This window comes from Croceicoccus bisphenolivorans, assembly GCF_001634625.1.
Classification (GTDB): domain Bacteria; phylum Pseudomonadota; class Alphaproteobacteria; order Sphingomonadales; family Sphingomonadaceae; genus Croceicoccus; species Croceicoccus bisphenolivorans.
The window spans coordinates 1-113,652 of sequence record NZ_LRSE01000005.1; the positions used below are offsets into that span (position 1 = coordinate 1).

104 protein-coding genes, 3 tRNA genes, 1 other RNA gene and 2 pseudogenes (1 of these 110 only partly in view) are annotated in these 113,652 nt (G+C 63.4%); 71 read left to right on the forward strand and 39 right to left on the reverse strand.

The genetic code is table 11. The annotated features are described in order from the left end of the window. Together A7A77_RS18245 and A7A77_RS17435 are read left to right on the forward strand one after the other, a co-directional pair. Nucleotides 1-193, forward strand: a 193-nt coding sequence (locus A7A77_RS18245) for a hypothetical protein (protein ID WP_216635555.1), incomplete at its 5' end; no start/stop codon positions are given. Nucleotides 194-1,180: 987 nt separating this feature from the next. Beyond that, nucleotides 1,181-1,801: a LuxR C-terminal-related transcriptional regulator gene (locus A7A77_RS17435; RefSeq protein ID WP_216635556.1), complete on the forward strand. Its 621-nt coding sequence runs from the start codon at nt 1,181-1,183 to the stop codon at nt 1,799-1,801. A 302-nt stretch (nt 1,802-2,103) separates the two neighbouring features. Here A7A77_RS17435 and A7A77_RS06410 read toward each other — a convergent pair. Both A7A77_RS06410 and A7A77_RS06415 read right to left on the reverse strand, forming a co-directional pair. Further along, nucleotides 2,104-2,804: pseudogene (locus A7A77_RS06410) on the reverse strand (IS6 family transposase). Nucleotides 2,805-3,036: 232 nt separating this feature from the next. After that, nucleotides 3,037-3,111 (reverse strand) — tRNA-Val (locus A7A77_RS06415). Between the two features lie 128 nt (nt 3,112-3,239). Between A7A77_RS06415 and A7A77_RS06420 the strand changes: the two genes are divergently transcribed. Further along, nucleotides 3,240-3,551 carry a DUF3297 family protein gene (locus A7A77_RS06420; RefSeq protein WP_066555503.1) on the forward strand — a complete coding sequence of 104 codons (312 nt, stop codon included), beginning with the start codon at nt 3,240-3,242 and terminating at the stop codon, nt 3,549-3,551. A gap of 1 nt (nt 3,552) precedes the next feature. On the opposite strand, the gene A7A77_RS06425 is transcribed toward A7A77_RS06420, so the two are convergent. Then, nucleotides 3,553-4,443 carry a LysR family transcriptional regulator gene (locus A7A77_RS06425; RefSeq protein ID WP_066555506.1) on the reverse strand — a complete coding sequence of 297 codons (891 nt, stop codon included), beginning with the start codon at nt 4,441-4,443 and terminating at the stop codon, nt 3,553-3,555. Between the two features lie 135 nt (nt 4,444-4,578). On the opposite strand from A7A77_RS06425, the gene A7A77_RS06430 reads away from it, so the two are divergent. From A7A77_RS06430 to A7A77_RS06465, 8 genes are all read left to right on the forward strand, one after another. Beyond that, on the forward strand, nt 4,579-6,087 hold the full coding sequence (locus tag A7A77_RS06430) for a CoA-acylating methylmalonate-semialdehyde dehydrogenase (RefSeq protein WP_066555512.1): 1,509 nt from the start codon (nt 4,579-4,581) through the stop codon (nt 6,085-6,087). A gap of 92 nt (nt 6,088-6,179) precedes the next feature. Next, complete coding sequence (locus A7A77_RS06435; protein WP_066555513.1) at nt 6,180-6,491, forward strand: I78 family peptidase inhibitor; 312 nt, start codon at nt 6,180-6,182, stop codon at nt 6,489-6,491. A gap of 27 nt (nt 6,492-6,518) precedes the next feature. Continuing rightward, entirely contained in the window at nt 6,519-7,664 is a 1,146-nt protein-coding gene (locus A7A77_RS06440) for an acyl-CoA dehydrogenase family protein (RefSeq protein ID WP_066555515.1), read from the forward strand. After that, nucleotides 7,661-8,707, forward strand: coding sequence for an enoyl-CoA hydratase/isomerase family protein (locus A7A77_RS06445; protein ID WP_066555518.1), 1,047 nt, complete (start codon nt 7,661-7,663; stop codon nt 8,705-8,707). The genes A7A77_RS06440 and A7A77_RS06445 overlap by 4 nt, the downstream gene beginning before the upstream one ends. Beyond that, complete coding sequence (locus tag A7A77_RS06450) at nt 8,704-9,486, forward strand: enoyl-CoA hydratase-related protein (protein WP_066555521.1); 783 nt, start codon at nt 8,704-8,706, stop codon at nt 9,484-9,486. Before A7A77_RS06445 ends, A7A77_RS06450 begins: the two co-directional genes overlap by 4 nt. A gap of 27 nt (nt 9,487-9,513) precedes the next feature. Further along, nucleotides 9,514-10,383: a 3-hydroxyisobutyrate dehydrogenase gene (gene mmsB / locus A7A77_RS06455; protein WP_066555523.1), complete on the forward strand. Its 870-nt coding sequence runs from the start codon at nt 9,514-9,516 to the stop codon at nt 10,381-10,383. Nucleotides 10,384-10,439: 56 nt separating this feature from the next. After that, nucleotides 10,440-11,819, forward strand: coding sequence for a ribosome biogenesis GTPase Der (der, locus tag A7A77_RS06460; protein ID WP_066555525.1), 1,380 nt, complete (start codon nt 10,440-10,442; stop codon nt 11,817-11,819). Nucleotides 11,820-11,823: 4 nt separating this feature from the next. Further along, nucleotides 11,824-13,008, forward strand: a complete 1,185-nt coding sequence (locus tag A7A77_RS06465) for a BaiN/RdsA family NAD(P)/FAD-dependent oxidoreductase (protein WP_066555526.1) — start codon at nt 11,824-11,826, stop codon at nt 13,006-13,008. Here A7A77_RS06465 and A7A77_RS06470 read toward each other — a convergent pair. The 5 genes from A7A77_RS06470 to A7A77_RS06490 all read right to left on the reverse strand — a co-directional run bounded on the left by A7A77_RS06470 (nt 13,005) and on the right by A7A77_RS06490 (nt 21,368). After that, nucleotides 13,005-16,379, reverse strand: coding sequence for a PAS-domain containing protein (locus A7A77_RS06470; RefSeq protein WP_066555530.1), 3,375 nt, complete (start codon nt 16,377-16,379; stop codon nt 13,005-13,007). The two genes, A7A77_RS06465 and A7A77_RS06470, sit on opposite strands and share 4 nt — an antisense overlap. A 174-nt stretch (nt 16,380-16,553) precedes the next feature. Beyond that, nucleotides 16,554-18,329 (reverse strand): sodium:solute symporter family protein, encoded by a 1,776-nt coding sequence (locus A7A77_RS06475; protein ID WP_066555532.1) that lies wholly within the window; start codon nt 18,327-18,329, stop codon nt 16,554-16,556. Nucleotides 18,330-18,339: 10 nt separating this feature from the next. Next, entirely contained in the window at nt 18,340-18,612 is a 273-nt protein-coding gene (locus tag A7A77_RS06480) for a DUF4212 domain-containing protein (RefSeq protein WP_066555534.1), read from the reverse strand. A gap of 165 nt (nt 18,613-18,777) precedes the next feature. After that, complete coding sequence (locus tag A7A77_RS06485; RefSeq protein WP_172799853.1) at nt 18,778-19,476, reverse strand: exonuclease domain-containing protein; 699 nt, start codon at nt 19,474-19,476, stop codon at nt 18,778-18,780. Next, on the reverse strand, nt 19,473-21,368 hold the full coding sequence (locus A7A77_RS06490) for a putative nucleotidyltransferase substrate binding domain-containing protein (protein WP_066555536.1): 1,896 nt from the start codon (nt 21,366-21,368) through the stop codon (nt 19,473-19,475). Before A7A77_RS06490 ends, A7A77_RS06485 begins: the two co-directional genes overlap by 4 nt. A gap of 203 nt (nt 21,369-21,571) precedes the next feature. On the opposite strand from A7A77_RS06490, the gene A7A77_RS06495 reads away from it, so the two are divergent. The 3 genes from A7A77_RS06495 to A7A77_RS06505 all read left to right on the forward strand — a co-directional run bounded on the left by A7A77_RS06495 (nt 21,572) and on the right by A7A77_RS06505 (nt 24,298). After that, nucleotides 21,572-21,922 carry a PilZ domain-containing protein gene (locus A7A77_RS06495; protein WP_066555541.1) on the forward strand — a complete coding sequence of 117 codons (351 nt, stop codon included), beginning with the start codon at nt 21,572-21,574 and terminating at the stop codon, nt 21,920-21,922. Nucleotides 21,923-22,142: 220 nt separating this feature from the next. Beyond that, nucleotides 22,143-23,804, forward strand: a complete 1,662-nt coding sequence (locus A7A77_RS06500; RefSeq protein WP_066555544.1) for an NAD+ synthase — start codon at nt 22,143-22,145, stop codon at nt 23,802-23,804. After that, entirely contained in the window at nt 23,801-24,298 is a 498-nt protein-coding gene (locus tag A7A77_RS06505; RefSeq protein WP_156500459.1) for a hypothetical protein, read from the forward strand. The genes A7A77_RS06500 and A7A77_RS06505 overlap by 4 nt, the downstream gene beginning before the upstream one ends. A gap of 23 nt (nt 24,299-24,321) precedes the next feature. On the opposite strand, the gene A7A77_RS06510 is transcribed toward A7A77_RS06505, so the two are convergent. Next, nucleotides 24,322-24,609 carry a hypothetical protein gene (locus A7A77_RS06510; RefSeq protein ID WP_066555546.1) on the reverse strand — a complete coding sequence of 96 codons (288 nt, stop codon included), beginning with the start codon at nt 24,607-24,609 and terminating at the stop codon, nt 24,322-24,324. Between the two features lie 254 nt (nt 24,610-24,863). Here A7A77_RS06510 and gltX point away from each other — a divergent pair, with 254 nt between their 5' ends. Then, nucleotides 24,864-26,195, forward strand: coding sequence for a glutamate--tRNA ligase (gltX, locus tag A7A77_RS06515; RefSeq protein WP_066555548.1), 1,332 nt, complete (start codon nt 24,864-24,866; stop codon nt 26,193-26,195). 259 nt (nt 26,196-26,454) lie between these two features. Here gltX and A7A77_RS06520 read toward each other — a convergent pair whose 3' ends face one another. From A7A77_RS06520 to A7A77_RS06530, 3 genes are all read right to left on the reverse strand, one after another. After that, nucleotides 26,455-27,279 (reverse strand): hypothetical protein, encoded by an 825-nt coding sequence (locus A7A77_RS06520; protein ID WP_066555550.1) that lies wholly within the window; start codon nt 27,277-27,279, stop codon nt 26,455-26,457. 97 nt (nt 27,280-27,376) lie between these two features. Beyond that, nucleotides 27,377-27,871, reverse strand: a complete 495-nt coding sequence (locus tag A7A77_RS06525; protein WP_066555552.1) for a hypothetical protein — start codon at nt 27,869-27,871, stop codon at nt 27,377-27,379. Nucleotides 27,872-28,030: 159 nt separating this feature from the next. Beyond that, entirely contained in the window at nt 28,031-30,772 is a 2,742-nt protein-coding gene (locus A7A77_RS06530) for a [protein-PII] uridylyltransferase (protein ID WP_066555554.1), read from the reverse strand. Nucleotides 30,773-31,016: 244 nt separating this feature from the next. Between A7A77_RS06530 and lgt the strand changes: the two genes are divergently transcribed. From lgt to A7A77_RS06555, 5 genes are all read left to right on the forward strand, one after another. Continuing rightward, nucleotides 31,017-31,886, forward strand: coding sequence for a prolipoprotein diacylglyceryl transferase (lgt, locus tag A7A77_RS06535; protein ID WP_066555557.1), 870 nt, complete (start codon nt 31,017-31,019; stop codon nt 31,884-31,886). A gap of 21 nt (nt 31,887-31,907) precedes the next feature. Then, complete coding sequence (locus tag A7A77_RS06540; RefSeq protein WP_425388546.1) at nt 31,908-32,981, forward strand: class I SAM-dependent methyltransferase; 1,074 nt, start codon at nt 31,908-31,910, stop codon at nt 32,979-32,981. Nucleotides 32,982-33,163: 182 nt separating this feature from the next. Continuing rightward, nucleotides 33,164-33,733, forward strand: coding sequence for a ubiquinol-cytochrome c reductase iron-sulfur subunit (gene petA, locus A7A77_RS06545; RefSeq protein WP_066555561.1), 570 nt, complete (start codon nt 33,164-33,166; stop codon nt 33,731-33,733). 12 nt (nt 33,734-33,745) lie between these two features. Further along, entirely contained in the window at nt 33,746-35,023 is a 1,278-nt protein-coding gene (locus tag A7A77_RS06550; RefSeq protein ID WP_066555563.1) for a cytochrome b, read from the forward strand. A 29-nt stretch (nt 35,024-35,052) separates the two neighbouring features. Further along, nucleotides 35,053-35,886: a cytochrome c1 gene (locus tag A7A77_RS06555; protein ID WP_066555564.1), complete on the forward strand. Its 834-nt coding sequence runs from the start codon at nt 35,053-35,055 to the stop codon at nt 35,884-35,886. A gap of 92 nt (nt 35,887-35,978) precedes the next feature. On the opposite strand, the gene A7A77_RS06560 is transcribed toward A7A77_RS06555, so the two are convergent. Continuing rightward, a complete protein-coding gene (locus A7A77_RS06560; protein ID WP_066555569.1) occupies nt 35,979-36,329 on the reverse strand; it encodes a putative quinol monooxygenase in 351 nt (116 codons plus the stop codon). 151 nt (nt 36,330-36,480) lie between these two features. Here A7A77_RS06560 and A7A77_RS06565 point away from each other — a divergent pair. The 11 genes and pseudogenes from A7A77_RS06565 (at nt 36,481) to A7A77_RS06610 (ending at nt 48,315) form a co-directional block, all read left to right on the forward strand. Next, nucleotides 36,481-36,554, forward strand: a tRNA-Gly gene (locus A7A77_RS06565). Between the two features lie 188 nt (nt 36,555-36,742). Further along, complete coding sequence (locus A7A77_RS06570) at nt 36,743-37,981, forward strand: tyrosine-type recombinase/integrase (RefSeq protein ID WP_066555571.1); 1,239 nt, start codon at nt 36,743-36,745, stop codon at nt 37,979-37,981. Next, entirely contained in the window at nt 37,978-38,214 is a 237-nt protein-coding gene (locus A7A77_RS06575; RefSeq protein ID WP_066555572.1) for a hypothetical protein, read from the forward strand. The genes A7A77_RS06570 and A7A77_RS06575 overlap by 4 nt, the downstream gene beginning before the upstream one ends. A 635-nt stretch (nt 38,215-38,849) precedes the next feature. Next, nucleotides 38,850-39,356 carry a hypothetical protein gene (locus tag A7A77_RS06580; protein WP_066555573.1) on the forward strand — a complete coding sequence of 169 codons (507 nt, stop codon included), beginning with the start codon at nt 38,850-38,852 and terminating at the stop codon, nt 39,354-39,356. 77 nt (nt 39,357-39,433) lie between these two features. Continuing rightward, complete coding sequence (locus tag A7A77_RS06585; RefSeq protein ID WP_066555575.1) at nt 39,434-39,619, forward strand: excisionase family DNA-binding protein; 186 nt, start codon at nt 39,434-39,436, stop codon at nt 39,617-39,619. Beyond that, a complete protein-coding gene (locus A7A77_RS06590; RefSeq protein ID WP_156500460.1) occupies nt 39,616-39,945 on the forward strand; it encodes a hypothetical protein in 330 nt (109 codons plus the stop codon). Before A7A77_RS06585 ends, A7A77_RS06590 begins: the two co-directional genes overlap by 4 nt. Next, on the forward strand, nt 39,936-42,596 hold the full coding sequence (locus tag A7A77_RS06595) for a DUF927 domain-containing protein (protein WP_066555577.1): 2,661 nt from the start codon (nt 39,936-39,938) through the stop codon (nt 42,594-42,596). The genes A7A77_RS06590 and A7A77_RS06595 overlap by 10 nt, the downstream gene beginning before the upstream one ends. Before the next feature lie 1,253 nt (nt 42,597-43,849). Further along, a pseudogene (locus tag A7A77_RS18580) lies at nt 43,850-44,023 on the forward strand (DUF6538 domain-containing protein); the annotation flags it as partial. A 69-nt stretch (nt 44,024-44,092) separates the two neighbouring features. After that, a complete protein-coding gene (locus tag A7A77_RS06600; protein ID WP_245638413.1) occupies nt 44,093-46,003 on the forward strand; it encodes a TonB-dependent receptor domain-containing protein in 1,911 nt (636 codons plus the stop codon). Next, entirely contained in the window at nt 46,004-47,284 is a 1,281-nt protein-coding gene (locus A7A77_RS06605; protein ID WP_216635557.1) for a YdcF family protein, read from the forward strand. Between the two features lie 38 nt (nt 47,285-47,322). Continuing rightward, complete coding sequence (locus A7A77_RS06610) at nt 47,323-48,315, forward strand: phospholipase C/P1 nuclease family protein (protein WP_066555582.1); 993 nt, start codon at nt 47,323-47,325, stop codon at nt 48,313-48,315. A gap of 225 nt (nt 48,316-48,540) precedes the next feature. Here A7A77_RS06610 and A7A77_RS06615 read toward each other — a convergent pair whose 3' ends face one another. The 3 genes from A7A77_RS06615 to A7A77_RS06625 form a co-directional block, all read right to left on the reverse strand. After that, nucleotides 48,541-51,195, reverse strand: coding sequence for a DEAD/DEAH box helicase family protein (locus A7A77_RS06615; protein WP_172799855.1), 2,655 nt, complete (start codon nt 51,193-51,195; stop codon nt 48,541-48,543). Nucleotides 51,196-51,361: 166 nt separating this feature from the next. Then, nucleotides 51,362-53,233, reverse strand: a complete 1,872-nt coding sequence (locus A7A77_RS06620; protein WP_066555585.1) for an ABC-F family ATP-binding cassette domain-containing protein — start codon at nt 53,231-53,233, stop codon at nt 51,362-51,364. 57 nt (nt 53,234-53,290) lie between these two features. After that, on the reverse strand, nt 53,291-53,629 hold the full coding sequence (locus tag A7A77_RS06625; protein WP_066555586.1) for an HNH endonuclease: 339 nt from the start codon (nt 53,627-53,629) through the stop codon (nt 53,291-53,293). A gap of 166 nt (nt 53,630-53,795) precedes the next feature. On the opposite strand from A7A77_RS06625, the gene A7A77_RS06630 reads away from it, so the two are divergent. Further along, nucleotides 53,796-55,070, forward strand: a complete 1,275-nt coding sequence (locus A7A77_RS06630; protein WP_066556022.1) for a DUF3422 domain-containing protein — start codon at nt 53,796-53,798, stop codon at nt 55,068-55,070. A gap of 9 nt (nt 55,071-55,079) precedes the next feature. On the opposite strand, the gene panC is transcribed toward A7A77_RS06630, so the two are convergent. Further along, the gene (gene panC, locus A7A77_RS06635) at nt 55,080-55,940 is read right to left on the reverse strand and encodes a pantoate--beta-alanine ligase (protein ID WP_066555587.1); all 861 of its coding nucleotides are present in this window, start codon (nt 55,938-55,940) and stop codon (nt 55,080-55,082) included. A gap of 116 nt (nt 55,941-56,056) precedes the next feature. Between panC and A7A77_RS06640 the strand changes: the two genes are divergently transcribed. The 4 genes from A7A77_RS06640 to A7A77_RS06655 all read left to right on the forward strand — a co-directional run bounded on the left by A7A77_RS06640 (nt 56,057) and on the right by A7A77_RS06655 (nt 61,450). After that, entirely contained in the window at nt 56,057-56,881 is an 825-nt protein-coding gene (locus tag A7A77_RS06640) for a division plane positioning ATPase MipZ (protein WP_066555589.1), read from the forward strand. Next, nucleotides 56,878-57,168, forward strand: a complete 291-nt coding sequence (locus A7A77_RS06645) for a hypothetical protein (protein ID WP_082835964.1) — start codon at nt 56,878-56,880, stop codon at nt 57,166-57,168. The genes A7A77_RS06640 and A7A77_RS06645 overlap by 4 nt, the downstream gene beginning before the upstream one ends. Nucleotides 57,169-57,227: 59 nt before the next feature. After that, nucleotides 57,228-58,640 carry a phosphoglucomutase/phosphomannomutase PgmG gene (pgmG, locus tag A7A77_RS06650; RefSeq protein ID WP_066555593.1) on the forward strand — a complete coding sequence of 471 codons (1,413 nt, stop codon included), beginning with the start codon at nt 57,228-57,230 and terminating at the stop codon, nt 58,638-58,640. 362 nt (nt 58,641-59,002) lie between these two features. Further along, complete coding sequence (locus tag A7A77_RS06655; RefSeq protein ID WP_066555594.1) at nt 59,003-61,450, forward strand: ligase-associated DNA damage response DEXH box helicase; 2,448 nt, start codon at nt 59,003-59,005, stop codon at nt 61,448-61,450. A gap of 87 nt (nt 61,451-61,537) precedes the next feature. Here A7A77_RS06655 and A7A77_RS06660 read toward each other — a convergent pair whose 3' ends face one another. From A7A77_RS06660 to A7A77_RS06675, 4 genes are all read right to left on the reverse strand, one after another. Beyond that, on the reverse strand, nt 61,538-62,005 hold the full coding sequence (locus A7A77_RS06660) for an ExbD/TolR family protein (RefSeq protein WP_066555595.1): 468 nt from the start codon (nt 62,003-62,005) through the stop codon (nt 61,538-61,540). A 29-nt stretch (nt 62,006-62,034) separates the two neighbouring features. After that, nucleotides 62,035-62,565 carry an ExbD/TolR family protein gene (locus A7A77_RS06665; protein ID WP_066555596.1) on the reverse strand — a complete coding sequence of 177 codons (531 nt, stop codon included), beginning with the start codon at nt 62,563-62,565 and terminating at the stop codon, nt 62,035-62,037. A gap of 121 nt (nt 62,566-62,686) precedes the next feature. Further along, on the reverse strand, nt 62,687-63,457 hold the full coding sequence (locus A7A77_RS06670; RefSeq protein ID WP_066555597.1) for a MotA/TolQ/ExbB proton channel family protein: 771 nt from the start codon (nt 63,455-63,457) through the stop codon (nt 62,687-62,689). Between the two features lie 84 nt (nt 63,458-63,541). Further along, the gene (locus A7A77_RS06675) at nt 63,542-64,198 is read right to left on the reverse strand and encodes a TonB family protein (RefSeq protein WP_066555599.1); all 657 of its coding nucleotides are present in this window, start codon (nt 64,196-64,198) and stop codon (nt 63,542-63,544) included. Nucleotides 64,199-64,607: 409 nt separating this feature from the next. Between A7A77_RS06675 and A7A77_RS06680 the strand changes: the two genes are divergently transcribed. The 10 genes from A7A77_RS06680 to rplT all read left to right on the forward strand — a co-directional run bounded on the left by A7A77_RS06680 (nt 64,608) and on the right by rplT (nt 71,796). Next, complete coding sequence (locus A7A77_RS06680; RefSeq protein WP_156500462.1) at nt 64,608-65,480, forward strand: hypothetical protein; 873 nt, start codon at nt 64,608-64,610, stop codon at nt 65,478-65,480. A gap of 94 nt (nt 65,481-65,574) precedes the next feature. Then, entirely contained in the window at nt 65,575-66,909 is a 1,335-nt protein-coding gene (locus A7A77_RS06685; RefSeq protein ID WP_245638414.1) for a homoserine dehydrogenase, read from the forward strand. Nucleotides 66,910-67,000: 91 nt separating this feature from the next. Continuing rightward, nucleotides 67,001-67,975 carry a class II fructose-bisphosphatase gene (gene glpX, locus A7A77_RS06690; protein ID WP_082835965.1) on the forward strand — a complete coding sequence of 325 codons (975 nt, stop codon included), beginning with the start codon at nt 67,001-67,003 and terminating at the stop codon, nt 67,973-67,975. A gap of 126 nt (nt 67,976-68,101) precedes the next feature. After that, a complete protein-coding gene (locus A7A77_RS06695; protein ID WP_066555603.1) occupies nt 68,102-69,037 on the forward strand; it encodes a ribose-phosphate pyrophosphokinase in 936 nt (311 codons plus the stop codon). 39 nt (nt 69,038-69,076) lie between these two features. Continuing rightward, a complete protein-coding gene (locus A7A77_RS06700; protein WP_066555605.1) occupies nt 69,077-69,499 on the forward strand; it encodes a cupin domain-containing protein in 423 nt (140 codons plus the stop codon). 32 nt (nt 69,500-69,531) lie between these two features. Next, nucleotides 69,532-70,314, forward strand: coding sequence for an inositol monophosphatase family protein (locus tag A7A77_RS06705; protein WP_066555607.1), 783 nt, complete (start codon nt 69,532-69,534; stop codon nt 70,312-70,314). Nucleotide 70,315: 1 nt separating this feature from the next. Further along, nucleotides 70,316-70,717, forward strand: a complete 402-nt coding sequence (locus A7A77_RS06710) for a gamma-glutamylcyclotransferase family protein (RefSeq protein ID WP_066555610.1) — start codon at nt 70,316-70,318, stop codon at nt 70,715-70,717. A gap of 161 nt (nt 70,718-70,878) precedes the next feature. After that, on the forward strand, nt 70,879-71,079 hold the full coding sequence (locus A7A77_RS06715; RefSeq protein WP_066555611.1) for a hypothetical protein: 201 nt from the start codon (nt 70,879-70,881) through the stop codon (nt 71,077-71,079). 140 nt (nt 71,080-71,219) lie between these two features. Beyond that, nucleotides 71,220-71,423: a 50S ribosomal protein L35 gene (gene rpmI, locus A7A77_RS06720; RefSeq protein ID WP_047821885.1), complete on the forward strand. Its 204-nt coding sequence runs from the start codon at nt 71,220-71,222 to the stop codon at nt 71,421-71,423. Between the two features lie 13 nt (nt 71,424-71,436). Then, nucleotides 71,437-71,796, forward strand: coding sequence for a 50S ribosomal protein L20 (rplT, locus tag A7A77_RS06725; protein WP_066555612.1), 360 nt, complete (start codon nt 71,437-71,439; stop codon nt 71,794-71,796). A gap of 81 nt (nt 71,797-71,877) precedes the next feature. Here the strand turns inward: rplT and A7A77_RS06730 are convergent, their stop codons facing one another. After that, nucleotides 71,878-72,300: a DUF3597 domain-containing protein gene (locus A7A77_RS06730; protein WP_066555613.1), complete on the reverse strand. Its 423-nt coding sequence runs from the start codon at nt 72,298-72,300 to the stop codon at nt 71,878-71,880. A gap of 152 nt (nt 72,301-72,452) precedes the next feature. On the opposite strand from A7A77_RS06730, the gene A7A77_RS06735 reads away from it, so the two are divergent. Both A7A77_RS06735 and A7A77_RS06740 read left to right on the forward strand, forming a co-directional pair. Then, nucleotides 72,453-72,809 (forward strand): hypothetical protein, encoded by a 357-nt coding sequence (locus A7A77_RS06735; protein ID WP_066555615.1) that lies wholly within the window; start codon nt 72,453-72,455, stop codon nt 72,807-72,809. Between the two features lie 35 nt (nt 72,810-72,844). Further along, entirely contained in the window at nt 72,845-73,048 is a 204-nt protein-coding gene (locus tag A7A77_RS06740) for a hypothetical protein (RefSeq protein WP_066555618.1), read from the forward strand. Nucleotides 73,049-73,178: 130 nt separating this feature from the next. Here A7A77_RS06740 and A7A77_RS06745 read toward each other — a convergent pair whose 3' ends face one another. Both A7A77_RS06745 and A7A77_RS06750 read right to left on the reverse strand, forming a co-directional pair. Next, nucleotides 73,179-74,414, reverse strand: coding sequence for a dihydroorotase (locus tag A7A77_RS06745; protein WP_066555619.1), 1,236 nt, complete (start codon nt 74,412-74,414; stop codon nt 73,179-73,181). After that, nucleotides 74,411-75,442, reverse strand: a complete 1,032-nt coding sequence (locus tag A7A77_RS06750) for an aspartate carbamoyltransferase catalytic subunit (protein WP_066555620.1) — start codon at nt 75,440-75,442, stop codon at nt 74,411-74,413. The genes A7A77_RS06745 and A7A77_RS06750 overlap by 4 nt, the downstream gene beginning before the upstream one ends. 173 nt (nt 75,443-75,615) lie before the next feature. Between A7A77_RS06750 and sppA the strand changes: the two genes are divergently transcribed. Continuing rightward, nucleotides 75,616-77,511, forward strand: a complete 1,896-nt coding sequence (gene sppA, locus A7A77_RS06755; RefSeq protein ID WP_066555622.1) for a signal peptide peptidase SppA — start codon at nt 75,616-75,618, stop codon at nt 77,509-77,511. 19 nt (nt 77,512-77,530) lie between these two features. Here sppA and A7A77_RS06760 read toward each other — a convergent pair whose 3' ends face one another. Further along, the gene (locus A7A77_RS06760; protein ID WP_066556028.1) at nt 77,531-77,713 is read right to left on the reverse strand and encodes a hypothetical protein; all 183 of its coding nucleotides are present in this window, start codon (nt 77,711-77,713) and stop codon (nt 77,531-77,533) included. A 114-nt stretch (nt 77,714-77,827) separates the two neighbouring features. Here A7A77_RS06760 and A7A77_RS06765 point away from each other — a divergent pair. The 6 genes from A7A77_RS06765 (at nt 77,828) to A7A77_RS06790 (ending at nt 83,870) form a co-directional block, all read left to right on the forward strand. Continuing rightward, nucleotides 77,828-77,912: transfer RNA gene (locus tag A7A77_RS06765), tRNA-Leu, on the forward strand. Nucleotides 77,913-77,994: 82 nt separating this feature from the next. Beyond that, complete coding sequence (gene tig, locus A7A77_RS06770) at nt 77,995-79,590, forward strand: trigger factor (RefSeq protein ID WP_066555625.1); 1,596 nt, start codon at nt 77,995-77,997, stop codon at nt 79,588-79,590. A gap of 261 nt (nt 79,591-79,851) precedes the next feature. Next, nucleotides 79,852-80,745 carry a peptidase associated/transthyretin-like domain-containing protein gene (locus tag A7A77_RS06775; RefSeq protein ID WP_066556030.1) on the forward strand — a complete coding sequence of 298 codons (894 nt, stop codon included), beginning with the start codon at nt 79,852-79,854 and terminating at the stop codon, nt 80,743-80,745. 244 nt (nt 80,746-80,989) lie between these two features. Next, nucleotides 80,990-81,667 (forward strand): ATP-dependent Clp endopeptidase proteolytic subunit ClpP, encoded by a 678-nt coding sequence (clpP, locus tag A7A77_RS06780; protein WP_066555627.1) that lies wholly within the window; start codon nt 80,990-80,992, stop codon nt 81,665-81,667. Between the two features lie 205 nt (nt 81,668-81,872). Then, nucleotides 81,873-83,129, forward strand: coding sequence for an ATP-dependent Clp protease ATP-binding subunit ClpX (gene clpX / locus A7A77_RS06785; protein ID WP_066555628.1), 1,257 nt, complete (start codon nt 81,873-81,875; stop codon nt 83,127-83,129). A 369-nt stretch (nt 83,130-83,498) separates the two neighbouring features. Further along, the gene (locus tag A7A77_RS06790) at nt 83,499-83,870 is read left to right on the forward strand and encodes a hypothetical protein (protein ID WP_066555630.1); all 372 of its coding nucleotides are present in this window, start codon (nt 83,499-83,501) and stop codon (nt 83,868-83,870) included. A 254-nt stretch (nt 83,871-84,124) separates the two neighbouring features. Here A7A77_RS06790 and A7A77_RS06795 read toward each other — a convergent pair whose 3' ends face one another. The 4 genes from A7A77_RS06795 to A7A77_RS06810 all read right to left on the reverse strand — a co-directional run bounded on the left by A7A77_RS06795 (nt 84,125) and on the right by A7A77_RS06810 (nt 87,149). Continuing rightward, entirely contained in the window at nt 84,125-84,850 is a 726-nt protein-coding gene (locus A7A77_RS06795; protein ID WP_066555632.1) for a polysaccharide deacetylase family protein, read from the reverse strand. Between the two features lie 146 nt (nt 84,851-84,996). Continuing rightward, nucleotides 84,997-85,929, reverse strand: coding sequence for a cation diffusion facilitator family transporter (locus A7A77_RS06800; protein ID WP_066555634.1), 933 nt, complete (start codon nt 85,927-85,929; stop codon nt 84,997-84,999). A 4-nt stretch (nt 85,930-85,933) separates the two neighbouring features. Beyond that, nucleotides 85,934-86,629, reverse strand: coding sequence for a monofunctional biosynthetic peptidoglycan transglycosylase (mtgA, locus tag A7A77_RS06805; protein WP_066555636.1), 696 nt, complete (start codon nt 86,627-86,629; stop codon nt 85,934-85,936). Between the two features lie 112 nt (nt 86,630-86,741). Further along, on the reverse strand, nt 86,742-87,149 hold the full coding sequence (locus tag A7A77_RS06810; RefSeq protein ID WP_082835967.1) for a winged helix-turn-helix transcriptional regulator: 408 nt from the start codon (nt 87,147-87,149) through the stop codon (nt 86,742-86,744). A 104-nt stretch (nt 87,150-87,253) separates the two neighbouring features. Here A7A77_RS06810 and A7A77_RS06815 point away from each other — a divergent pair, with 104 nt between their 5' ends. Beyond that, on the forward strand, nt 87,254-87,997 hold the full coding sequence (locus tag A7A77_RS06815) for an SDR family oxidoreductase (RefSeq protein WP_066555638.1): 744 nt from the start codon (nt 87,254-87,256) through the stop codon (nt 87,995-87,997). 12 nt (nt 87,998-88,009) lie between these two features. Here A7A77_RS06815 and A7A77_RS06820 read toward each other — a convergent pair whose 3' ends face one another. From A7A77_RS06820 to A7A77_RS06830, 3 genes are all read right to left on the reverse strand, one after another. Next, complete coding sequence (locus tag A7A77_RS06820; protein WP_172799856.1) at nt 88,010-89,260, reverse strand: MFS transporter; 1,251 nt, start codon at nt 89,258-89,260, stop codon at nt 88,010-88,012. 172 nt (nt 89,261-89,432) lie between these two features. After that, entirely contained in the window at nt 89,433-90,332 is a 900-nt protein-coding gene (rpoH, locus tag A7A77_RS06825) for an RNA polymerase sigma factor RpoH (protein ID WP_066555642.1), read from the reverse strand. Nucleotides 90,333-90,449: 117 nt separating this feature from the next. Then, complete coding sequence (locus A7A77_RS06830) at nt 90,450-91,403, reverse strand: RluA family pseudouridine synthase (protein ID WP_066555644.1); 954 nt, start codon at nt 91,401-91,403, stop codon at nt 90,450-90,452. A gap of 17 nt (nt 91,404-91,420) precedes the next feature. On the opposite strand from A7A77_RS06830, the gene A7A77_RS06835 reads away from it, so the two are divergent. Then, nucleotides 91,421-91,834: a M67 family metallopeptidase gene (locus tag A7A77_RS06835; RefSeq protein ID WP_066555646.1), complete on the forward strand. Its 414-nt coding sequence runs from the start codon at nt 91,421-91,423 to the stop codon at nt 91,832-91,834. Between the two features lie 266 nt (nt 91,835-92,100). Here the strand turns inward: A7A77_RS06835 and A7A77_RS06840 are convergent, their stop codons facing one another. Both A7A77_RS06840 and A7A77_RS06845 read right to left on the reverse strand, forming a co-directional pair. Continuing rightward, a complete protein-coding gene (locus tag A7A77_RS06840) occupies nt 92,101-92,907 on the reverse strand; it encodes a BON domain-containing protein (RefSeq protein WP_066555648.1) in 807 nt (268 codons plus the stop codon). Between the two features lie 209 nt (nt 92,908-93,116). Continuing rightward, nucleotides 93,117-93,560 carry a hypothetical protein gene (locus A7A77_RS06845; protein ID WP_066555650.1) on the reverse strand — a complete coding sequence of 148 codons (444 nt, stop codon included), beginning with the start codon at nt 93,558-93,560 and terminating at the stop codon, nt 93,117-93,119. Between the two features lie 346 nt (nt 93,561-93,906). On the opposite strand from A7A77_RS06845, the gene A7A77_RS06850 reads away from it, so the two are divergent. From A7A77_RS06850 to A7A77_RS06865, 4 genes are all read left to right on the forward strand, one after another. After that, nucleotides 93,907-94,575 carry a histidine phosphotransferase family protein gene (locus A7A77_RS06850; RefSeq protein ID WP_066555652.1) on the forward strand — a complete coding sequence of 223 codons (669 nt, stop codon included), beginning with the start codon at nt 93,907-93,909 and terminating at the stop codon, nt 94,573-94,575. Further along, nucleotides 94,568-95,293 carry an N-acetylmuramoyl-L-alanine amidase gene (locus A7A77_RS06855; RefSeq protein WP_066556032.1) on the forward strand — a complete coding sequence of 242 codons (726 nt, stop codon included), beginning with the start codon at nt 94,568-94,570 and terminating at the stop codon, nt 95,291-95,293. The genes A7A77_RS06850 and A7A77_RS06855 overlap by 8 nt, the downstream gene beginning before the upstream one ends. A gap of 9 nt (nt 95,294-95,302) precedes the next feature. Further along, nucleotides 95,303-95,733, forward strand: an RNA gene (gene rnpB, locus A7A77_RS06860) — RNase P RNA component class A. A gap of 30 nt (nt 95,734-95,763) precedes the next feature. Continuing rightward, nucleotides 95,764-96,546: an enoyl-CoA hydratase-related protein gene (locus tag A7A77_RS06865; RefSeq protein ID WP_066555654.1), complete on the forward strand. Its 783-nt coding sequence runs from the start codon at nt 95,764-95,766 to the stop codon at nt 96,544-96,546. Nucleotides 96,547-96,570: 24 nt separating this feature from the next. Here the strand turns inward: A7A77_RS06865 and A7A77_RS06870 are convergent, their stop codons facing one another. Together A7A77_RS06870 and A7A77_RS06875 are read right to left on the reverse strand one after the other, a co-directional pair. Continuing rightward, a complete protein-coding gene (locus A7A77_RS06870; protein WP_066555656.1) occupies nt 96,571-97,881 on the reverse strand; it encodes a UDP-glucose dehydrogenase family protein in 1,311 nt (436 codons plus the stop codon). A gap of 61 nt (nt 97,882-97,942) precedes the next feature. Beyond that, entirely contained in the window at nt 97,943-98,671 is a 729-nt protein-coding gene (locus A7A77_RS06875) for a metallophosphoesterase family protein (RefSeq protein WP_066555658.1), read from the reverse strand. Nucleotides 98,672-99,010: 339 nt separating this feature from the next. Between A7A77_RS06875 and A7A77_RS06880 the strand changes: the two genes are divergently transcribed. The 4 genes from A7A77_RS06880 (at nt 99,011) to A7A77_RS06895 (ending at nt 101,830) form a co-directional block, all read left to right on the forward strand. Further along, nucleotides 99,011-99,751, forward strand: a complete 741-nt coding sequence (locus tag A7A77_RS06880) for a TorF family putative porin (protein ID WP_066556035.1) — start codon at nt 99,011-99,013, stop codon at nt 99,749-99,751. Nucleotides 99,752-99,874: 123 nt separating this feature from the next. Beyond that, nucleotides 99,875-100,312 (forward strand): VOC family protein, encoded by a 438-nt coding sequence (locus tag A7A77_RS06885; protein WP_066555661.1) that lies wholly within the window; start codon nt 99,875-99,877, stop codon nt 100,310-100,312. Nucleotides 100,313-100,400: 88 nt separating this feature from the next. Continuing rightward, on the forward strand, nt 100,401-101,036 hold the full coding sequence (locus tag A7A77_RS06890; RefSeq protein ID WP_066555663.1) for a DUF1326 domain-containing protein: 636 nt from the start codon (nt 100,401-100,403) through the stop codon (nt 101,034-101,036). Further along, nucleotides 101,036-101,830 (forward strand): DUF2182 domain-containing protein, encoded by a 795-nt coding sequence (locus A7A77_RS06895; RefSeq protein WP_066555665.1) that lies wholly within the window; start codon nt 101,036-101,038, stop codon nt 101,828-101,830. Before A7A77_RS06890 ends, A7A77_RS06895 begins: the two co-directional genes overlap by 1 nt. 6 nt (nt 101,831-101,836) lie before the next feature. Here the strand turns inward: A7A77_RS06895 and nhaA are convergent, their stop codons facing one another. Continuing rightward, nucleotides 101,837-103,054 (reverse strand): Na+/H+ antiporter NhaA, encoded by a 1,218-nt coding sequence (gene nhaA, locus A7A77_RS06900; RefSeq protein ID WP_066555667.1) that lies wholly within the window; start codon nt 103,052-103,054, stop codon nt 101,837-101,839. 224 nt (nt 103,055-103,278) lie between these two features. Between nhaA and A7A77_RS06905 the strand changes: the two genes are divergently transcribed. The 6 genes from A7A77_RS06905 (at nt 103,279) to A7A77_RS06930 (ending at nt 110,907) form a co-directional block, all read left to right on the forward strand. Then, nucleotides 103,279-104,700 carry a glycosyl transferase family protein gene (locus A7A77_RS06905; RefSeq protein ID WP_066555669.1) on the forward strand — a complete coding sequence of 474 codons (1,422 nt, stop codon included), beginning with the start codon at nt 103,279-103,281 and terminating at the stop codon, nt 104,698-104,700. Next, a complete protein-coding gene (locus A7A77_RS06910) occupies nt 104,697-105,797 on the forward strand; it encodes a hypothetical protein (protein WP_156500463.1) in 1,101 nt (366 codons plus the stop codon). The genes A7A77_RS06905 and A7A77_RS06910 overlap by 4 nt, the downstream gene beginning before the upstream one ends. Nucleotides 105,798-105,878: 81 nt before the next feature. Beyond that, on the forward strand, nt 105,879-106,796 hold the full coding sequence (locus A7A77_RS06915) for a sulfite exporter TauE/SafE family protein (protein ID WP_066555674.1): 918 nt from the start codon (nt 105,879-105,881) through the stop codon (nt 106,794-106,796). A 5-nt stretch (nt 106,797-106,801) separates the two neighbouring features. Continuing rightward, nucleotides 106,802-107,572 (forward strand): TIGR02186 family protein, encoded by a 771-nt coding sequence (locus tag A7A77_RS06920; RefSeq protein ID WP_066556037.1) that lies wholly within the window; start codon nt 106,802-106,804, stop codon nt 107,570-107,572. Between the two features lie 624 nt (nt 107,573-108,196). Continuing rightward, nucleotides 108,197-109,870, forward strand: coding sequence for an ATP-binding protein (locus tag A7A77_RS06925; RefSeq protein ID WP_066556038.1), 1,674 nt, complete (start codon nt 108,197-108,199; stop codon nt 109,868-109,870). A 389-nt stretch (nt 109,871-110,259) separates the two neighbouring features. Continuing rightward, nucleotides 110,260-110,907 carry an HPP family protein gene (locus A7A77_RS06930; protein ID WP_245638416.1) on the forward strand — a complete coding sequence of 216 codons (648 nt, stop codon included), beginning with the start codon at nt 110,260-110,262 and terminating at the stop codon, nt 110,905-110,907. Between the two features lie 13 nt (nt 110,908-110,920). Here A7A77_RS06930 and A7A77_RS06935 read toward each other — a convergent pair whose 3' ends face one another. After that, nucleotides 110,921-111,655 (reverse strand): 7-carboxy-7-deazaguanine synthase QueE, encoded by a 735-nt coding sequence (locus A7A77_RS06935; protein WP_066555676.1) that lies wholly within the window; start codon nt 111,653-111,655, stop codon nt 110,921-110,923. A gap of 8 nt (nt 111,656-111,663) precedes the next feature. Beyond that, nucleotides 111,664-113,652, reverse strand: the 3' portion of a protein-coding gene (locus tag A7A77_RS06940) for a valine--tRNA ligase (RefSeq protein WP_082835968.1). 747 nt of this gene lie beyond the right edge of the window; only the last 1,989 of its 2,736 coding nucleotides appear in the window; its start codon lies off the right edge, out of view — the gene reads right to left on this strand; the stop codon is at nt 111,664-111,666.

The following is a 113,652-nucleotide window of genomic DNA, read 5'->3' on the forward strand; positions in this document are numbered from 1 at the left end:
CGCGCAAGGTGGGACCGCGACAGCGCTTACGCATCTCGAGGCAATTCCATCGGCGGACAGAAATTTGTCAGCTGGTAGAAACATGAAAAATCTGGCGCGGAGTGCATGGGAGATATCTCCGGCAATCACGCAGCGCGATGCAGCCGGTGCCCGCGATCACATCGATTGGTTTCGAAAACTGTCGGAGATATAAGGCCGGTATTCCGAGTGACTGCAGTCGCACTAGGTCGGAGCGATCCGACTAATCCCAGCTCAACGGCATCAATCCCGAATCATAAAATTTCCCTGTTCATGGAGATTGAACGGGAACTGAAGTCAATTGCTCAGAAATTCCGACAGCGCCGATAACCCGAAGATTATCGACGCAATGTATATACCAACTATGGCGATGTGCTCCCACGAAAAATTTCTCGAACTTTCTCTAGGTCCAGGCGTATCATAATCATCTAGCATAACATGGTCTCGATGAATTGTGGCACTGTGCGCCGTTTGAACGGCGAATCCCGATGCTGCCGTTACATCACACTGATGCGCAGATTTAATGCTTTTCGTCACATTGCTCAACTGTCTCGCAGCCTATGGCTGTTTATGGAGGCAATGTCAGTTCACTCAGAAGCTTCTGCAGGTCGAGAGGTCAAGGTCACGCGCGCGCGCGCGAGTCCCAATGGATGTCATTGCGGATCACTGATACTGCAAATTTTTGATTGTCTAGATGGCTTGCGCGTTTCCATCATCACCAAATTTACTGAAGAACAAACATTGCGAAAGGTCGCTTCTTGGTCAATTCGGACCAGTCGAGGATGTTGGCGGCGGGCATCGCCGCTGGCTCTGCAGGCGGGTGGATGTTCAAAATCGGCGGGTACCCAAAAAGCTTATTTTAGCGTATCGGCCCGCTTTTACTCCGCCCGATGTCATAGGCCTTGCGTCCAGTGCCCTACAGCCTTTAGTCCATCGCTCATGGAGGTGGGGTGAACGGAAGCAGCCTTGACGTTCGATCCGGGGCGGCACCGAGGCGTCGCTGACGAATGTCGCGCAAAAGCTGAGCGCATGCATGTGTGGTCCTACCTTCGAGATATTGACTATTTGCAGTTTATGATCCTTGCAGGATAATGTGCACCGCATCGCTTTCCACCCGAAACGGTGAGACAATTTTTCTCAAAAACGAGGCCGACTTTCTGCTGTGAACAATTCGAATTCCTCGCTTAAAAAAACTCGCGTTACCGTGGTTGAACCAGATCAACGCCTGCGGAGTGATTTTATATCCATGCTCGGTCCGTTGTGTTCGCATTATGAGCCATGCTCCGGCGTTAGTGAGTTGGCGGCGCACTACCCTGATAATGGGATTATCCTAGTAAATGACATTGACCACGTTCTCGCTGATATATTGAAGCTCAGTGAGGATGCGCCTGTGCTTCTGCCAGTAGTAGCTTACGCGTCTGTAGTGGATTCAAATAGGGTCTCCGACGCAATATTTTTAGGAGCAATGGATTATTTTCAGTTTCCGTTCGACATTGGAAATATGACTGCGAGAATTCCATTATTATTGGATAGATTTGACAAAGTTAAGATTGATCGAGCAAGAGTTATATCTTCAAGAAGATTGATGGAACAATTGACCAAAAGGGAAAGGGAGGTTCTGGATTTGATCGTAATGGGCCGTAAATCCAAGAAAATTGCTGAGGATCTTGGTATGGCATTGCGGACTGTCGAGATACACCGCAAGAATATGACAAGAAAGTTTGATGTTGGAAGCACATTTGAAGTAGTGAAAATAGCAGTTAATTCGGGATTGTATAAGTAAGAATGCGTATATTGGCGTTGCCAGGATGACTAACGCTGGCCGAACGGAGGCCCGAACCTGAAGCCTCACGCAGCAGCAGCGGACACCGCATTGGGGCTGTCAGGGCATTGTCAAAGGGATGGCCGAGCAGGGTCGGCGCTGCTAGGCTGCGTTGACAAAAGACTTCAGCCATAGCCGGGCGGCGGCGAGGTTGAGGAAGCTCTCGAACGAGAGGACAGTCTTGTCATAGCGGGTGGCGATGCGGCGCTGCGGCATTGTCACGTTAACTGCCTGTAGGTGAGCGAAGGCCCGAGCCTGAAATCTCAGGCCGCAGCGGCGGACGCGGCATGCCACTGCGCGAAAGCGCGGTCTCGGTATTTTCGCATTGCCTTTCTGGAGACGAGGTGACGCTCGATATTGAAGTTGTTGTAGATTGCTGAGTGGGTAGAGGTGAAGCGTTGAGCCTGGCTTTGGGATTTGAAGCGCTGCATTTTTCGCTCGCGTCTTCGGACAGGAAGGTGTGAATTTTCCACACGATTGTTGTCGCGCAGTCGACCGGGTTGATGTCGCTTGATACAGCCGAGCACCTTCATCGCAGCTGGGTACGAACGCAGTCCGTCTGTCACGATGGCTTCGGGAGCGGCACCTTGGTTCTTCAGTAGTTTCCTGAGCAATTTCAGTGCCGCTTCTTTGCTTCGTCTCTTCTGGACAAGGACATCGAGGACCTCGCCTTCCTTGTCGACGGCGCGCCACATGTACATGCGCTGGCCATTGATCCGGACGACCATCTCATCAAGATGCCAGACGGAATCCGCGCGCCCCCGCTTGCGGCGAATGTTGGCGGCGATGGCAGGACCGAACTTGTTGGCCCAGCACCGGACGGTTTCATAGGTCACCTCGACACCGCGTTCGGCGAGCAGATCCTCGACATCGCGTAAGCTGAGGGTGAACCGATATAGAGCCAAACCCCGAGCCGGATGACGTCCGGCGGGAAGCGGTGTCGTTTGAAGCAAATGGGTTTCATGCAGGTTCCACTAGTCGACGAAGCGCCGCAGGTGGAGAGAGGTTAGCGTTACACTGACAGCACCGGCGTCCATGATCTGCCCCGACGTCGGGATGTAGCCCTTCTGCATCGCGGCCGAAATTATAATCAGCTGACAAGGGGAAAAACGCCCAGCTTCAAGACCAGTCCGTGGTGCCTGTTCCATGCATATTCCATGGAACGCAAAGCCATCGCGCCTAAGTCTTTGAAAAGATGGTGGGCGCGGCAGGGATTGAACCTGCGACCCCACCCGTGTGAAGGGTGTGCTCTACCACTGAGCTACGCGCCCGTTGCGGTGTGGTTATGCGATACAGAATCGCGGTGTCCGCCAACAGAGGCGCGCCTTTGCCAGAGTGAAGGCACCTTGGCAAGCGGGGCGATTGACAAGCGCTGGCTTGGCTCTAGAGGCTCGTTTTCATGAGCGAAGACGACAACACGCCCGCCGAAAACGCAGCTCCCGCCGCAAACGACGTGCCGCCCGATCGGCTTGCGATCAATCCGCGCAGCCAGCATTTCGATGCGGACAAGCTGCGCCGCGGCGTCGGCATCCGTTTCAAGGGTACGGTTCGCACCAATATCGAGGAATATTGCATTTCCGAAGGTTGGGTGCGCGTGCAGGCTGGCAAGTCGATGGACCGCAAAGGCAATCCGCTGACCATCAAGCTGAACGGCCCGGTCGAGGCATGGTACGAGGATCTCGGCGACGAACCGCCGGTCGCCAAGGCCTGAGCTAGTCCGGCATCAATTCGGCGCGTTCGCGCTTTACCAGCCGCAGCAACCAGTTCCGGAAAGCCTGCACCCGCTCCAGCTGGTGGGTGTCGCGGTGCGTCACCAGCCAGTATGTCCGCGTGATCCTCTCGTCCGGAAAGATTGGCACCAGATCGGGATCGAGGTCTGCCGCGAAGCAGTGCAGCACGCCCAGCCCCGCGCCTGACAGCACGAGCTGGTGCTGGGCATTGATGCTGGACGAACGCAGTTCGGGCTCCAGTCCGGGGTGCAGCCGGTCCAGATGGCGCAATTCCGGCATGTGCAGCAAGTCGGGCACATAGCCGACGAGCCGGTGCCCGCTGGCAAGATCTGCGGTGCGGTGGGGCGTTCCATGCGTCTCCAGATATTTGCGCGAGGCGTAGAGGCGCAGCGCATAGTCGGTCAGCTTGCCTGCAATCAGTGGCCCTGAACGCGGGCGGGACAGCACGATCGCAAGATCGGCCTCCCGCTTGGTGGGGCTGAGCAGGCCGGGCGTGATGGCAAGATCGATGACGAGGCGCGGATGCGTCTGCGCAAATTCGCCAAGGTGGCGTGCAAGGAAGGCCGAGCCGAACCCTTCGGGCAGGGCGACGCGCAAGGTGCCGGTGATGCTGTCGCCATGTCCGCCCGCCACTTCGCCGATCCCGGCGGCGGCGCGCTCCATCGCCTCTGCCTTCACCAGCAGCGCTTCGCCCGCCTCTGTCGGGACCTGACCTTCGCGGGTCTGTTCGAACAGGCGCTGGCCCAGCGCACGTTCCAGCCGGCGCAGGCGGCGGCCCATCGTCGTCGGGTCGACGCCCGCCGCTTCGGCTGCCGATGCCAGCTTTCCGGCCCGCGCGATGGCGAGGAAATCCTGAAGGTCGCTCCAGTTCATGCAGGCGTTCTACAGAACTGCATTTATGCAGGTCAATCTTGCATATGTAAACATTGCCTGCAAATTCGCGGTTCGGTAAACGAGCGCCAAACCCGCCTGCCGGGCCGATCCGGCAGCCCATGAGAGGATGAGCCCATGCGCCTTATCGATCATTTCATCACCGGCGGCGCCGGTGCAGTTCCCGGAACGTACACGGGTCGCACCAGCGACGTCTACAATCCCTCGACCGGTCAGGTTCAGGCGCAGCTTCGCCTTGGCGATGCCGCTCTGTTAGAAAAGGTCGTTGCCACGGCGAAGGAAGTGCAGCCCGGCTGGGCCGCCACCAACCCGCAGAAGCGCGCCCGCGTGATGTTCAGGTTCAAGGAACTGATCGAGCAGAATATGGACGATCTCGCGCACAAGCTCTCGAACGAGCATGGCAAGGTGATCGACGACGCCAAGGGCGATGTGCAGCGCGGTCTTGAAGTGATCGAATACTGCTGCGGGATTCCTCAGGTGCTGAAGGGTGAATATACGCAGGGCGCAGGCCCGGGCATCGACGTCTATTCGATGCGCCAGCCGCTCGGCATCGGTGCGGGCATCACGCCGTTCAACTTCCCGGCGATGATCCCGATGTGGATGTTCGGCATGGCGATCGCGGTGGGCAACGCCTTCGTTCTGAAGCCGTCGGAGCGTGATCCCTCGGTCCCGAACCGCCTTGCCGAACTGTTTCTTGAGGCCGGTGCCCCCGAAGGCCTGCTGCAGGTCATCCACGGCGACAAGGAAATGGTCGACGCGATCCTGGACCATCCCGATATCGCCGCCGTCAGCTTCGTCGGTTCGTCCGACATCGCGCACTACGTCTACAAGCGCGGCGTTGCTGCCGGAAAGCGCGTGCAGGCCATGGGCGGCGCAAAGAACCACGGCATCATCATGCCCGACGCCGATCTCGATCAGGCGGTCAACGACCTCATGGGCGCGGCCTACGGCTCGGCCGGCGAACGCTGCATGGCGCTGCCGGTTGTCGTGCCGGTTGGCGAAGACACCGCCGAACGCCTGAAGGCGAAGCTGATCCCCGCGATCGATGCACTGCGCCCCGGCATCTCGACCGATCCCGAAGCGCACTACGGCCCCGTCGTGACCAAGCAGCACAAGGAAAAGGTCGAGGCCTGGATCCAGAAGGGCGTGGACGAAGGCGCGGAACTCGTCGTCGACGGCCGCAACTTCTCGCTTCAGGGTTACGAGGAAGGTTTCTTCATCGGCCCCAGCCTGTTCGACCACGTCACCACCGACATGGAAAGCTACAAGGAAGAGATCTTTGGCCCCGTCCTCCAGATGGTCCGCGCCAAGGATTTCGAGGAAGCGCTGTCGCTGCCCAGCCAGCACCAGTACGGCAACGGCGTCGCGATCTTCACCCGCAACGGCCACGCCGCGCGTGAATTCGCATCCCGCGTCAACGTCGGCATGGTCGGCATCAACGTGCCGATCCCGGTGCCGGTCAGCTACCACAGCTTCGGCGGCTGGAAGCGTTCGGCCTTCGGCGACACCAACCAGTACGGCACGGAAGGTCTGAAGTTCTGGACCAAGGTGAAGACCGTGACCCAGCGCTGGCCCGACGGCGGCGGCGACGGTTCGAACGCCTTCGTCATCCCGACGATGGGGTAACGGGTCGGATTAAATGGCAACCTTTGCGGATTGGAGCGTTGAACGGCTAATACCAACACGGCCGTCAACGCCCGATCCGATGGAGTAGCCCGATGATCGCATTCCCCGCCAAGTTCGCCCTACCGCTTGCCATTGCCGTCGCACCGCTGCTTGGCGGCTGCGCGACGACGATGAACGAGCCGGTCCGCGTCGGGCCGGAGGGGCAGTGCGATGCGACATCGGTGCAATCGATGCTAGGACGGACAGCTTCGTCCGAAACCGGCGCGCAGCTTCTGGCAGAGACCGGCGCGCGCACCTTGCGCTGGGTTCCGCCGCGCACGGCGGTGACGATGGACTATCGGGCCGACCGCCTGACCGTGTCGTACGACGACGCCATGATCATCGACCGGATCAGCTGCGGCTGACCCGATCGGGAGGGATGAACTGACAAGATGAGCGACCAGTTTTCTTTGACCGAGGACCAGCTGGCCATTCAGGAAATGGCCCAGCGCTTCACCGCCGACATGATCACCCCCAACGCGGGCGAGTGGGACGAGCACAAGACTTTCCCGCGCGACGTGGTGAAGCAGGCGGCGGAACTCGGCTTCGCCTCGATCTATGTGTCGGAAGACGCGGGCGGGATCGGCCTTGGCCGGCTGGAAGCGGCGCTGATCATGGAGGCGATGGCTTATGGCTGTCCTTCGACCAGCGCGTTCATCTCGATCCACAACATGTCGGCGTGGATGATCGACCGGTTCGGATCGCAGGACGTGAAGGACCGCTATCTGCCCGACCTCGTGTCGATGGAACGGATCGCGTCCTACTGCCTTACCGAACCTTCGTCGGGTTCGGACGCTGCGGCGCTGCGAACGAAGGCGGTCGACAAGGGCGACCACTGGGAAATCACGGGTTCGAAACAGTTCATCTCCGGCGGCGGGGAGAACGAGGTCTACGTCACCATGGTCCGCACCGGTGTCGACGGGCCGAAGGGCATTTCCTGCGTCGTGATCGACAAGGACATGCCGGGCGTATCCTTCGGCGCGCAGGAGAAGAAGCTGGGCTGGAATTCCCAGCCGACCGCAGCGCTGATCCTCGACAACGTGAAAGTGCCGAAGGCGAACCTCGTCGGCGCGGAAGGGCAGGGCTTTGCCATCGCCATGGCCGGCCTTGATGGCGGGCGGCTCAACATCGGCGCCTGCTCGCTGGGCGGTGCGCAGCGCGCGCTGGACGAGGCGATCGCTTATACGAAAGACCGCAAGCAGTTCGGCCAGCCCATCGCCGATTTCCAGAACACGCAGTTCACACTGGCCGACATGGCCGCAGAGCTGGAGGCGGCCCGCGCCCTGCTCTACATGGCGGCGGTGAAAGTCACGACCGGCGCGCCCGACAAGACGCGCTTTGCCGCGATGGCCAAGATGATCGCGACCGAGACCGGTTCGAAAGTCGTCGACCGTGCGCTGCAGCTGTTCGGTGGCTACGGCTACCTGAAGGAATACCCGATCGAGAAGCTGTACCGCGACTTGCGGGTGCACTCGATCCTTGAAGGAACGAACCAGATCATGCGCATGATCGTGGGACGGGAGCTGACGCGCCAATGACCGACAACATCCACATCCACCGCCACGGCGCGGTAGGCCACCTGTCGCTCAACCGGCCCAAGGCGATCCATTCGCTCACCCTCGGCATGTGCGAGGCGATGATCGCCGCGCTCGTCGAGTGGAAGGACGACGACGGGATCAAGGCGGTCATCGTCGACCATGCCGAAGGGCGCGGGTTCTGCGCGGGCGGGGACGTGACCCTGCTGCGCAAATCGGCGCTGGAGGACGAGGGCGCGAGCGGGCGTCACTTCTTCGACGTGGAATACAAGCTCAACCACCTGATGTTCACGTACCCCAAGCCCATCGTCGCCTTCATGGACGGCATTACGATGGGCGGCGGTGTAGGCATTTCCCAGCCTGCGAAATACCGCGTGGCGACGGAGAACACGAAGTTCGCCATGCCCGAAACCGGTATCGGCCTCATCTGCGACGTCGGCGGCGGCTGGTATCTGCCGCGTCTTGCCGGACGGCTTGGCCAGTTCCTTGGCCTGACGGGTGCGCGGCTGGACGGGGCGGAATGCCTCGCCGCGGGACTTGCCACGCACTACATCCCGCACGAACGCCTGTCGGAAGCCAAGGCGCGGATCATATCGCACCCCGACGATATCGAGGCGACGCTGGAAGGCCAGTCCTTCGCCCCGCCGCCTGCGCGGATCAGCGGCAACCTTGCAAAGATAGACAGCCTGTTCGCATCCGACCGGCTGGAAGATATCGTTGCCGCGCTGGAGGCCGATGGCGGCGAATGGGCGGCAAAGGAGCTGAAAACGCTTCGTTCGAAGAGCCCGTCGGCCTGCAAGAACGTGCTGAAGCAACTTGAGCTGGGCGCCGCCTGCGAGACGTTCGAAGACAACATGAAGATGGAACTGCGCGGCGCTTCGCGGGCCATCACCCGCCACGATTTCGTAGAGGGCGTGCGCGCTCTGCTCGTCGACAAGGACAACAACCCGCAGTGGCAGCCGGCCACGCCCGAAGGCGTGAGTGAAGAGATGGTCGAAACCCTCTTCGCCCCGCTGCCCGCCGATCAGGAATGGAAACCGCTATGAGTTACGAGACGATCCTTGTCGAAACCCGCGATGCGGTAACGCTGATCACGCTGAACCGGCCCAAGTCGCTCAATGCGCTGAATTCGCAGGTTCTTGCCGAACTCACCGACGCCTTCGGCAAGTTTCAGGCGGACGAGACGCAGCTTTGCGCGGTGATTACCGGCAGCGGCGACAAGGCCTTCGCCGCCGGCGCCGACATCAAGGAAATGTCCGAAAAGCCGGCTGCGGATTTCTACCTTGAGGATTTCTTCGCAGGCTGGACCGCCGACATCGTGAAGAAGGTCCGCAAGCCGTGGATCGCGGCCGTGAACGGCTTCGCGCTGGGCGGCGGGTGCGAGCTTGCGATGATGGCCGACTTCATCATCGCTGCCGACACCGCGAAATTCGGCCAGCCGGAAATCAAGCTGGGCGTCGCGCCGGGCATGGGCGGATCGCAGCGCCTGACCAAGGCGGTCGGCAAGTCGAAGGCCATGGAAATGTGCCTGACGGGCCGCATGATGGACGCCGAGGAAGCCGAACGTTCCGGCCTCGTCACCCGCATCGTGCCGCTGGCCGATCTTGTCGAAGACGCGATGAAGACTGCCGCGACCATCGCCTCGATGCCGCCGCTGGCCGCGATGATGAACAAGGAAATGGTCAACACCGCGTTTGAAACGACGCTCGATCAGGGCCTGGTCGCCGAACGCCGCATGTTCCAGGTGCTTACCGCCACCGAGGACAAGGCCGAAGGCATGGCCGCCTTCGTCGAAAAGCGCGCGGGCAACTGGAAGGGGCGCTGAAGCGCTTTTTCCCGAGAGGATACTGACATGAAAATCGCATTTATCGGCCTTGGCAACATGGGCGGCGGCATGGCCGCGAACCTTGTAAAGGCCGGCCACGAAGTCGCCGCCTTCGATTTGTCCGAAGACGCACTGGCCCGCGCCAAGGACAACGGCTGCGCCACCTTCACCACCGTGCGCGAAGCCGTTGCGGGCGCGGAATCGGTCGTCACCATGCTGCCTAACGGCGGCATCGTGAAGGCCGTGCTGACGAACGATGTCATCGGCCACGCGCCCAAGGGTTCGCTCCTGCTCGACTGTTCCACCATCGATGTCGCCACCGCGCGCGAGATGATCGAGGCAGCGACGGCGGCAGGCTATGAAATGGTCGACGCGCCGGTTTCGGGCGGCATCGCGGCTGCCAACGGCGGCAACCTGACCTTCATGGTCGGCGGCACCGAGACTGCCTTCGGCAAGGCGCAGAAGGTGCTGGAGCCGATGGCCAAGGCCGTGATCCGCGCCGGCGAGGCAGGGGCAGGGCAGGTTGCCAAGATGTGCAACAACATGCTGCTCGCCGCCCACATGATCGGCACGTGCGAGGCGATGAAGCTGGCCGAACGCAACGGCCTCGATCCTCAGAAGTTCTACGAGATCAGCTCGAAATCGACCGGTTATTGCTGGTCGCTCAACGATTACACGCCCGTTCCCGGCGTCGGCGCGGCCAGCCCTGCCGACAACGACTATGCGGGCGGCTTTGCGGTTGCGCTGATGCTGAAGGACTTGCGCCTTGCCATGGCGGCTGCCGATGCCAGCGATGCCAACGTGGCGCTGGGCCGCAAGGCGACGGAGATCTACGAAGCTGCCGACAAGGCGGGGCTGGGCGGCAAGGATTTCGGTTCGATCTTCGAAACGCTCTAGTACGGCGAGTCTGTAATTTCCTTGCGTAAACCGCGCTGAACCGCCACTTGGCGCGGATGCTTCCGCAAGTCGTCATCATCGGTCGCCCCAATGTGGGCAAGTCGACGCTGTTCAACCGGCTCGTCGGCAAGAAACTCGCGCTGGTCGATGACCAGCCGGGGGTGACGCGCGACCGGCGTTTCGGCGATGTCGAACTGCTGGGCCTGAAATTCCAGATCGTCGACACGGCGGGCTGGGAGGACGAAGACGCGGAGACGCTGCCGGGCCGGATGCGCCAGCAGACCGAGGCCGCGCTGGTGGGCGCTGCCGCCGCGCTGTTCGTGATCGACAGCCGTGCCGGCCTGACCCCGCTGGACGAGGAAATCGCCCGTTATCTGCAGCGTTCGTCGGTGCCGATCACCGTCATCGCCAACAAGGCCGAGGGCAAGGCTGGCGATTCGGGTATTTTCGAGGCTTATTCGCTTGGCCTTGGCGATCCCGTCGCATTGAGCGCGGAACACGGCGAAGGCATTGCCGACCTGTTCGAGGCGCTGCTGCCCATTCTCGAACCGCTGCAGCCCGAAAAGGACGAGTTCGCCCCGTTCGAGGATGACGAGGAAAAGCCCCTCGGCCCGTTGCAGCTGGCCATCGTCGGCCGCCCCAATGCGGGCAAGTCGACGCTGATCAACCAGCTGCTGAAGGAAGATCGCCTGCTGACGGGGCCGGAGGCGGGGATCACCCGCGATTCGATCGCGATCGACTGGACATGGCACGACCCGAAGCTGGGTGAGGACCGTGCGGTGAAGCTGATCGACACGGCGGGCATGCGCAAGCGGGCCAAGGTGATCGACAAGCTGGAACGGCTGTCGGTTGCCGATGCGCGCCGCGCGGTGGACTATGCCGAAGTCGTCGTTCTGCTGCTGGATGCGACCAAGGGTCTGGAAGTGCAGGACCTGAAGATCGCCAGCCACGCGATCGAGGAAGGCCGCGCCCTGATCATCGCGATCAACAAGTGGGACGTGGCCGAAGACCCCTCCGGCCTGTTCAACGGCATACGCGAGGCGCTGAACGAAGGGCTGGCGCAGGCGCGCGGCGTGCCGCTGGTTGCCGTATCGGCGCGCACCGGCAAGGGGCTGGACAACCTTCTGAACGCCGCGTTCGAAACGCGCGAGATCTGGAACCGGCGCGTGCCGACCGCCGCATTGAACCGCTGGTTCGATGATGCGCTGGCCGCCAATCCGCCGCCAGCGCCCGGCGGCAAGCGGATCAAGCTGCGCTACATCACCCAGACCGGCGCCCGCCCGCCGCGATTCGTGATTTTCGGCACGCGTCTCGACGATTTGCCCGAATCCTATCGCCGCTATCTGGTCAACGGTTTGCGCCGCGATCTCGGCTTCGGATCGGTGCCGGTGCGCATCATGCTGCGCAGCCCCAAGAACCCTTTCGCGAAAAATTGAGGGCATGACGCACGACGTCATCGTGCTCGGCGCAGGGGCGGCGGGCCTGATGTGCGCTGCCCGCGCAGGGCAGAAGGGCCAGCGCGTGGCATTGCTGGAAGCGGCGGACAGGCCGGGGAAGAAGATCCTGATTTCGGGCGGCGGGCGGTGCAATTTCACCAACCTTCACGTCGCGCCCGATCGCTATCTCTCTGCCAATCGCCATTTCGCGAAGTCGGCACTGGCGCGATACACTTCGCGCGATTTTCTTGGCCTTGTCGAAGGCTACCAGATTGCTTGGCACGAAAAGACGCTGGGCCAGCTGTTCTGCGACGGTTCCGCACGGCAGATCGTGGACATGCTGCTGGAGGAGTGCGCGCGTAGCGAGGCGGCAGGCGGCGCGGTCGATTTGCATTGCGGTGCGGTGATCGGGTCCGTGCGCCATGGCGACGGCCGCTTCACGGTAGAGACGGCAAACGGAACATTCGTGGCACCGCGGCTGGTTGTCGCCACTGGCGGGCCGTCTATCCCCAAGATGGGCGCGACCGGCTTTGCCTATGACCTTGCGCGCCAGTTCGGGCTGAAGGTGGTCCAGCCGCGCCCCGCGCTGGTCCCGCTGACCCTTGGCGGAGAGGACCTGCTGTTCCGTGACCTCTCCGGCGTGGCGACCGAGGTTGTCGCTTCTGCCGGTAAGGCGAGTTTCCGCGAGGCGGCCCTGTTTACCCATCGCGGGCTTTCGGGTCCGGCGATCCTGCAGGTTTCATCATACTGGCAGCCGGGCGAGCCGATCCACATCGATTTCCTGCCGGATGCAACGGCGGACCGGTTCATCGAGTGGAAGGCCGAGAATCCGAAGGCGACACTGCGTTCCGCGCTTTCCGCCAGCCTTCCCGAAAGGCTGGCGTCCGAACTGGCGGAACGGATCGGGCTGGATGCTCCCTTTGCCGATACGAAGGACAAGGCCCTGCGCGCGGCGGGCGAGCGGTTGAAGCGCTGGGCGTTTCACCCCTCCGGCACAGAAGGGTTCGCCAAGGCCGAAGTCACCGTCGGCGGCGTATCGACCGACGGCCTGTCGTCACGCACGATGGAGGCCAAGTCCGTCCCCGGCCTGCACTTCATCGGGGAGGCGGTCGACGTGACGGGGTGGCTTGGTGGTTACAACTTCCAGTGGGCATGGGCGAGCGCCGTCGCCTGCGCCGAGGGGCTTTAGGCAGGCTGTGACAGCAGCGCGTTGACGAGCGCGCGCAGTGCAGGCGGGGAGGGCGGCTTGATCATGCGCTCCGCCCCCATCCTTTCGGCAGCGGCCTTGGTTTCGGCAGTTTCCTCGGCGGTGAGCAGGATGGCATGCGGCCGCGTGCCCCACCTGGCGCAGAGCAGGTCGTAGGCGACATCGCCGGTCAATCCATCGTCAAGGCGGTAGTCGAGCAAGACCAGATCGGGCGCGTTTCCGGTGTCGACACCCTCCGGTCCGGCGGCACCGGACACGTGGAAGCCCCAGCGTTCCAGCAGCGCGCATACCGCACCAAGGCCGCCGACATCGTTGTCGATGCACACGACTTCGCGGCTCTGGCCGGCGGATACTGGTGCGCGGGTGCGCGGGGGCGGCGCGGCGACCTGTCCGGGCTCTGCGGCAGGCAGGCGGAACCGGAACGCAGTGCCTCGACCAAGCTGGGACCGTGTCTTGATGTCGGTGCCCAGCATCGCGGCAATGCGCCTGACGATGGCAAGGCCCAACCCGAGGCCGGTCTGTTCCGGCCCTTCGTCGCTGCGCCGTTCGCCGACGCGGGTGAATTCCTCGAATATGCGGGGCACATCCTCTTCCGCGATGCCGCGCCCCTGATCGGCGACGACGATCTCTGCAAACTCGCCCCGCTTGCGCGCCGCGACGAGGATGCGACCCTCGTCCGTATAGCGCACGGCATTGGTCACGAGGTTCTGCAGGACGGAAATGAACAGGCCGCGATCGGTTTCCAGCCACAGGCCGGATCTCCGCACGACAAGGCCCAGCCCCTTGGCTTCGGCCTGTACCGCGAACTGATTCTCGATCTCCTCGAACACGGTGTCGATGGCGAATTTCTGCGGTTCGACCCGCGCCTTCCCGCCATCGAGGCGCGAGATGTCCAGCAGGGCGCGCAGCAGGCGGTCCGCCGTTTCGATCGAACGGTCGATCTGCGCGAGAAGCGCCGTTTCGTGCCTGCGTTCCGGCCCGATGTCTTCGGCCAATGCGCTGGAGAACAGCCGAGCGGCGTTCATCGGCTGGACGAGATCGTGGCTGGCGGCGGCAAGGAAGCGGGTTTTCGATTTCGTCGCCGCTTCGAGCGCGCGGTTCGCTTCCACCAGCTGTTCGGTGCGTTCGCGCACCTTGTTTTCCAGCGCGGCTTCCGCCTTTCTGTCAGCAGTGATGTCGGTGTAGGTGGTGACGTAGCCGCCGCCGGGCGCGGCGTTGCCGAGGATGCGCAGCACCCGCCCGTCGGGCAGTTCGCGTTCGGTGGAATGGCGGCGACCGGCGCGCAAGTGGTACAACCGCTTGGTCACTTCCCGCTCCACCGCTTCTTCGGGCGTGCCCAGCATCCGCATGTTGAACCGGATCAGTTCGGAAATCGGCCGCCCCACCTCCACCAGTTCGGTCGGCAGGTCGAACATGTCGCGATAGCGCGTGTTCCATGCGACCAGCCGCTGTTCGGAATCGACGACCGAGATACCCTGATCGATGTTCTCTATCGCGATTTGCAGCAGGTCCGACCCGAACTGCAGGCGCTGGCTCGTTTCGTCGAACATGGCGACCACGCGCTCGACGCTGACGGGCTCCCCCTCCAGCGTGGATTGCACCAGCGCGCGCGCCGACGAGCTGCCGATGATGGAACTGATCAGCCTTTCGACCGTGTCGATCAGGTCGGGGTCCGGCGCATCGGTGTCGTGGTACGGGCGTGCGGTGACGAGGCGCAGCCGGTTGAGAGCGTCGCGCGCGGTGCCTTCGCCAACGAACTGTTCGAGCAGCAGCCGGAAATCGACGACGCGCGTGTTCGTGGCGATCCGCGACCGGCCAAGGTCGGCCTGCGAACGGTCCACGAAGGCAACGGCCTGCACACGGTCGAGCAGGTTCGGTTCGGCGGCAATGCTGAAGACGACGAACAACAGGACGTTTGCGGAAAGCGACAGCACGACGCCCGATACGAGCGGGTCGCTGCCCACAACCGGCGGAACGATGTCGGGGCCGAACACGGGCATCGCCAGCAGCATCAGCCACGTGGCAAAACCGCCCAGCAGGCCCGCGATCATCCCGGCCCGGTTGGACTTGCGCCAGAAGAAGCCGAGCAGCAGTCCCGGCGCGAACTGCGCCGCGCCCGCAAATGCGATCTCGCCCAGTCCCGCCAGTGTCGCGCCGCTGCCGACGGAGCGGTGATAGGCGTAGGCAAGGGCCAGCAGGATCGCGATGACCAGCCGCCGCGCGTTGATGAGCGCATTGCCCAGCACCTGCACTTCGCCCCGGCGCCTGATCTGGCTGCGGAAGAACAGCGGGACGATGAGATCGTTGGTGATCATGCTGGACAGCGCGATCGAGGTAACGATGATCATGCCGGTGGAGGCAGAAAACCCGCCGATGAATGCCAGCAGCGCCAGCCAGTCCGCACCGTAGCTGAGCGGCAGTTGCAGCATGTGCATTTCGGCCGGTGCATCGGCGGACAGCAGCGCCTTGCCCGTAAGCATGATGGGCACGATGCACAGGCAAACCACGGCGAGATAGGCGGGAAACAGCCAGCGGCCCGAACGGGTCAGCCGGTCTTCCCGCGCCTCTACCACCAGCATGTGGAACTGTCGCGGCAAGCATAGAATTGCCATCGCGCCCAGGAACGTCATCACAATGAAGCGGGCATCGAACTGTTCGACGGAGAATGCCTGTCCGGCGATGGCGGATGCCGTGCCGGTCGGTGTTTCCGTCATCAGCAGGATCGCTGCGAACACGCCCATGGTGACGAGCGCGACCAGCTTCACCACCGCTTCGAACGCGATGGCGATGACAACCCCGCGATTGTGCTGCGTAAGATCGATGCGCCCGGTGCCGAACAGCATGGCGAAGGCCGCCATTGCTGCGGCCACCGTGATGGCGACTTCCTCTCCGCGCAGCAGGTTCGACAGTCCGGGGGAAAGCGCGGTCATCGTCTGGCTGACCGATTTCAGCTGCAGCGCCATGTAGGGCAGGGCACCGAACAGTGCGATGATCGTGACGAGCGCGGCGACCCACGCGCTCTTGCCGTAACGCGCCGACAGGAAATCGGCGATGGAGGTGGAATGCTGCGCCTTGCCGGCCTGCATGATGCGGCTGACGAAGGGGCCGAACAGCGTGAACATGACGATCGGGCCGAGATAGATCGGCAGAAACTGCCAACCGCTCGTCGCGGCGGTGCCGACCGCGCCATAGAACGTCCAGCTGGTGCAATAGACCGCGAGGCTGAGGCCGAAGATCGCGCGTTTGTGGCGGCGGGCAAAGTCCGCCATCCGGTCGTCGTCGCCGATATGGGCGACAAGGAACAGCAATGCCCCGTAGAGCACGGCAAGCATCGTGATGACGAGCATCGACATCGGGCCTGTCAGTCTCCCCCTTTCAGCCGGTTCGTTCTTGTTACGGCAAAGCGATCCACACTCAAAGTGGCCTGCGTTCCCCTTGCCCGATGAAACGCCTGGCCATGAAAGAGTACGGGGGACGACGGAAGATCCGCCGCCCCCCGCCCGAGGGACCCCCAGGAGGGGGAAGCCTTAGTGCGCGTGCGCGCCGGTTGCGCCGCGCGGTACGCGGATAGATTCGACCAGCTGGCCGACGTGGGCCGGGACCGGAGCGGACATCTTCATCACCACCAGCGCGACGACGAAGTTGAGTACCATGCCGACCACGCCGATCCCTTCGGGCGATATGCCGAAGAGCCAGTTTTCGGCGACGTTCGCGTCCGGATTCCACAGCTTGAAGTAAGCGATGTAGAGGAACGTGAACGCAAGGCCGACGACCATGCCCGAAATCGCGCCTTCCTTGTTCATGGTCTTCGAAAAGATGCCCATGAAGATGGCCGGGAAGAGCGATGCCGCGGCAAGACCGAAGGCGAAGGCGACGACCTGTGCCACCCAGCCCGGAGGATAGATGCCGAGGAAACCGGCGACCACGATGGCGCAGGTGGCGGCAACGCGGGCAGCCAGTAGCTCCCCTTTTTCCGAGATGTCGGGCTTGAACGTCGACTTCATCAGGTCATGGCTGACCGCCGTCGAGATCACCAGCAGCAGGCCCGCCGCCGTCGAGAGCGCCGCCGCGAGACCGCCTGCGGCGACCAGCGCGATGACCCAGCCCGGCAGGTTGCCGATTTCCGGATTGGCGAGGACCATGATGTCCTTGTCGACATAGACCTCGTTAGCGTTGTCGGTCAGGATTTCATTGCTGACCGCCTGTTCGCCCGCCGCGCCGGTTTCGCCGGTATATTCGGGCGCGCCCTTGAACGGATCGCCCTTGGCCACCTGCATCACGCCGTCGCCGTTCTTGTCGGTCCAGGCGATAAGGTGGTTCTTCTCCCAGTTGGTGAACCATGCCGGAGCTTCGGCATAGGCCGTGTTGTTCACCGAATCGTTGAAGTTCAACCGTGCGAACGCCGCGACCGCGGGGGCCGTGGTGTAGAGCAGTGCGATGAAGATCAGCGCCCAGCCTGCCGAACGGCGTGCGTCCGAAGCCTTGGGAACGGTGAAGAAGCGGACAATGACATGCGGCAGGCCGGCCGTGCCGATCATCAGCGCCGCGGTGATGCAGAAGACGTCGATCATCGATTTCGAGCCGTCGGTATAGGGACCGAAGCCCATCATCTGGAGCGATTCGTCCAGTTTCTGCAGCACGTACATCCCCGACCCGTCATTGACGGTGGAGCCGAGGCCGATCTGTGGGATCGGGTTGCCGGTGATCATCATCGAAAGGAAGAACGCCGGAACCATGTAGGCGAAGATCAGCACGCAGTATTGCGCCACCTGGGTATAGGTGATGCCTTTCATGCCTCCCAGCACCGCGTAGACGAAGACGATCGCCATGCCGATGATGACGCCCATCGTCACATCGACGTCGAGGAAGCGGCTGAACACGATGCCCACGCCGCGCATCTGCCCGGCGATATAGGTGAAGCTGATGAAGATGAGGCAGACCACCGCCACCGTGCGCGCAACCTTGGAATAGTAGCGCGTGCCGATGAAGTCGGGCACCGTGAACTGGCCGAACTTGCGCAAGTACGGCGCAAGCAGTAGGGCGAGCATCACGTAACCGCCGGTCCAGCCCATCAGGTAGACCGAACCGTCATAGCCCATGAAGGCGATGAGGCCGGCCATGGAAATGAACGATGCGGCACTCATCCAGTCCGCCGCAGTTGCCATGCCGTTGACGACCGGATGGACACCGCCACCGGCCACGTAGAATTCCTTCGTCGAACCGGCCCGCGTCCAGATGGCGATGCCGATATACAGCGCGAAGCTGATGCCGACGAAAAGGTAAATCAGAGCTTGCGTAGACATTTGCCCCTCCTCAATCGTCGAGATCGTGTTCGCGTTCGATCTTCTTCATCTTCCATGCGTAGTAGAAGATCAGCACGATGAAGACGTAGATCGAACCTTGCTGTGCAAACCAGAAGCCGAGCGGGAAGCCGCCAAGCATGAACTGGTCGAGGAACGGGCGAAGCAGGATGCCGAATCCGAAGGACACGACGAACCAGATCGCCATCAGGGTGATGAGCAGGCGGATGTTCTTTTTCCAGTACGCCCCCGCCGCGGCAGACGTATCGGGATTGTCTTCGGACATGGCTGTCCTCCCCTCCTAGTCGTTATCGAAGCCGCAAGCGACTTTGCGGACCCTTGAACGTTATAGGCGGGGCGTCAGCTGCACACGCGCGACATTAGTCGTAGGATTGCGCGGGCAGGTGTGCCTGAGTGCAAGGTAGGATGTGCGGGGATGGTACGCGGGGGATCAGCTGCGGATCACGTCGCCAAGCGTCGGCGCGTTGCCGTGCGCGGCGATCTGGGCAACCAGAAGCTCGCCGCAGGCCAGTGCATCGACCAGCCCGTCATGGGCGCGATAGGCAGGCAGGCCATAGCCCGCGCGCAGCTTGGCAAGGCGCAGGCCATCGGCCGCGCGCTGGCGCGGGAACCAGCGGTTTTCCAGCGCCATCGTACAGATGAACGGGGCAACGAAAGGCGCGCCGAACACACGCCTGCATGCCGCATCGAGGAACCCCGATTCGATTTCTGAAAAATGGGCCACGACGGGCTTGCCCGCCAGCAACGGCAGCAGGCGGGATAGCGCCTCCGCTTCGTCCAGCTCGCCTGCCAGCGCATCGTCGGTGATGCGATGGATCACAACGCTCTGTTCCGAAAGCGCTTCAGGGGGCCGGATGCGGATGCGTTTGCCGGTTCCGGCGAAAATCCGGTCGTGCGCCATCTCGACCAGACCCGCCTCCAGAATGGCGCTGCCCCGGAAATCGAGCCCGTCGGTTTCCAGATCGAGCGCGACCAGCGGCACTTGCGCCAGTGGGGTGGAAAAGGTGGGGTATCCGGCATCGTAGAACGCGCGCAGCGGACCATCGGGGGCAAGGCGGCGCGCAGCTTCGAAGCGACGGGCAAAGCGCCCGCTTCCGGACAGCCAGTTCGAGAGGGGCTGCAGGATCAAGCCACCCCTCCTGCAAATGTGCCGCGCAACTTGTCCAGCTGGTCGCGGATAAGGCGGAAGGCATCGCGCAGATGCTCCCGATCAAAGCGCGACAGCCTTGCCGGATCGAGGTTGTTCGACGGCGGTTCCCCGCGCGAAAGCTGCTCTGCCTGATGGCGAAAGCGCACGTCGCGCACGAATTCGAAACATGCGATCAGGTCGTCCGCCACCTCGGCATTCATGCTGCCGGCATCGGCTGCGGCCTTCAGGCGCTCTGCCGTGTTGGTCGCGGTCAGCTCGCGCGCCAGCGCATGGGTGCGGGCAATATCCACGATGGGGGCGATGGCATGTTTCTTCAGATCCAGCACGCGGCCTTCGTCGGCATCGTCATGCAGCAGGAAGTTGCGGAAGAAGCCCAGCGGCACCCGCGTCGTCGCGGCAGAGCGGGCGATGAAGGACAGGAAGATGCGATCGCTTGCAGCCGCGGCGAACACCTGTTTTCGCAAGTCGTCAACCAGTGCGGCTTCGCCCGATATCGCCCGCATATCGAAGAAGATCGTGCTTTCCAGCACCGCTTGCGGGTCGGGGTTTTCGATCCAGCCGCGAAACACGTCCAGCCATTGGCCGGCCGTGCGGCGATAGACGGGGTTGGTCGCCATGATGTCGCCGGGGCAATAGCGGTAACCGGCGGCATTCAGCCCGTCGCACATGTGGCGGGCCAGATCCTCGAAATATCCGTCGTGCAAGGCCGGATCGTAGCCGGGTGCGAAGACGAAGCCGTTGTCCTGATCCGAACCCAGTGCCTGTTCCGCGCGGGCGAGCGATCCGAAGCAGACCAGCGCATATGCCACGGGCGGCGGGCCGAGCCGTTCCTCCCCCAGTTGCAGCAGGCGGCGGTGCGCGTTTTCCCCGATGGTGGAAACGTAGCGGGAGACATGATCGGCATCGACACCCGCGCCGACCAGTCCTTTCAGCGCCTGCGGCAATTGCCCCGTCGCTTGCGCCACCCCTTGCGAATCGGACGCCGCGCCGATCGCCTTGGCGATGTGCAGGGCGTTGGAACCCAGTTGCGACAGGATGTCGTTGGAAGAGACGACCGCGATGACCTTGCCCGCCGTATCGGTAACGGGAAGGTGGTGAATGTGCCGTTCGGCCATAGTGATCAGCGCGGTCAGGATCGGCGTTTCGGCAACTGCCGTCACCGGGCTGGCCGTCATGATCTCGCTGACGGGGCGTGACAGGTCCAGCCCGACGCCCAGAACGCGGCGGCGCAAGTCCTTGTCGGTCACGATGCCGACAAGTGTTTCCCCGTCGCAGATCGGCAGGGTGGATACGTCGACTTGCGTCATCAGGCGGGCCGCATCGCTGACCGTCATGTCCGGACGGCCCGTGGCGAGGTCCCTTCGCCCGATCAGCGATTGCAACGAGGCATGGGCGCCCAGATCTTGCAGTTCGCGCCCGCTGGCGGCCGTGGCGCGCAGCGAATCGACCGCGCGGCGCAGGCGCGAAGCCTCGTCGATCTCGAAATAGGCGCGAAAGTCGGGATGCGCCTCTACCAGCGAGAGGAACGCCGGCTTTGCGACGCGGTAGACCAGTGCATCTTCCAGCGCGATCGCCTCGTTCTGGGCATGTCCGCCGCGCAGCAGGGATGGGTAGCCGAAGCAGCCCGCTTCCCCCAGCCGCGCATTGAGATCGCTGCCGCCCAGCCGCAGCTCCACCGCGCCGGAACGCACGATGGAAAACCATTCATTTGGCTCGCCCGCACTCGTGATCGTTGAGCCGCGCCGGTAATAGCGGATTTCCATGGCCCGGATCAGCGTCGCCAGCTCGCTGTCCGACAGTCCGCCGAAAGGCGGATGCTGCCGAAGAAAGTCGGCGATTTCTGCGGTTTCCGGCGCGTCGTCCATGGCCATCGTTGCGCCATGTTACGCGCCTTCGCGCCCACGTCCAATGCGACGAAGGTCGGCATCGGGTTGGCGCTGCCCGTTACAATCTCCGATAACTTCGCTGCATTTGCGAGAATTCTCTCGCTTGTCTGTAATTTACATATATCAATGCGCGCGAGGGATCTTGTCGGGAGGTCTCATGGGGTATTCGCGAGGCATGGCGTAGGAGCATGGCATACAGGCCGCTGTCACCGCTCGACACCCGCTCGCAAGAGCGGTGGCGGGCCATGGCCTTTGCGCGGATCCAGTCCGGCCCTTATGTCGGGCGCTGCGTGTCCGTCGTCGAATTTTCCGACACCGGCTGTCGCATCCGCGACCATGCGATGACGTGTGAGGAAGGCGACGTGTTCCATATCATGCTGGAAGACGTCGGCCCGATCGTTGCCGACGTGCGCTGGCAGAACGGGGCCTTTATCGGGATCAGCTATCGCAAGCCGCTTTCGCCGCAAGTGATGGCGCAATTGCACGCGACGCTGGAACAACCGTTGCAGCAGCGCATGGCGCGCCTGATGGGCGGTTGATCTACGCTGTGCGCAAAGCCCTGTTCTGGCGCGGTCAATTGCGCTAGCCGGATGGATAGCCATGGCCACATCGCTTCGAACCTGTTCCGGCATTGTTGCTTGCAACCGATCGGTCGATCCGATTGATATGAGCTGGTTCAATCGGTTCTCGCGATTTGTCGGCCTTGGCAATGTCATCAATTCACGGCCCTGACGCCGACGGGAACACCGCCACCACGCCATGACCGAAACGCTCGCCATCACGCTAGTCCAGTGCAACCAGATCGTCGGTGACATCCGCGCCAATGCCGACGCCATGCTCGCAGCGCGAGCCCGTGCGGCCCGGATGGAAAGCGACCTTGTCGTCTTTCCCGAAATGAACCTGATCGGCTATCCGCCGGAGGATCTGGTGCTCAAGCCCTCGCTGATCGAGCGTGCGGCAGAGCAACTGGAGAAGCTGGCGGAAGCGACTGACGACGACGGGCCGGCGATGCTCGTCGGATCGGTCTTCGTGCGCGATGGCGCGCTGCACAACGGCGTCGCCCTGCTGGACGGCGGGCGGATCACCGCCACGCGGTTCAAGCACGAGCTTCCCAATTACGGCACGTTCGACGAACAGCGTCTGTTCGCACCCGGCGACTTGCCCGATCCGGTGCTGTTTCGCGGCGTCATGCTGGGCCTGCCGATCTGCGAGGATATCTGGCATCCCGCCGTTTGCCGCCATCTGGCCGAACAGGGGGCGCAGATCTTCGTCTGCGTCAACGGTAGTCCTTACGAGATCGAGAAGGACGTGCTGCGTATCGAGGGCGTGGCCAAGCGCCGCGCGATCGATACCGGCGTGCCGATGGCCTACCTCAACCGTGTTGGCGGGCAGGACGAACTGGCCTTCGACGGAGCCAGCTTCGTCATCAACGGAGACGGCACGCTGGCCGCACAGCTGCCGGACTGGGAAGAGGTCGAGGTCACGACCCGCTGGATCAAGGGCAAGAACGGCTGGTCCTGCATTCCCGGCGCGCTGCACCGTTTGTCCGACCACCCCGAGGATATCTATTGCGCGATGGTCGTCGGCCTGCGCGACTATGTCGACAGGAACGGTTTTCCCGGCGTCGTCCTCGGTCTGTCCGGCGGGATCGACAGTGCGATCTGCGCCGCGATTGCCGCCGATGCGCTGGGGCCGGATCGGGTGTGGTGTGTCATGCTGCCCAGCCGCTTCACCAGTCAGGAAAGCCTGGATGACGCGGCGGAGTGTGCGCGGCTTATCGGTTGCCGCCTTTCCACCATTCCGATCCAGCCCGCCGTCGCCGGTTTCGACGCGATGCTGGAAGACGACTTTGCCGATATGAACGTCGACATCACGGAAGAGAACCTGCAGTCGCGCATCCGCGGCGTGACGCTGATGGCGCTGTCGAACAAGTTCGGCCCGATGCTGGTTACAACCGGCAACAAGAGCGAGATGAGCGTCGGCTATGCCACGATCTATGGCGACATGTCGGGCGGGTACAACCCGCTGAAGGACGCGTACAAGACCACCGTGTTCCGCGCCGCGAAATGGCGCAACGAACACAAGCCGAAGCTGGGCCTTGGTCCGGTGGGGAAGGTGATCCCCGACAACATCATCACCAAGCCGCCCAGCGCCGAACTGCGCCCCGACCAGAAGGACGAGGATTCGCTGCCGCCCTATGACGTGCTGGATGGTATCCTGCTGGGGCTGGTGGAGCACGAGAAGAGCGTCGACCAGCTGGTGGCCGAAGGATTCGAGCGTGAGACGGTGGCCCGGATCGAACGGCTGCTCCACGTTGCCGAATACAAGCGGCGGCAGGCGCCTCCCGGTGTGAAACTGGGCGCGCGGAACTTCGGGCGCGACCGGCGCTATCCGATCACTCACCGGTTCCGTTCGGGATGAGAGTACTTGTCAGTCTTGCGATCATCGCGCTTGCTGCTTGCGGTCCGGTCTTGCCCGAAGGCGAGGAGCGAGAACACCCGATGGGCGATCCGGCCGCTGTCGCCGAAGGGCGCATTGCGAAGGAGTTCCCGCAGCCCGCCGATCCGTCGCCCGATACGCTTAAGGGGGAGTGGCGTCTTGCCGGCGTCGATGGCAAGCCGTTCGAGAGCCAGGTGGGCGTTGCGATCCACATCGGGCCTGACCGCATCGAGTTCGACAACTGCCAGCAGATCGCCTGGTCCTATACCTACAATGCGCCGGAGATCGAAACGGCGCGTACGCCTGCGATTACCATCGACATCGTGCCGAAGCCGCTGCCCTGCGCCATGGCCTTTCCCCCACAGATCGAAGCTATGGTGCAGGCCATCGATGCCGCCGGGCAGGTCGAGCGGACACCCGAAAACGGCGTGCGGCTGTCAGGCGGTGGTCGTTCGGTCCTGCTGTTCCGCCAGTAACCGGCGAAACCCAAAAGCCGAAGTCAGTGCAGCGGTGGCGCTGCCGGCAATACGGCTGAGAAATCGGCCAGTTCGGGATGTCCGTACCATGATAGCGGGATCGCGCGCTTGCTGCGGTTCCTCCCGCCGGCGGTGTGCAGCTTGGCCAGCACGTTGCGGGCAGACCACACGTAAGCCGGCGGGCAGCTGGTGATGCGTGTTGCGACGAATTCGTCTTCGCAGCTTTTGCAGCGATAATCCTCGCGCACATATTCGAAGGCGACCGGCGCAGCTTCGCGACCGTCGACAAAGGCCTGCGCGTGGTCGACCATGACCCGCTTTGCCTGACCCCATGTTCGGCAGCGGGGGCACCACCGGACCTGGACTGTTCCGACCATCCAATTCCCTCTCGTCCGTTTGTTCACGGCAGTGATCCAGGCTGCCATGATTCCCGCACTATGCTGCGCAGCATGGAACTCGGCAAGAGGTATTAATCCGGCGTTAACCTTGCGGGTCGCCTGCCCGGGTCCGACGCGTTTGAAACCGGCCCCTTCCGCTTCGCCGCCACGGCATTATAGGGACGGGCATGACCGTAACCCGTTTCGCTCCATCGCCCACCGGGCGGCTTCACGTCGGCAATATCCGCACGGCCCTGCACAACTGCCTGCTGGCGCGGCAGGCCGGCGGGCGTTTCCTGCTGCGTATCGACGATACCGATCCCGAACGGTCGGAGGAGCAATATGTCGAGGCGATTCGCCGCGATCTGGCGTGGCTGGGCCTTGCCCCCGATGGTGAGGAGCGGCAGTCGACCCGCCTTGCGCTTTATGATGCCGCGTTCGAGAAGCTGCAGGCATCGGGCCGCGTCTACCGCTGCTATGAAACCGCGCAGGAACTTGAACTGCGCCGCAAGGTGTTGCTGGGCCGGGGGCTGCCGCCGATCTACGACCGTGCGGCACTGGCCCTGACCGAGGCGGACCATGCCGAAAAGGCGGCGCAGGGTATCGCCCCGCACTGGCGCTTCCTGATCGACCGGGACGAGCCGATCGCGTGGGACGACGGCATTCGCGGGGCCCAGAAGTTCGAGGGCGACCGCCTGTCCGACCCCGTCATTCGCCGCGCCGACGGTTCGTGGCTCTACATGTTGCCCAGCGCGGTGGACGATATCGACATGGGCGTCACCAACGTGCTGCGCGGGGAGGACCATGTCTCCAACACCGCCGTCCAGTTGCAGATGTTCACCGCGCTTGGCGCAACCCCGCCCGCCTTTGCGCACGAAGCGTTGCTGACCGGCAGCGAGGGCAAGCTTTCGAAGCGGCTGGGATCGCTGGGCGTCGATGCCTTTCGCGAACAGGGGCTGGAGGCGATGGCGTTGAATTCGCTGCTCGCCCGCATCGGCACTTCTCAGCCTGTCGTCGCCGAAACGTCGATGGCGGCGCTGGCCGAAGGATTCGACCTGTCGACGTTCGGCCGCGCGCCGGCACGGTTCGACGAGGCGGAGCTGCTGCGCATCAACGCGCAGATCGTGCACCAGATGGACTATGCCGAAGTGTGCGGCCTGCTGCCCGAAGGGATGGACGAGGCAGCGTGGCTGACCGTCCGCCCGAACCTTGAAAAGGCGAGCGAGGCGCAGGAGTGGTGGCAGGTGATCGCGGGCGATCTTGCCGCGCCGGTCCTCACCGAAGAAGACCGCGCCTTCGTTGCCGCGGCTGCACAGGCGGCTGGTGTGATGACGTGGGATGCGGATGCGTGGAAGACGCTGACCGCGATGCTGAAGGACAGCACCGGCCGCAAGGGCAAGGCCCTGTTCCTGCCGCTGCGGCTGGCCCTGACCGGCATCGACCACGGGCCGGACATGAACGCGCTGCTGCCCCTGATCGGGCGGGAACGGGCCATCGAACGGTTGACCGCCGCCGCCTGATTCGCCGAACCGCAGGGTGACAAAGGTGACATCCTGTCACCCTGTGATCGCGGCCGCGAACCCGCACTGTTCCGCGCCTTAAAGCCGCATCGGACAGGGTGACACGTTGCGCGGGCGAAACGGATTTTATCGACGGAAATGAAAGAGCCGCCCGCACAATGGCAGGCGGCTCCCGCGTAGGAAAATAACGTCCGCCCCCGCCGCCCGCTTCACCGGTGGCGGACCGGGAAACGGGCGTGGGGTCGCAAGTGTGGCGCGGTCAGTTCGCGCCGATCCGGTAGAGGATCTGGATGCCGCCGCCCGCATCGGGGCTGCCGTCGGCAAAGCCGGTATAGCCATAGCCCTGAAGCAGCAGGGCGGGGCTGACCTTGTAAGTGGCCGAGGCCGTCGCCTCGCTACGGTCAGGCGAGGTGGTCAGCGCGCCTTCGCGCCATTCGTAATCGAGGCCGAGCGAAAGCTGCGGCCCGGCCTTGGCATAGATGCCTGCGCCGGCCTGCCACACATCCTGCAGCGGGTAGAGTTCGTTCGATCCGTTGAACCGGCGCCCGCCGCGCACGGCGGCGCTGACCGCGCCGAAGCTGTGCAGCAGTTCGCCTTCTGCGGTAAAGTCGGTGGTGCCGGTGCCGAGAAACTTCGATTTCGACGCGGTCGGCAGCTTCACCTTGCCGATAACGTCGAACCACGTCGCATCGCCGATCGGCAGGGTGTAGCCGGCGGCAAGGTTCACGTCGCCCACGCCGCTGCGCGTGTCGATGACGACGGTGTCGCCGCCACCGCCGCCATTCCCGTTACCGTTGCCGGGGCTGACGCCGCCATCGCCGGGGATCACGCCTTGCGGGCCCTTGATGCGGACGTAGGGGACGGAAGCGCGAAACCAGACGTTATCGCCCTGGTATTTCACGCCGACCGGCACGGCCAGCATCTCGGTATCGGCAACGTCGCCATAGTCGCCGCTGGAATAGTCGGCGCCAAGGCTGAACTGCCAGTATTCGTCCGCCATTGCGGGCGTTGCCGCCATCGCAAGGGCCATGGCTGCGCCCGCTGCGACGCGATGCGACGCCTTGCGCAGATTAATTTCGCTCATCGAAAACCCTCATGTTCCCGTTATTCTGCAAAAGAACATGCAGGGCGCGGCAGCATCACCGCTGCGGCGCCCTGCATGTCATGTCATGTGCCCGATGTCAGGGACGACCGGCGTGTTCCGGCTTTTCCGGACGCTCCGGCTTTTCGGGCTTTTCCGCCTTTTCGGGGCGCTCGACCCGTTCGGCCTTGGCGACCCGTTCGGCCTTTGCGGGACGATAGTGCTCGACCGTGGTCGTGGTGTTGCCGTCCAGGTCGGTGGTCTTGATCAGGGTGTTGACGTTGCCGCTCGGCGTGGAAACGGTCTGGGTGTACTGCGTGCCCACCACTTCCATCACCGGCGCGCCCTGCGTGCCGTCTTCGTTGGTTTCGAACAGCGGCTCGCCATCGGCACCGGTTGCCTGCTCGGTCAGTTCGGTCTGTTCGCGCAGGACTTGCGCGCCGTTGCCGCCGGCGGTCGGCTCTCCGACGACAGTGCTGGTCTCGACTTCCTCGACCTCGGGCGTGTCGGTGCCTTCTCCGGCGTCCTGCGCATGGGCGGTGACCGCCGCTACGGCGAGAAGCGCGGTTGCGCTTGCGAAAATTGTCTTTTTCATGATGTCCTCAACTCCCCGCGCCTGAAATGGCGCCTTGGTGGATCTCCCTGTTGCCGGGCCAGACTCCACCCCGCGAATTAACGCCGTGTTAATTCGCGGGATTAACGCGGCGTTCACCAGGTTTACACCGGATGAGCCGTGTAACAAACACCGCGAACGTCAGCTGGCTGCTTCTTCGGTCGCCTCCACCGCTTCCAGCAACCGCTTTTCCAGCGCGTTCAAACGGCTCTCGCTGGTGATCTTGTCGCCCAGAAGGTCGGTTACGTAGAACGTGTCGGCCGCGCGCTCGCCATAGTTGGTGATGTGGGCCGAATTCACCAGCGTCTTGGATTCGAACAGCGCCCGCGACAGGCGGTTAAGCAGGGCGGGCCGATCGCGCGCGTTCACTTCCACAACGGTGTAGCGGTTGGACGCATCGTTGTCGAAATTGACACGCGGGCGCACGTCGAACGCATTGGCGCGGGTGCGCGCGGTGGGGCGGGCGGCCAGTTGCGGCACCAGCTTCACCTTGTTCGCCAGCGCGTCCTCTATCCCCCTTACCAGCCGTTCCAGCTGGCCATCCTCCTTGAACGGGCGACCCAGCGGGTCCTGCACCAGGAAATTGTCGACCGCGCGGCCGTTGCGCGTGGTGTGGATGCGCGCATCAATGATGTTGCCGCCGGCAAGGTGGATCGCGCCGCAGATGCGGCTGAACAGGCCGGGATGGTCGGCGGCCATCGCCGTCACCAGCGTTGCCCCGCGCGCCGAATAGTACTGTGTCTCGATCGACAGCGGCTGCTTGCCCATCGCCTTCATCTGGCGCAGGTTGGACACGATGACGTCCTCGGCCTCCGCGATCCAGTACGATGGGTGCAGCGTCGAACCCAGTTCCTCGACCAGCGCAGCCTCATCGCCCAGCAGTTCGGCAACGGCGTGCTTTTTCGCTTCGACCCGCTTGTCGCGGCCATGCCCCTTGTGGCCCAGCCTGATGCGTTCCTCCGCCGCGAAATAGAGGTCGGAGAGAAGCTGCCCCTTCCAGCTGTTCCATACGCCCGGCCCCACCGCGCCGATGTCGACCACGGTCAGGATCAGCAACTGGCGCAGCCGTTCCAGCGATTGCACCACTTCGACGAAATCGCCGATCGTCTTGGGGTCCGACAGGTCGCGCTTGAATGCGGTGGCGCTCATCAGCAGGTGGTATCGCACCAGCCATGAAACCAGCTCGGTCTCCGTCTCGTCCATGCCGAGGCGCGGGCAGACCCGCTTGGCAAGTTCGGCGCCCAGCACCGAATGGTCCCCGCCGCGCCCCTTGGCGATGTCGTGCATAAGCGTGGCGACATAAAGCGCGCGGCGATGTTTCAGCTTGGGCAGAAGCTTGGTCGACAGCGGGTGCGAATCGGCGACTTCGCCGCTTTCGATGTTGCCAAGCATCCCGATGGCGCGGATCGTGTGTTCGTCCACGGTATAGTGGTGGTACATGTCGAACTGCATCTGCGCCACGACGCGGCCGAATTCGGGCATGATGCGACCGAACACGCCCGCCTCGTTCATCCAGCGCAGCGCCAGTTCGGGATTGTCCTGACTGGCCAGCAGTTCGAGGAAAAGGGCATTGGCCTTCGGATCGGTTCGCACAGCGCGGTCGATCAGCACCGCATCGCGGTCCGCCTTGCGCATCGCTTCGGGGTGGACTTCCACGCCTTCCTGATTGGCCAGCGCGAAAATCTCGATCAGCCGCTTCGGGTCTTTCTGGAAGAACGTGTCGCCGGGCACGTTGATGCGCCCGCCCGCGATTTCGAACCCCTTGATCGTGCGCTTGCGATCGCGCAGCCGCGAAATGAGGTTGCGGCTGGACCGGCGGGCGAACTGTTCGTCCAGCTGGGCAAGGAACACGCCGGTCAGGTTGCCGACGCGCTTCGCCTGCAGGAAGTAGAAGCGCATGAAGCGTTCCACCGCGCTCTTGCCCGGGCGGTGGACGAAGTTCATCCGCTCCGAAACCTCGCGCTGCAGGTCGAAGGTCAGGCGGTCTTCCTCCCGCCCGGTGATCATGTGCATGTGGCAGCGCACGGCGAGGAAGAAGTTTTCCGCCCGGCGGAAGGCGCGGTATTCAGATTGCGACAGCAGGCCCGCATCCACCAGTTCGGATGCGCTGCGCACGCGGTGGATGTACTTGCCGATCCAGTAGAGCGTGTGCAGGTCGCGCAGGCCGCCTTTGCCTTCCTTTACGTTGGGTTCGACGACATAGCGCGAATCGCCCATGCGCTTGTGCCGCGCGTCGCGCTCTTCCAGTTTATCCGCGACGAACTGGCGTTCGGTGCCCTTTACCACCTCGTTCCAGAAACGGTCGCGGGCCTGGTCGAACAGGTTCTGGTCGCCCCACAGGAAGCGCGATTCCAGCATGGCGGTGCGGATGGTCAGGTCCTGTTTTGCCATGCGGACCATGTCGTCCAGCGTGCGGCTGGAATGGCCGACCTTCAGGCCAAGATCCCACAGGTAATAGAGCATCGCCTCGATCACCTGTTCGCACCACGCGGTGTTCTTCATCGGGGTGAGGAAGCCGATATCGACGTCGGATTGCGGCGCCATTTCGCCCCGGCCATAGCCGCCCACGGCCACGATCGTCAGCCGTTCGCCCGACGAACGGTTGGCCAGCGGGTAGACGTGGGTGATGACATGGTCGTGGATGATGCGCACCACCTGGTCGATCAGGAACGACTGCGCAGCCGCCGCCTTGTGCCCGGCCGCGGGCTCCTCCATCAGCCGGTGCGCGATCTCGTCCCGCCCCTTCTGCAGGCTTTCGCGCAGCAGGGCGACGATCGGCTTGCGGTCGAACGTTTCCATGCCCTCGACAAGCGAGTCGAGCCGGGCAACGACCTTGCGGCGGTTGATAATGGCGCGCTGGTTCGGGATCGTGGGATTGGCCAATTGGGGTCCTTCGTTCGTATGGGCGTTCGCGCTACCGGGCAATCCTGCCTGCTTACTCGTCTCTCATCCCTATATTGGCTTGGCGCGATGCAAGGGAAGGGGCAGCTTGGCATCGGGGGCGCAAATGCCTGCTGCCGATGCTTGCGACACCCACTACCATCGCCGCACCGCCTGTGCCACAAGCGCGCCCGATGCGCCGTGGCCCCCGCCCGCGCGGAAACGAAAGTCCGGTCAATTGCTTGAGATGCTTGCTGCCGCCGCCGACACGGCGAACACCCCGATCCACTGGGCGGACCTTGGCCTGAGACCGGGAATCGACATTTTCGGTTTCACGCTGCGCTTCTATTCGCTCGCCTATCTGGCCGGCATTGTCCTGGCCTATTTCCACCTGACCAAGATGCTGAAGCAGCCGGGCGCGCCGATGGCGCAGCGCCATGCCGAAGACCTGTTCTTCTGGTGTACGCTGGGCATCATCATCGGCGGGCGGCTGGGCTATGCCACGTTCTACGAACCCTCGCTCTGGGCCAATCCGGACCAGCTGGTGCAGCTGTGGAATGGTGGGATGAGCTTCCACGGCGGGGTGATGGGCGTGCTGCTGGCGATCGCGTGGGTGTGTTTTCGCGGCAAGCTCAATTTCATCCGCGTGTGCGACTACATCTCGGTCAACGTCGCGTTCGGCATGCTGTTCGGGCGTATCGCGAACTTCATCAACGGAGAGCTGTGGGGCCGCCCCACCGATGTGCCGTGGGCGATGGTATTCCCGCGCGCCGGGCCGCTGCCCCGCCATCCCAGCCAGCTTTACGAGGCCGCGCTGGAAGGCGCACTGATGATGGTGATTATGCTCTCGCTGTTCTGGCTGACCCGCGCCCGTTATCGCCCCGGCCTGCTGGTCGGCGTGTTTACCGCGGGCATCGCGGCGGGCCGCTTCACGGTCGAATTCTTCCGCGAACCGGACGAGCAACTGGCCGAATTCGCGGCCAGCACCGGCCTGTCGATGGGCCAGTGGCTTACCCTGCCGATGATCGCGGTGGGCCTTGGCATGGCGGCATGGGCGCTTAGCCGTCCGGCCATCGGGCAGAAGGCGCCCCGCGCTCCCGCACCCGACGCGGCCTGAGGGGCGGAGAGGCTGCGCGGCGTGGCGCGAAAGGACCTTGCCGAACATTTCCGCCGCCTGATTCGCAACCTCGGGCCGATCCCGCTTGCGCAATTCATGGCAGAGGCGAACGCACACTATTACAGCGCGCGCGATCCGCTGGGCGCGAAGGGTGATTTCATCACCGCGCCCGAAATCAGCCAGATGTTCGGAGAGATGATCGGCGGCTGGCTCGCGGACCTGCGGGCGCGGGCCGGTGGGAACGCCGGTGCACAGGACGCTGCCTATGTCGAACTCGGCCCCGGGCGCGGCACGCTGGCGCGCGATGCGTTGCGGGTGCTGGCGATGGCGGGCGGCGCGGCGCAGGTTCACCTCGTCGAAGGGTCGCCTGCGCTGCGGGCTGAGCAGGCGCGGTTGCTGCCCGATGCGCGGTTTCACGACGATATCGCTTCGCTGCCCGACGATCGCCCGCTGCTCGTCGTTGCCAACGAATTCTTCGATGCCCTGCCGGTGCGCCAGCTGGTCCGCACGGCAAGCGGCTGGCGGGAACGGATGGTCGGGCTGGAAGACGACAGGCTCGTTCCCGTTTCGGGCGACAGGCCGATGGATGCCGCTGTTCCCCAACGGCTTGCTGATGCGGCAGAGGGCGCGATTCTCGAAACCTGTCCGGCGGCATCGGCGATCATGCGCGAACTTGCGTCGCGCGTGGCGCGGCAGGGCGGGGCGATTCTCGCGATCGACTATGGCTATGCCGAACTGGCCCACGGCTCGACATTTCAGGCCGTGGCCCGCCACGAACGGGCGGATCCTTTCGCGGCGCCCGGCACGGCGGATCTTACCGCGCATGTCGATTTCGGCGCATTGGCCGATGCCGCGCGCGGTTCGGGGCTGCGGGTAGACGGCATTACGGCGCAGGGCGCGTTCCTGATGGCGCTGGGCATGGGGTACCGCGCGGCCGCGCTGGCACGAGCGAATCCGCAGGGCGCAGAAGACGTTTTTGCCGCCTTGCAACGCCTCACTGCACCCGATGCGATGGGGTCGCTTTTCAAGGTGATCGCTGCCGTCCACCCTGCATGGCCCGAAAGTGCGGGGTTCGCGGTTGCGGAAACAGGGTAAAATGCCTGTTGGAAATTTCGCGTACCATGTCTATGAGGCGCGCCAAGACGGGTCCTGCATGGGGCGAAATGCCCATGCGTGCGGCGTATCCGTGCGGGTCCGGGGGCGGACGCTCTCCGGGTGGACTACGAACCTTCCTGCCTGACATTTCCGTCGGGCAGCCAGATCAGGGATAGCCAGGCATGGCAGAGGCGACGATCGACAACCCCGCGCTTGCGGACGGTGATGAAGGTGGCGTCCGCCGCCGCGACTTCATCGAAATCGCTGCGGTTTCTTTCGGGGGCGTTGGCGCGCTTGCCACTCTCTACCCGCTGATCAGCCAGATGGCCCCGTCGAAGGACGTGCTGGCCGAATCCAGCACCGAAGTCGACGTGTCGGCTATCCAGCCCGGTCAGGCGATCAAGGCCGTTTTCCGCAAGCAGCCGCTGTTCGTGCGCCGCCTGACGCCCAAGGAAATCGCCGAGGCCAATGCCGTCGACGTCGGTTCCCTCCGCGATCCGCAGACGCTGGAAGAGCGTACGAAGGAAGGCCATGCCGACATGCTCATCACGATGGGCGTCTGCACCCACCTTGGCTGCGTGCCGCTTGGCGCGGGCGAGGGCGAGGTGAAGGGCGAGTTCGGCGGGTATTTCTGCCCCTGCCACGGCTCGCACTATGATACCGCGGCCCGCATCCGCAAGGGTCCCGCTCCGTTGAACCTGCAGGTTCCGGAATACGAATTCACTTCCGAAACCACCGTCAAAGTCGGCTGAGGATAAGAGACGATGAGCTTCCCCTGGGCGAACCACTACCAGCCGACCAACCCGTTCATGCGGTGGATGGACGAAAAGCTTCCGCTTCCGCGTCTGGTCTATAACGCGATCGGTTCGGGCTACCCCGTTCCGCGCAACCTGAACTACTGGTGGAACTTCGGCGTGCTCGCCGGCTTCTGCCTGGTGATCCAGATCGTCACCGGCGTGATCCTGGCGATGCACTATGCGCCCAACGCGCTGGTCGCCTTCGATTCGACCGAACACATCATGCGTGACGTCAACTGGGGCTGGATGCTCCGTTACGCCCACGCCAACGGCGCTTCGGCGTTCTTCGTGGTCGTCTACACCCACATCTTCCGCGGTTTCCTGTTCTCGTCGTACAAGGCGCCGCGCGAAATGATCTGGCTGCTGGGCGTCGTGATCTTCCTGCTGATGATGGCAACCGCCTTCATGGGCTACGTGCTGCCGTGGGGCCAGATGTCCTTCTGGGGTGCGAAGGTCATCACCGGCCTGTTCGGCGCGATCCCGCTGGTCGGCGAACCGCTGCAGATCTGGCTGCTGGGCGGCTTTGCCCCGGACAACGCCGCGCTGAACCGCTTCTTCAGCTTGCACTTCCTGCTGCCGTTCGTGATTGCCGGTGTCGTCATTCTGCACATCTGGGCGCTGCACATCCCCGGCTCGTCGAACCCGACTGGCGTCGAAGTGAAGCAGGAATCGGACACCGTGCCGTTCCACCCCTACTACACCGCGAAGGACGGCTTCGGTCTGGCCGCGTTCCTCGTGATCTACACCGCGTTCGTGTTCTTCATGCCGAACGCGCTGGGTCACCCGGACAACTACATCCCGGCCAACCCGCTTTCCACGCCGGCACACATCGTTCCCGAATGGTACTTCTGGCCGTTCTACGCGATCCTGCGCGCCTTCACGTTCGACTTCTTCTTCGTTCCGGCAAAGCTGCTTGGCGTGCTGGCGATGTTCGCAGCCATCCTGGTCTGGTTCTTCCTGCCCTGGCTCGACACCTCGCCGGTCCGTTCGTCGCGCTACCGCCCGCTGCTGCGCAAGTTCATCTGGTTCGGCTTCGTGCCCTGCATGGCCGCGCTGTTCTACCTGGGCGGCGCACCGGCCGAAGAACCCTACGTCATGTTCAGCCAGCTGGCCGCCGCGTACTACTTCGCGCACTTCCTGATCATCCTGCCCATCGTGTCGATGATCGAGAAGACGAAGCCGCTGCCGAACTCCATCACCGAAGCGGTGCTCGCCAAGCATGGCGAAACCGCAGCCGCCGAATAACAGGCCGATAACAGGGAAAGACGAAAACCATGGTCCGCCTTATTGGTATCCTAGTCGGCATCTTCTTCAGCGGCTGGCTGCTCGTGACCCTCGCGGTCGGCTTCTTCACCTGGGCTAGCGAGCCGAAAGTGGAAACGGCCGAACACGTGTTCCACGAACATCCGAAGGAACTGCATCTGGCCAGCGATGGCCCGTTCGGCCACTTCGACCTGCAGCAGGTGCAGCGTGGCTACAAGGTGTACAAGGAAGTCTGCTCGGCATGCCACTCGCTGCGCCACGTCGCTTTCCGCGATCTGGAACAGCTGGGCTATTCCGAAGCGCAGGTGAAGGCCGAAGCCGCGATGTGGCAGGTGCCGGGCATCGATCCGGTTACCGGCGAAGCCACCACGCGCCCCGGCACGCCGACTGACTACTTCCCGAAGCCCTTCGCGAACGACGTCGCCGCGCGCGCTGCCAACAACAACGCGATCCCGCCGGATCTCTCGCTGATGGCCAAGGCTCGCCACAACGGCGCCGCCTATGTCTACTCGCTGCTGACCGGTTATCAGGAACAGCCCGAGGCTCTGCTGACGGAATTCCCCGAAGCAAAGACTCCGGACGGCCTTCACTACAACCCGTACTTCGCGAACCTGAACCTCGCGATGGCCAAGCCGCTGTCGGACGGTCAGGTCGACTTCGACGACGGTTCGCCGAACGACCTCGATTCGATGTCGCAGGACGTGGCTGCCTTCCTCGTCTGGACCGCAGAGCCCACGCTGGCGAAGCGTCACCAGACCGGCTGGCCGGTGGTGCTCTTCCTGATCATCCTGACCGTGCTGTCCTATCTCGCCTATCGTAACGTGTGGCGTAACAAGGAGCATTGAGCTCCACGGGGGTAGTACCCGGGTTTAAAAGGGGCCGCCGGTTCGATCCGGCGGCCCTTTTTGTGTGCGGTGCGCCCCGGCGGCAGCGCGGATCAGCGCGCGGCGACGCCGAAGATATCGGCCGCGATCCGCCCGTCATTGCCATAGATGCCCTGACTGCGCGAAACCGCGTGGCACTGGACATCGGCTTCGGCAATTCCGGCAGCTGCAAGATGCCCGCCCATCGCGAAGTAGGGTTCATCGTTGAGATGCGCGATAAGATCCTCGACCGTTTCCCAGCGTTCGAAGACGAGGATGGTATCGGCCTTGCCCGGATAGACCGCCCATTCGTAGGCAAGGCAGCCCTTTTCGGCGAGAGCGGCGTCGATCAGCGGTGCAGCCTCCAGAAGGACCGGACCGGCTTCGCCCTCCATCCTGATCCAACCTTCGACGATAACCTGCATTCGTTCTCTCCCTTGTCTGCACGGACAAGGGGATGCGCCCGCGCGGGGGACAAGAAAACTGGCCGAAAGGGAAGGGGGCATGCAAACAGGCGTTGACGAACGAGCCTGCAAGATGGCAAGCGCAACGCCGCACGCGATCGCGTAACGATGAGCGGGTATAGCTTAGTGGTAAAGCTCCAGCCTTCCAAGCTGGCTATGCGGGTTCGATTCCCGCTACCCGCTCCAACTTCCCGTCCAGCGATGTTCGTATCAGTCTGGACATACCCCTGAAATCCACGGTATTTAGCAGCTTATCGGGCCGCATCCGTTCAGCCGCGTCCATATCTAACCACCCATCGTTGGGGGTATGATTGGGGGAAGCCGATTGAAGCAGGGGGTACGGATTGCGGCGCTGGGGGTATGCGAGGCAGGCCATGGCGCTCACTGATGTTGCAATCCGGCAGGCAAAGCCGGGACCGAAACAATACAAGATGGCGGACGGGCTAGGCCTGTATCTGCTCGTCACGCCAGCGGGCGGCAAGCTCTGGCGGCTGAAATACCGACTGGCAGGTAAAGAGAAGCTCATGGCCTTCGGTGCCTATCCCGATGTGAGCCTTGCCGATGCCCGGAAGCGCCGGGATGAAGCCAGAGAACAGATTGCCGCCAGCAAGGACCCCTCGCGAGAAAAGCGCCGCGCCAAGGTCCGTCAGCGGGCGGAGGCCATGAACACCTTTGCCATCATCTCTGCCGAGTATTGCGCCAAGCGCAAGGCGGACGGGCATGGCGGCTGGTCTCCCGCCACGGCCAAGCGGAGCGAATACCTGCTGTCCCGCCTGAATGCAGCATTGGGCAGTCTGCCAATTGGCGAGATCGAACCTGCCGACATTCTGGCCGCTGTTCGCAAGATCGAAGCCAAAGGAACGCTGGAGAGCGCCCGCCGAACATTGCAGCTTGCAGGCATGGTGTTTCGCTATGCCGTAGCAACGGCGCGGCTGGCGTCCGATCCGACACGCGATCTGCGCGGGGCGTTGGCGACGCCCAAGGTGACACACTACGCGGCCATTCTTGAGCCAGTGAAGGTGGGCGAGCTGCTGCGGGCGATCGACGGCTATGAAAGCTTGGGGATGACCCGGCTGGCGCTGCAACTGGCTCCCCATGTCTTTGTGCGCCCCGGTGAATTGCGCCATGCCCGCTGGGATGAAATCGACCTGGACGGGGCGCTCTGGACCATCCCAGCCGAAAAAACCAAGATGCGGAAGGATCACCGCGTTCCGCTGTCCCGGCAGGCCGTGGCGATCCTGCGGGAGATTCACGCCCTCACCGGCCCGGCTGGCTATGTCTTTCCCTCCGTCCGAACCCGTGCCCGACCTATGAGTGAGAACACATTGAATGCCGGGCTGAGGCGGCTGGGCTATGCCAGTGATGAGATGACCGCCCACGGGTTCCGCGCCATGGCTGCAACACTGCTGAACGAAAGCGGCAAGTGGCATCCCGATGCAATCGAGCGGGCGCTTGCCCATGGCGATGCCGACAAGGTGCGCGCCGCCTACACACGGGGCGCATACTGGCAAGAGCGGGTGGAGATGGCCCAATGGTGGAGCGACAATCTCGATACGCTGCGCAAGGGCGCGGACGTTGTGCCGATCAATCGAGCGAAGGGGAAAGCGAAGTGAAAGAACAGGATCAAAGCGAAGCCAAGTTGGCGGCGGTTTTTGAGGCCATCAACGAGGTCGTGCGGGAGGCGCTGGCGGATGGAGTGTCAGCATGGGAGCTGCGCCGTGCGCTGCTGGCGCGGGCAGCGTTCACATTCAAGGCTGATCCAGCGGAAGGCATTGCCGAGTTTGAATACTACCGCAGGTTGCTCGTGCGTGAGTTGATCCACCCGCCAGTGGCAGAGGCTGCCTAGCCACCGAACAGACAAAGTCCCGCGAGGTTGGGATGGCGCTTACAAACCGCGAAGCGGCAAAGCAGCGCGCCGCTGGGGGGATCGGGATGCCACACGCGCGCGCGATACCCCGCAACTCTCAATGCCAATCTGCGCAGTGCATGGGCTGATGAATGGCCATGGCCAGCTGCATCATGACCTTTTGCCTGGAGCACCCCTCCCCCCCTCGTGGGTCCTCCCAAAAGCCTTTCATTACAATGGGGTGCGGCAGCGCGTGGGGCGTGGCTTTCTCATTTCCGGCAGCGCCTCGCGGTTTTGATTGGATTTGTCTTTTGCGTCGACGTGGCAAAAAGGGGCCCGTTTGCCACTTGGAGCGCAATGAATTCCATGGGAACTAAGGGAACATGGGAACAAGCTATCAGAAACCCGCAGATTGCCTCGCATCCGGAAGCCATCGGGCTGTTCCCAATCGGCCATCGATCTTTGGGAACATGGGAACAGCGCGGCAACCGTCGAGAGCGATCGCAAGGCGGTGCGGTCCGCCGTTGAGCCTAGAGACCTTTCCAGCGCCGCCGGCTGGGCCGGTTATGCCGTTCGTGGAAAATCCGCGCGCGTGTGGCATCCCCCCTGCCTCTCTCGACCAATTGGGGTGAGTGATGGAAGGCGAGCCTGATCCAGTGGCCCTTGGGCCGGCCAATATGGCCATGCTGGCCCTTCAAGGTGAGGTGTCCTTGGAGTGGGTAGGCAGGGCCGCTGCGATCATTGCGGAAAGCCTTGCCTCATACGATACGTCGCATCCCCGTGAACTGCCGCGCGTTCCCCTCGACCAGCTGGGCGAGGCCGTTGCGATCGATGATGCTCGATGCTTCCTTGAGCTAGTGGCCCAGCTGTTCGATGCCCAGCCGAGAACGCTGATCGATTATCGGGCTGACCTGGTGTTGGACCGAAAGCCGGGTAAGCCGATAAATCAAGACCTCCTCGCGATCCGAAATCTCATGATGGCCAGTGCTGTCGAGCGGCGCATTGCCGATGGTATGGTGCGAAAGGCGGCAATCGGAGAGGTAGCGGACAAATATGGCATCGGCGAACGGACTGTCGCGGGTGCCTTGGCCGAGCTGCGCCGGGCCCGCGCCAGCCGCGATGCAGGTAATTCGGAGAATTGACCGCATAAGAAACTTGCTGCCCGCTCTGAACTGATGTGCATTTTAGCGAACTCCCACAACCAAGGGGAGTTTTGGAAATGCATGACACACCTGCAGGCGCACCTCTCGCCTATTCGATCAAAGAGGCCTGCCGTGCCACCTCGCTGGGGCGAACACGAATTTTTCAGCTTATCGCCAGCGGGCGGCTGGAAGCCGTCAAGGTCGGTAGCCGCACCCTGATCCCGGCCCAGGCCCTGCACAAGCTGCTGGAGGGAGATCAGTGATCGGCGGTGGTGGTGCCGTGCGATCGGGTAGAATTGATTTCGGGCGGGTGAATCAAGTTGCGCTGGGCAACGCCGTCGCTGTCGTTCGGGGCTTGTTGCCAGAGGGAAGGTTGGAAGGTCACGAGTACGTCGCCCGCAATCCGCTGCGTCCCGATCGGCAACTGGGCAGCTTCAAGGTTAATATCTCATCCGGACGATGGGCTGATTTCGCCACCGGCGACGGCGGCGGCGACCTGGTGAGCCTTGCCGCCTTTGTATCGGGGCTTCCCCAGCGCGAGGCCGCAATTCGGCTGGCGGAATCCATGGGGGTTTCTCCATGGGCATGAATGATAAGCCTGATGACCCGTTCGCCAATGTCTCCAAGTCGATCGCGGGCGGGAGCGAGTTGTCAGCCGGGAAAGTGCCAGATGCGAAACGCAAGAGCGCGCCCAAGCCCAAGGGTGAATGGGTTTCCCCGGTGCCCGCCGATGCGCCAGACGCACGGACTTCGCACAATCGCCATGGCAAGCCCTCCGCATCGTGGGCCTATCGCGATGGGGTTGGCGCGCTGATCCATTGGGTGTGCCGCTTCGACAAGCCGGACGGCGCTAAGGAAATCCTGCCTCAAACCCTATGGCGTGATGCCGGGCGGCTGAGCTGGCGCTGGGCTGCGCCGCCCGCTCCTCGCCCGATTTACGGGCTAGATCGCCTCGCTATGGTGCCAGCCGCGCCCGTGCTGATCGTGGAAGGCGAAAAGACGGCGGACGCGGCGGCTGGGCTGTTTCCCGGTTTCGCGGTGGCGTCATGGTCGGGCGGGTCGAAGGCGGTCAGCAAGGCCGATTGGGCAGCGCTGGCGGGCCGCAGGGTGGCGATCCTGCCTGATGCCGACACACCGGGACGCGAAGCCGCTCAAGCTGTCCGCAAGGCCGCGCTGGCGGCTGGGGCAGAGGGGGCGGCTATCGTCGAGCTGCCCGCCTCGTTGCCAGCCGCATGGGATTGCGCGGATCCTTTCCCGTCTGACTTCGCCCAGCCCGACTTGCTGGACCGCATCGGCACGGCGATCGAGGCGGCGAACGCCGGGCATCTCGAAACCCCGCCTGGCTATGAGCTGGACGATGATGGTTTGTCCTGGCTGGAGCCGGGCAAGGATGGCGCTGACGCAAGGCGCGTGCGCTTGTCCGATCCGTTCGAGATCATGGGCGAGGCGCGCGATGGCGAGGGCGGAGATTGGGGCTTGCTTATCCGGTTCCGGGACCGCGATGGGGTGGAGAAGCGCAAAACCGTCAAGCGGGCTGCGCTGGCGTCCGATGCTGGCGCAGTGCGGGCCGAGCTGGCCGGCGCGGGCATGTTGATCCTGTCCGCGACGGGCCAGAGTGATCGCTTCATTCGCTTCCTGCGGGCAGTGACGCATAGCGCGCGCCTCACCTTGGCGGAAAGAACTGGCTGGGTTGATGCCAGCCGCTTTGTCCTGCCACATGCCGTAATCGCCCCGCCGGGCGCGGAGCCGGTGCATTTCGACGGAGCGGCGTCGGCTCTGCACTATCGTCAGTCGGGCAATCTGGACGGATGGAGACGCGACTTGGCTGCACTGGCGCCGGGTAACAGTCTCCTCACTTTCGCCATTTCGCTGGCCTTTGTCGGGCCAATCATGCGCTGGCTCGAGATGGAGGGCGGCGGCTTTCACTTTCGCGGGGCCTCCAGCACCGGCAAAACTTCGCTGGCGATGGCGGCTGGCAGCGTGTGGGGCGGCGGCGGCTCACTGGGCTTCGCCTCAAGCTGGAGGGCAACCGGAAACGCCTTGGAAGGCGTTGCCCACGGTCATACCGAAACGCTGCTGATCCTTGACGAGTTGGCTTTGGTTGATCCGCAAGAGGCGGGCAGCGCGGCCTATGCGCTCGCCAGCGGCCAAGGAAAGGCGCGCGCGCAACAGAGCGGTGCGTTGCGGCGGCGGGCAGAATGGCGGGTGATGGTTTGCAGCACTGGGGAAATAGGGCTTGCCGATCATATGCGCGCGGCCAAGCGAGGCGAACGGACGATGGCCGGGCAGGAGCTGCGCCTGCTCGATCTGCCAGCTGATGCGGGCGCGGGCTTTGGGGCATGGGAAAACCTGCACAACGTGGAGAGCCCAGCCGCCTTTTCCGATGCGATCAAGGCGGCTTGCACTTCACACTACGGCCATGCCGGGCCTGCCTTCGTGCGCGGCCTTGTGGCGGATGGTCTGCATTGGCAGGGCGAAGCGAGGCGACTGGCAAAGGCTTTCGCCAGCTCGGCTAAGCAAGACGGGGATAGCGGGCAGGTACATCGTGGAGCATTGCGCTTCGCTGCCGTCGCTGCGGCTGGAGAAATGGCAGCGGCGCTTGGTATCGTGCCGTGGCGATCCGGTGAGGCAGAGGCGGCGGCGCTGGCGTGTTTCAATGCGTGGGCGGCTGGCTTTGGCCGCACCGGATTGCGGGAGCATCGGCAGATTCTGGAGCGAGTGCGGAACGCGATACAGGCAGGTCAATCCCGCTTCGCCCATATTCCGAAGGCCAAGGTGTATTCATCCTATGAGGATGATGAGCCGAGCGATCGCGCCGCCATAAGCAACCGCGAAGGGGAGGCGCGGTCATTATCGACGCTCGGCTACCTCCACGACATTGAGCCGGGCAAGCCGTGTTATCTGTTCCACGATAGCGGCTGGAATGAAATTCTCACCGGCTGCGACCCGAGGGAGGCGGCGACCGTCCTGCAATCGCATGGCTTCTTGGTGCCCGGCGATGGCGGGCGGCCCAAACGCAAGCAGCGCGTAGGAGATCAAAGCCCCCGCTTCTACACCGTCCGGGCAAGCATTCTGGAATGGGATTCGGGCGACCTTGGAAAGCGGGGTGTTGGCGAAAACGCCCGTCCAGATAATCCACCTGGTGGTGTTGCGGTGCCATCGCGTCCCGAACGCCCAGCCGCCCATGATTGGGGTGAGGCGTCGAGCGATCCTCTGGCGGATTGGGAAGGCAGCGATTAGATGGTTGCCGCCCTGCCATTTTGTCAACTCGACTTGTTCGAAACGTCGCCGGATAGCCCCTCTAGGCCAGTGGGCAGACCGCCGCACGAGCCGACACTGGAAGGAATTCTTCTGGTAAAGGAAATGAAAGCGGCTGGCGCGACCATGCCGCAAATCGCCCGTGTCTTGGGAATTTCGAAGAATACTCTCGGGCGGCACTATTTTCCAAGCGGATGCCGACACTCCCCGACACCGGCTAGTCGGCGAATAGTCCTGCGCGCGATCGAGGGGGGAATGACGCCTGCCGAAGTTGCCAAGCTGATCGGCATATCAACCCCCACATTCAAACATCATTATTGGCATGAGCTGCAACCATAGGTGCGGCTGGGAGTATGCGTCGAGAATTCCCGTGGCATCCTCGCCTTAGGGGTGCTGCGGGGCCGGCGGGATTCATGGCCGATCCCGCCGGCACGTCTTTCCCACAAAGCCGGAGCCGGCATCTGTTCCCAAGCAAGCGAGCGGGGAACAAGTCTTGCAAACGCTGGGAACAGAATTTCGAATGAGAAGACAGACGGTTAGGCGACGTGCTCCCAATTTCCCGCTGTTCCCGCCAATTGGAGAGCAATCCCACAACGCTCACCGCCAGCCGCCGGGCTGGGCTGATACCAGCTGCCGCCGATAAATCATTTCCAAGTCTCGCCCTGGCTCACCTCAAGCCAGCGCAAGTCATGGAAACAAAGCGCAATTTTCCGACTGTGAATTGAAATCAAGGTGGAAACTGGCTGCACATTAAATTTGATTGAGAAGCTGCCATTTCCCGAAAGCCGCGGAATTGCTGGCTTTGCGCCTGCGATTTGTCGCGTGGGGTGTGGGGGGCAATTCGCTCGCTCGTCAGACCGGCTATCGTGCCCGAATCGGACTGCCGGTTATGTGTCACCCGGACCTTGGGATACGCGGGCCGGGCAACGCTCCAGCCGCTCTGAAAGCCACCTAGCCAGCACATTTGGGGGTATGATTGGGGGTATCTATCTGAACAGTGCTTAAGAGAATGGCTAAAATACGAGGTTTCTAGACTAGTTTGAGGTTCCCGCTACCGCTCCAATCCTCAATAACATCCTGAAAAACCACAAAAATCCGCCAGCCAAGGCGCGGATTCACGCGTCTGTGCTACACAGGTGTCATACATTTGTGCGTCGGAATCAGAGGCAACGCTCTCAAATCGTTCAATAAATCGTCTCAGCAACTGTCATACACGAGCGTCATACAAACCATCTGTGCGCGGACTGTGGTTGCGAGGGTCGATCTATCAATATCGGGTTCGTGTCCCTTCTGATTTGCGGGATGCAATGGGCTGCGTTCATGTGGGTCGTTCGCTTAGGACAGACAGCCGTGCGCTTGCCGTTAGATTGAGTCGGAAAGTCGCGTTCGAGATCGAGGTGATGTTTGAGCAAAAGCGTCGGGACTTAGGTTTGCCATTCAATGCGTCGATCCTCGCATTCACCGCTTCGGAAGCGGCAGTGGCATCGACGATTCAGGAACGATCAGAAAAAGCGTCCGTCGCGGTGGGCGGGTTCATCCGTCAGCACGACGGTTATCGCGACAACGGCTTTCCCAATGATCGCGGTGGGCAGATCCGTGCGAATATCCGGCATGACACCAACAATGGCTCGATCAAGCTGAACGTCAATTACGTCAACGACCATAACGTGTTCTATCTGCCGATTCCGATCGCAGACCCGAACAATCCAGGCAAATCGCTGGACCAGTACATCGACTACTTCGACGGCACGATGAATTCGCCTTCGCTGCGCAACGTCAATCTGTTCTACCGCGACGGCAATGGCCAGCTTCAGAGCCGGACCGGCGATCTTGCAGATGGTCGCCACATGGAAATGATGAATGTCGGCCTCCGCTATGAAGCGGATTTCGATGGCTGGCTGGTATCGGCAAAGGCCGGCTACACGCAGGGCAAGGTGAAGTTCCAGGCTTTCTATTCGACCACCAATCCGTCCGATGCTGATGCCTATGCGGCCGGATTCCTTGATCGCGCGACATCGGCATTCGGGCCGGTCGCCTCGTTCGGATATACGCTGGCTGGTACCGATACGGCCTATGACCCTTATGCCGCATCAGGCCTGGTGATGACCGGCCAGTATCGCGATATCGAATCCAGTTTCTATTCCGCGCAAGGCGATCTTTCTGTCGCCCGCCGGATCGAGACAGGTCTTGGCAGCCATGACGTGAACATTGGTGCCTATGCCGCTGCCTATGGGCAGGACAAGTTCGCCGTTTATCAAAATTACCTGATCGAGGTGGCCGGACAGCCCAGAACGCTGGACCTTGTCGCCTATGATGCCTCGGGCGCGGTGATTGGTCGGGTCACAGACGACGGAGTGGTCAACCGCGCGGCTTCGCTGAGCGGCGGTGAAACCGACGCCACGATGTTCGCGCTTTACGCGAATGACACCTGGGACCTGTCGCCCGGTCTGACGATCGATGCCGGTATCCGTCACGAACGCTATGACTATCGGGGGTACGCCGTCGAAACCGTGGAAGTGAACCTGGGTGATGAAACGACGCTGTCCGATGACACGACCCGGGCGTTCAGCGGGGTAACGATCAACCAGAAGCACAAGACGAATGTCACCAACTGGACGGTGGGCGCGAATTACGATTTCTCCAGATCGTTCGGCATGTATGGTCGCGCATCGCACCTGGAAACGCCGCCGAACTCGCAGACGGTGACAAGCATCAATCCGACGATCATAACGTCGAAGGCAGACCAGTACGAAGTCGGTCTGAAGTTCGCATCGGGCCGGTCTTATCTCTACGTCACCGGTTTCTACACCTATTACGATCCGATCAATTCGTCCTTCTTCGCCTATGATCCGGTAACCGGCCGCAACGATGTGAGCATACCTTTCATCGGCGAGGCACAGGTGCTCGGCGTGGAATTCGACGGAGCCGCGGCCCTGACGGACTGGTTCACCCTCAACGGTGCGTTGACGGTCAGCGATCCGAAGTACAAGAACTTCCAGAACGCAAACGGCGCCGATCCGAGCCTTGCCGAAGGCAATCAGATCCCTCGCCAGCCCAAGGTCTATGGCAGCCTTCGCCCCAGCTTCAATTTCATGGCGGGCGATACCGATATCTCGGTCTACGGTCGCTACACCTATCAGTCCCGCCGCTACACCGACCTTTACAACAACACCGCGCTTCCTGCCTATGGGACAGTCGGTGCGGGTATCACTCTTCGCCGCGACAACTGGCAGGTGCAGGTCGTGGGCGACAATCTCTTCAACGAGAAGGGTTTGACCGAAGGCGATCCGCGCGGTGACATCCTGAGCGGACAGGGAACGACCGAAGCAATTTACGGCCGCCCGATTTTCGGTCGTAACGTACGCCTGGTCGTCAAGAAGAGCTGGTAAGTGCGCCGCTTGACCAGAATGCTGTTTGCCTCCGCCGCGCTGGTCGCGGCGGGGGTCGCGCTTGAAACCGTCTCCCCTGCGTTGGCAGAGGAAAATTCCTCCGCCACCGCCGTGCCGGTCGACGCCCGTTCTCCACTGGCAGCATTGAATTTTCCGCTTTTGGTCGCGCTTCGGGCTGATCCGGCCTGGGCATCCGCATTGCGCAATGACCGACCGCTGGTCGATCTTGCCCGCGAACGCGCACAGCGCGTAACGGGGGCTGCGGATTGCATGCCTTTGCCGGGATGTCGGGTCACGCCGTGGCTCTGGACAGAGGCAGACATCGCCCTTGTCGGCGCGCGATTGGCGCATTTGGCGCAAACCGACGATCGCCTGTTGCTGGTCGAAAACGTGTTGCGACCTTCCCGTCGTTTCGCCCTGCATGAGGGGTTGGACGATACAGGCCTGCTGAAAGCGGCTTGGACCGATGCGGCACGCAGCATGAACGCGATTATGCAGGTTTATGCCGGCGGCGACGCACCGCGTTATCCCGATATCGACCCGGCTATTTTCGATACGGCCCGACCGGACTACGGCACGTTGCTGACAGCATTGGATACCGTCACCTTGGCTCAGGGCAGATCGGACGATCTCTTCTTCGAAGGGCCCGTTCGTCAGGCAACAACCCTGCTGATCGTGAACGAGCGCACCGATGCCACGAAACACCGCCCGGTGCTCGGCGGCGACAATGCGGTCACGCTTGCCCGACTTGAGAGAGACGCCCGGGAGCAGTTTCCCTACACGGCGCTGCTGGTCTTTGGTCATGGTCCTGACGATGCGTTATCCAGCACCGGCCCCCTTGGCCATTTGCGCCTGCGCCTTGCGGCCGACCGGCTAAGCCGGGGCCTTGCGCCCGTCATCATAGTGTCTGGCGGCGCCGTCCACCCGGCGCGCACCCGTTTCAACGAAGCGGCGGAGATGCGGCGGGAACTGATCGAACAATATGGAGTGCCCGCCGACCGTATCCTGATGGAACCGCATGCCCGGCACACCACGACCAATTTGCGCAATGTCGCACGCCTGATGCTGTCTGCCGGCATGTCGGCAGAGCGCGACGCGCTTATCCTCTCCACGCCCGAGACCATAGAATATATCGGCGGAGAGGAACTGATGCGCCGCAACATTTCGGAACTGGGATACCAGCCCGGCGTCATCGCGCCTGGACCGGACACCCTTTCCCTGACCTTCCGGCCGTTGCCCATCTCTTTCCATGTAGATGCCATGGACCCGCTCGATCCTTGAAATCCTTCCCAAGAATACGAAAGCGAAAGACCGCCACGATGCTCAAGCCAATCTGCGCCCTTGCCAAATCACTCTGGTTCGTGGCCCCTTTTGTTGTTCCGGCGACAGCGCATGCATGGGGCGAACGCGGTCACTCGGCCATCGACATCGCAGCGATCGAAGCACTGCCAGAAGATGGCCCGGTCTTTCTGCGTGACAATCTCGCCACGATCGCCGGGGCATCCACGGCGCCGGACAAATGGCGCGGTTCATCGGAACCGTTTTCGAAAATCGCCGAGGACCCCAACCACACATGGTTTATCGAAAGGCTGCGTTTCCTCGATCCCGTGCCACGGTCGCGCTACGCGTTCGTTCTTGCCCTTTATCGCGAACATCAGGCCGTGGCGGCAGAAGATCCGAAAGCGGCCGAACGGCTGAACGTGCGCTGGACCGGCACCATGCCTTACGCAATTGCAGAGGGGTACGGTCGCATTGTCAGCGCGATGCGTGAATACCGCCGCCTGCGCGATGCCGGACAGGATACGGGCCGGATCGAGCAGACCATTGCCTTTTACACGGCCTGGATGGGTCATTACGTGGGCGATGCAGCCAATCCGATGCATGTTTCGATCCATTGCGAGGGGTGGGTAGGCCCAAATCCAAATGGATATGCAACGGATGGTGAAGTTCATGGCCGCTTTGAATCGCAGTTCGTTGACGCCATCGGACTGACGCCTGAGAATCTGTCCGGTCGCATCTCTGCGCCATCGCGCCAGAACGGAGATTTGTTTGACGCCGTTCTTGACTACATTGCTGAGAGCAACAGCCACGTCGAAGCGATTTTCCGGTTCGACAAGAACGGCGCCTTGCACAACCGTGACGAGGAAGCGCGCGAATATACTTATGATCGTGCCGCCTTTGGCGCCGGGATGTTGCGTGACCTGCTCTATCGCGCCTGGCTGGAAAGCGCTGCGCAGGGCAATGGGCCGCACCGCCCGCAGGATCCTGATGCACCCGGCTATGATCCCGAAACAGGAACAGCACCTGCCTGACGTTCACGACAGACTGCAGCGGATAAGATCGCCTGGATACCTGCCGTCATCCGGGCGGTTCTGCCGACGTCATCAGGTGTATCATGCCATTATGGCCGACAGTATTTACTGAACCCCGGTCGCGGGAAAGCCATTTGACGACCGGATGAATGCCCGGCGAACATCCATCGAGTGTCCGCTTTTACGGTCCATGCCTCTAACAGCGGTTACTCCGCTAACGGCCCATCACAACCATACAGACCGCCTATCCACGATCCGCTGAAATCCCGCCGCGAACGAGGACGCGCGTGCCCTTAGCAATGCCCGTCTGCCTTCCGCAGTTCGTGTGAATACGAGCTTCGAGGAGCCGACATCGCCATGCCAGAGTTCGGCAAAGCGTTCAGCAAATTCCTTTCGGGCACCCAGCGCAGTGGGAACGGCATGATAATCGACTCGCGTCTTGAGGCCGAGCCACGAATTGCGCACCAAGAGGTAGCGCGGGTTTTGCACCGGCCCCAGGATTTCCGCGATCGCCTGCATAACCTGTCGCTCGGCGGCCCGGCTCACTCCGGTCAGGACGATATCTTTGCGCCCGTCCAGGCTTGTACGGATTTCAACGTGGGCAGTATCCAGTTCGCGCCCGCTAATGATGTCGGCATCGACCAGCGAGCGCAGGACAATCCCGGTAACCGCTTCAAGACTGCCTTCGAGCGATCCATTGCGCCAGACGAGTCTGCCCGCCTTTGCCAGTTTCGGCAGGCTGGCCAGTGTCGCCACACCGGCAACACCCATCGCGATGACGCCAATTCCTTCATATGACGCCAACCCGCGCAATTCATTTGCTGCTGCAAACGCCCCGCTGCCTGCGGCACTCCAGCCTAGCGCCTGTAAAGTATCGAACCAGCTTATCGCACGCGGTGCGTGGCGGGGGGCCGCCGTCTCACGCACTCGCGCTCGCTCGTCCCCTTCACCGAGCGACACCTTCCAGCGCTCTGCAATGGCTGGTCGGTCGGCTGCGACTGCAAATGTCTGGAGGTTCGCGAATGCCGCCGGTTTCGATGGATCGAGTCCCAGGCGGGCAACGCCGTCTTCAATCAGTCTGGAGGCTCCGTTGGAAATCCCTTCGAACGCCTTGAAGCGGCGCGCGACCACTTCGATGTCTGACAGGCCGGGCGCGTCACCATCGCCCAGAAAGCCCCAGTTGAAGTTCGCGGCAACCGCATCCCAGCTTTCACGATCCACCGGATCGACCGTCGCCAGATGCCAGATATTGGCTACCTTGCAGGGCCTGGCCGGATCGACCCGGATTGCTCGTCCGCGCATCTGGTTGGACAGCATGAAGGACGCCGCATTGCTCGCAAGGACAAGGCTGTTGAGCGCGGGCGCATCCCATCCCTCGCCAAGCAGCGATTGCGTGCCGACAAGTATCCGAACATCGCCGCGCGTGAATAGGGCCGTGACGAGGCGCACCAGTTCAGCGGTGCCACCGGTCCTACATTCGATACGCACGTGTTCCGGGCAACCCGGCAGATCGCCTGATCGAAATGCGTGGGGATCGAAGTGCAATTCGTCGGCAATCTGCTCCAGCGTGGATAGCGCGCGCCTGGGAAGGATCACCAGGCTACCAGTCAGGACGCCAAGATAGTCATTCGCCATGCCAGAGCGCCGCAGCTTCTCGAAGATCGGCACCACGCCAAGCTTGGCAGGCCTGAACTGCGCATCGGGCCGGTTCGGCAGCTCGCCAGCGCGAATATGATCCGACAGCACGACCATCCGCAGATTCGCGGCCAGCGCGTCCTGTTCGGCTTTCGTAATGTCCACTATCGAGTCCAGCTTCGCGAGGCTGGAGGTCATCAGTTTGAAGACAGAGCGTGTGTGCTGCAGCCGAACGCGGCCGCCTTCGATCAGTCCGTGACGATTCAACCGATCGCGCAGGCTCTTGAGTTGTGCCGTACCAAGCGGAAAGGTGGCCGTGTGTTGCGATACCACACCGTCCAGAAAGCGTTCGAGCCAGAACAGAGAGGGTGGAGGCACACTACGCGATGACACGCCAAGCAGTTTGAGCGGGGGGCGGGGCAGTTCACGTCCAGCTGATGCCAGCAGAACCAGTGCTGCCGATAACATCTCGGGCGCTTCGAGGATCTGTTCGACATGCGCTTCCGAATCCGTCAGCCATGGATGCGCCGCCAGCCAGTCCAGCAACCCGTCATCTTCGTGCAATTCCACATGCAACTGACCAATGGCCGCACGCCTTCTATCGAGCAGGGCCAGCGCATCTTCCGTTGGTTCCGACAGAATCAGGTGATCCTGATGGGGACAGAGATCGCCGTTGCGCACCAGCTCGGGAATGCCGATTTCAAGGTCCATCGGTCCGCAAAGTTCTTCGTAGCGAGACCATTCGGCGAAGCTGGCATCATAAGGCGGTGTTGCGGTCAGTGCGACCAGACGGACATCGTCCAGCCGGTTGACCAGCTCGATGAGGCTTTTCCACCACTCCCGCCGCAGGTGATGTGCTTCGTCCAGAACCAGCGTCAGTGGTCCTCGACCATTAAGCGCCTCGATCAGCGCATCGAGTTCCTCGCCGCGCCGCAGGCTATCGAGCGCCTGATAGGTGGTCAGCGTCAATTCTCGCAAGTCTTCGAGGTTGCGGGAGATCGCCCCTGTTGAGGGCGGCTTTTCGAGAAAAAGGGGGCAGAGGCGGTGCGCCCACTGTTCGCGAATGGCGATTGTCGGCGCAAATACCAGTGCAGGCCTTCCGGTGCGTCGGACGATCTCGAGGCCGAGCACCGTCTTCCCGGCACCGGGGGCGGCGACGACATGCAGCCTCCCGTCGCCGAAATGCTCGTCCATCTCTTCAAGTACGCGCGCCTGATAGTCGCGCCAGTTCCCTTTGAAGAGCATCTCGTCAATCATTCGCGAACCGATAGCTGCCCCGACGCTCGACGACCATTCTGATGTCCCGTGAGGCCTCATATCTTTGGTAAAGCTGGCTGACTGTTTCCGGCCCACTTACTGTCTGCAATGCTTGTCGTGAAAATGATCGAAAAGGGTGACTACGATCACAGAATTACACGGGTTCGAGCATTTCCAGCTGTTCGCCCAGTGCCAGCCATTCCGCCTCTGTTGCCGCCAGTTGATCGCTGACTTGCGCGCGGCGGGTCAGCAGGTCGCTCATCGATGTATCGGCCAGATGTGCAGGCGCCTTTGCCGGTTCGTACATCGCCTGATCGATTTCGTTCAGACTGGCCTGAAGCCGGTTCATGGCCTTCTCTGCCGAGGCCAGTTCGGATTTCAGGAAGCGGGCCTTGGCGCGTGACTTGGCAGAGTCGGCCGAAGTGGCCTTTGCCGGGCCGGGCTTCGCCTCTTTCCTTGGCTTGTTCCGGCCCAGCACGAAGTCGATGTAATCGTCCATGCTGCCCGCATATTCGCGCGCGGTCCCGCCATCGACCAGCACGAGCCGGTCCGCCGTCAGTTCCACCATGTGCCGGTCGTGGCTGATCAGGATCACCGCGCCCGAATAGTCGTTCAGCGCCTGGACAAGGGCTTCGCGCGCATCGACGTCGAGGTGGTTGGTCGGTTCGTCAAGGATGAGGAGGTGCGGTGCATCGCGGGTGATGAGCGCAAGGGCGAGCCGGGCCCGCTCCCCGCCCGACAACTTGTCGACCTGCGTCGTGGCGCGTGGGCCGGAAAATCCGAACCGGCCCAGCTGCGCCCTTACCGCCGCAGGCGTCTTGCCCTCCATCGCACGGGTCATCAGTTCGACCGGCGTTGCATCGCTCGCCAGTTCTTCCACCTGATACTGGGTGAAATAACCGACCTTCAGCTTGCCCGGCGCGGCCAGAGCACCTTCGACGGGTTGGAGCTGCGACGACAACAGGCGGGCAAGGGTGGTCTTGCCGTTGCCGTTGCGGCCCAGCAGCGCGATCCGGTCATCCGCATCGATCCGCAAGTCGAGCCGGCGCAGGATCGGCGGCGCATCGCCATAGGCCACGGCAGCCCCGTCGAGCGAGATCATCGGTGAGCGCAGTTCCCCCGGCGATGGAAATTCGAAACTGAGCGAGGGATCTTCGATCAGTGCGACGATCGGCTGCATCTTGCCCAGCATCTTGGCACGGGCCTGTGCCTGTTTCGCGGTCGAGGCGCGGGCGCTGTTGCGCGCGACATAGTCCTGCAGCCGTGCCCGCTGGGCATCCTGCGCCGCCTTGGCCGATGCGATCTGCGCCGCGCGCTCTGCGCGCTGCTTCTCGAAAGCATCATAGCCGCCGGTATAGAGCGTCAGCTTGCCGCCTTGCAGATGCAGGATGTGGTCGACGACATTGTTGAGGAGGTCGCGCTCGTGACTGATGACAAGCAGCGTCGCGGGATAGGACCGCAGGAAATTCTCGAGCCACAGCGTCGCCTCGAGGTCTAGGTGGTTCGAAGGCTCGTCGAGCAGCAGGATGTCGGGCTCTGAAAACAGCAGCGCACCCAAGGCCACCCGCATTTTCCAGCCGCCGGAGAAACTGGAGAGCGGCCGGCGTTGCATATCCTCGTCGAAACCCAGGCCGTTCAGGATCTTGGCCGCGCGTGCCGGGGCGCTATAGGCGTCGATGGCGAGCAAGCGTTCGTGCACTTCGCCAAGGCGGTCGACATCGGTGCACGTTTCCGCTTCGACCAGCAGGCGGGCGCGCTCCACGTCAGCGGCGAGAACCGCTTCCTCCGGCGTGATCGACCCATCGGGCGCTTCCTGCGCGATATAGCCGATCCGCGCCCGCGACGGCTTGCCGATCTGGCCTTCGTCCGGCTCTATGTCGCCGATGACGGCTTTCATCAGGGTCGACTTGCCCGCCCCGTTGCGGCCGATCAGCCCGACCCGCGCGCCATGCGGGATCGTCGCGCTGGCGCGTTCGAGAATGGGCCGGCCGCCAAGCCGGACGGTGATGTCGTCGATGGTAAGCATGCGCGGCCCATAGCAGCAGTGCGCGGCGGCCCCAATGACTGAATGGGCGAAACCCGATCAGCGCTTCTTCTTGGCGGTGGTCGCGGTGAAATCCGGATCCTTGTTGGCCACCCAGTCGACGAACTTGCGGATGGCCGGATTGGCCAGCAAGCCCTCCACGTCCATGCCATAGCGCTGCAATTCGGAATTGGTGAAATTGGCGATCAGCGTTTGCTGGCAAATGGGGTGCATGGGCACCACGTCCTTCCCGCCCCTGCTTTTGGGGACGGGGTGATGCCAGACCATGTTCTTGCCGGTCGGCCGACCGCAAAGCCAGCAGGTGTGCGCAGGCGCCGGAGCGTCATCATCCCGCTCAGGATCGTCGTAGGAATCGTGTCTGGAGTGCTTGCGAGCCATTGGTCTGCCTTGAATGCATGGACGGGCGGTCGCCTTCTCTTAATGCCTGCGTCCGGCATTACCACTGCCGCGCAGCGCGGAGTTATCCTTTCAGGTGCTTGCCGCCCGAAGGTGCTTTGCGGCAGGATGCGCATCGGCCACGGGTGGCGCAGTGATCGGGAGGGGTATGCAGGGCGAACACGAATTGCGGCGATCCGTCGTCAGCGAAATGCATTTGCGGCGCTGGCCAGCGCTGGTGCCCGATTGCACCGTGATCCAGATTCTGCGGCAGGTTTCGCCGGATGAGCGTGAGGCCGAACACGTAGCGATCGCGGCGCTGCCTGTCGGGGCGGAGCTGCAACCGTCGCCCAATCCCCGGCACATGCAGGCGCAGATTGCACCGGGCATATCTTTCGGTTGGGAACGGCATAGCGAGGCGAGTGCCAGCACCCTGTTCATCGCGCGCGGGGCGATGGCCGCGCTGGAGCCGGATGGCGATCCCGATGTGGCGAAGGCGATCGCCTGGATGATGACTTTTCCGGGCAAGATCATGCGGGCGACGCGGATGGCCATCGTGACCGATGAAGCGGCGGCGGCGCAATTGCTGGGGCGCTTCGCGTTCGAACCGAACGATCTCGTCAGTTGCCACGTCGGCACCGGCGCCGGCGCGCGCATCTGGTCCGACTTTCACTTGCACGACGACGGTTTCGGGGCAGTACTGGTGGCGGCGAATGGCATGCCGGCGGGCGACCTGTCGCGCACGGTCCAGCGGCTGCAGGAACTGGGCAATTACCGCAACCTTGCCCTGCTTGGCCTGCCAGTGGCGCAGCGCGGCTGGGCGGTGCTGGACAAGATCGAACGCGAGCTGGCCGGGCTTGGCGAGCGGGTGGGAAGCGCGGACGTGACCGACGATGCCCTGCTGCAGCAAGTCACCGGCCTGTCGATGGAACTGATGACGGAGGCGGCATCGTCCGATTTCCGGCTGAGCGCGACGGCGGCCTATGCCACGCTGGTGGAGGAACGGCTGGAAGACCTGTGCATCCGGCCCATTGCCGGTTTCCAGTCGCTGGCGGATTTTACCCAGCGACGCTTCCTGCCCGCGATCCGCACTTGTGCCTCTCACCGCCGCAGGGAAGAAACGCTGGCGCAGCGCACCGCGCAGTTCATCTCGTTGTTCCGCACCCGTGTCGAAACGCGGATCGAGAACCAGAACGGGCGGCTGCTCCATTCCATGGAAAAGTCGATCGGCACGCAGCTGCGGCTGCAACAGCTGGTCGAAGGGCTGTCCGTCGTGGCGCTCAGCTATTACGGGATTGGGCTGCTGTCCTACATGCTGAAGGGGCTGGAGAAGACGCCGCTGCATGTGCCGGCCACCATCATCGTGGCCGCGCTGACCCCGTTCGTTGTGATCGCGATGTGGCTGGGCATTCACCGCCTGAAGAAGCGGATCCTGCACGATTAGGGGAGCGGCCTAGCCAACCGCCATGTTGTCGATCAGCCGCGTGCCGCCGATGCGCGCGGCCACGAACAGGCGGGCATTGTCGTTCGGTTCGGCCAGCAGTTCGATCGATGCCGCATCGCGCAGTTCGGCGTAATCCACATTGTCGAAACCAGCCGCGAGCACGTCTGCCGATAGCGTGCCGAGAACGTCTTTGGCCGGATGCCCGATGGTCAACCGCTCGATCGCACTGCGCATCGTGCGGGGCAGGGCGGCGGCGGCCTTGCGCTGATCGGCCGACAGGTAGGCATTGCGCGATGACATGGCAAGGCCGTCCGCTTCCCGCACGATCGGCACGCCGACGATGGCATTGGGCAGCGGGGCATAGAGGTCGAGATCGCGGGCCATGCGGCGGATGACGGCCAGCTGCTGCCAGTCCTTTTCCCCGAACAGGGCGATATCGGGCGCGACCTGGTTGAACAGCTTGCACACAACCGTCGCCACGCCGTCGAAATGGCCGGGGCGGTCCGCGCCGCAAAGCCCTGCGCTCACCCCCTCTACCGATATGTTGGTGGCGAAACCTTCGGGATACATGGCGGTGATATCGGGCGCCCAGAGCAGGTCCACGCCCTCTGCCACCAGCAGTTCGCTGTCCCGTTCAAGCTGGCGGGGATAGGCGTCCAGATCCTCGTTCGGGCCGAACTGTTTGGGATTCACGAAAATGGATACGGCGACGATCTCGGCCATTTCCCGCGCGCGTCGCACCAGCGTCAGATGCCCGTCATGAAGCGCGCCCATCGTGGGCACCAGGGCAAGGCGCGCACCCGTGCCAGCCGCCCGGCGCAGGGCCGCTGTCGTTTCCCGCAGTGGATTGAGCGCGCGGATTGTTTGCATCTGTCTCGGCCCTTCCGGTAAACTGAGGCCGCAAGCTCTAGCGCCCGCCTGCCGTTCGGCAAGGGGCGTGCCCGGTTTGCATGGCCAATTTGTTGCCCATTTGCTCGCGAGGACCGATGACCCAACCGCACAAGATCGTGTTTGCCAACGAAAAGGGCGGCACCGGTAAATCGACCACGGCCGTCCACGTCGCCGTCGCCCTCGCCTATCAGGGCGCGAAAGTCGGCGCGATCGATCTCGATCCGCGCCAGCGCACCTTCTACCGCTATTTCGAGAACCGGCTGGACACCGAAAAGCGCCGCGACATCGAACTGCCCGGCGCTGCCGTGGGCGTGTTCGGCGGGCCGAGCGTGGATGCGCTGGACGAAATGATCGCCGAAATCAGCGACGGTCTCGACTTTCTCGTCTTCGATACGCCGGGCCGCGATGACAAGTATGCCCGCCACGTCGCGACGCAGGCCGATACGCTGGTGACGCCCTTGAACGACAGCTTCGTCGACTTCGACCTGATCGGGCAGGTCGATGCAGAGACGTTCAAGGTGAAGAAGCTGTCGTTCTATGCCGAACTGATCTGGGAAGCGCGCAAGAAACGCGGCCTTGCCACCGTGAACGAGGGCAAGCGGGAAATGGACTGGGTGGTCCTCAGGAACCGTGTCCAGCATGTCGAGGCGCGCAACATGCGCCGTATCGACGAAGCGCTGACAGAACTGTCGCGCCGCGTCGGTTTCCGCGTGACGCCCGGCCTTTCGGAACGTGTCATCTATCGCGAACTGTTCCCGTCCGGCCTGACCCTGTTGGACAAGGGGCATCTTGGCGATCTTGCCACCAGCCACCTCGTCGCGCGGCAGGAACTGCGCGCGCTGGTCAGGGGGCTCAACCTGCCGGTGCCCGATCGGCCCGCGACCGATGAGGCCGATACCGAAGAGGCGCGCGCGGCGTGATGAAGCTCATCATCCTCGTCATCGTGGCGGGGATCGCATTCCGGATGCTGTTCAAGCAGTGGCCGTGGCAGGCATGGTCGGCATCGGAAAAGTCGCAGCAGCAGGCTCAGGCCCGCACGCTTCTGGGCGTGTCGCGCTTCGCCACGCGGGAGGAAATTCTGGCCGCGCACCGCCGCGCGCTGATCGCGGCGCATCCGGACAAGGGCGGTTCGCCTGACGAGGTACACCGGATAGACACCGCCCGCGACTTGCTGCTGGAACAAACTGCCCCCACAAAGGACTTATAGCCAAGCGGCGCGCTCGTCCTGATGCGTGCCGGTGAACTGCCAGCAGCGAAAGGCCGAGAATGACCCACAGCTTCCACCCAACTGTCCTGCGTGAATACGATATCCGCGGGATCATCGGCGAAACGCTGGGGCCGGACGACGCCCGCGCCATCGGGCGCAGCTTCGGCACCCTGCTGCGCCGCGCGGGGGGCAAGAAGGTCGCTATCGGTTACGACGGCCGCGTCAGTTCCCCCATCCTCGAACATGCGCTGTGCGAAGGGCTGACCGCGACCGGCTGCGATGTCGTGCGCGTGGGCATGGGGCCGACGCCGATGCTCTATTACGCGGAAGCCTCAGCCGAAGATGTGGATGGCGGCATTCAGATAACTGGCAGCCACAATCCCCCCAATTACAATGGCTTCAAGATGGTATTTCAGGGTCGGCCGTTCTTCGGGGCGGACATCCTCGGGCTTGGCGAAATGTCGGCGGCCGGCGACTGGCTCGACGGGTCGGGCACGGTCGAGGTCCGCGAGATCATGGATGAATATATCGAGCGGCTCCTCGCCCCCCTCGCCACTTTGGACGCGGCAGGCAAGGATCGGTTGTCCGCTCTTCGAATCGGGTGGGACGCGGGGAACGGCGCGGCGGGGCCGGCCATCGAAGCGCTGGTCACCAAGCTTCCAGGGGAGCACTTTACCCTCTTCACCGATGTCGACGGGAATTTTCCTAATCATCATCCAGATCCTACCGAGGAGAAGAATCTCGCCGACTTGCGTGCGCTTGTCGCGGACAAGAACCTCGACTTCGGACTGGCTTTCGACGGTGACGGCGACCGGATCGGCGCGATCGATGGCGAAGGGCGGGTCATTTGGGGCGATCAGCTCCTGATGATCTATGCCGAGGACCTGCTGAAGCTTGTCCCCGGTGCCACCATCATAGCGGACGTGAAGGCCAGCCGGGCGCTCTACGACCAGATTGCCGAACATGGCGGCCAGCCGCTGATGTGGAAGACCGGCCACTCGCTGATTAAGTCCAAAATGAAGGAAACTGGTGCCCCGCTGGCCGGAGAGATGAGCGGGCACGTGTTCTTCGCGCACGAATACTACGGTTTCGACGATGCGCTCTACGCCGGTATCCGCCTGCTTGTGGCCAGTGCCCGGCTGGGTAAGTCGGTGACGGAACTGCGCGGCGCGATGCCGGACATGATCAATACGCCGGAAATGCGGTTTCAGGTGGACGAGAGCCGCAAGTTCGCCGTGATCGACGAGGTGAAGGACCGGCTGAAGGACAGCCCTGACGAGGTGAACGCGACCGACGGGGTGCGGGTTACCAATGCGGACGGCTGGTGGCTGCTGCGCGCTTCCAACACGCAGGACGTGCTGGTCGCCCGCGCAGAGAGCGATAGCGAGGAAGGGCTGGCCCGCCTGATGGACCAGATCGACGGGCAACTGGCGCTATCGGGGCTGGAACGCGGGCCGCAGGCGGCTCATTGATTCGTGCAGTGCAGCATGGATATCGGGCGGCGTTAGGTCGTCCGAATCCGGACAAAAGTATGTAAAATACACAAAGTGTGTCTAAATTAAATGCAGCTTTCCAAGGGCTTATATTTTTCTGAAACCTGATTCAGGTGATAACCCCTTGATTTTGGGTGCTTACTGACATCATTGCAAAAAAGTCATCAACAAGTGTCTTTTTCGCAGTTGCAATGCGGCGTGTTGCGGTGCACAAAGAACCTGCCTTTCAGGCATCCTCTCCCAAACTTAAATGGCCCGGCTGGCTTGTCCTGCCGGGCCTTTTTTCTGTTCCGATGCAGGTTTCGGCACGGCAAGCGCGGTTCGCGCGTTAGGATCGGACGATGTCCGCTACGCGCCCGATTCCCACGATAATCGATGACTGGTTCGCCGGGCGCGGCTGGCGGTTGCGCAGGCACCAGGCGGAAATGCTGGCCGCCGACGATGCGCGGATGAGCGCGCTACTCACTGCCGATACCGGGGCCGGCAAGACGCTGGCCGGGTTCCTGCCGACGATCGCTGCCTTTACATCCGAACGAGCGGGCGGGCAGCCGCCGGAGGGGCTCCACACCCTCTACGTCTCGCCACTGAAGGCGCTGGCGACCGACGTGCAGCGCAACCTGATGACCCCGATCGCGGAGATGGGGCTGGACATCAGGGTGGAGAGCCGGACCGGCGACACGCCATCCCAGAAAAAGGCACGACAGCGCGCCCGCCCGCCGCATGTCCTGCTGACGACGCCGGAATCGCTTTCGCTCCTGCTGTCCTATCCGGAAAGCTTCACCATGTTCGCCGGCCTGCAGCGGATCGTGATCGACGAGATCCATGCCTTCGCCACCGGCAAGCGCGGCGATCTGCTCGCCCTGTCATTGGCGCGCTTGCAGGCGATTGCCCCCGACATGCGCCGGATCGGCCTGTCGGCGACGGTTTCCGATCCCGAGCAATACCGCGAGTGGCTGGCGCCGTGGGGCGATATCGAAAGCGTGGCGCATGTCATCGGCGAGCCGGGCGCGGAGCCGGTGATCGACATCCTGCTGCCGGAGGAGGAGCGCGTGCCTTGGGGCGGGCATGCCGCCGCCTGGGCCGTGCCGCAACTTTACGAGGAGATACGCCGCAACAAGACGACGCTGATCTTCACCAACACGCGGTTTCTGGCCGAATATATCTTCCAGCTGCTGTGGGACGTGAACGACGATGTTCTGCCCATCGGCATCCATCACGGTTCGCTGTCCGTGGAGGCGCGGCGCAAGGTGGAAGGCGCGATGGCGCGGGGCGAACTGCGCGCGCTTGTGGCCACGGCCAGCCTCGACCTTGGTGTCGACTGGGGCGACATCGATTGCGTGGTCCAGATGGGCGCACCCAAGGGATCGTCGCGCCTTTTGCAGAGGATCGGGCGGGCCAATCACCGGCTAGATCAGGCGAGCCGGGCCATCCTTGTTCCCGGCAACCGGTTCGAGTTCCTGGAAGCGCAGGCGGCAAAGGATGCGGTTGAGGAAGGCGTGCGTGACGGAGAGGATTTCCGCCCCGGCAGCCTCGACGTGCTGGCCCAGCATGTCATGGCCTGCGCCTGTGCCGCACCGTTCAGCGAAGCAGCGCTGCTGCGCGAAATACGCTCCAGCCTGTCCTATGCCAGGGTGGACGAGGCGGTGTTCGCGCGAGTGGTGAACTTCGTCGCCGATGGCGGCTATGCCCTGCGTGCCTATGACCGGTTCAAGCGGATCACGCGGGAAGATGACGGGGAAGGTGGCTTCGTGTGGCGCCTGACACACCCTGAACAGGCCGTGCGGCACCGTCTTAACGCCGGTATCATCGTCGATAGCGAGATGCTGACAGTGCGGTTTCGCAACGGACGCTCGCTGGGCAAGGTGGAGGAGCGGTTTGCCGCAGCGTTGCGGCCCACCGATACGTTCCAGTTCGCAGGACTTAGCCTGGAGGTGGAGGCAATCCGCGAAAGCGAAGTCATAGTCCGCGCGGCAAAGAAGTCCGCGATGATCCCGAGTTATGGCGGGGCACGCATGCCGCTGACCACGCATCTGGCGCGGCGGGTGCGGGCCATGCTGGTCGACCGTGCGGGCTGGGCGCGCTTTCCCGATGATGTGCGCGAATGGCTGGAGGTGCAGGACTGGCGTTCGCGCCTGCCGGGGCCGGACGAACTGCTGGTCGAAAGCTTCCCCCATGCGCAGCGGGAATACACCGTGTTCTATACTTTCGAGGGGTGGAACGCGAACCAGTCGCTCGGCATGCTTGTCACGCGGCGGATGGAGGAACGGGGCCTTTCGCCGATGGGTTTCGTGGCCAACGATTATTCTCTCGCAGTCTGGGGCCTGAAGCCGATCGCCGATCCCGTTTCCGTCCTGTCACCCGACATCATGGCCCACGAATTCGTCGACTGGGTGCAGGAATCGCACTTGCTGCGACGCGCTTTTCGGGAGGCTGCTGTGATCGGTGGGCTGATTGAACGGCAACAACCCGGCAAGCGCAAGACCGGCAGGCAGGTCACATTCAGCACCGACCTCATCTACGATGTGTTGAAAAAGTACGAACCCGATCATGTGCTGATCGAGGCGGCCTGGGCAGAAGCGCGAACGCGTATGACCGATGTGGGGCGCCTTGCCGATGTGCTTGAACGCGCGGCTGATCAACTCGTCCATGTGCGGCTGGAGCGGGTCAGTCCGCTGGCCGTGCCGGTAATGGTGGTGATCGGGCGGGAGACTTTGCCCGCTGGCTCCGCCGACGATGATTTGCTGCTGGAAGCCGAGAGTCTGGGTGGTTTGGCGATGCGCCCGGATTAGATCAGGGCGATCGGCCATTTACGCGCCGCAACGAAAAAGGGCGGACCGTTCGGCCCGCCCTCTTCACATAGGCAATCGTGAGATCGCTTATTCGGTATGGGTCGTGGGGTTGATACCCATCGGACCAGCCGCGAAATCGCGGTACTGTTCGTTGCCGACGAAGCCGAACTTCGTCGCGCCCGATCCCTTGATGATCTTCAGAACGCTGGCCGAAAGTTCGTAGCTTGCGAACTCCTCGGGCTGGAACTGGAGTTCCGGTTCGGTCGGCATCGCCAGCGACTGCTGAAGCGTTGCGACGAACTGGTTTTCGTTCAAGGGCGTGCCGTTCCAGAGGATCAGCCCGTCCTGGGTGAGAACGACCTTGTTCTTGATCGGGTCCATCACGACTTCCGACGGGACATCGGAAGGAGCCGGAAGATCGATGCTGACCGCGTGAGTCGCCACCGGGATCGAGAGGATGAAGATGATGAGCATACAGAGCATGACGTCGATAAGCGGCGTCGTGTTCATTTCCATCATCGGCGAGCCGTCATCCTTGCCGCCTGACATTGCCATGGAATGTCTCCTTTATCTTGGTTGCGGCGTTAGCCGGCCGGGTCGACCGGCGTCGAGATGAAGCCGACGGTCGGGTAACCGGCGGTCTGAATCTGGTAGATCGTGCCGGCCACGCACTTCCACGGGGTGTTAACGTCACCGCGGATGTGGACTTCGGGGATCTTTTCCGGATCTTCCGCCAGCGCCTCGATACCACCCTCGCGCTTGATGATCGCGTCGAGGCGGTCGAACGCCTTCTTGTTCAACTCGGCCGAATCGACCGGGGTTGCGCCGATGTAAACGCGGCATTCGCCGTTGCGCACCGCGCCGCGGTAGCCCGGTTCACCCGGGCTGATGCCATTTGCGTCCGTCGCCGTGATGGAGATCGAGAGGTTCTCGACCTTGTCTTTCGATTCCTCGGAAACGAGGATCGGCACCTTCAGCTGCTCGATCGACTGGATCGCGACCGGGACCGCGATCAGGAAGATGATCAGCAGAACCAGCATCACGTCGACGAGCGGCGTGGTGTTGATATCCGACATGGGCGTTTCAGCGCCGCCGGATCCCGCAGATATCGCCATTATCTCATCCTATCTCGTACTTTGCCCGAAAGCCGGGCCTTCATGCCTGAAAGGCTCCCTGCCGCCGTAGCGGGAGGGAGGGACGCGGTATCGCCTGACGCCGCGCCCCTTTCACGTACGCTTACTTCTTGACCGGAGCGCCGGCAGCCGTGGTTGCCGGAGCGGGCTTCTTGGCAGCCGCAGCAACGACGGCCGGCTTCACGGCGCCGCCCGAGTTGATGTTGGCCAGAACGTCCGTCGAGAAGCCCGACAGGTGCTCTGCGATACGCTTGTTGCGAGCCTGCAGGTAGTTGTAGGCAAGCACGGCCGGAACGGCGACGAGCAGGCCGAGCGCGGTCATGATCAGAGCTTCACCGACGGGGCCGGCGACCTTGTCGATCGAGGCCGAACCGGCGATGCCGATCGCGATCAGTGCGCGGTAGATGCCGACCACGGTACCGAACAGACCGATGAACGGTGCGGTCGCACCGACGGTTGCGAGGAACGGAAGGCCACCGGCAAGGCGGGCGTTGATCAGCGCTTCGGAACGAGCGAGCGAGCCGTGCAGCCAGTCGTGGGCTTCGAGGCTGTCGGTCATCTTGGCGTGCTGTTCTTCAGCGGCGATGCCGTCATCGACGATCTGGCGATAGGCCGAGTTCTTTTCCAGCTTGCCGGCGCCTTCGCGCAGCGAACCGGCGCGCCAGAAAGTGGTGCGGATTTCGCGGCCCTGGCGAAGAATCTTGTTCTGTTCGAAGAACTTCGTGAACAGGATGTAGAACGAGCCGAACGACATGATGCCGAGAATGACGACCGTTGCGTAGGCGATGAAACCGCCCTGTTCCAGTGCTTCGGCAAAGCCGAACTTGTTCTGCGGAGCCGCTTCGGCGGCTGCGGCCATGATTTCGATGAGCATTACGGGATATCCTTCAATCAAATTGGCTATGTTTGGTTCAAAGAGGGATTGGCCGGGTGCATGGGATGTGCGCCCGGCCCTTGATCAATTGAGCTGGTAGACGATCGTCGTGCTGTACGAACCCGAAGTCGGGTTGCCGTCACGATCGAGCGCCGGATTGAAGCGGGCATAGCGGCGCATACCGTCGCAAGCACCTTCGTCGAGCGAAGACGATCCGCTGGAACTGGTCACCGAGCAATCGCTGACGCGGCCACTCGAATCGACGACGACGCGAACGCCGACGCGGCCTTCTTCCTCGTTACGCAGGGCGCGACTGGGATAGTTTTCCTGGATTCGGCCAGCCCAGCGACGCTGGTTGTCCGGCGTGGCGCCACGGGCCTGCGAAGGCGCGGGCGGCGGGGCGGGAGCCGGCGGCGGAACGCGCAGCACGGGCGGAGCCGGCGGCGGGATCGTCGGGATCGTCTGGATCGGCGGCGCGGGGCGCGTGATCTGGACCATCGGGGGAGGGGCAACCGGCGGCGGCGGCAGGACCGGAGCATCTTCCGGCGGCGGCGGCGGCGGCGGCGGCGGTGGTGGTGGCGGTTCCGATATGTTCACAGCCGTCACGGTCTCCTTCACCTTCTCGATCGCCTCATAGGCGAGTCCGGTGACGAGAGCGTAGAGAGCCGCGATGTGTATCAGCGCAACGATGACAATCGCGGCAATCTTGTTGCCGCTCATCTGTTGGTCAGCATAGGCCATTCAGACGGATCACTCCAAAAAACTTACAGGTATACCCGATTGGGCGCACCCCAACACACGCACAAACCGACAGTCGCCTGCCGGATCGGACGCCTCATCTTTTCCACCCTGCCGGATCAAGTTTCCGGGATGCATGTTACCGGCTTTGCTCCACCCGACCTGACACCGGACGGAAGAAAACCGTTGAGCACGCACTCGTCGATGAGCCGGATCGTGCCCAGCCCCTTTTTTCGGGATTGTTAGCGTTGTTGTCCGAAGCGCGCAATTGCTTTGTGATTAAGGACCGATTCACCGACCGAATCGTTATGTGCTGCAAAACGTATTGCACCGCTTTGTGCTTGGGGTCGTGCAGCGCTATCGGCCCTTTAGGGGCCGGTGGTCACGAAGCTGAAAAGACATGGACGCAAATATGAATATTCGCATTTCCCGATCCGCGATCGGCGCGCTTGCCCTGACATTTTCATCAGGTGCGGTTACGGCTTTGCCTGCATTTGCACAGCAGTCCGCGCCGGGCGTTTCGAGCGAATCGGTGCCTGTCATGGCTTTTTCGGACCTTGCGGACCTTGCCACCGCTGCCCCGATGGTCGCGATCGTGGAGGTGAAGAAAGCCTCGCGGCTCGATCCCGAACGCACCGGCCCGGTGAAGGCCGGATGGGCCCGCGCCTATGTCGAGGCGGAGACGAAAACGTTGCTGGCCGGCAAGGCCGCGATCGGCGGGAAGGTCAAGTATCTTGCCGACATCAAGTTGGACGCGCGGGGCAAGATGCCGCGTATCAGGAAGCAGACGATGGTCGTCTTCGCCCGCCCCGTCGCGGGCCGGGTCGATGAATTGCAGCTGGTTGCGCCCGACGCGCAAGTGCCGCTGGCCTATGCCGGAGAGGCCCGCGTCAGGGCGCTGCTGGCCGAAATCGTTTCTGCCGATGCCGCACCTGAAGTGACGGGCGTGCGCGATGCCTATCACACGCCCGGCAATCTGGCCGGTGAGGGCGAGACGCAGATCTTCCTGAAAACCGCGAACGGCGATCCCGCATCCATCGCGGTGGTGCGCCGCCCGAACGGTCCGCCGCGCTGGGGCCTGTCGACCGGCGAGCTGGTCGATATCGAGGCGACGCCGCCAGCGCCAAACACTCTGGCATGGTATCGCCTTGCCTGCGCCTTGCCGGCGCAGCTGCCGGCATCGGCACAGATCGCGACCGATCCCTCACTGCGGCAGGCCGCGGCGCGCGACTATGCTCTGGTTGTGCAGCAGCTGGGGCAATGCGGGCGCCAGCGCGTGTTCTGATCACACCTGTTCGCGCTTGGCTCTGGCCTTTGGCGCTCTCCTCGCCTAACGGGCGCGCATACATGCGATCATGACGGCGAGAGACGGAAGAGCTGTGAGCGAGACGACCAAACAACCCCTGCGCCTGGCCCTGGCGGGTCTTGGAACCGTCGGAGCGGGCGTGATTCGCCTGATCGAGACGAACGCCGACCTGATCGAACGCCGCTGCGGAAGGCCGCTGAAGATAGTCGCGGTCAGCGCGCGCGATCGCGGCAAGGATCGCGGCGTGGACCTGTCGCCCTATGCATGGGAAGACGACATGACCGCGCTGCCTTCGCGCGATGATGTGGACGTGGTGGTCGAACTTGTCGGCGGGTCCGACGGTCCGGCACTGACGCTGGCGCGCAAGGCGATTGCCGGCGGCAAGGCTTTCGTCACTGCGAACAAGGCGATGATCGCTCACCACGGGCTCGGGCTGGCGCGCGAGGCGGAAGGCGCGGGCGTTCCGGTGCGCTTCGAAGCGGCGGTCGCGGGCGGCATTCCGGTTATCAAGGGGCTGCGCGAAGGCGCGGCCGCGAACGAGATCGAGCGCGTTTACGGCATCCTTAACGGCACCTGCAATTACATCCTGTCCACCATGGAGGACACGGGTCGCGACTTCGCCGACGTCCTCTCCGAAGCGCAGGCGATGGGTTACGCAGAGGCCGACCCCACCTTCGACATCGACGGCATCGACGCCGCGCACAAGCTGTCGATCCTTGCGTCGATCGCGTTCGGCACCCAGCTGGATTTCGATGCGGTAAGCACTAACGGCATCCGCCGCGTGCTGGCTGCCGACATCGCGCAGGCCGATTCGCTGGGCTATGTCATCCGCCTGATCGGCATGGCCCGCGTGGAAGGGACGGAGGACGGCAAGGAACTGCTGTTCCAGCGCGTCCATCCCTACCTCGTCCCGCGCGATCACCCGCTGGCCCATGTCGACGGCGCGACCAACGCCGTCGTGGCAGAGGGCAACTTCTCCGGCCGCCTGCTGTTTCAGGGCGCGGGCGCGGGCGACGGGCCGACGGCCAGCGCTGTGGTGGCCGACATCATCGACATTGCCCGCCTGTGGGAGAGTGAGAACGAGATCGACCCGCCGTTCTCCATCCCCGTTACCGAACTGGATCCGACAGTGCCCGCCGAAACCGGCGACCGCGTGGGCAAAGCCTACTTGCGCTTCATGGTCGCCGACCGCCCCGGCGTTCTCGCCGAGCTGACCGCGGCGATGCGCGATGGCGGGGTTTCGATCGAAAGCCTGATCCAGAAGGGCGAAGGCGCCGACGGTTCGGTCATGGTCGCCATGGTCACGCACGAGGGCGAGGAAGCCTGCGTGGTCAAGGCGCTAGACCTGCTTGCCGGATCGGACAGCCTGACCGAACCGCCGCTGGTGATGCATATCCTGAAACAATAATCGTCCATCGTCGGCCCGGCGCCTTGCTCGACAAGCCGGTCGGGCAGGGCTAGGGCTTGCGCCGAAAATCCGATCAGGGGAAATCAGACAAGTGCCCACAGCAAGCGACGTACTCGACCGCGTTCTCGTCCTCGAAATGGTTCGCGTGACCGAAGCGGCCGCCATCGCGGCATCCTATCTCATCGGTCGCGGTGACGAGAAGGCGGCGGACCACGCCGCGGTCGAAGCGATGCGCAAGGCTTTCGACGAACTCTACATGGACGGCACCGTCGTCATCGGAGAGGGCGAGCGTGACGAGGCCCCCATGCTCTACATCGGCGAAAAGGTCGGCGGCGCGATCGGCAAGGGGCCGAAGATCGACATCGCGCTCGATCCGCTGGAAGGCACGACGATCACGGCAAAGGCCGGCCCCAACGCGCTGGCCGTTCTGGCCGCTGCCGAAGAAGGCTGCCTGCTGAACGCGCCCGATGTCTACATGCAGAAGATCGCGATCGGCCCCGGCTATCCCGAAGGCACGATCGACCTGACCAAGAGCCCGACCGAAAACGTGAAGTCGCTGGCGGCTGCCAAGGGCGTCGAACCGCACCAGATCATCGCCTGTGTTCTCGACCGTCCGCGCCATGCCGATATCATCGCCGAATTGCGCGCGCTGGGCTGCGGCATCGTGCTGATCCCCGATGGCGACGTTGCGGGCGTGATCGCGACGACCAATCCGGAAACCACGATCGACATTTACATGGGTGCCGGTGGCGCGCCCGAAGGCGTGCTGGCCTGTGCCGCGCTGCGCTGCGTGGGCGGCCAGTTCCAGGGCAAGCTGCTGTTTCGCAACGAAGATGAACGCGCGCGCGCGCGCAAGTGGGGGATCGACGATCTCGACCGCATCTATAGCTTGCGGGACCTTGCCAAGGGCGACTGCATCTTCGCGGCAACCGGCGTGACCGACGGTTCGCTGCTGAGCGGCGTGAAACACCTGAAGGGCGGCAAGTTCACGACCGAAAGCGTTGTCATGCGCGCATCTTCGGGCACGGTGCGCTGGGTTCGCGGCGAACATCACCACAAAGACTGATCGCCGTTCGATCGGCCGCGGCGCGGGCGGGAGAAATCCACCGCGCCGGGCCAGCCTTTTGTTGCAATCGCGGGACTCGTCGCTAAGGCCGCTCGCATCGGGAATCGGCCAAACGGGAGTCACGCGATGAAGATCATGTCGGGCAACGCCAACCTGCCACTGGCGCGCGCCATCGCGGGTTATCTGGAAGTACCGCTGACCGACGCGAGCGTGCGCCGCTTCGCCGACGAGGAAATCTTCGTCGAGATTCACGAGAACGTGCGCGGCGAGGACGTTTTCATCGTCCAGTCGACCAGTTTTCCCGCCAACGACAACCTGATGGAACTGCTGATCGGCATCGATGCGCTGAAGCGCGCGTCGGCCCGCCGCATCACGGCCGTGATCCCCTATTTCGGCTATGCCCGCCAGGACCGGAAGCCGGGACCGCGCACGCCGATCTCCGCCAAGCTGGTGGCCGACATCATCACCCGCGCGGGTGCCGACCGCGTGCTGGCGGTGGACCTGCACGCCGGGCAGATCCAGGGGTTCTTCGACATCCCGACCGACAACCTGTTCGCCGCGCCCGCGATGGCGGCCGACATCCAGGCCCGTTACGGCGACCAGTCGCTGATGGTTGTATCGCCCGACGTGGGCGGCGTGGTCCGCGCCCGCGCGCTGGCCAAGCGGCTCGACAATGCGCCGCTGGCCATCGTTGACAAGCGCCGTGATCGCCCCGGCGAATCGGAAGTGATGAACATCATCGGCGAGGTGAAGGATCGCCACTGCATCCTGATCGACGACATCATCGATTCGGGCGGCACGCTGTGCAACGCGGCGCAGGCGTTGCTGGACCAGGGCGCGAAATCGGTCGTCGCCTACATCACCCACGGCGTCCTTTCGGGCGGCGCGGTGGCCAAGGTGTCGAATTCCGCCCTGACCGAACTGGTCATCACCGACACCATCCAGCCGACCGAGGCGGCCAAGGAATCGGACAAGATCCGTGTCCTTTCCATCGCCACCCTGATCGGCGAGGCTATCCGCCGCATCGCGGACGAAAGCTCGGTTTCCTCGCTGTTCGATTAAGCGTAGCCTTCCGCCCTCGCAAACAACGGGGGAAGGAAAATGCGAACGATCCTGCTGCCGCTTGCGCTTGCCGGCATGGCGATGCCGGCCCATGCGCATGGCGATCACGGCATGCCGCCCGGCTCGAACGAGATGCTGCGCGCGCCGGTCACGGCTGCTCCTGAACTTGAGGTCATCATCTCCGACGTGGTGATCCCGCCCGGCTCACAGGTGCCGCGCCATTATCATCCGGGGGAGGAGTTCCTCTACGTGATCGAAGGGTCGGCGATCCATATAGAGGAAGGCGTGCCCGACGTGCTGCTGAAGGCGGGCGATGCGCGCGTCATCCCGCCGCGTGCGATCCATGAACCGATCGGCGGGCCGGAAGGGGCGCGGGCCATCGTCTTTCGCGTGCACGTGAAGGGGCAGCCCGAACGCATTCCCGTCCCGCGCGAGAGCGGGGAACCGCAGCAAACCCCTTGACCCGCGTGGCGCGCGTGGCATGGGCTGGCGCCATGAACCTGACTGACGATATTGCGCTTGCCGCGCGCCTTGCCGATGCGGCGGGCGCGGCGATCCGCCCGCATTTCCGCACCGCGCTGGACAGCGACCGCAAGGGCGATGCCACGCCCGTCACCATCGCCGATCGGGAGGCGGAGAAGGTGATGCGCGCAATCCTTGGTGCCGAACGTCCGACCGACGGCATCATCGGAGAGGAATTCGGCAGCGAGAATACCGGCGCCAGCCGCCAGTGGGTGCTGGACCCGATCGACGGTACGGCGGGGTTCCTTGCCGGGCGGCCGATCTTCGGCACGCTCATCTCGCTGATGGTGGACGGATGGCCGCTGATCGGGATCATCGACCAGCCCATCAGCGGAGAGCGCTGGGTCGGCGCGATGGGCATGCCGACGCTGTTCAACGGCGCCGAAATCCGCACCCGCGCCTGCCGCGAGCTTTCCGGCGCGACACTGGCCACGACCGGCCCGCACTATTTCGACGATCATCAGGGCGAGCATTTCATGGCTCTTGCCGCGCAGACCGATCACAAGCGCATGGTGATGGGCGGCGATTGCTACAACTACGCAATGCTTGCCTCGGGCCAGCTCGACATCGTGTGCGAGGCGGGGCTGAAGCTGCACGATTTCGCCGCGCTGATTCCGGTGGTCGAAGGTGCGGGCGGGACGATGGCGGACTGGCATGGCGAGCCGCTGAACGCCGACAGCGACGGCCATGTCATTGCGCTGGGCGATCCGGCGCGACTGGAAGATGTCGTCGAAGCGCTGGCCTGCTCTCACTGAGATGAAGCTCTTCCTCTACGGCACGCTGATGGGCGAGGCCGATACCGCGATGTCGCGCTTCGTGCGGGAGCGAACCTTGTCTGTCGAAACGGCAACGGTGCCGGGCGTGATCTATGCCGTGCCTTCGCCAAGTGGCTGGTATCCGGCACTGCTGCGCGGCCCCGGCAGGGTGCGCGGCGTAGTCGCCGATTGCACGCTGGAGCGGCGCGATCTTATGCGGCTGGACCGGTACGAGGGGACGGAATACCGGCGCAAGGCGATGCGGGCGCGCACCGCAGATGCGACGCTTGTGGCACAGGCATGGATCTGGCGCGGGCCGCTGCCCGCTGCGGCGGTGGCGATCCCCGATGGCGATTTTCTGCGCTGGCTGGAGAGTGGCGGCCATCAGATACTGACAAGCTGATCGTGACGAGCCGGGACGGACACTGACGCCGATTTTGCGGGGCACCAGTCCTGTTCAAATCATGACAATTGGCCAGTTGGCCCCGCTTTTAAGCGAAATATTAACCCTGCTGCGCGAATCTGCCTCCCGACCGAAACTGCGACGTAGAGGTCGATTGGATCATGATTGCACTTTACAAGGCCTTGATACCGGGCGCGCTCTTTTCGTGGATCGTGTCGATGGTACTGCACAACGGCGGCACGACCGGCGGGGCGCTCTACGTGCATACGATGCACATTCAGAACGTCTCTTTCCCGTGGTCGTGGATGCTGTTCATCGGCGGCACCGGCCTGTCGTGGTTCATCCTGCAATCGCTGGATTGACGCTTCCGCCAGCATAGAGTCTTGCCATCCGGCCCGCCGCGCTGTAGGGGCGCGCACTTCAACGACACGTGATTCACCGCCGGCCTGGCCAAAAGGGCTGCCAGGGCTGGTTTGGACGTGTCTCTGACAAGGAGATGAAAATGCCCAAGCTTAAGACGAAGAGCGGCGTTAAGAAGCGCTTCAAGCTCACCGCCACCGGCAAGGTCAAGCACGGCGTCGCCGGCAAGCGCCACCGCCTCATCAGCCACAACGGCAAGTACATCCGCCAGAACCGCGGCACCACCGTGATCAGCGACGCAGACGCGAAGACGATCAAGAAGTGGGCGCCCTACGGGCTGAACTGAGGAGTAACGGAACATGGCACGCGTCAAAAGGGGTGTAACCACCCGCGCAAAGCACAAGCGGCTTCTTGAACAGGCGAAGGGCTATCGCGGCCGTCGCAAGAACACGATCCGCGTTGCTCGTCAGGCTGTCGAAAAGGCCGGTCAGTACGCCTATCGCGACCGCAAGGTTAAGAAGCGGAACTTCCGCGCCCTGTGGATCCAGCGCATCAACGCCGCTGTCCGCGCAGAAGGCCTGACCTACTCGCAGTTCATGCACGGTGCGAAGCTCGCCGGGATCGAGCTGGACCGCAAGGTCATGGCCGATCTCGCGATGAACGAAAGCGCCGCTTTCGGTGCGATCATCGCACAGGCGAAGCAGGCTCTCCCCGCCTAAGGGAAAGCGGCTTCGGCCCGGAAAAAAGCCCGCCGGTCCATCACGGACCGGCGGGCTTTTTCGTGTCTGCGGTGCGCGGGTTCAGTCCAGCATCGAAGCCGGCACCTTGCCGCCGTTTTTCGCCAGCCCGTTCATCACAGCACGGTGCAGGGCAATGTTCTCTTCCGCCTTGCCCGAATAGTCGGTGTCGCCCAGTTCACGGGCGAGTTCCTTGCGGTTTTCGTAGCTGGGGTCGATGCCGACCAGCTTCATCAGGTCGACGATCGAGGTTCGCCAGTTCAGGTTCTTCGCGCCCGGCATCGCCGCCAGCTGTTCCTCAACATCGACATCGGCCATTACGCCGCCGTTCGTCGTGGTCGCGGTGGGCGGCGGCATGCCGCCTGCGGGCGGCGCATGGTACTGGCCGTCCTTGCCGACGGTCTTGCCATCGACGATGATCTCTACGTCGGGCTTGTCCTTTTTCTTGCCGAAGATGGCATCCTTGATCTTGCCGAAAATGCTCATGCGATCGCTCCTGTTCGGGCGGACCTCTCGATGCGGTCCTTTCCGTTTCAGCGAGCGAGACGCCGCTATGTTCCCGCAATCCGATGCATGCCCCTTGCCCGCGCCATGATGCTGGTTGATAGAGCGGGTGTGGCCACCAAAAGGAGCATGACATGGGCGCATTCGACGGTATCCTGAACCAGCTGGGCGAACATTCCGACGTTGCCAACATGGCAGCGAAGCTGGGCATCGATCCGGCCATGGCCGAAATGGCGATCGCCGCCCTTGGCAAGTCCCATGCCGAACCCGGCGATACGGTCGAACTGGCTGCGCGCAAGACGGGGCTGGATACCGGCATCCTTGGCCAGATCGTACAGCAGATCGGTGGCGAAGGTTCGCTGGGCGAATTCGCCCGCATGCTCGACAGCCCGCAGGCTGCCAGCATCCTGAAGATGCTGGACCGCGATGGCGACGGCAATCCGCTTGATGACATCGCGAGCATGGCTTCCGGCTTCTTTGGCAAGAAATAAGCACCAACAGCAACGGGCGGCGGCACAATCAGGCCATGAGCGATATCGTCCTGTCCCTGCTGGTTCTCGGCGCGCTGGCCATGCTGGGCGGCGGATGGATCGCGTGGAAAAAGGGCGACCGGAAACGCGCCGTGCTGATGGTGATCGCCGCCGCTGTCATGGCGCTGAACGTCGCGATCTGGACGATCCCGACGCCTGAAGACACCTCGCTGACCGAAGCCGCGCGCGAGGCGGATTGAATCCGAACGGTGAAGCCGGATGATGGCCTGCTGAAAATTGTGATATTGCAAGACCCGGAGCGCAGCGACCTTCAGGTCGTGAGCACCGGAAGCGTGCAAGATCGCGATTTGCAGGCGGCCAGAGCCGGCTTCAGGGCTTCAGTTCCAGCCCGCCCTTGAACAGGGCGATGGTCCGGCCCTGTACCGGCTGCTTGTCAAAGGGGGTATTGCCCGCCTGCGCCTGCATCCTGTCGGAATCGACGATCCACGGGCGATCCGGATCGATCACGGCAATGTCGGCTTCCAGCCCCGCTTCCAGCCTGCCCGCAGGCACGCCGAGGATCTTTGCCGGATTGACGCAGAGCAGGTCGACCATGCGGGGCATGTCGATCACGCCGTCGCGTACGAGGCCCAGCGTCAGCGGCAGCAGCGTTTCCGCGCCCGCCATGCCGGGGGCCGCGTCGGCAAAGGGCAGGCGCTTGTCTTCCGGCCCGCGCGGATCGTGGCCCGATGCGATGACATCGATCGTCCCGTCCGCCAGAGCGGCGCGCACGGCCTGACGGTCACTTTCGGCCCGCAAAGGGGGCGAGAGGCGCGCAAAGGTCAGGAACCCGTTCACCGCGATGTCGGAAAGCATGAAGTGCGCCGGCGTCACCCCGCACGTCACGCGTGCGCCGCGCGCCTTGGCCGCGCGGACGAGATCGAGCGCGGCAGCCGTCGTCACTTGCCGGATGTGGAGGTGCGCGCCTGCCATTTCGGCCAGCGCGATATCGCGCGCCACGGCTAGCGCTTCGGCCTCTGCAGGCGCGCTGGCAAGGCCGAGGCGCGTTGCGGTTTCGCCATCGGTGGCGACAGAGCCGCCGGAAAGCCCCGCATCCTCTGCATGGGCGATGAAGGGCAGGCCCAGCATCGCGGCATATTGCAGCACGCGCAGCATCACGCCCGAATCGCCGATCCACTTGCGGCCTGATGAAACGGCGCGCGCGCCCGCTTCGCGCATCAGGCCCAGTTCGGGCAGTTCGTTCCCTTCCAGCCCGCGCGTCGCGGCGGCGACGGGGTGGACCCAGAAATCGGGCTTGCCGAAGCTGGCCGCGAAACGCACGCGCGCCGGATAGTCCAGCGGCGGGTTCTGGTCCGGCATCAGCGCGGCGCGGGTGATCCCGCCGAAGTGGAAGGCGGGCTTGTCGATTTCGAACACGCCAAGGTCGATGATGCCGGGCATGACCAGCTTGCCCTTCGCATCCAGCGTCCGGTCGCCATCGGATGCAGCGATGTCGCCCACCGCGACGATGCGGTCGCCTTCGCAACGGATGGCGCCGGATTGCGCCTCACCCGATCCGGTCAACAAACGGCCGCCGGTGATGGTAAGGGGGGCAAACGGCCTCATGCGTTCGGCTCCCAACCGGCAACGCCGCGCGCGCGGCGGGTCAGCACGTCGAGGCAGGCCATGCGGATCGCCACGCCCATTTCCACCTGCCGCGTGATCGCGCTGCGCAACATCCCGTCGATTTCCGGCATGTCGGCAACGTCGCTGTCGATCTCCACCCCGCGGTTCATCGGGCCGGGATGCATGACAAGGGCATGGGGCGCGGCGCGCTTCAGCCGCTCCTTGGTCAGGCCGTAGAGGTAACGGTATTCGCGGGCAGAGGGGATGAAAGGCCCACTCATCCGTTCATTCTGCAGGCGCAGCATCATCACCACGTCCGCGCCGTCGATCGCCTCGTCGAAATTGACGAAGGGCGTCACGCGCATCTGTTCCATCGCGGCGGGCATCAGGGCAGGTGGCGCACACACGCGCACTTCCGCCCCCAGCGCCGTCAACAGCAGCACGTTGGAACGCGCGACGCGGCTGTGCAGGATATCGCCGCAGATCGCGACTTTCAGCCCGTTGAATTCCTCGAACCCGCGCGAACGCATCCAGTACCGCATGGTCAGCGCGTCGAGCAGCGCCTGCGTCGGGTGTTCGTGCCGCCCGTCGCCCGCGTTCAGCACGGGGCAGTCGACCTTGTCCGCGATCAGCCGCACCGCGCCCGAAGATGCATGGCGGATGACGATGGCATCGACCTGCATCGCATTCAGCGTCGCGGCGGTGTCGATCAGGGTCTCGCCCTTTTTCACGCTGGACTGTGCGGCGTGCATGTTCACGACGTCCGCGCCCAGCCGCTTGCCCGCGATTTCGAACGAAAGCAGCGTGCGCGTGGAATTTTCGAAGAAGGCGTTGATGATCGTCAGGCCCGCCAGCGCATCGACATGCTTCGTCGCGCGCCGGTTCAGTTCCACCCACTGCTCCGCCTCGTCCAGCAGATAGAGGATCTGCCACGGGGCGAGTTCGGAAATGCCGGTCAGGTCCTTGTGGGGAAACGCCTCGCCACCGGCGGGATAGCGGGTGGAGGAAGGGGAGGGGGCGTCGCTCATCTTGAGACCGGTGCCCTAGTCACCTTCGCGGCGAAGGGCAAGCCGCCGATCGACATGAACCCACGCCCTTTGCCGATTTCCCCTTTGCCGCCGGCCTTGCGCGCCCTAGCTATGCGCCTGAACGCGCGTGGCAAATACGGCCTTGCGCGTCGCAGATGAAAACAGGGGTCCGAATGACGTTCGCTCGTAAGGTCTGGAAAATGCTCGTCGCGATCAAGGACGGGCTGGTGCTCCTGCTGATCCTGATGTTCTTCATGGGGCTCTATGCCCTGCTTTCCATGCGCCCCGCCGCGCATGAAGTGGTGGACGGCGCGCTGCTGGTGAAGCTGGACGGCGTGGTGGTAGAAGAGCCGCAGGCGTTCGACCCTCTGGCCGTCCTCGCCTCGCGCGGGGTGCCCACCCGCGAACACCGCTTCCGCGATGTGCTGCGCGCGATAGAGGGTGCGGCGACCGATGACCGGATCAAGGCGGTCGTGCTCGATCTGGACGAGTTCCTTGGCGCGGGCCCGGCCCATACCGGCGAACTGGGCGAGGCGCTGGACAAGGTTCGCGCCGCGAAGAAGCCGGTGCTGGCCCATGCCATCGTCTATACCGGCCCCACGATGCAGCTTGCCGCCCACGCCAGCGAGATCTGGCTGGACCCGATGGGCGGCGCGCTGGTGACGGGGCCGGGCGGCACGATCCTGTTCTATGGCGAACTGGCCGAAAAGCTTGGCGTGAACGTCCATGTCTACAAGGCGGGCCGGTACAAGAGCGCGGTCGAACCCTATTCCCGCACTTCGTTTTCGGACGATGCCCGCGCCGACCTGACCGCACTTCTTGATGGCGTGTGGCAGGTGCGGCAGGACGATGTCGCCAAGGCGCGGCCCAAGGCGAAGTTTGCCGATATCGCGAAAGACCCCGTCGCCGCGATCCGCGCGGCTGGCGGCGATGCGGCGAAAGCGGCACTGGCTTACGGACTGGTCGACAAGCTGGGCACGCGGGAGGATTTCGCCGCGCGGGTTGCCAAGCTGGTCGGCAAGGACAAGTCGGAACCCGACAACCCCGCCGCCTTCGCGCACACGGGCTATCAGGTGTGGAACAAGGCGGAGCCTGCGAAGAAAGCGGGCAAGGCCATCGGCGTCGTCACCATCGCGGGCGAAATGGTCGGCGGCAATGCCGGTCCGGGCACTGCGGGCGGAGACCGGATCGCCGCGTTGATCGACGATGCGCTGGACGATGATCTGGCCGCACTGGTCATCCGTATCGATTCGCCCGGCGGGCTGGTTTCGGCGGCCGAACGGATGCGGCAGGCGATCCTGCGGCACAAGGCGAAGGGCATTCCCATCGTCGCGTCGATGGCCAATTCGGCGGCCAGCGGCGGTTATTACGTGGCAACGCCCGCAACCACGATCTTCGCCGAACCTTCGACGGTAACCGGTTCGATCGGTGTGTTCCTCGTGATGCCGAGTGTGGAGGGGACGCTGGATAAGTTCGGCGTGCGCACCGAATCGCTGCGCACCACGCCACTTGCCGGACAGCCCGATTTCCTCGGTGGCCTGTCGCCGGAGGTGGACGAGATCATGCAGATGCAGACCGAGAACCAGTACGACCGGTTCCTAGATCTCGTCGGCAAGTCGCGCGGCAAGACGCGCGACCAGATGCTGGAAGTGGCCGAAGGGCGGATGTGGCCCGGCGGCGCTGCGCGGCAGGTGGGGCTGGTCGACCGGCTGGGCGGGCTGAACGATGCGGTGGCCTTTGCCGCGAAGGAGGCCGGACTGAAGGACGGCGAGTGGCACGCCCAGTATATCGAGCCCGAGCCGGACCGGTTTGCCACCTTCGTACAAGGCCTGATCGCGCCGGAGGAAGAAGCGGCAGAGCCGGTGGGCCTTGCCGAAATGGCCGTGGCCGGGCGCGACGCGGCCTTTGCCGCGATGGTGCGGGACATGCAGCTCATGCTGTTTTCCGGTCCGTCGGTGCAGGCACGGTGCATGGCCTGTCCGCCGCTGGTCGGTTCTGCCGCGCCCCAACCATCGGGCGCGCAGGTGCAAGACTGGCTCGCCGCGTTCGAGGCGTTGGCGAGCCGCTAGGCCCTTAGTATCCTGACCCTCAGAACTCCGCGGGCGTTTCCGGCGGGGCGGCCGGTTCGATGATGTCGGGTCCGGGCTCGTCAATGCCGGGGCCGGGCGACGGGTCGATCTGCGGCTGTTCGTCCGGTGTAATCACCGGCGGGGTTTCGGGGGGAGACACCGGTTCGACGGTGTCTGGTTTGGGATCGGGTTGCGTTGCCATGATCCTGAAACGCTCCTGTGCTGCAAGATATCCCGCAATGCTTGCGCTTTTCGTACGCTTTGGATAGAGGCGCGCGAGCCGATTTTCATGCCGTAATGGTTTGCGAAGGTCGCCGCGGGCGTGGCGGAACTGGTAGACGCGCCAGATTTAGGTTCTGGTATCGCAAGATGTGGGGGTTCGAGTCCCTTCGCCCGCACCAGGCCGAAATGGCGGCAACCGGCGCGGATACTTGCGGCGTTCACTGTTACGCCTGACGAGAGATACCCCTGAAAGGGAACCCCATGCAGATTTCCGAGACCAAGAACGACGGGCTGGCCCGCGCCTACGCCGTCAAGATTCCCGCTTCCGAGATTGATTCGCGCATCAGCGCCGAAGTGAAGCGCATCGCACCGCAAGTGCGCATGCCCGGCTTCCGCCCCGGCAAGGTGCCCGCCAACCTGGTGAAGAAGATGCACGGCGAGGCGATCCACGCCGACGCGCTGCAGGCTGTTGTCCGCGAATCGGTCGACAAGGTGATGGCCGAAAACAAGCTGCGCCCCGCGATGCAGCCTGCCGTCTCGCTTGGCGAAGGTTACGAACAGGGCAAGGACGCGGAAGTCACCGTCGAACTGGAAGTGCTGCCAGAGATCGAGGCACCGGCCATCGACGGCCTGAAGCTTGAAAAGCTGACCGTGCCCGTTTCCGACGACGAAGTGATGGAAGCGGTGGAGCGTATCGCCGGCCAGCAGAAGTCGTTCAAGGCTGCCGCAAAGACGAAGAAGGCCGCAGAGGGCGACCAGCTGATCATCGACTTCACCGGCAAGCTTGACGGTGTGGAATTCGAAGGCGGCAAGGCCGAAGACGCGGCGCTGGAAATCGGATCGGGCCGTTTCATCCCCGGTTTCGAGGAACAGCTGATCGGTGCGAAGACCGGTGAGGAAAAGACCATCACCGTGACCTTCCCCGCCGACTATCAGGCTGAACACCTGAAGGGCAAGGAAGCGACCTTCGACATCGTCGTCAAGGAAGTGAAAGTCGCGACCGAGACCAAGGTGGACGACGAGTTCGCCAAGAACCTCGGCCTCGAAGGTCTCGACAAGCTGAAGGAACTGCTGAAGGGCCAGCTGGAGCAGGAAACTGCCGGCCTGACCCGCACGCAGATGAAGCGCCAGCTGCTCGACCAGCTGGCCGCCGGCCACGACTTCGCCGTTCCGCCGACCATGGTGGAAGCAGAGTTCGAGCAGATCTGGAACCAGCTCACGCAGGAAGCCGCTCGCGAGGAAGATCCCGAAGCCGCGCTGAAGGAGATCGAGGGCGAGAAGGACGATTACCGTCGCATCGCCGAACGCCGCGTGCGTCTGGGCCTGCTCCTGTCGGAAATCGGCCAGGCCAACGGCGTCGAAGTCTCGAACCAGGAAATGCAGATGCTGATGGCGCAGGCCGCGCAGCAGTATCGCCCCGAAGACCGTGAACGGTTCATGGAATATGTCCGCAACGAGCCGATGGCCGCTGCACAGCTGCGCGCCCCGCTTTACGAGGACAAGGTCGTCGACTTCCTGTTCGACAAGGCCGATGTCACCGAACGCGAAGTGACCAAGGACGAGCTGCAGGCCGCGATCGAGGCTGACGAAGGCGAGGCCGAAGCCAAGCCCGCCGCCAAGAAGCCGGCTGCGAAGAAGGCTCCGGCCAAGAAGGCCCCCGCCAAGAAGGCCGACGACGCAGCCGAAGACGCTGCCGAGGAAAAGCCTGCTGCGAAGAAGGCCCCGGCCAAGAAAGCTCCCGCCAAGAAGGCAGCCGAGAAGGCTGACGGCGCGGAAGCCAAGCCTGCTGCGAAGAAGGCTCCTGCCAAGAAGCCGGCCGCCAAGAAGGCTCCGGCCAAGAAGGCCGACGCCGAGTAAGCGCAGCCGCCTCTCACGGGGCGAATCGCGACAAACATTGCAGGGCCGGGGAGGGTTCGTCCTTCCCCGGCCCTTTGCGTTTGCGCGCCGGTCGCCGGTGGCGAGAAGGCGTTCCCGGTATCAGGATGGCAACGTTCGTATTCGCTTCGTCGAACTTTGTCGCACATTGTCGCACCGGGCCGCCGGGGCATTGCAATCGTCCGTTTCGCGTGGCTTTCCCTGCCTCGACAACAGGGTAATGCGAACAAGGACGATTATCCGATGAGCGACCATCATCACCACGACGGACAGCAACTGGCCCGCGATATTGCCGCGATGGAGCGCGTCGCGATCGGTCGACGCCGGGCGCTGGGCCTTTTCGGCGGCGTGGGCGCGACGGCGCTGCTGGCCGGTTGCGGCGGTTCGGATTCGTCAGGGTCGGGCAGCACCGGCACGACCGTCGCCACGACAACGCCGACGCCTTCGTCAAGCGTGAGCGCGACGGGCTCGACCTCTTCCGCCTGCACCACCTATGCCTCGGAAACCAACGGCCCCTATCCGGCGGATGGCACGAACACCTCGCGCGGGCTCAGTTCGAACGTGTTGGTCGAAAGCGGCGTGGTGCGCAGCGATATCCGCCCCAGCTTCCTCGGCAGTTCGACCAGTGTGGCAGAGGGCGTCGAGCTGACCATCACGATCACGCTTGCCGATGCCAACAACGCCTGTGCGGCGCTGGCGGGATATGCCGTCTATATCTGGCACTGCGACGTGGAGGGCGACTATTCGCTCTACGACCTGCCCAACGAAAGCTACCTGCGCGGCGTGCAGGTTTCCGATGCCAACGGGCAAGTGACGTTCACCACGATCTGGCCGGGCTGCTACAACGGTCGCTTCCCGCACATCCATTTCGAAGTCTATTCGAGCCTCGCCAATGCAACATCGGGTCGCTATGCTCTGCTGATCAGCCAGTTCGCGATGCCCGATGCGGAGAACCAGGCGGTCTATGCCACATCCGCCTACGCGACGAGCAAGTCCAACTATGTGGGCGAATCCATCGCCACCGACAACGTATTCGGAGACAATACGGCCGCGCAGAAGGAGGCGATGACCATGATCGCCACCGGTTCTGCCGCCGCCGGTTACTCAGCTGTAGCAACGGTCGGTATCGCGACCTGAAACGTGGGGCCACCACCACGCATCACCTATCGTTGCATACAGGCGCCCGGAGGAAAACCAGTCCCTTTCCTCCGGGCGCTTCCCATTTTTGCTCTGGCCATTTGCTCTGGCCATCGGCGCGGGTTGGCTGGATTGCCCGCGCGGCATGGCCCGCAGCGGCACGACTTTTCCCCGCATCGGTTAACCCCCTTGAAGTCCGCAAACCCAACGCCGAAATAGGGCTGGCAATTTCAAGAGGAAGTCCATGCTCGACCTGTTTGGCGCCACCGGCGCGACTGCCTTCGGTTCTCAGGGCCAATTCACCACCGATCCGGCAACCGGCGCTCTCGTCCCCGTCGTGGTAGAGCAGACGAGCCGCGGCGAACGCAGCTTCGACATCTTCTCGCGCCTGCTGCGCGAACGCATCGTCTTCGTGACCGGCCAGGTCGAGGATACGATGGCGTCGCTCATCGTCGCGCAGCTGCTGTTCCTTGAAAGCGAGGACAGCAACAAGGACATCTCGATGTACATCAACTCGCCGGGCGGTGTCGTCACGGCGGGCATGGCGATCCATGACACCATGCAGTACATCAAGCCGCGCGTTTCCACCGTCTGCATCGGGCAGGCCGCATCGATGGGCAGCTTCCTGCTGGCCGCCGGCGAACCGGGCATGCGCATCGCGCTGCCCAATGCGCGCATCATGATCCACCAGCCTTCGGGCGGCGCGCGCGGCATGGCTTCTGATATCGAGATTCAGGCCCGCGAAATCCTGCGCATCCGCCGCCGGATGAACGACCTTTACGTGAAATACACCGGCAAGGACCTCGACACGATCGAGAAGGCGATGGACCGCGACACCTTCCTGGAAGCGGACGAGGCCAAGGAATTCGGCCTTGTCGACCAGGTCTTCGTCAGCCGCACCGATGCAGAGAGCGGCAGCTGACGCGGCTTTCGCTCCGTAACGGGACGCTGCTTCACACCGGCTTGCGGTGCGGGGCGAAGCGGGCAAACGGTAGATTAACCGCGCGGACAGGGCGTTGCAGTTATGCATCGACCTTGCACGCACAGGTGCCTGCGTGGTTGATTCTCACGGGGCCACGCGTAAATTCGAATAAAGCGGCCCGAGTCCGGGTGCTTCAGGACGGAATATGACCAAAGTCAGTGGATCGGACAGCAAGAGCACACTTTACTGCAGTTTCTGCGGAAAGTCGCAGCACGAGGTGCGCAAGCTGATCGCCGGGCCGACCGTGTTCATCTGCGATGAATGCGTCGAACTGTGCAACGACATCATTCGTGAAGAGACGAAGGCCGGAATCGCCGGCAAGAAGGACGGAGGCGTACCGACGCCGGCCGAGATCTTCCAGACGCTCAACGATTACGTGATCGGGCAGGATCGTGCGAAGCGCGTCCTCTCCGTCGCCGTGCACAACCACTACAAGCGGCTGAAGCACAGCGGCAAGGGCAACGACGTCGAACTGGCGAAGTCGAACATCCTGCTCGTCGGCCCGACCGGTTCGGGCAAGACGCTGCTGGCCCAGACGCTGGCGCGCACGTTCGACGTGCCCTTCACGATGGCCGACGCCACCACGCTGACCGAAGCGGGCTATGTGGGCGAGGATGTCGAGAACATCATCCTCAAGCTGCTGCAGGCCAGCGACTACAACGTCGAGAAGGCCCAGCACGGCATCGTCTACATCGACGAGATCGACAAGATCACGCGCAAGGCCGAAAACCCCTCCATCACCCGCGACGTTTCGGGCGAGGGTGTGCAGCAGGCCTTGCTGAAGCTGATGGAAGGCACCACCGCCTCCGTCCCGCCGCAGGGCGGTCGCAAGCATCCGCAGCAGGAGTTCCTGCAGGTCGACACGACGAACATCCTGTTCATCTGCGGCGGCGCGTTCGCGGGCCTTGAAAAGCTGATTTCCGACCGTTTGCAGAAGCGTTCGATCGGCTTCGGCGCGCATGTCGCCGATCCGGAAAAGCGCAAGGTCGGCGAACTGCTGGGCAAGGCGGAGCCGGAAGATCTGCTGAAGTTCGGCCTGATCCCCGAATTCGTCGGCCGCCTGCCGGTCATCGCCACGCTGGAAGACCTCGACGTCGCGGCGCTGGTGAAGATCCTGTCGGAGCCGAAGAATGCGCTGGTGAAGCAGTACCAGAAGCTGTTTGAGCTTGAGGACGTGGCGCTCACTTTCACCGACGACGCGCTTGAAGCGATCGCGGAGAAGGCGATCAAGCGCAAGACCGGCGCACGCGGCCTGCGTTCCATCGTGGAAGCGATCCTGCTCGACACGATGTTCGACCTGCCGACACTGGAAGACGTGACCGAAGTCGTTGTCGACAAGGACGTCGTCGAAGGTCGCAAGGAACCGGTGCAGGTCCACAAGGGCAAGGAAGCGGCCGCTTAACGCCTGTCCGCCAGCCCGCCCGTGCAGGCCTGCAAATGCCGATTTGCTGCGCGTCGGTGCTCACGTACTGAAGTACGCTGCGCGCCGATGCTCGCAAGCTCGACGTTTTCGACTTCGCCCGGACGAACTGACGAAGAGGAGTCGTTGGTGGGTCAACCTGACTTCGGGCACCCTCAAACGCCGGGCGCGGACCATCCGGTACGCTTGGGTTGGTCTTCGGCCATCTCGCTTAGCTCTGATTTCGCTTGAAAAAGGCGCGGCGCGGTTGCGTTTGCGGGAGTCGCCTTCGGCGCCCCGTTGGTTGCTTGTAGCGGACAGTCGGCTAGCGACTACGTTGCGGACTGTAGGTAGTCGTGCCATTGGACAACGATGAACTGGCTGAAGTCTTTCATTGATCGGTTCAGAAAGCCAAGGGGGCTTCATCCCGAATCTTTGTGGATCGTCTCCGCTAACGAGGCCGGCTTTCGCGCGACCGATCAAACCGGCAAAACAGTCTTCGCGCCGCGCGAAGACCTAAAAACCGTCGCTATTGCAACCAATGATAGCGGACCTTGGGGCGCGGATGTGTGGTGGTTGTTGTATGGTGCAGATGGCCAACTTGCCTGTGGCTTTCCTCAAGGCGCCACGGGCGAGAAGAAAGTTCTTGATGCCCTAATGGAGTTGCCCGGCTTCGACGAGCAAGAGATGATCAAAGCGATGGGTTGCACCTCAAATGCCACGTTCATCGTCTGGCAACGCTAACGTCGGCTTCCCACCCTAATAGCTGCTATTCCGCCACCGCTATGCGTAAGGTGAAAGCGGCACTTTCCCTCTTCACCAAAAACATTTTCCTACACGCGCATCCGGCGTCACAATCCACGCCGCTCTTTGTCATCGTTGGTTGTCGCCGGACATGTGTCACCCGTGACATCATCCGCGTTCCCTATGTTTTTCAGGTGTTTGCTCGCGATCACGCAGGGTGACAGGGTGTCACCTTTGTCACCCGCAGCGTGACACTATTTACCCTGCGCTTCCAGCAGTTCACTGACGGTCACCGATTTCAGGCCCTTTTCATTCAATCCGGCAAGGATCAGCGGCAGGGCGGCGCGGGCTTCGTCGTCGTCCGCGCCAAGGGCATGCAGCATCACGATCGATCCGGGGCGGACTTGCGCAAGGATGGCGTTTGCATAGGCTTCGGGCGGAGCCTCTCGCCGGCCATTGTCGGATACGTCCCACATCACCAGGTGGTAATCCGCGTTGTGCAGTTCCCACAGCAGGCCGACCGATCGCACGCCGTAGGGCGGGCGGAACAGCTTCGGCTTTTTCACACCGGCTTCGCGCAGCAGTTTGTCGGTCTTTGCGACTTCCTGCGCGTAGAACGCCTGCGGCTGGTCCTCCATCACCTGGTTCGACCAGCCGAGGCTGCCGAGTTCATGCCCCGCCGCCAGCGTGCGTTTGGCCACCGCCATGTCGTTCTCCAGCTTCTGGCCGGAAAAGAAGAACGTTGCTTTCGCATCGTGCCGGGCAAGGTCGGCAATGATCTCGTCCGCATAGGAGCTTGGCCCGTCGCTGAAGGTCAGCGCGACGACGTTGCGGGTTGTGGAAACGCTGCATGTCGCATCGAAAATGGCATTGAAACAGCGCAGCGTGGCCAGGTTCACGAACATCGTGAGCAGGCACGCGATGATGCCGATCACAAGACCGGTACGCAGCAGAATCCCTTTAATCCGCTCGCTGTTCATGAATCCCCCGTCGTAGCGGGCAGACGCCCCTCTACGGGCACGATTCTATTTCAGTCCCGCCTTCGCGGCAAGATGATGGCAGCATTTGTCATGTTCGTTAGCGAAACTGCGCGATTAGTTCCGGGCTATTTGCAGCCGGTCAGGCTTCACACGACATGATCGTGATGAAGCGCGCAGGCCTCCGCATCCTGTTCGATCTGGATGGTTGCGTGTTCGATGTCGAAGTGATGGTGCAGGCTTTCCGCCACTTCGTGCAGGAAGGCATCCCCCGGGTGGCCGCCGGGCAGGATCAGGTGCGCGGTCAGTGCCGTTTCGGTCGTGCTCATCGGCCAGATATGCAGATCGTGGACCCCCGCCACGCCGGGAAGGGCGGCAAGGTGGGCCTTTACCTTCGCCTCGTCGATGCCGTCGGGAACGGCAAGAAGCGCCATTTTCACGCTGTCCTTCAACAAGCCCCAGGTGCCCACGGCGATGATCGCCACGATGACGAGCGAGGTCACCGGATCGATCCACGCCATGCCCGTCAGCCAGATGAGCAGGCCGGCAATGACGACGCCGGCCGAAACCGCGGCGTCGGCAACCATGTGGAGGTAGGCCCCGCGGATGTTGAGATCGCCCTTGCGACCGCGCACGAACAGCAGGGCGGTCGCCGTGTTGATCACGATGCCGATCGCGGCCACGATCATGATCGGCCCCGGCTCGACCGGTTCGGGAGAGAACAGGCGGCGCAGGGTTTCGATCAGGATTGCGCCCAATGCCACCAGCAGCAACGCCGCGTTCGCCATCGCGGCAAGGATGGAACTGGATTTGAGGCCGTAAGTGAACCGGGCCGACGGGGGCCTCTTGGCCAATATGCTCGCGCCCCAGGCGATCAGCAGACTGAGAACGTCCGACAGGTTGTGGCCGGCATCGGCAATCAGCGCCATCGAGCCGTAGAGATAGCCCGCCAGAGCCTCCACCACGACGAAGCCGGTGTTGAGCACGATGCCGATGGCAAAGGCACGGCCGAAATCGGCAGGCGCGTGGCTATGGCCGTGATGGTGGCCATGCCCGTGAGAATGCGCGTGATTGGAACCCATCGTTCTACTCGTAGACACATGCATCGAGACCGTCACGTGCGACGACGCCGATGCGGCTGCGGATCGTGTTGCCGTGGCGGGCCAGCCAGCCCGAAGGGTTCTTCACCGAACGCTTCTTGGGCAGCGGCAGCGCGGCGGCCATGCGCGCCGCCTCTGTCGTTGTCAGGCGGTCGGCACTGTGGCCGAAATAGCGGATCGCGCCTGCCTCCACGCCATACGTGCCGATGCCGGTTTCCGCCACGTTGAGGTAGACTTCCATGATCCGCCGCTTGCCCCAGATCTTCTCGATCAGGAAGGTGAACCACGCTTCCAGCCCCTTACGGAAATAGCCGCCATCCTGCCACAGGAACGCATTCTTCGCGGTTTGCTGGCTGATGGTGGAGCCGCCGCGGATGCGCCCGCCCTTGGCATTCTGCTCCATCGCTTTTTCGATTGCTTCCCGGTCGAAGCCATCATGGCTGCAGAACTTGCCGTCTTCTGCTGCGATGACTGCGCGCACCATGTCGCGGTCGATATCGGTCAGCGGTTCCCAGTCCTTGGTGATGCCCTTTTCGTCCAGCAGCATCGTGACGGTGACGGGGACGGGAACCACGGCATAGACCAGCACCCACACCACGCTGAACACCACAGCGGCGAACGCGAGCTTGAAAAGGGTGATGATCGTCCGCGCGCCGAACCCGCGCGCCTTTGCCTTGGCCATGTCCCAGCGCCTAGCCGATTGCCCTTGCGATTGCGAGACGCCATCTCTCGTCCATCCGGCAAAGCGTGTAGGGAATGCGTAAGGCGGGGGATGGCCTTGCGGCCCCGAACCGTCAGTCTTCCGTGTCGAACTCGGCCCGTGCCGCCTCGATCCGGTCGAGGTTGCGTTCGGCCCATTTCCAGACGCTGCAGAATGCCTCGGCCAGTTCGTGCCCCATCTCGGTCAGCATGTATTCCACGCGCGGCGGCACTTCGGGATAGATCGTGCGCGCGACCAGCCCTTCGCGTTCCATGTGGCGCAAGGTCTGGGTCAGCATCTTCTGGCTGATGCCGGGCACCGCGCGGCCAAGGTCGCTGAATCGCCTCGCGCCGCGATCCGGTCCGGTTTCTTCCAGCGCCTCTATCAGCAGGAAGGTCCATTTGTCGGCCACCCGCCCGATCGTTTCTGTCACGAGCCGGTCGATGCGCGGATCGTCGGAATACTGCGTTACGGGGTGATCGGTCATCGGGGATCGGGTCATGGGTTACCTCGCGGTGCCTATCGCACCTTTCGGTGCCTTCTTACAATGCGTTCGCGCAGGCTCCAGATGGCCATGGCAACACGAGACTGCGAGGAAAATTTGAGATGAAGAACAGCGGTAACACCATCCTTCTTACCGGTGGCGGCAGCGGGATCGGGCAAGCCATGGCCCAGCGCTGGGCCGACAACGGCAATACGGTCATCGTCGCGGGGCGTTCGGCAGGCAATCTTGCCGAAACCGCCGAAGGGCATCCCTCGATCCACGCGATGACCCTCGACGTGACCGACCCCGCCGATATCGCCCGGTTCGCCGCCGAAGTCCTTGCTCGCTTTCCGGCACTCAACGTGTTGGTTAACAACGCCGGAATCATGCGTGTCGAGGACCTGACCGGAGCGCGCGATCTTGCCGATGCCGAAGCGACGATCACCACCAACCTGTTTGGCCCCATTCGCATGATCGATGCGCTGGTCGAGCATCTGTCGGGCCAGCCCGATGCGGCGATCGTGAACGTCAGTTCGGGACTGGCTTTCGTGCCGCTGCCCAAGACGCCGACTTATTCGGCGACAAAGGCGGGGCTCCACTCCTACACCGTGGCGCTTCGCAAGCAGCTGGAGGGCAAGATCGAGCTGATCGAAGTGATCCCGCCGGGGGTTCAGACCGAGCTGACGCCGGGCCAGTCGACGCGTGAAGGCTACCTGCCGCTCGATACTTTCATCGAACAGACGATGAGCCAGTTCGAGACCGGGAATCCCCCTGCCGAGGTTTGCGTGCCCGCCGTGCGGCTGTTGCGCGATGCCGAAGCGGAAGGGCACTACGACGAGGTGTTGGACCGGCTCGCCAGCATGTAAACGCCAGCGCCCCTAGCCAGTAGCCAGGCGGCGGGGCGCGGTGGCGGCGACGAACAGCCAGAACAGGACGATCGCGACGGCGGGGAACGCCAGTTCGCCCAGCAGCATCGCATCGGTGCCGTAAGTGTCGTGCATGTGGCCGTCGACCATCGACATCACCGCGATGGGGATGTTCGACAGCGCGGCCATCAGGTTGAAGTTCGTCGCCGCCGATTTCTTGCCGATCGCTTCCAGCACGATGGCGGCATAACCGGTAAAGGCCATGCCGACCGTGAAGTTGTAGAGCAAGACGCCGACGACGTAGACTTCGGGGGTGCGCGGGAACAGGATCATCGCCGCCGCTCCCGCGCCGACGAAGATGCCGAACAGCGAATAGGCGCGTTTCAGGTCCATCCGGTCGCAGACGAACCCTGCGACCAGCGCGCCGAGCACGGAAGCGCCGCCACCGGCAAGCCCGTTGACCACCGCTACGGTATTGCCGCCTGTGCCCCATTCGTTGGCAATCGCAGACCATGGCACGCCGCCCGAACCGATCGGCAACAACATGATGAGCAGCGCCAGATAGCCGAGGCGAGAGCGCGCCACGGCCCAGACATTGCGGATCACTTCTTTCAGTTCGCCGACATAATGCAATTCCGCGCTCGTCTTCACGAAGCGCGGCAAGGCCAGCGTCGCGAACCAGCACGCCATGCAGAACACGGCGATCACGACGCCCGATATCCACGGCTGGGCAAGGTTCTCGGCCAGCAGCAACCCGATGCCGCCGCCAAGCCCCGCACCGCCAAGGTTGCCCGCTTGCGACCATCCGCTTGCGCGCCCCCGCATTTCGGGCGGGACCTGGTTGGCCATGAAGATTTCGGCCGACATCGACACGAAGGTCGCCGTGACCGAGGATATGGCGATGAGCGCCATGAAGATCGGAATTTCGCTTTGCGTCTTGGGCATTATCGACATCACAAGGATCGAGAGGCCGACGCTGAATGCGCCCACGGCGTACCACGCCTTGGGATTGCCGATAGTGTCGACGAAGGGCGCCCACAGCATCTTCACCGTCTGCGGCCAGGCATTGACCGCGATTAGCGTGGCGATCACCGCAACAGACAGTCCCGCCTCTCCCAACAGGTAGGCGAGAGTGACGGAAACATAACCACTGCCTACGCCGAAGGGCGCGAACAGCGGGGCGAAGATGACCGGATTTCGGATCGTGCCGGGGCTTGCGTGAATTTCGTCTTCGCCGGACTCGGCTTCGATATGGACCGTCATCTGCATGGCTCCGGCGCGGGCATGCGCCAAAGGTTGCAGGTGATACCGCTTTGCCGGTGGGCGGCAACTCCTAAATTGCGGGCCTCAGGTTTCTGGCATCAATCCGTGGTCGATAAAAAACGGGGGCCGCCGATGTGGCGACCCCCGTCCTGTCAATTCATGTGCCTTGGCGTCAGGCGCTGGCGGGCAGCAGCCTTTCGCCAACGATCCGCTGCATCGCCTTCTGAACCTTTTCGAAGGCGCGAACCTCGATCTGGCGGATGCGTTCGCGGCTGACGTCGTATACCTGCGACAGCTCTTCGAGCGTCTGCGGGTTCTCGGTCAACCGGCGCTCGGTAAGGATGTGCTTTTCACGGTCGTTCAGCACGTCCATCGCATCGACCAGCATGTCATGCCGCACCTTGGCCTCTTCGGCCTCGGCCACGGTTTCGTCCTGCAGCGGGCGATCGTCGGTCAGCCAGTCCTGCCACTGGCCCGAACCTTCCTCGTCGCTGCGCATCGAGACGTTGAGCGAGGCATCGCCGCCCATGAGCATGCGGCGGTTCATGTTGACCACCTCCTGCTCCGGCACGCCGAGATCGGTCGCTATCTTGGCGACATCGTCGGGGTGCAGGTCGGTATCCTCGAAAGCCTCGAGGTTTTTCTTCATCCGGCGCAAGTTGAAGAACAGCTTCTTCTGCGCGGCGGTGGTGCCCATCTTCACCAGGGACCACGAACGCAGGATATATTCCTGGATCGAGGCCTTGATCCACCACATCGCGTAAGTGGCGAGGCGGAAGCCGCGATCGGGCTCGAACTTCTTCACGCCCTGCATCAGGCCGACGTTGCCTTCGGAGATGAGGTCGGACACGGGGAGGCCGTACCCGCGATAGCCCATGGCGATCTTCGCCACGAGTCGCAGGTGGCTGGTGACCAGCTGGGCCGCGGCCTCGGGGTCCTCGTGCTCCTGATAGCGCTTGGCGAGCATGTATTCCTGCTCTGGTTTAAGCACCGGGAATTTCTTGATTTCGGCGAGATAGCGGTTGAGGCTCTGCTCTCCGCCAAGCGCCGGTACCTTTGGTTTATTCGTCACGTCCTACCGAACCTTTCTACCGCCAACCCGCTGCCGGGACCCCTGCTGGGCATCCGCTGATGCGAGCCACGTCTTTCCTTATTAGACCGTATCGCGCCCGAAGTGTTGATGATTCTCTCAATCTGAACCTTCGATTTCCTCGATCAGTTCCCGCATGTCGGGTGGCATGTCGCTGCTGAAGTGCAGCCGGTCGCCGGTAACTGGATGATCGAAGCCGAGAACGGCGGCGTGAAGCGCCTGCCGGGAGAATTTGAGCCGCTGGAGAAGCGGCCTGAGACGCGAATCGGGTCTTCCATAGACAGGATCCCCCAATAGCGGATGGCCGATTGACGACATGTGAACGCGGATCTGGTGGGTTCTTCCCGTCTCCAGCCTGCATTCGACCAGCGCTGCGCCGGTCAGCCGCCGCAACGTCGCGTAATGGGTAACGGCGCGCTTGCCCCTGTTCGAATTGTCGTCGAGCACGGCCATCTTCTTGCGATCGCGGTCGCTGCGTCCGATCATGCCGGTAATCGTGCCCGCTGGCGGGGTGGGGTGCCCCTTCACAACCGCGTTGTAGACCCGCTCGATCGAGTGAACCGCGAACTGCGCGGCCAGCCCTTCGTGTGCGGCATCGCTTTTGGCGACCACGAGAAGCCCGGAAGTGTCCTTGTCGATCCGGTGCACGATGCCGGGGCGGGCCACCCCGCCGATGCCGGAAAGCTGCCCGGCGCAGTGATGCAGCAGGGCATTGACCAGCGTACCGTCGGCATTCCCCGCGGCCGGATGGACGACCATGCCCGCAGGCTTGTCGATCACGATCAGGTACGCATCCTCGAATACGACGTTCAGCGGAATGTCCTGTGCGATGGCTTCGGCTGGCGCGACTTCGGGTACGGCAATCGCAAAAGCGCTGCCTGCGGGCGGCTTGGTCGAGGGCGAGGTGGCAACCGTGCCTCCGACAATGACGGCACCTTCGGCGATCAGCGCCTTGATCCGCTCACGCGACAAGTCGGTGATGTCGGCAAGCGCCTTGTCCAGCCGCTGGCCGCCACGTTCGATCGTGCCGTGAATGACTTCGTCGCCCCCCATGATATGATAAATGGGAAATGCGCATTCAAACGGCAAGTTCGATAAGGGAAACACTGATCGCGGCGGCGCGGGCGGCGCATCCGCGCGAATGTTGCGGGCTGCTGCTGGGGACGGCCACGGACGAAGCCGCGCGGATCAGCACGGCATGCATCGGGGAGATTCGCCCCTGCCGCAACGTCCATGCCGATCCCGAACACCATTTCGAGATCGATCCGGCGGTGCTGATCGCGGCGCATCGCGCGGCGCGCGAGGGGGGAGCGTCAGTGCTAGGCTATTACCACTCTCATCCCATGGGAGAGCCGGTACCCTCGTTAACCGACAGGGAACAATCGGCATGCGACGGTAGGATATGGGCCATCGTGGCGGGGGAGCGGATCGGCTGGTGGCGGGACCTGCCCGAAGGGTTCGAGCAACTCGACCCACCGGTGTGAGCATTCAATCCGCTGCAAGATCGGGAATGAAGATGTGCTGGTGGACCAGAAACCACACGGGAGCGATCCATCCCCCGAAGGATCGCTCCCGTGACATCGATCCGGACGAAATCGATGTCTTCACGGCCTGGAACAGAACCGTGAGGTGTTTCGTGCCGGACTTATCGCGGGAAACTGGCATTTTGAAAACCTAAAAGAACTTATAACCAGACCATAACGGATTGAATTATTCGTGAATCTGTCATGGTCTGGTCATATTATCGGGTTCAGACCGCGTCGAGGGCTATGCCCTGCGCCTGCCGCATATCGGTTTCGTACCGGTTGCTGACGCGCAGGTTGTTCTGCACATGGGTCACTCCGCTGACGAGATCGGTGCAGTCTTCCGCCCGGCGTTTTGCCGCCTTCGAAGAGACTGTTCCGTCTAGAGTGACTTCGCGTTCCTGTACTGTGACGGTTACATCGCGGGCATCGACATAACGATCCTCAGTCAGGCGATCGCAGACATCGTCGAGTATGCGCTCGTCGGAACGGGTGTAATTCTGCGGTCCGGCACCGCGATGGTCCATTTCCCGGCGGCGGGCAGCATCATCGTCTCCGAACCAGCTCGCTATCTCGTCGCCCGCCCTTTCGAGAAACGGGCGGCGCGGGTCGCGATCATCGTCGTAGTCGGGACGGTATCCCATGCCACCATACCCGAACCCATATGGCGTAACGCCATATTGGCTTCGCGCAGGGTCGACATAGTCCCGGCCGCCATAACTTTCGCTGGTAAAGCGACCGTACCCTACATCCGGATCGCGGGAATAACGCTCGCTTCTTGTGTGTATGCGGCGTCCTTCGTCAGCTCTGTCGTCGTAATAGCGATTGCGCCTTTGCTGCCGCATTTCCGGGGCGCGTTCCCGTCTGCCATAGTCTGCGCCGCCGTAATGGCCCGTACCGCGAATTTCGGTGCGTTCGTAATCTACCGCCGTGTCGCCGGGCTGTCCCCCGGTCTGATCCCACTGCTGGGCTTGCTTCGTGTCCTGTTCGTAGTCGTTTTGCAGGTCGGAGTGTCGTTCGTAACGGTTGTTCATGGCGTCTCTCCATGTGCTGCCGGTTGTCCTGGACCGGTGCGGACGACAGCGTTGCCCGGCACCGGCGTCCCGCAGAGTGCGGGTGGCTGTACCGGATCAACGGCTGGACGCGGGGGAAGGTCCGCCAGCCAGCGCAGCTTGCGGGCGGCTCATCGCATCACAAAACTATGATAAATTTAGGTAATTTTCGATCTGACGCAAGCGTGGGGCTATTCGCCGAACAGCTTCCTGACCAATGCGTCGGCAGAGCATTTCTCGTCCGCCACCTCGAAACGCTGATACACCTCGTAAGCGTCGGTTTCGCTCACGCCCATCTTCGCGAAATAGCCGTAATAGTCGGCGTCCGCTTCGGGATAGTCGGCAAGATAGGCTAGATGCGCGCGCTTCAGGTGGTCGGGCATTTCGACCATACGGGAATAGCAGGCTGCGCGGCCATATTCGCGGCTTCGCAGGATGGGCAGGCCGGTTTCCTTCTTGAACCCGGTGACGAGTGCCTGTGCAACCTCCAGCTCCTCGCTCGTCAGGTTCAGATTGTCGAACCGGTCGCTGTCGTCGGCCAGCCCGTCACAGGCCGACAGGACGAGAAGCGCAGGGGCAAGGCCTGCCAAGGCGGCGAATTTGCGCAAGCGTGCAGCGCCGATCGGTTCGTGCAAAGCTGTCCCTTCCCGTTCAGGCCCGCATCCCTGCAGGCAGCGCCACCCTGTGGCCGGATGCGCCAGCCGTGCAGTGTGCCATAACCGGCACCTCCCGGCCACCGTGGTTGGTTCCGGTGCAAACCCTGTCCTTACCCGGCTTTCCTCACCCGCATCGCGGCGCTATGCACTGGCCGCCTATGGTCGAGTTTCCGCAACGCTTCGTCTTTTCCTTCCTCCGTGGCGCCAATTCCCTGCGCGCGATCGGCAAACCGGTTCTCGAAGCCGGAAGATTTTTTCCTGCCTGTGCCGGTTTCATCAACGATTTCAGGTTATCGGCCCCCGAGATTGACTGGAGAGCCGCACGATGAGCACCGACCCGACCCTTCTGGCCAACCTGATGTGTTCGCGCCTGTGCCACGATCTGCTGTCCCCGGTGGGCGGGATGACCAACGGCATAGAATTGCTGGCCGACGAGACCGATCCGGCGATGCGCGAACAATGCATCGAACTGCTGGCGCAGGGTGCGCGGCGCACGGCGACGAAGCTGCGCTTCTTCCGGCTGGCCTTTGGCGCGGCGGGCGGTTTCGATGCTGAGCTGCCGGTGAAGGAAGTGCGCGAACTGGTCGATTCGCTGGCCGGCGAAGCACGCGAGGTAAAGGTTCAGTGGACGCTGAATGTCGAAACCCTGCCCAAGGCTGCGGTAAAGGTCTTGCTCAATTTCGCGCTTCTCGCCATCGAGGCTTTGCCGCGCGGCGGCACGGTGACCCTTGCGGTGGAGGATAGCGGCTCCACGCACGAAATCGCCGTCCGCGCGGAAGGGATGCGCATCGCCTTCGACCCCCACGTGGGCGAGGCCATGGACGGGAATGTGGCGATGGACGATCTGAATGCCCATACGGCCCCGGCGGAGCTGGTCCGGCTGGTCAGCGCGGGCTGCGGCGGCGGGGTGCAGCATGCCCGGTCGGACGATGCGCTGATTCTTGGCGCGATCCTGCCTTACGGTGCCGCCGCAACCCATGGTGCCCATGCCTGAGCGGCGGCGCTTCCGCCCGCGGGTCGACATAGACCTCGAATGTCCCTCGCCCAACTGGGACGAACGGATGCTGCCGATCTCGATGGTCGTGCTGCACTATACCGACATGCCGGACGTCAACGATGCCATCGACAAGATGTGCAATCCCGACAGCAAGGTCAGCGCGCATTACTGCATCACGCGCGGCGGCAAGATCGTGCAGATGGTGGAGGAAGAAAAGCGTGCATGGCACGCGGGCCGTTCCTACTGGCGCGGGCAATCCGACGTGAACTCCGCCTCGATCGGGATCGAGCTGGACAATCCCGGCCACACCTGGGGCTATGAACATTTTCCCGAAGACCAGATGCAGGTGCTGATCCGCCTGTTGAACGACATCGTGAAGCGGCATGACATCCCGCGCGCCAACATCGTCGGCCATTCCGATGTCGCTCCCGCGCGCAAGGACGATCCGGGCGAAAAGTTCGACTGGGACCGGCTGGGCAAGCATCGGCTGGCGTTGAGCAAGCCCGACATCCGACTGGGCGATCCGTTCGACAATGACGGTTCGTTCTACCTCGGCCTCGAACGCTTCGGATATGACATTGCCGACGGCCACGCGGCGGTAAAGGCATTCCAGCGCCGGTTCCGGCCGGAACGCATCGATGGAGAGATCGACGGGGAGATCCGTGCGATCCTGTTCGGATTGCTCTTGGAACGCGATCGCGGTCTCGCTAGATAGCATCCCGCACCGGGGGGCCGGGCAGCCGCGTCGGGCCTGGGTTCTCTCTGGCTCGCCGAGGAAAGTCCGGGCTCCACGAAACAAGGGTGGCGGGTAACGCCCGCCGGTCCATCTTCGGATGGGCAAGGGAAAGTGCCACAGAGAGTATACCGCCGATGGAGGGAAACCTCACAGGCAAGGGTGAAAGGGTGCGGCAAGAGCGCACCGCGCGACCGGCAACGGAAGCGGCATGGCAAACCCCACCCGGAGCAAGGCCGAATAGGGACGGCGCGCCCGGCCGCAAGGTGCAGGGCAGGGGTGTTTCGCCCCGTGACCGTCCGGGTTGGCTGCTTGAGCGCTGCGGCAACGCAGGGCCGAGATGAATGGCTGCCGTCACGGATACGGTGCCGCATGGCATACCGTCTGTGTCACAGAACCCGGCTTACAGGCCCCCCGGTGCATTCAGGGGTCATTCGGCAAGGATAAGGGCGATGAGGGATCCGGTACTGGTCAGCGATATCGATGCAGGCGCGATCCGCGTCATCACGCTCAATATGCCGGACAAACGCAATCCTCTGACGGGCGCCGCGATGCTGGACGCGCTGGAGAACGCGCTGCGCGCAGCCGATGCCGCCGATGCGGTGCGCTGCGTCGTGCTGACGGGTGCGGGGAGCGCTTTTTCGTCCGGCGGCGATCTTAACGACATGGTGCCCGGCGGGGCGCTGGTCAGCGAGGATCCGGCCCGCACGCGCGACAATTACCGTACAGGCATCCAGCGCCTGCCCCGCCTGTTCGAATCGATCGAGGTGCCGGTGATCGCGGCGGTGAACGGCGCTGCCGTCGGCGCAGGGTGCGACCTTGCCTGCATGTGCGACATCCGCATCGCGGGCCAATCGGCGCGCTTTGCCGAAAGCTTCGTCAAGCTGGGCCTGATTTCCGGTGATGGCGGTGCGTGGCTGCTGCCTGCCGTCGTCGGCTATTCGCAGGCGGCGGAAATGGCGCTGACCGGCGACTGGGTCGGTGCCGAAGCGGCGCTGGCGATGGGCCTCGTCTCGCGGGTGGTGGCGGATGCGGACCTGATGGACATGGCGCTGGACCTGGCCCGCCGGATCGCGGCAAACCCGCCGCAGGCGACACGCATTACCAAGCGTCTGCTCAAACGCTGGCGCGACGCATCGCTGGATGACGTGCTGGACCATGCCGCATCGGCGCAGGCGCTGATGCACACCACGGCCGAACACCGCGCGGCCGTGGACCGTTTCCTCAAGCGCTAGGCGAATGCCCGACGCCGGGGCGCGTCAGCCCCGGCCGACCCCGGTGTAGGCGAAACCGGCCTGGGCCATGTCCGCCGGGTCATAGACATTGCGCAGGTCGATCAGCACGGGCGCCTTGGCCAGCGTCTTGACGCGATCGAGGTCCAGCGCGCGGAAAGCGTCCCACTCCGTCACGATGACGACCGCGTCCGCACCTTCGATCGCTTCGTAGGGGCTGCCGGTCATCGTGACGAAAGGCATCATCGGCGCGGCAAGGTCCATGCCTTCCGGATCATAGGCGGCGATCGCGACGCCCGCGTCGTCCAGCGCCTGCGCGATGGCGATGGCGGGTGAATCGCGCATGTCATCGGTGTTCGGCTTGAAGGTCAGGCCCAGCATCGCGACTTTCTTGCCGCGCGCGCCTTCGGCTCCGCCCAGTGCTTCGATCACCTTGCGGCCCATCGCGCGCTTGCGGCTGTCGTTGACCTTGACCACCGCCTCCACGATGCGGACCGGACTGTCGAAGTCCTCCGCCGTTTTCAGTAGCGCCAGCGTATCCTTGGGGAAGCACGATCCGCCATAGCCGGGGCCGGCGTGGAGGAACTTCGAACCGATCCGGTTGTCGAGGCCGATGCCGCGCGCCACGTCCTGCACGTCAGCGCCGACGCGCTCGCAAAGATCCGCCATCTCGTTGATGAAGGTGATCTTGGTGGCAAGAAAGGCGTTGCCCGCGTACTTGATCAGCTCGCTCGTACGGCGGCCGGTGAACAGGATCGGCGCCTTGTTCAGGAACAGCGGGCGATAGACGTCGCGCATGACTTCGCGGCCGAACTCGTCCTCTGCGCCGATGACGATGCGGTCGGGGCGCTTGAAATCGCTGATCGCCGCACCCTCGCGCAGGAATTCGGGGTTGGAGACGACGGCAAAGCGGTGCGGCGTGCCGCTTTCGGTCAGGATGCGTTCCACCGCGTCACCCGTACCCACGGGCACGGTCGACTTCGTGACCACGACCGCCGGGCCGGACAGCTTTTCGCCGATTTCGCGGGCGACCTGGTACACGAACGTGAGGTCGGCATGCCCGTCACCGCGCCGCGAAGGTGTGCCGACCGCGATGAAGATCGCGTCCGCACCCTTGATCGCGGATCCCAGATCGTTCGAGAAAGTAAGACGACCGCCGCGTACGTTGGATGCCACCAGCTCGGCCAAGCCGGGCTCGTAAATCGGCATGATGTTCTTTTCCAGCGCGGCGATCTTGGCATCGTCCTTGTCGACGCAGACGACTTCATGACCGAAATCGGCAAAGCACGCACCGGAAACAAGCCCGACATAGCCCGAGCCTACCATCGCGATCTTCATTGAATTCCCCTGATACGAACTTGCAGAGCATGTGGTTGCGGCGTCGCCGCGCTATGGATCATCAGACGGTCGCTTCCATGAACCAGCGGTCGGTGTCCTGCAAGCCGATGGCCGTCAGGTTTCCGGTCCGGAAGGCGCCGGTGTCGATGCCGATGCGGTTGGGCCAGCGGCGCGGGGCGTGGATGTCCACTGTCTCGCGGATGGTGTGGCCGTGAACGACGCAGAATTCGAATGACTGTGGATGGCTCAGGAACGGCTCGCGGATCCAGCGCACGTCGCCGGCCACTTGTGTTTCGATCGTGCGCGACGGATCGATCCCCGCATGGACGAAGACGTAATCGCCCAGCGCGATCAGGTTCTCCATCCCCGAAATGAAGTCGATGTCGGCCTGCGGGACGAGCGCGGGCAGCCGTTCGTGCAGCTCCTTGATCGACAGGCCGCGATATTCGCTGAGCGGTATGCCGTAGCTCAGGATCGTTTCGCGCCCGCCAACGCGCAGAAAGTGGCGCAGCGCGACCGGATCGTCCATCGCGCGCAGGAACATTTCCTCGTGATTGCCCATCAGGATGCGCACCGGCCGCCTTTGCCGCCATTCGCGGGCGGCGGCGATAACGCCTGCGCTGTGGGGGCCACGATCGACAAGATCGCCGAGCAGGATGACGAGACTGTTCGCATTGCCGCGCGCGGCATCGTCGGCATCGATGCGTTCGATCATCTGCCGGAACAGGTCCAGCCGCCCGTGGATGTCGCCAACGGCATAGACGCGCGTGTTATCCGGCAGGCGTGGCATACCTGCGCTTGCGTCATGGCGCTGCCCGGCTCTGGCCAGGAGGTTGGAGAAAGCTTTCAACACAGATGACTTCGCTTTGGTGGCGCCTTCTAGTTGTGCGGCGCCCAGTACTCAACTCCTGATAGGGGTGTGGGGTTTCGGTTGCGTTGCGGCAACGGGGCCGTTGCAAAAAATCCACACATCTTCCGCGCTTTGACGGTCATCGGAAAATGTCACTTGTGCACTGCACCACTACATTGCAGTTTTGTTTCGCATTCGTAACCAGGCGCGCAATGAACGATGCCGGAACGGATTGCAGGAGGGGTGGGGATCCTTGAAGACAACATGAGGGAAAACAACATGACCATTTCTTTCCGCAGCATTTTTGCCGCAACCATTCTTGCCGGCACCGCGCTGACCGCGGCTCCCGCACTGGCACAGGACAGCGACATCACCGTTTCGGCCAACGTGGCACTGACCACCGACTACCGCTTCCGCGGCGTGTCGTTCTCGGGCGGTGACTTCGCCGTGCAGGGCGGCGTCGATGTCGGTCACTCCAGCGGCTTCTATGTCGGCACCTGGGCTTCGTCGCTTGAGGAAGACGGCGGCTACGGTTCGACCGAAGTCGACATCTACGGTGGTTGGAGTGGCGCGCTCACCGACACCGTTTCGGTCGACGTCGGCCTCCTGTACTACATGTACCCGAACTCGGGCGCAGGCGATTTCGATTACCTCGAGCCTTATGCTTCGGTCACCGGCGCAGTCGGCCCGGCCGAAGTGACGGTTGGCGTTGCTTACGCGTTCGACCAGAACTCGCTCGACTTCGGCGCTGATGGCGGCACCGACGACAACCTCTACATCTACGGTGACCTCGGCTTCGGCATTCCCGAAACCCCGGTCTCGTTCTCGGCCCACCTCGGTTACACCGATGGCGCGCTTTCCTATGACTACGACGACACCTCGTTCGACTGGTCGGTTGGCGCTTCGGTCGGTTTCAAGGGCCTCGAGCTGGGCGTAGCCTATGTCGGAGTCGAAGGGCCGGACAGCTATCCGTACCGCACCGACGACACCGTCGTCGCCACCCTGTCGGCCAGCTTCTAAGCTTTACCGACAAGGTGGCTGCAAAGCCAAACGGAGCGGCCCGCACCCATGGTGCGGGCCGTTTTGTTTTGGTCGGGACGGACCGGGCTTGTGCACCGCGCGCGGGTGATTACGTTGCCTGCCATGACCAAGTACCTGCACACCATGATCCGGGTCACCGATCCGGATGCGACCATCGCCTTCTTCGACCTGATCGGCCTTCGCGAAGTGCGCCGGATGGAAAGCGAGAAGGGGCGCTTCACGCTCATCTTCCTCGCCCCGCCGGGGCAGGAGGACGTTGCCGAAGTCGAACTGACCTACAACTGGCCGCCCGAAGACGGCTCCGCGCCGGAAGAATATGCAGGCGGGCGCAATTTCGGGCATTTGGCCTACCGCGTCGACGATATTTACGCGACGTGCCAGGCACTGATGGATGCCGGCCACGTCATCCACCGCCCGCCGCGCGACGGGCACATGGCGTTCGTGAAATCGCCGGACGGCATCTCGGTCGAATTGCTGCAGGACGGTAACCTTCCGCCGCAAGAGCCATGGGCGAGCATGGAAAACACCGGCACCTGGTAAGGCCGCATCCGCGATCCATTCGCGCCGGCGGTGAAATGTGATACGCTCCATCCCCACTGGGTCGCGCCGTGGTGGATGGAGCCGGATCGTGACTTACTGGAAGCTCAAGGGTCGGGAACTCGCGAACTGCAACTGCGAGTATGGATGCAACTGCCAGTTCGGCGGCTTGCCGGACAAGGGCGGCTGCCAGGCGGTTTTCGGCATGGCGATAGACGAGGGGCACCACGGTGATACCGACCTGTCGGGCCTCAACATCGCCGCAGTGTTCCGCTGGCCGGGGCCGATCCATGAAGGGAAGGGCGAATGCGCCGCCTTCGTCGACGAGCGGGCGAGCGAGGATCAGCGCAACGCCCTGCTGACGATCATGACGGGCGGCGATACCGATCCGATGGCAACGGTCTTTGCCGTGTTTGCCTCCACGATAGAGAACATGCATCCGCCGATGTTCGGGCCGGTCGAATTTGATGTCGACGTCGAGGCGCGCACGGGCCGCCTGCGTGTGCCGGGGCATGTCGAGATGGACGGGGAGCCGATCCGCAATCCGGTCAACGGGGCAGAAGTACGCGCGCGCATCAACCTGCCCGACGGGTTCGAATATGAAGTGGCCGAGATAGGCTCCGGCACCAGCCGGTCTATCGCGCCGATGACGCTGGAGCATGCCAACAGCTACGGCCAGTTTGCCCACTTGCACCTCGACAGCCACGGAGTCGTGAGGACGGCCTGATGGCGCTGGCGCAAGTTGCGCTGCGGCACCACCGCACGGTCACGATCGCTGCGCTGGGCCTGCTGACCCTGCTGGCATGGGGCTGGATCATCTCCGGCGCGGGGATGGACGCAAGCATGGATGCGATGGCACCGGCTGAGCGGATGCCGGGTATGGCGACGCCGGACATGACGGCCGGATCGACGGGGACTGCGGGCTGGTTTGCGCTCGCGTTCTCGATGTGGTGGGTGATGATGGTCGCGATGATGCTTCCGGCCGCGGCTCCCACGATCCTGCTCTATGCCCGTGCGGCAGGGGCCGATGCGAGCGGGACGAGGCCCGCGACAGCGGCGTTCCTTGCCGGTTACCTTATCGCTTGGGGCGCCTTTTCACTGCTGGCTACCGCGCTACAGATGGTGGCCGAAAATGCGGGTCAGATCGGCCACATGACGATGACTTCGCAAAACCGATACCTGTCCTCCGCCGTCTTGATCGGTGCGGGGCTTTACCAGTTGAGTCCGTGGAAGGAGGCATGCCTGAAGCACTGCCGCAGCCCGGCGCATTTCCTTTCACGGCATTTCCGGCCCGGATCTCTTGGCGCCCTGACCATGGGGCTGCGCCACGGTGCTTATTGCGTCGGGTGCTGCTGGCTGCTGATGGCGCTGCTGTTCGTCGGCGGCGTGATGAATCTTGCATGGATCGCGATCCTCACACTGTTCGTCGCCGCAGAAAAACTTCTGCCGTGGGGGCGGCAGATCGCGCTTCTTGCAGGAGCGGGGTTCGTGATCTGGGGCGCGGTCGTTGCCCTGACGTAAAAAGCGTCAGGCAGCCTGGGAAGAGCCTTCCTCGCCCTCTTCAGGCACGCCCTTGGCAAAACGCAGGATCGCATAGCCGAGCAGGGCCGAGAGCAGCGATCCGCCCAGAACGCCCAGCTTCGCTTCCTCGATCAGGTGCGGATAGCCGGGGAAGGCCAGCGCGCCGATGAAAAGGCTCATCGTGAAGCCGATGCCGCACAGGACCGCCGTGCCCCACAACTGGACCCACGTCGCCCCTTCGGGACGCGGCGCCAGCTTCAGCTTGTCGGATACGAAGATTGCCGCGAAGATGCCCACCTGCTTCCCGATGAACAGGCCCGCCGCGATGCCGAGCGGCAGGGGATCGAGGAAGCCCTCCATGCCGATCCCTTCCATCGCGACGCCCGCGTTGGCAAAGCCGAACAGCGGAACGACGAGATAGGCGTTCCATGGCAGCAGCCCGTGTTCGAAACGCAGCAGCAGGCTGTCGCCCTTCGAATCCAGCCGCATCGGAATCGTCAGGGCGGCCAGTACGCCGGCGATGGTGGCGTGGACGCCCGAGTTCAGCACGAAATACCACAGCACCAGCGACAGGAAGGCATAGGCCCACCAGCGGTCGACGCGGAACCGGTTGAGGCCGATCATCACCGCCAGCACGACGAGCGAGGCAATCAGCCACATCAGCTTGAGGTTGGCGGTGTAGAATACGGCGATGATCGCCACTGCGCCAATGTCATCGACGATGGCGACGGTCAGCAGGAACAGGCGCAGCGAGGATGGTACGCGGTTGCCCAGAAGGCCCATGACACCCATCGCGAAGGCGATGTCGGTTGCCGCCGGAATGGCCCAGCCGCGATGCAGGTTGTCCGCACCCTCGCCAGTGATGACGCCAAGGAAGACGACGGCCGGAATCGCCATACCCATGGCTGCGGCGATCACAGGCAGCCGGCGGGCCGAGGGATCGGACAGCGCGCCATCGGCAACCTCCCGCTTGATCTCCAGCCCGACGACGAAGAAGAAGATCGCCATCAGTGCATCGTTGATCCACAGGTGCAGGTTGTCCAGCTTGGCAATCGGCGTCCACGCCAGAGTGCCGTGGAACAGGTCGTGGTAGTCGTGGGCAAGCGGCGAATTGGCGACGATCATCGCCAGCACCGCGATCACGATCAGGATGATGCCCGACGCCGCCTCGTTGTCGAAGAACGCCTTCAGGGTCTTGTTGATCGCCTTGGCTGTCGATTTCATGCCCGTGCCTCCGTCCGGGGTAGGCGGGGGCTTGCGTCGCGAAAGCAGCTAACGCGATTGGGGATAAGGGGCGCCTTGGTCATGGTCGCTCCTTTTCCCCAATTCGACCTCGGTTGCAAGGTAGCCCTTCCGCTCATATGCAGGTTGCCGTGGTTCCGGGGGCAATTGATACGTGAATTGAGGGGTTTATGGGGGTCGCAGCCCAGGGGTGGTTCATTCCGCTCATGTCTTTTGTCGAATCCGCCCGGCTGGAGCTGCTGCTCTTCGCCGCGTTCTGGTTCGTCCTTGGTGCGATCGACGAAATCGCTATCGACTGTGCGTGGTTCTGGCTGCTGCTGACCGGCAAGGCGCGCACGCCCCGGCTCGATGCGCCGACGGCCACGCGGCTTTCCCGTCCGATCGCGCTGTTCGTGCCTGCGTGGCAGGAAGCGCGCGTCATCGGCGCGATGATCCGTTACACGCTGGCCGCGTGGCCGCACGCCGATCTCAGGGTCTATGCCGGCTGCTATGTCAACGATCCTGCGACCCGCGCGGCGATGGAGGCAGGTGCGGAGGATGATCCGCGCGTCACGATCGTGGTGAACGAAACGCCGGGGCCGACGACGAAGGGGCAATGCCTCAACCGGCTTTTCCGCGCGATGCAGGAAGACGAAGCGCGAGAGGGCAGGCGCTTCGGCGCGGTCCTGCTCCACGATGCGGAAGACATGGTCCACCCCGATGCACTGACCCTGATCGACCGCGCGCTCGACGATGCGGATTTCGTGCAGATTCCAGTGCGACCGGAAATGCAGATCGATTCGCCGTGGGTAGGCAATCACTACGCCGACGAGTTCACGGAGGCGCACGCGCGGGAAATGGTGGTGCGCGACCGGCTGGGCGCGGGCCTGCCCGCCGCTGGCGTCGGCTGCGCCTTTGCCCGCGATGCTCTGGACAAGGTGGCCGAACTGCGCGGTGGCGCCCATGCGGACGGGCCGTTCGACCCGCTGGCCATGACCGAGGATTATGAACTGGGCATGCTGATCGGACGCCGTGGCAGTTTTCCCGGCGGCAAGGGCGGGCGCTTCCTGCGTGTTCGCGCGGCGAACGGTTCGCTGGTTGCGACGCGGGCCTATTTCCCGGCGCGCATCGACGCGGCGGTGCGTCAGAAGTCGCGCTGGGTTCACGGCATCGCTTTCGACGGATGGGACCAGCTGGGGTGGAGCATGAGCCCTGTCGAGCTGTGGATGCGCATTCGCGACCGGCGCGGGCCCTTGGTGGCGCTGGTCCTTGCAGCGGCCTACCTTCTGGTCTTGCTGACCGGCGTGTTGTGGCTGGCCGATGCCATGGGCTGGTATCCGGCGGGCAAGCTGCCGGTGATCGTTTACTGGGTGCTGATCGCGACCACGCTGGCCTTTGCGTGGCGGGCGCTGGTGCGCTTCGTTCTGGTAGGGCGCGAATACGGCTGGGGCGAGGGGCTGGCGGCGGTGCTGCGCATTCCGGTGGCAAATGTCATCGCCATCATCGCCACGCGGCGCGCCGTATTCCGTTATGCGGCGACGCTGTTCGGGAAACCGGCCAGATGGGAAAAGACCGACCATGACCGCCATGTCGTCGATGTCGTCGCGGGGAACGGCGCGGTTCGGCAACAGTCGCGGGACGCGGCATGAAAGGGCGCAGGCGCGGGCAGCCACTGGTGGCATTTGCCGGTGTGATGGTGGCGTGGGTCGGCTTTCGCGCATGGGGGCCGATGGACGCGCTGCTCGATGCGCCGCTACCGCTGCCGCCCACGGTTGCGGGGCGTGTGGAACCTGCCGCGGAAGCGATGCCGGTTGAAAGGCCGGTGAACGACATTTCTCAGCCCGTCGCCATATCCCGGCCTGCAAAGCCGGATGCGGTGGCAGCTGCGCCTGTCGAATTCCTGCAAACCGGGTCAGTCGCCCCCGTCGTACTCGCGCGAACAGCTCCGCCTGCGCCGGTGCCGACACAATCCGCGCCGCCCGAATATGAACAGGCGCCCGAACCAAAGACCCTGCCATCCGCGCAAGTTCCGTTCGGTGCCGTTCCCCCCGAAGTGCGCGCGCGCCGACGCTGGTCGGCCGATGCGTGGGTGCTCTGGCGCGAGAAGGGCCGGGCTGGCGCGGCGCTGGTCGGTGGCGGAACATACGGGGCCAGCCAGGCCGGTGCCGTACTGCGCTATCGCATCGCGCCTGACAGCCGATTCGACCCGCGCGCCTATTTCCGTGCCACGACGACGCTTTCGCCGGAATACGAGGTCGAGGGCGCAGCGGGCATTGCGGTCCGCCCGCTTGCGCGTTTGCCGGTCGACCTGATGGCAGAGGGGCGCGTGCTGCATTTCTTCGGCGACGAGAAGCTGCGCCCCAGCGAAACGCGCGTGCGTCCGGCGGTGATGGCCGTCGCCGGACCGCCGCCGCTCCCGCTCGTCGCAGGGGCAAGGGCGGAGGCTTATGCGCAAGTCGGCTATGTCGGCGGGGAAGGGGCCAGCACTTTTGCCGACGGGCAGGTGCGGGTGGTGCGTGATGTTCCCTTGCTTGCGCCCGGCAAATACCGGCTGGAGGCGGGCCTTGGCGCATGGGGCGGGGCACAAAAGGGTGTCCACCGTGTCGATGTCGGCCCGACGGCGGCCTTGCGCTTTCCCATAGGCAAAAAGGTCTTCGGGCGGGCAAGTCTCGACTGGCGACAGCGCGTGGCCGGGGATGCGGAACCCGGATCGGGGCCGGTATTCACGCTTTCTGCGGGTTTTTAGAGAGTAAGTCGTTTGAAGGGGCAGACATGGCGCGCGCTATCTTGCATTAAGCTTGCATCTGCCTAAGCCCACCGGGAAGTCATGGACGTCTACCTTCCCATTGCCAACCTTTCGGTCAACGGTCTCGTCATCGTCCTTCTGGGCGGGCTGACGGGCTTGCTTTCGGGCATGTTCGGCGTTGGCGGCGGATTTCTGACGACACCGCTGCTGATCTTCTACGGCGTGCCGCCAACGGTTGCCGCGGCATCGGCGGCAACGCAGGTGACAGGCGCCAGCGTTTCCGGCGCGATCTACCAGCACAAGCGCGGCGGGATCGATTTCCAGATCGGCGGAGTGATGGTGGCGGGCGGCATCATCGGCACCGGCATCGGCGCATTGCTGTTCCGCCTGCTGACGGCGCTGGGCCAGATCGATGTCGCGATCAGCGTGCTCTACGTGGTCATCCTCGGCTCGATCGGCGTGATCATGGCACGAGAGGCGATCCCCGAACTGTTCGGCGGCAGGCTGGCGAAACTGGGCAAGACACCCAGCAAGCGCCGTCACCACCCGATCGTCGCCAACCTGCCGCTGCGCTGGCGGTTCTATCGTTCGGGCCTCTACATCTCCCCGCTCGCGCCGCTGTTCCTGGGCATGGCGGTCGGCATCCTGACGATGCTGATGGGCATCGGCGGCGGCTTCCTGCTGGTGCCCGCCATGCTCTATGTTTTGGGCATGAGCGCGAATGTCGTCGTCGGCACGTCGCTGTTCCAGATCCTGTTCACTACCATCGCCACGACGATGATGCACGCGCTGACCACCAATGCGGTCGATGTCGTTCTGGCGGCGCTCTTGCTGATCGGTTCGGTTTCGGGCGCGCAGATCGGCGCACGTTTTGCATCCGATGTCAGGCCGGAACTGCTGCGCTTCATTCTTGCCATGCTGGTGTTGATGATCGCGATCCGCATGGCGGTGGGGCTGACATACCGGCCCGAAGAGATCTTCACGGTGGTTCCGCTGTGAAGGCCTTGCGCCTCTTGGCACGCGTAACCGTGCTGGGCGCGATCCTTGCCTGCACCACGGCGGCGCGGGACCCGATCCTGGTGCCCGAAGTTTCCCAGCACGAGGTTGTCGTGCGCACCGGCTTTACCGGTGCGGACCTGCTGCTCTACGGCGCGGTGCTGCAACCCGATGGAACCCGCGCGGGGCAAGGTTCGGCCTATGACATCATCGTGGTGCTGAAGGGGCCGAGCCAGCCGATCACCCTGCGCGAGAAAAAGCGGCGGCTGGGCATGTGGATCAATGCCGACAGCACGTCGTTCCGTTCCGCGCCCTCGTTCTATGCGCTGGCCTCATCCCGCCCGCTGGACGACATTACGGACGGCAAGACCCGCGCGATCTACGAGCTGGGTCTGGACTGGCTGCAACTGTCCCCGATCGGTTCGATCGACCCGACCGAGCAGGATCATTTCGCACGCGGGCTTGTCGACAAGCGCGTTGCCGCCGGGCTCTACCGGCAGGACGAAAGCGGCGTCACGATCAGCCAGGACGTGCTGTATCAGGCCCGTATCCCCTTGCCTTCCAGCGTTATCACCGGGCGTTATCGGGCGGAGACTTTCGCGCTGAAGGAGGGGCGGGTCGTTGCCTCCGCCACCAGCGAGGTGATGGTCGAAAAACGCGGCTTCGAACGCGCTGTCGAGGTGTGGAGCCGCGAGGATTCGTTCCTCTACGGCATCGTGGCGATCATGCTTTCGGTGGGCATGGGCTGGATCGCCGGACGGCTGTTCTCCTCGGGGTGATCCGGTACCCCGTCCGCATCCCTTTCGCGCCTTCTTTAGCGGGACGTTAACCCTGTCGCTCTACGATGCCGGTGGAATACCTGCGGCATAGCAAGAGGCGCGCTGTACATGAACGACATGAACCGGTTCTCGGGCGGTCATCCCTTCCGTCGACCTTTCGAACGGGTCAGCCCCGACCAGCGCCGTTCGCTGGGCGAAGACGTGCCTGCTTCCGCTTCACCTCCGGTCGCCGAGACGCCGCCTGCCGCGCCGCAGGGCGAGGCGCGGTTCGCTTCTCCCCCCGACGTTCCCCCGGCCAGCACCCGGCCGCCTGCCCCTCCAGGCGGCTTCGGTGCTGGTTCGCCGCCTCCCGGTTTCGGCGCGGGCCACGCGGTTCCGCCGCCGCCCGTGGCTGAACCTGCGCCTGCCGAACCTGCCTTCCCGCAACCCGAAGCAAGGGCAGCCGATCCTTACGAGGGGCGTCCCACGGCAGTCCCCGCTCCGCCCTCGTTCGATGCCGAGCCAGCCGAACAACCCGCCGCCGAAGCACGCTACCGGCCGATCGATCCGCCGGCACCTCCGGGCGGTTATGACGCCGAACCGCCCCGTCCGGTCGCACGTCAGCCCGAACCGGAAGCGGAACGAGTGCCGGAACCTGCCCCCGCAGTTGACCAGTCGCATGACGACGAAGCCGAAGAAGCGCCCGAAACCCGCAGCTCCACAGCGCATCGCGCGATCGGTGAAGTGCTGCAGATCGCCGGATCGTCCTCGCGCGCCCTGCTCGATCCCAAGCGTCTAGCCGAGTGTGCGCAGGAAGCCGATCCTTCGGTCCAGCTTGCCGGTCTCGTCGGTTCGCAGATCAAGGTTCGCGTCGGCCAGATCTGGCTGCTTGCGTCCGTCCGCACCCAGACGCTGGACCGCGCCACCGGTGAAATCATCGCGGAAATCGACTTCCTAGGTGAGGGGCAGGAAGAGAAGCTGACCGGCCGCATCCGCAACTTCACGCGCGGTATCACGCACTATCCGGTGCCCGGTGCAGAGGTATTCGCCGCGACCAACGCCGACCTTGCCCAAGTCTATGCATCGGACGGCCGCTCCAACATCCAGATCGGCAAGGTCTTCCCCACCAAAGACATCCGTGCGGGCCTCTACATCGATGCCATGCTGGGCAAGCACTTCGCGTTGCTGGGATCGACCGGTACCGGTAAGTCGACCAGCGCCGCGCTGATCCTGCACCGCATCGTGGAATCGGCCCCCGAAGGCCACATCATGATGATCGACCCCCACGGTGAATATTCCGCCGCGTTCCGGGGTACGGGCCAGATTCTCGACGTCGGCAACCTCAAGGTTCCCTACTGGCTGATGAACTTCGAGGAACACTGCGAAGTCTTCGTCACGAACGAGGGTACGGACCGGCAGGCCGACATGGACATCCTTGCCAAGTGTCTGCTGAAAGCGCGTGCGAAGAACCGCATGGCAGAACAGATGAGCCGCCTGACGGTCGATTCGCCGATTCCCTACCTGCTGTCCGACCTGACGACCGCGATCCAGGACGAGATGGGCAAGCTGGACAAGGCGACCAACACTGCCCCGTTCCTGCGCGTGAAGACCAAGATCGAGGAGATCAAGGCCGACCCGCGCTACCAGTTCATGTTCTCCGGCATGCTTGTCGCCGATACCATGAGCGAGGTGATCCAGCGCCTGTTCCGCATGCCTTCGAACGGCAAGCCGATCTCGATCATCGACGTGTCGGGCGTGCCGTCCGAAATTACCAGCACGGTGGTCGCCATGCTGTCGCGCATGGTGTTCGACTTCGCGATCTGGGGTCGTGACGAAAAGACGCGCCCGATCCTGCTCGTCTGCGAAGAAGCGCACCGCTACGTTCCGAACGAGAAGAACGCCGACAAGTCATCGGTGGGCCGCATCCTTTCGCGTATCGCCAAGGAAGGCCGTAAATACGGTATCTCGTTGGGCCTTATCACGCAGCGTCCGTCGGATTTGGCCGAAGGCGTCCTTTCCCAGTGCGGCACGATCCTGTCGATGCGTCTCAACAACGAACGCGACCAGGATTTCGTGAAAGCGGCCATGCCCGAAGGCGCGCGCGGCTTCCTCGACACGATTCCGGCGCTGCGCAACCGCGAATGCATCGTCTGCGGCGAGGGTACGGCCATCCCGATGCGCGTGACGTTCGACGATCTTGAAGAACGCAAGCGCCCGGCATCGGAAGACCCGAGCTTCAGCGAACTGTGGAACGAGAGCGGCGGCGAGGAAGAAGCGGTCGAGCGCATCGTGACGCGGTGGCGGGCGCAGCATAGGTAGTTTTTGCTGAGCCCGGCGTCTGAGTGCCCCAAACAAACAAGGTTACAAAGGTGACACCCTGTAACCCTGCATTCTGCCGCAAAATCGGCGGAAAAGCTGGAGTTTGGCCGGTCCGGTCAGGGTGACAGGTTGGTGGCGATCCGACGATGGCAAAGAGCGTGCGCATCATGGCGAGCCCTCGCGAAGTAGGAAAACGCTTTCTCGCACAACCTGCGCCGTCCATATCTCGCCGCACCCTGCCTTGATGGGCGGGTGCGGCGAAACTCCTGCGTGGCCAAGGGATCGCAAGCGCGCTAAAGGCGCCGGCAACAGGTGCCTCTTTGCTGAAAACGCTTTTTAAACATACGGTCAGGCTTGAGCCCCAGCGTAGCACTGGCCATCTGGGCTGGTTGCGGGGGGCGATTGGTGCGACCGTCGGCATTGCCATAGCAGGCTGGGTCGGGTTGCTGGTCGCCGGTCCGTCCGCCGGAGGATATCCTTTCCTGATCGCGCCGCTGGGGGCATCGGCCGTTCTGGTGTTTGCCATACCTGCCAGCCCGCTGGCCCAACCATGGCCGGTGATCGGCGGGGATCTGCTTTCCGCGATGGCTGGCCTGGCGTCGGGCCTGCTTCTGGGCGATCCGGTATTGAGCTGCGCGGTCGGCGTTGGCGCGGCGATCGGGATCATGACGATTGCGCGATGCCTGCACCCTCCGGGCGGTGCCTGTGCGCTTTTATGTGCATTGGGCGCTACCGGTGCCGACGGGTGGGGCTTTGCCTACATCGTGCCGATTGCCGCCAATGTCCTCACGCTCGTCCTGATAGGGTGGCTTTACAACAACTGCACCGGACACCGATGGCCGCATGTCCAATATCCCGTGCCGAGGCGGACGGTGCCGTTCCCCCATCCGGGCACCTTTCGCAGGTCGGATATCGAAGAGGTCCTTAGCGACTGGGACGAAGTGCTCGACATTGATGTCGACGATCTCGACGCGGTGTTCCGCGCTGTCGAGCGCAAGGCAGCCAAGCGAAATTCCACAGAGGGGAGCGCGCCCTGAACAGGCCGCACGATCAAGTCCCCCGCGTGTCGCCGTAAAGGTGGATATGCAGCCGGTCCGTCATGCGCAGCCCACGTTCCAGCGCTGCGGCTGACAGCCACTTTCCGCGTTCGCGAAGCGTGGCGCTGTCGGTGCCTTCGGGCATCACATAGACCCGCGCTTTGGGGTGGCGGTGCTTTTCGACGAGCGCCATGACTTCGTCGAGGTCAGCCGGCTGAGCCACCACGAATTTCAGGAAGGCGCGCGGGTCGTCGGCCCAGAAATCCAGCATTTCCGGGATCAGCGCCAGATCGGCAGGATTGCCGCTATGCGCCAGCTTGGGGCTGACGTTGTACTGGTCCACCCGCACGTCGAGGCGGGCAGGGGGCTTTACCGTGCCGTTGGTCTCGATCTCGACCTGCATATCCGGCAAATGCTCCAGCATCTTCGCCAGCGCCGCGCCTTGCAGCAGCGGTTCGCCGCCGGTGATGACGAGCCGGTCCTGCCCCAGCGCCGCGATGCGTTCTGCCACTTCGGCCTCGTCCAGCGTGACCTGATTGGCCTTGCGGTCAAACGCGACGCCATTGCGGTGCGGCCTGTTGTCGCCCTCGAAACGCCACGTATAGGCCGTGTCGCACCACTGGCAGGCAAGGTTGCACCGCGACAGCCGCACGAAGGCGACGGGCCGCCCGACCGACGGCCCTTCGCCCTGCAGCGAGGCGAAAATCTCCGGCCCGCCCGTATCGTCGGTGGCGAGCGTGACAGACATTTGCGCCCTTAACCCAGCCGCGCCAAAGCAGCGCCCAGCCGTTCGACTTCGGCGCTGTGGTGTGCGTGGTCGGCGCGGGCCTTTTCGACCGCTTCGGGCTTGGCGCGCTCGACGAAGTTCGGGTTCGACAGGCGACCCTCCAGCGACTTGGCCTCCTTCATCGAAGCCTCGCGCGCCTTGGTGAGGCGTGCCTTTTCGGCCTCCACGTCGATCAGCCCTTCGAGCGGCACGATGAAGATGTCGTTGCCCACGTTGACCTGCATTGCCGCCCCTGCCGGCGCTTCGCCGAAATGCACGGCAGACAGCCGCGCCACGCGGTCGATCGCGGGGAAGTTACGCTCGATAATGCCGTGCGCCGGACCTGCCGTGCTGGTCAGCCATGCCTCCAGCTTTGCGCCGGGCGCGAGGCCGAGTTCGTTCTTCGCAGCGCGCAGGGCGGAGGTAAGGGCGATCAACCACTCGACCTCGGCCTTGGCGTCGGCATCGACACTGGCGTCGGGTTCGGGCCACTTGGCGACGATCAGTTCATACGGGCGCGTCGTGCCCGAGGCGGCGGCCTGTGCGTGCCACAGTTCCTCGGTGATGAACGGCATGAACGGGTGCAGCATGACGAGAATCTGGTCGAGCACCCAGCCGGCGACGGCCTTGGTCTCTTCGTCGAAGTTGCCCTTCACCAGTTCGATGTACCAGTCGCAGAACTGGTCCCAGACGAAGTGATAGATGATGTTCGCCGCCGCATCGAAGCGCAGGTCGGCCATCGCCTTGTCGAGCTCGGCCGCGGTTTCGACGACTTCGCCGACGATCCACTTGTTGACCGCGCTGGTCGCAGCAGGGGCCGCCAGCGTGTCCGATGCGCCGATGCCGTTGGACTGGCAGAAGCGGGCCGCGTTCCACAGCTTGGTCGCGAAGTTGCGGTAACCCTCGACGCGCTTTTCATCCATCTTCACGTCGCGGCCCTGGCTTTCCATGGCGGCCATGAAAAAGCGCAGCGCATCGGCGCCGTACTGGTCGATGAGGCCGAGCGGGTCGACGACATTGCCCTTGGACTTCGACATCTTCGCGCCGTCTGCCGCGCGGACGAGCCCGTGGAGATAGAGCTTCTTCCACGGCACCTCACCCATGAACTCCATCCCCTGCATCGCCATGCGCGCATCCCAGAAGAACAGGATGTCGAAGCCGGAGACGAGCAGGTCGTTCGGGTAGTGCTTTTTCACCAGATCGGTGTTGTCCGGCCAGCCGAGCGTGGCGAAAGGCCAGAGAGCGGAGGAGAACCACGTGTCGAGCACGTCGGGATCGCGGGTCAGCGACTTGTTGCCGGCCAGAGCCTGCGCTTCTTCCTCGCTCTCGGCGACGAAGACTTCGCCGTCCTCGGCATACCACGCCGGGATCTGGTGGCCCCACCACAGCTGGCGCGAGACGCACCACGGCTGGATGTTTTCCATCCAGTTGAAGAAGGTCTTTTCCCAGGTCTTGGGCACGATCTCGATGCGCCCGTCGCGCACAGCCTGCATCGGCGGCTGCGCCAGAGTCTCGGCATCGACGTACCACTGGTCGGTCAGCCACGGTTCGATGACCACGCCGCCACGGTCGCCATAAGGCGTCTGGATCGTGCGCGGTTCGGCGTCGTGTTCGGTCTCGTTGCCCTCTTTGTCCTTCACCACGTGCGGGATCAGGAAACCCAGCGCCTTCATCTCGGCAACGACCATGTCGCGCGCTTCGAATCGGTCCTGCCCTAGGTAGTTTTCGGGGATCAGGCCATCAGCCGTCTGCACCACGCGGGCATCGCCATCGAGCATGTTGAGCATGTCGCCCGGCGCGATGCCGGCGCGCTTGCCTACGTCGAAGTCGTTGAAGTCGTGCCCCGGCGTGATCTTCACAGCGCCCGAACCCAGTTCGGGATCGGCGTGTTCGTCGGCGACGACCTTGAAGCGGCGGCCCGTTATCGGCTGGAGGATGTCCTTGCCGATGACCGACTTGTAGCGATCGTCGTCGGGATG

Coding starts and splice junctions, on each gene's coding strand:
- A7A77_RS06810 (WP_082835967.1), bottom strand. CDS start 87,149: ATGACCCGATCCCCGATGACCGATCACCCCGTAACGCAGTATTCCGAC.
- A7A77_RS06430 (WP_066555512.1), top strand. CDS start 4,579: ATGCGCCTTATCGATCATTTCATCACCGGCGGCGCCGGTGCAGTTCCC.
- A7A77_RS06595 (WP_066555577.1), top strand. CDS start 39,936: ATGGGCATGAATGATAAGCCTGATGACCCGTTCGCCAATGTCTCCAAG.
- tig (WP_066555625.1), top strand. CDS start 77,995: ATGCAGATTTCCGAGACCAAGAACGACGGGCTGGCCCGCGCCTACGCC.
- A7A77_RS06435 (WP_066555513.1), top strand. CDS start 6,180: ATGATCGCATTCCCCGCCAAGTTCGCCCTACCGCTTGCCATTGCCGTC.
- A7A77_RS06790 (WP_066555630.1), top strand. CDS start 83,499: ATGAACTGGCTGAAGTCTTTCATTGATCGGTTCAGAAAGCCAAGGGGG.
- nhaA (WP_066555667.1), bottom strand. CDS start 103,054: ATGAAATCGACAGCCAAGGCGATCAACAAGACCCTGAAGGCGTTCTTC.
- A7A77_RS06640 (WP_066555589.1), top strand. CDS start 56,057: ATGACCCAACCGCACAAGATCGTGTTTGCCAACGAAAAGGGCGGCACC.
- A7A77_RS06440 (WP_066555515.1), top strand. CDS start 6,519: ATGAGCGACCAGTTTTCTTTGACCGAGGACCAGCTGGCCATTCAGGAA.
- A7A77_RS06570 (WP_066555571.1), top strand. CDS start 36,743: ATGGCGCTCACTGATGTTGCAATCCGGCAGGCAAAGCCGGGACCGAAA.
- A7A77_RS06470 (WP_066555530.1), bottom strand. CDS start 16,379: ATGTCGATGCTCGTCATCACGATGCTTGCCGTGCTCTACGGGGCATTG.
- A7A77_RS06660 (WP_066555595.1), bottom strand. CDS start 62,005: ATGGCAATGTCAGGCGGCAAGGATGACGGCTCGCCGATGATGGAAATG.
- A7A77_RS06525 (WP_066555552.1), bottom strand. CDS start 27,871: ATGAAAAAGACAATTTTCGCAAGCGCAACCGCGCTTCTCGCCGTAGCG.
- rpmI (WP_047821885.1), top strand. CDS start 71,220: ATGCCCAAGCTTAAGACGAAGAGCGGCGTTAAGAAGCGCTTCAAGCTC.
- A7A77_RS06705 (WP_066555607.1), top strand. CDS start 69,532: ATGAACCTGACTGACGATATTGCGCTTGCCGCGCGCCTTGCCGATGCG.
- sppA (WP_066555622.1), top strand. CDS start 75,616: ATGACGTTCGCTCGTAAGGTCTGGAAAATGCTCGTCGCGATCAAGGAC.
- A7A77_RS06585 (WP_066555575.1), top strand. CDS start 39,434: ATGCATGACACACCTGCAGGCGCACCTCTCGCCTATTCGATCAAAGAG.
- A7A77_RS06745 (WP_066555619.1), bottom strand. CDS start 74,414: ATGAGGCCGTTTGCCCCCCTTACCATCACCGGCGGCCGTTTGTTGACC.
- A7A77_RS06715 (WP_066555611.1), top strand. CDS start 70,879: ATGATTGCACTTTACAAGGCCTTGATACCGGGCGCGCTCTTTTCGTGG.
- A7A77_RS06555 (WP_066555564.1), top strand. CDS start 35,053: ATGGTCCGCCTTATTGGTATCCTAGTCGGCATCTTCTTCAGCGGCTGG.
- rplT (WP_066555612.1), top strand. CDS start 71,437: ATGGCACGCGTCAAAAGGGGTGTAACCACCCGCGCAAAGCACAAGCGG.
- A7A77_RS06680 (WP_156500462.1), top strand. CDS start 64,608: ATGAATATTCGCATTTCCCGATCCGCGATCGGCGCGCTTGCCCTGACA.
- A7A77_RS06700 (WP_066555605.1), top strand. CDS start 69,077: ATGCGAACGATCCTGCTGCCGCTTGCGCTTGCCGGCATGGCGATGCCG.
- mtgA (WP_066555636.1), bottom strand. CDS start 86,629: ATGGCCAAGGCAAAGGCGCGCGGGTTCGGCGCGCGGACGATCATCACC.
- clpP (WP_066555627.1), top strand. CDS start 80,990: ATGCTCGACCTGTTTGGCGCCACCGGCGCGACTGCCTTCGGTTCTCAG.
- A7A77_RS06895 (WP_066555665.1), top strand. CDS start 101,036: ATGGCGCTGGCGCAAGTTGCGCTGCGGCACCACCGCACGGTCACGATC.
- A7A77_RS06695 (WP_066555603.1), top strand. CDS start 68,102: ATGAAGATCATGTCGGGCAACGCCAACCTGCCACTGGCGCGCGCCATC.
- A7A77_RS06630 (WP_066556022.1), top strand. CDS start 53,796: ATGCAGGGCGAACACGAATTGCGGCGATCCGTCGTCAGCGAAATGCAT.
- panC (WP_066555587.1), bottom strand. CDS start 55,940: ATGCAAACAATCCGCGCGCTCAATCCACTGCGGGAAACGACAGCGGCC.
- A7A77_RS06445 (WP_066555518.1), top strand. CDS start 7,661: ATGACCGACAACATCCACATCCACCGCCACGGCGCGGTAGGCCACCTG.
- gltX (WP_066555548.1), top strand. CDS start 24,864: ATGACCGTAACCCGTTTCGCTCCATCGCCCACCGGGCGGCTTCACGTC.
- A7A77_RS06615 (WP_172799855.1), bottom strand. CDS start 51,195: ATGCTCTTCAAAGGGAACTGGCGCGACTATCAGGCGCGCGTACTTGAA.
- A7A77_RS06520 (WP_066555550.1), bottom strand. CDS start 27,279: ATGAGCGAAATTAATCTGCGCAAGGCGTCGCATCGCGTCGCAGCGGGC.
- A7A77_RS06815 (WP_066555638.1), top strand. CDS start 87,254: ATGAAGAACAGCGGTAACACCATCCTTCTTACCGGTGGCGGCAGCGGG.
- A7A77_RS06420 (WP_066555503.1), top strand. CDS start 3,240: ATGAGCGAAGACGACAACACGCCCGCCGAAAACGCAGCTCCCGCCGCA.
- A7A77_RS06735 (WP_066555615.1), top strand. CDS start 72,453: ATGGGCGCATTCGACGGTATCCTGAACCAGCTGGGCGAACATTCCGAC.
- A7A77_RS06425 (WP_066555506.1), bottom strand. CDS start 4,443: ATGAACTGGAGCGACCTTCAGGATTTCCTCGCCATCGCGCGGGCCGGA.
- A7A77_RS06840 (WP_066555648.1), bottom strand. CDS start 92,907: ATGAACAACCGTTACGAACGACACTCCGACCTGCAAAACGACTACGAA.
- A7A77_RS06580 (WP_066555573.1), top strand. CDS start 38,850: ATGGAAGGCGAGCCTGATCCAGTGGCCCTTGGGCCGGCCAATATGGCC.
- A7A77_RS06710 (WP_066555610.1), top strand. CDS start 70,316: ATGAAGCTCTTCCTCTACGGCACGCTGATGGGCGAGGCCGATACCGCG.
- A7A77_RS06865 (WP_066555654.1), top strand. CDS start 95,764: ATGAGGGATCCGGTACTGGTCAGCGATATCGATGCAGGCGCGATCCGC.
- A7A77_RS06885 (WP_066555661.1), top strand. CDS start 99,875: ATGACCAAGTACCTGCACACCATGATCCGGGTCACCGATCCGGATGCG.
- A7A77_RS06500 (WP_066555544.1), top strand. CDS start 22,143: ATGACCGAAACGCTCGCCATCACGCTAGTCCAGTGCAACCAGATCGTC.
- A7A77_RS06510 (WP_066555546.1), bottom strand. CDS start 24,609: ATGGTCGACCACGCGCAGGCCTTTGTCGACGGTCGCGAAGCTGCGCCG.
- A7A77_RS06560 (WP_066555569.1), bottom strand. CDS start 36,329: ATGCAGGTTATCGTCGAAGGTTGGATCAGGATGGAGGGCGAAGCCGGT.
- der (WP_066555525.1), top strand. CDS start 10,440: ATGCTTCCGCAAGTCGTCATCATCGGTCGCCCCAATGTGGGCAAGTCG.
- A7A77_RS06820 (WP_172799856.1), bottom strand. CDS start 89,260: ATGACGGTCCATATCGAAGCCGAGTCCGGCGAAGACGAAATTCACGCA.
- A7A77_RS06880 (WP_066556035.1), top strand. CDS start 99,011: ATGACCATTTCTTTCCGCAGCATTTTTGCCGCAACCATTCTTGCCGGC.
- A7A77_RS06795 (WP_066555632.1), bottom strand. CDS start 84,850: ATGAACAGCGAGCGGATTAAAGGGATTCTGCTGCGTACCGGTCTTGTG.
- A7A77_RS06800 (WP_066555634.1), bottom strand. CDS start 85,929: ATGGGTTCCAATCACGCGCATTCTCACGGGCATGGCCACCATCACGGC.
- A7A77_RS06730 (WP_066555613.1), bottom strand. CDS start 72,300: ATGAGCATTTTCGGCAAGATCAAGGATGCCATCTTCGGCAAGAAAAAG.
- A7A77_RS06670 (WP_066555597.1), bottom strand. CDS start 63,457: ATGCTCATCGAAATCATGGCCGCAGCCGCCGAAGCGGCTCCGCAGAAC.
- A7A77_RS06495 (WP_066555541.1), top strand. CDS start 21,572: ATGGCATACAGGCCGCTGTCACCGCTCGACACCCGCTCGCAAGAGCGG.
- A7A77_RS06490 (WP_066555536.1), bottom strand. CDS start 21,368: ATGGCCATGGACGACGCGCCGGAAACCGCAGAAATCGCCGACTTTCTT.
- A7A77_RS06870 (WP_066555656.1), bottom strand. CDS start 97,881: ATGAAGATCGCGATGGTAGGCTCGGGCTATGTCGGGCTTGTTTCCGGT.
- A7A77_RS06675 (WP_066555599.1), bottom strand. CDS start 64,198: ATGGCCTATGCTGACCAACAGATGAGCGGCAACAAGATTGCCGCGATT.
- A7A77_RS06465 (WP_066555526.1), top strand. CDS start 11,824: ATGACGCACGACGTCATCGTGCTCGGCGCAGGGGCGGCGGGCCTGATG.
- pgmG (WP_066555593.1), top strand. CDS start 57,228: ATGACCCACAGCTTCCACCCAACTGTCCTGCGTGAATACGATATCCGC.
- clpX (WP_066555628.1), top strand. CDS start 81,873: ATGACCAAAGTCAGTGGATCGGACAGCAAGAGCACACTTTACTGCAGT.
- A7A77_RS06855 (WP_066556032.1), top strand. CDS start 94,568: ATGCCTGAGCGGCGGCGCTTCCGCCCGCGGGTCGACATAGACCTCGAA.
- A7A77_RS06830 (WP_066555644.1), bottom strand. CDS start 91,403: ATGGGGGGCGACGAAGTCATTCACGGCACGATCGAACGTGGCGGCCAG.
- A7A77_RS06610 (WP_066555582.1), top strand. CDS start 47,323: ATGCTCAAGCCAATCTGCGCCCTTGCCAAATCACTCTGGTTCGTGGCC.
- A7A77_RS06875 (WP_066555658.1), bottom strand. CDS start 98,671: ATGCCACGCCTGCCGGATAACACGCGCGTCTATGCCGTTGGCGACATC.
- A7A77_RS06750 (WP_066555620.1), bottom strand. CDS start 75,442: ATGAGCGACGCCCCCTCCCCTTCCTCCACCCGCTATCCCGCCGGTGGC.
- A7A77_RS06835 (WP_066555646.1), top strand. CDS start 91,421: ATGCGCATTCAAACGGCAAGTTCGATAAGGGAAACACTGATCGCGGCG.
- A7A77_RS06475 (WP_066555532.1), bottom strand. CDS start 18,329: ATGTCTACGCAAGCTCTGATTTACCTTTTCGTCGGCATCAGCTTCGCG.
- A7A77_RS06935 (WP_066555676.1), bottom strand. CDS start 111,655: ATGTCTGTCACGCTCGCCACCGACGATACGGGCGGGCCGGAGATTTTC.
- A7A77_RS06655 (WP_066555594.1), top strand. CDS start 59,003: ATGTCCGCTACGCGCCCGATTCCCACGATAATCGATGACTGGTTCGCC.
- A7A77_RS06915 (WP_066555674.1), top strand. CDS start 105,879: ATGGACGTCTACCTTCCCATTGCCAACCTTTCGGTCAACGGTCTCGTC.
- A7A77_RS06665 (WP_066555596.1), bottom strand. CDS start 62,565: ATGGCGATATCTGCGGGATCCGGCGGCGCTGAAACGCCCATGTCGGAT.
- A7A77_RS06550 (WP_066555563.1), top strand. CDS start 33,746: ATGAGCTTCCCCTGGGCGAACCACTACCAGCCGACCAACCCGTTCATG.
- A7A77_RS06480 (WP_066555534.1), bottom strand. CDS start 18,612: ATGTCCGAAGACAATCCCGATACGTCTGCCGCGGCGGGGGCGTACTGG.
- A7A77_RS06450 (WP_066555521.1), top strand. CDS start 8,704: ATGAGTTACGAGACGATCCTTGTCGAAACCCGCGATGCGGTAACGCTG.
- A7A77_RS06740 (WP_066555618.1), top strand. CDS start 72,845: ATGAGCGATATCGTCCTGTCCCTGCTGGTTCTCGGCGCGCTGGCCATG.
- A7A77_RS06775 (WP_066556030.1), top strand. CDS start 79,852: ATGAGCGACCATCATCACCACGACGGACAGCAACTGGCCCGCGATATT.
- A7A77_RS06905 (WP_066555669.1), top strand. CDS start 103,279: ATGTCTTTTGTCGAATCCGCCCGGCTGGAGCTGCTGCTCTTCGCCGCG.
- mmsB (WP_066555523.1), top strand. CDS start 9,514: ATGAAAATCGCATTTATCGGCCTTGGCAACATGGGCGGCGGCATGGCC.
- A7A77_RS06850 (WP_066555652.1), top strand. CDS start 93,907: ATGAGCACCGACCCGACCCTTCTGGCCAACCTGATGTGTTCGCGCCTG.
- A7A77_RS06625 (WP_066555586.1), bottom strand. CDS start 53,629: ATGGCTCGCAAGCACTCCAGACACGATTCCTACGACGATCCTGAGCGG.
- A7A77_RS06910 (WP_156500463.1), top strand. CDS start 104,697: ATGAAAGGGCGCAGGCGCGGGCAGCCACTGGTGGCATTTGCCGGTGTG.
- petA (WP_066555561.1), top strand. CDS start 33,164: ATGGCAGAGGCGACGATCGACAACCCCGCGCTTGCGGACGGTGATGAA.
- lgt (WP_066555557.1), top strand. CDS start 31,017: ATGCTTGCTGCCGCCGCCGACACGGCGAACACCCCGATCCACTGGGCG.
- A7A77_RS06620 (WP_066555585.1), bottom strand. CDS start 53,233: ATGCTTACCATCGACGACATCACCGTCCGGCTTGGCGGCCGGCCCATT.
- A7A77_RS06760 (WP_066556028.1), bottom strand. CDS start 77,713: ATGGCAACGCAACCCGATCCCAAACCAGACACCGTCGAACCGGTGTCT.
- A7A77_RS06505 (WP_156500459.1), top strand. CDS start 23,801: ATGAGAGTACTTGTCAGTCTTGCGATCATCGCGCTTGCTGCTTGCGGT.